This window comes from Streptomyces filamentosus (assembly GCF_014654895.1).
GTDB classification, from domain to species: Bacteria; Actinomycetota; Actinomycetes; order Streptomycetales; family Streptomycetaceae; genus Streptomyces; species Streptomyces filamentosus.
Map to the genome: position 1 here is coordinate 495846 of NZ_BNBE01000003.1, position 113284 is coordinate 609129.

The 113284-nt window shown below is 74.1% G+C and carries 100 protein-coding genes and 1 pseudogene (2 of these 101 only partly in view); 57 read left to right on the forward strand and 44 right to left on the reverse strand.

All coding sequences use genetic code 11. The features are described 5' to 3' along the window. A protein-coding gene (locus IE326_RS29655) for an SWIM zinc finger family protein (RefSeq protein WP_150227646.1) crosses the window boundary here: on the forward strand, positions 1-1012 show its 3' portion. Its footprint begins 260 nt before the window's first position; only the last 1012 of its 1272 coding nucleotides appear in the window; the start codon falls outside the window, past its left edge; its stop codon occupies positions 1010-1012. A 139-nt stretch (positions 1013-1151) separates the two neighbouring features. Next, complete coding sequence (locus tag IE326_RS41750; RefSeq protein WP_190043797.1) at positions 1152-1955, forward strand: chaplin; 804 nt, start codon at positions 1152-1154, stop codon at positions 1953-1955. A gap of 45 nt (positions 1956-2000) precedes the next feature. On the opposite strand, the gene IE326_RS29665 is transcribed toward IE326_RS41750, so the two are convergent. Genes IE326_RS29665 through IE326_RS29680 form a run of 4 tightly spaced genes read right to left on the reverse strand, consistent with a single transcriptional unit; the run spans position 2001 to position 4495 of the window. Then, on the reverse strand, positions 2001-2726 hold the full coding sequence (locus IE326_RS29665) for a DUF2293 domain-containing protein (protein WP_190043798.1): 726 nt from the start codon (positions 2724-2726) through the stop codon (positions 2001-2003). Positions 2727-2737: 11 nt separating this feature from the next. Then, positions 2738-3196 carry a plasmid transfer protein KilB gene (kilB, locus tag IE326_RS29670; RefSeq protein WP_190043799.1) on the reverse strand — a complete coding sequence of 153 codons (459 nt, stop codon included), beginning with the start codon at positions 3194-3196 and terminating at the stop codon, positions 2738-2740. Between the two features lie 57 nt (positions 3197-3253). Beyond that, the gene (locus IE326_RS29675; RefSeq protein ID WP_150227642.1) at positions 3254-3631 is read right to left on the reverse strand and encodes a MerR family transcriptional regulator; all 378 of its coding nucleotides are present in this window, start codon (positions 3629-3631) and stop codon (positions 3254-3256) included. 12 nt (positions 3632-3643) lie between these two features. Then, a complete protein-coding gene (locus IE326_RS29680; protein ID WP_229915734.1) occupies positions 3644-4495 on the reverse strand; it encodes an SDR family NAD(P)-dependent oxidoreductase in 852 nt (283 codons plus the stop codon). 44 nt (positions 4496-4539) lie between these two features. Between IE326_RS29680 and IE326_RS29685 the strand changes: the two genes are divergently transcribed. Both IE326_RS29685 and IE326_RS29690 read left to right on the forward strand, forming a co-directional pair. Next, the gene (locus IE326_RS29685; RefSeq protein WP_190043800.1) at positions 4540-5013 is read left to right on the forward strand and encodes a hypothetical protein; all 474 of its coding nucleotides are present in this window, start codon (positions 4540-4542) and stop codon (positions 5011-5013) included. A gap of 28 nt (positions 5014-5041) precedes the next feature. Then, positions 5042-5686 carry a nucleoside/nucleotide kinase family protein gene (locus IE326_RS29690; protein ID WP_150227640.1) on the forward strand — a complete coding sequence of 215 codons (645 nt, stop codon included), beginning with the start codon at positions 5042-5044 and terminating at the stop codon, positions 5684-5686. Here IE326_RS29690 and IE326_RS29695 read toward each other — a convergent pair. Next, positions 5678-6604, reverse strand: a complete 927-nt coding sequence (locus IE326_RS29695; protein WP_150227639.1) for a carbohydrate kinase family protein — start codon at positions 6602-6604, stop codon at positions 5678-5680. The genes IE326_RS29690 and IE326_RS29695 overlap by 9 nt on opposite strands. Further along, positions 6601-7521 (reverse strand): pseudouridine-5'-phosphate glycosidase, encoded by a 921-nt coding sequence (locus IE326_RS29700; protein ID WP_190043801.1) that lies wholly within the window; start codon positions 7519-7521, stop codon positions 6601-6603. The genes IE326_RS29695 and IE326_RS29700 overlap by 4 nt, the downstream gene beginning before the upstream one ends. 286 nt (positions 7522-7807) lie before the next feature. On the opposite strand from IE326_RS29700, the gene IE326_RS29705 reads away from it, so the two are divergent. Continuing rightward, a complete protein-coding gene (locus IE326_RS29705; protein ID WP_030746024.1) occupies positions 7808-8167 on the forward strand; it encodes a cupin domain-containing protein in 360 nt (119 codons plus the stop codon). Between the two features lie 54 nt (positions 8168-8221). Here IE326_RS29705 and IE326_RS29710 read toward each other — a convergent pair whose 3' ends face one another. Both IE326_RS29710 and IE326_RS29715 read right to left on the reverse strand, forming a co-directional pair. After that, entirely contained in the window at positions 8222-9523 is a 1302-nt protein-coding gene (locus IE326_RS29710) for an MFS transporter (protein WP_190043802.1), read from the reverse strand. 298 nt (positions 9524-9821) lie between these two features. Further along, positions 9822-10376 carry a methylated-DNA--[protein]-cysteine S-methyltransferase gene (locus tag IE326_RS29715; RefSeq protein WP_150227636.1) on the reverse strand — a complete coding sequence of 185 codons (555 nt, stop codon included), beginning with the start codon at positions 10374-10376 and terminating at the stop codon, positions 9822-9824. Positions 10377-10668: 292 nt separating this feature from the next. On the opposite strand from IE326_RS29715, the gene IE326_RS29720 reads away from it, so the two are divergent. The 5 genes from IE326_RS29720 (at position 10669) to IE326_RS29740 (ending at position 17801) form a co-directional block, all read left to right on the forward strand. Further along, positions 10669-11568 (forward strand): MHYT domain-containing protein, encoded by a 900-nt coding sequence (locus tag IE326_RS29720; RefSeq protein ID WP_150227635.1) that lies wholly within the window; start codon positions 10669-10671, stop codon positions 11566-11568. Between the two features lie 60 nt (positions 11569-11628). Next, the gene (gene uvrB / locus IE326_RS29725; protein WP_150227634.1) at positions 11629-13767 is read left to right on the forward strand and encodes an excinuclease ABC subunit UvrB; all 2139 of its coding nucleotides are present in this window, start codon (positions 11629-11631) and stop codon (positions 13765-13767) included. Positions 13768-13876: 109 nt separating this feature from the next. Then, positions 13877-14455, forward strand: a complete 579-nt coding sequence (locus IE326_RS29730) for a TerD family protein (protein WP_150227633.1) — start codon at positions 13877-13879, stop codon at positions 14453-14455. A gap of 186 nt (positions 14456-14641) precedes the next feature. Continuing rightward, positions 14642-16546 carry a TerD family protein gene (locus IE326_RS29735; RefSeq protein WP_190043803.1) on the forward strand — a complete coding sequence of 635 codons (1905 nt, stop codon included), beginning with the start codon at positions 14642-14644 and terminating at the stop codon, positions 16544-16546. 253 nt (positions 16547-16799) lie between these two features. Next, positions 16800-17801: a TerC family protein gene (locus IE326_RS29740; protein ID WP_150227631.1), complete on the forward strand. Its 1002-nt coding sequence runs from the start codon at positions 16800-16802 to the stop codon at positions 17799-17801. Positions 17802-17875: 74 nt separating this feature from the next. On the opposite strand, the gene IE326_RS29745 is transcribed toward IE326_RS29740, so the two are convergent. The 3 genes from IE326_RS29745 to IE326_RS29755 all read right to left on the reverse strand — a co-directional run bounded on the left by IE326_RS29745 (position 17876) and on the right by IE326_RS29755 (position 20920). Beyond that, complete coding sequence (locus IE326_RS29745; RefSeq protein WP_190044248.1) at positions 17876-19162, reverse strand: MFS transporter; 1287 nt, start codon at positions 19160-19162, stop codon at positions 17876-17878. A 363-nt stretch (positions 19163-19525) separates the two neighbouring features. Next, positions 19526-20182 carry an MBL fold metallo-hydrolase gene (locus IE326_RS29750; protein WP_190043804.1) on the reverse strand — a complete coding sequence of 219 codons (657 nt, stop codon included), beginning with the start codon at positions 20180-20182 and terminating at the stop codon, positions 19526-19528. A gap of 48 nt (positions 20183-20230) precedes the next feature. Further along, positions 20231-20920 carry a maleylpyruvate isomerase family mycothiol-dependent enzyme gene (locus IE326_RS29755; RefSeq protein ID WP_190043805.1) on the reverse strand — a complete coding sequence of 230 codons (690 nt, stop codon included), beginning with the start codon at positions 20918-20920 and terminating at the stop codon, positions 20231-20233. A gap of 194 nt (positions 20921-21114) precedes the next feature. Between IE326_RS29755 and uvrA the strand changes: the two genes are divergently transcribed. Both uvrA and IE326_RS29765 read left to right on the forward strand, forming a co-directional pair. Continuing rightward, positions 21115-24186: an excinuclease ABC subunit UvrA gene (gene uvrA / locus IE326_RS29760; RefSeq protein WP_190043806.1), complete on the forward strand. Its 3072-nt coding sequence runs from the start codon at positions 21115-21117 to the stop codon at positions 24184-24186. Between the two features lie 161 nt (positions 24187-24347). After that, on the forward strand, positions 24348-24785 hold the full coding sequence (locus tag IE326_RS29765) for a Rieske (2Fe-2S) protein (protein WP_190043807.1): 438 nt from the start codon (positions 24348-24350) through the stop codon (positions 24783-24785). Between the two features lie 147 nt (positions 24786-24932). Here IE326_RS29765 and IE326_RS29770 read toward each other — a convergent pair whose 3' ends face one another. Further along, the gene (locus IE326_RS29770) at positions 24933-25862 is read right to left on the reverse strand and encodes a hypothetical protein (protein ID WP_150227625.1); all 930 of its coding nucleotides are present in this window, start codon (positions 25860-25862) and stop codon (positions 24933-24935) included. A 237-nt stretch (positions 25863-26099) separates the two neighbouring features. Here IE326_RS29770 and IE326_RS29775 point away from each other — a divergent pair, with 237 nt between their 5' ends. The 15 genes from IE326_RS29775 to IE326_RS29845 all read left to right on the forward strand — a co-directional run bounded on the left by IE326_RS29775 (position 26100) and on the right by IE326_RS29845 (position 44111). Further along, positions 26100-26738: a papain-like cysteine protease family protein gene (locus IE326_RS29775; protein WP_190043808.1), complete on the forward strand. Its 639-nt coding sequence runs from the start codon at positions 26100-26102 to the stop codon at positions 26736-26738. A 4-nt stretch (positions 26739-26742) separates the two neighbouring features. Further along, a complete protein-coding gene (locus IE326_RS29780) occupies positions 26743-27582 on the forward strand; it encodes a hypothetical protein (RefSeq protein WP_190043809.1) in 840 nt (279 codons plus the stop codon). 162 nt (positions 27583-27744) lie between these two features. Further along, a complete protein-coding gene (gene uvrC, locus IE326_RS29785) occupies positions 27745-29727 on the forward strand; it encodes an excinuclease ABC subunit UvrC (protein WP_190043810.1) in 1983 nt (660 codons plus the stop codon). Positions 29728-29731: 4 nt separating this feature from the next. Continuing rightward, positions 29732-30775, forward strand: a complete 1044-nt coding sequence (gene rapZ / locus IE326_RS29790; RefSeq protein WP_373310306.1) for an RNase adapter RapZ — start codon at positions 29732-29734, stop codon at positions 30773-30775. Beyond that, entirely contained in the window at positions 30772-31812 is a 1041-nt protein-coding gene (locus tag IE326_RS29795) for a gluconeogenesis factor YvcK family protein (RefSeq protein WP_150227621.1), read from the forward strand. Before rapZ ends, IE326_RS29795 begins: the two co-directional genes overlap by 4 nt. Further along, positions 31803-32792 carry a DNA-binding protein WhiA gene (whiA, locus tag IE326_RS29800; protein WP_030746080.1) on the forward strand — a complete coding sequence of 330 codons (990 nt, stop codon included), beginning with the start codon at positions 31803-31805 and terminating at the stop codon, positions 32790-32792. Before IE326_RS29795 ends, whiA begins: the two co-directional genes overlap by 10 nt. Before the next feature lie 397 nt (positions 32793-33189). Further along, a complete protein-coding gene (locus IE326_RS29805) occupies positions 33190-36144 on the forward strand; it encodes a M14 family metallopeptidase (RefSeq protein ID WP_190043811.1) in 2955 nt (984 codons plus the stop codon). Positions 36145-36378: 234 nt separating this feature from the next. After that, a complete protein-coding gene (gap, locus tag IE326_RS29810) occupies positions 36379-37386 on the forward strand; it encodes a type I glyceraldehyde-3-phosphate dehydrogenase (RefSeq protein ID WP_150227619.1) in 1008 nt (335 codons plus the stop codon). A 118-nt stretch (positions 37387-37504) separates the two neighbouring features. After that, positions 37505-38716, forward strand: a complete 1212-nt coding sequence (locus tag IE326_RS29815; RefSeq protein WP_150227618.1) for a phosphoglycerate kinase — start codon at positions 37505-37507, stop codon at positions 38714-38716. A 35-nt stretch (positions 38717-38751) separates the two neighbouring features. Then, positions 38752-39507, forward strand: coding sequence for a triose-phosphate isomerase (gene tpiA, locus IE326_RS29820; RefSeq protein ID WP_190044249.1), 756 nt, complete (start codon positions 38752-38754; stop codon positions 39505-39507). Positions 39508-39612: 105 nt separating this feature from the next. Further along, on the forward strand, positions 39613-39843 hold the full coding sequence (gene secG, locus IE326_RS29825; RefSeq protein WP_030205174.1) for a preprotein translocase subunit SecG: 231 nt from the start codon (positions 39613-39615) through the stop codon (positions 39841-39843). A gap of 77 nt (positions 39844-39920) precedes the next feature. Continuing rightward, a complete protein-coding gene (locus IE326_RS29830; protein WP_003957010.1) occupies positions 39921-40256 on the forward strand; it encodes an RNA polymerase-binding protein RbpA in 336 nt (111 codons plus the stop codon). Positions 40257-40410: 154 nt separating this feature from the next. Further along, positions 40411-42075 carry a glucose-6-phosphate isomerase gene (gene pgi / locus IE326_RS29835; protein WP_373310307.1) on the forward strand — a complete coding sequence of 555 codons (1665 nt, stop codon included), beginning with the start codon at positions 40411-40413 and terminating at the stop codon, positions 42073-42075. 3 nt (positions 42076-42078) lie between these two features. Next, complete coding sequence (locus tag IE326_RS29840) at positions 42079-42579, forward strand: PH domain-containing protein (protein WP_150227616.1); 501 nt, start codon at positions 42079-42081, stop codon at positions 42577-42579. Beyond that, a complete protein-coding gene (locus tag IE326_RS29845) occupies positions 42576-44111 on the forward strand; it encodes a PH domain-containing protein (protein ID WP_190043812.1) in 1536 nt (511 codons plus the stop codon). The genes IE326_RS29840 and IE326_RS29845 overlap by 4 nt, the downstream gene beginning before the upstream one ends. Positions 44112-44136: 25 nt before the next feature. Here the strand turns inward: IE326_RS29845 and pgl are convergent, their stop codons facing one another. The 5 genes from pgl to tkt are packed head-to-tail and all read right to left on the reverse strand — an operon-like array spanning position 44137 to position 50750. Then, on the reverse strand, positions 44137-44898 hold the full coding sequence (gene pgl, locus IE326_RS29850; RefSeq protein ID WP_190043813.1) for a 6-phosphogluconolactonase: 762 nt from the start codon (positions 44896-44898) through the stop codon (positions 44137-44139). Beyond that, positions 44895-45974: a glucose-6-phosphate dehydrogenase assembly protein OpcA gene (opcA, locus tag IE326_RS29855; RefSeq protein ID WP_190043814.1), complete on the reverse strand. Its 1080-nt coding sequence runs from the start codon at positions 45972-45974 to the stop codon at positions 44895-44897. The genes pgl and opcA overlap by 4 nt, the downstream gene beginning before the upstream one ends. Beyond that, entirely contained in the window at positions 45971-47503 is a 1533-nt protein-coding gene (zwf, locus tag IE326_RS29860; protein WP_150227612.1) for a glucose-6-phosphate dehydrogenase, read from the reverse strand. Before zwf ends, opcA begins: the two co-directional genes overlap by 4 nt. A gap of 5 nt (positions 47504-47508) precedes the next feature. Beyond that, the gene (gene tal / locus IE326_RS29865; protein WP_190043815.1) at positions 47509-48627 is read right to left on the reverse strand and encodes a transaldolase; all 1119 of its coding nucleotides are present in this window, start codon (positions 48625-48627) and stop codon (positions 47509-47511) included. Between the two features lie 35 nt (positions 48628-48662). Then, the gene (tkt, locus tag IE326_RS29870) at positions 48663-50750 is read right to left on the reverse strand and encodes a transketolase (RefSeq protein ID WP_190043816.1); all 2088 of its coding nucleotides are present in this window, start codon (positions 50748-50750) and stop codon (positions 48663-48665) included. 343 nt (positions 50751-51093) lie between these two features. Between tkt and IE326_RS29875 the strand changes: the two genes are divergently transcribed. From IE326_RS29875 to IE326_RS29885, 3 genes are all read left to right on the forward strand, one after another. Then, positions 51094-52047: a heme o synthase gene (locus IE326_RS29875; RefSeq protein ID WP_170313906.1), complete on the forward strand. Its 954-nt coding sequence runs from the start codon at positions 51094-51096 to the stop codon at positions 52045-52047. A gap of 93 nt (positions 52048-52140) precedes the next feature. Next, positions 52141-52485 carry a hypothetical protein gene (locus IE326_RS29880; RefSeq protein ID WP_150227609.1) on the forward strand — a complete coding sequence of 115 codons (345 nt, stop codon included), beginning with the start codon at positions 52141-52143 and terminating at the stop codon, positions 52483-52485. 101 nt (positions 52486-52586) lie between these two features. After that, the gene (locus IE326_RS29885) at positions 52587-53666 is read left to right on the forward strand and encodes an amidohydrolase family protein (RefSeq protein WP_150227608.1); all 1080 of its coding nucleotides are present in this window, start codon (positions 52587-52589) and stop codon (positions 53664-53666) included. Between the two features lie 59 nt (positions 53667-53725). Here IE326_RS29885 and IE326_RS29890 read toward each other — a convergent pair whose 3' ends face one another. The 3 genes from IE326_RS29890 to IE326_RS29900 are packed head-to-tail and all read right to left on the reverse strand — an operon-like array spanning position 53726 to position 56464. Continuing rightward, a complete protein-coding gene (locus tag IE326_RS29890) occupies positions 53726-54715 on the reverse strand; it encodes a COX15/CtaA family protein (RefSeq protein WP_190043817.1) in 990 nt (329 codons plus the stop codon). Between the two features lie 52 nt (positions 54716-54767). Next, positions 54768-55532 carry an ABC transporter permease gene (locus IE326_RS29895; protein ID WP_190043818.1) on the reverse strand — a complete coding sequence of 255 codons (765 nt, stop codon included), beginning with the start codon at positions 55530-55532 and terminating at the stop codon, positions 54768-54770. Next, positions 55529-56464 carry an ABC transporter ATP-binding protein gene (locus IE326_RS29900; RefSeq protein WP_150227606.1) on the reverse strand — a complete coding sequence of 312 codons (936 nt, stop codon included), beginning with the start codon at positions 56462-56464 and terminating at the stop codon, positions 55529-55531. Before IE326_RS29900 ends, IE326_RS29895 begins: the two co-directional genes overlap by 4 nt. An 88-nt stretch (positions 56465-56552) precedes the next feature. Here IE326_RS29900 and IE326_RS29905 point away from each other — a divergent pair, with 88 nt between their 5' ends. From IE326_RS29905 to IE326_RS29945, 9 genes are all read left to right on the forward strand, one after another. Continuing rightward, positions 56553-57362 carry a DUF72 domain-containing protein gene (locus IE326_RS29905; protein ID WP_190043819.1) on the forward strand — a complete coding sequence of 270 codons (810 nt, stop codon included), beginning with the start codon at positions 56553-56555 and terminating at the stop codon, positions 57360-57362. A gap of 103 nt (positions 57363-57465) precedes the next feature. Beyond that, positions 57466-58191, forward strand: coding sequence for a helix-turn-helix transcriptional regulator (locus IE326_RS29910; RefSeq protein ID WP_150227604.1), 726 nt, complete (start codon positions 57466-57468; stop codon positions 58189-58191). After that, entirely contained in the window at positions 58188-59603 is a 1416-nt protein-coding gene (gene sufB, locus IE326_RS29915) for a Fe-S cluster assembly protein SufB (RefSeq protein WP_150227603.1), read from the forward strand. Before IE326_RS29910 ends, sufB begins: the two co-directional genes overlap by 4 nt. Positions 59604-59668: 65 nt before the next feature. Then, complete coding sequence (gene sufD / locus IE326_RS29920) at positions 59669-60850, forward strand: Fe-S cluster assembly protein SufD (protein ID WP_190043820.1); 1182 nt, start codon at positions 59669-59671, stop codon at positions 60848-60850. Further along, entirely contained in the window at positions 60850-61167 is a 318-nt protein-coding gene (locus tag IE326_RS29925) for a bifunctional 3-phenylpropionate/cinnamic acid dioxygenase ferredoxin subunit (protein ID WP_030322524.1), read from the forward strand. The genes sufD and IE326_RS29925 overlap by 1 nt, the downstream gene beginning before the upstream one ends. Positions 61168-61174: 7 nt before the next feature. Then, positions 61175-61939, forward strand: a complete 765-nt coding sequence (gene sufC, locus IE326_RS29930) for a Fe-S cluster assembly ATPase SufC (protein ID WP_031002808.1) — start codon at positions 61175-61177, stop codon at positions 61937-61939. Next, positions 61936-63204, forward strand: a complete 1269-nt coding sequence (locus IE326_RS29935; RefSeq protein ID WP_030746148.1) for a cysteine desulfurase — start codon at positions 61936-61938, stop codon at positions 63202-63204. The genes sufC and IE326_RS29935 overlap by 4 nt, the downstream gene beginning before the upstream one ends. Positions 63205-63213: 9 nt before the next feature. Beyond that, the gene (gene sufU, locus IE326_RS29940) at positions 63214-63687 is read left to right on the forward strand and encodes a Fe-S cluster assembly sulfur transfer protein SufU (protein ID WP_030746151.1); all 474 of its coding nucleotides are present in this window, start codon (positions 63214-63216) and stop codon (positions 63685-63687) included. After that, the gene (locus IE326_RS29945; protein WP_030746153.1) at positions 63684-64022 is read left to right on the forward strand and encodes a metal-sulfur cluster assembly factor; all 339 of its coding nucleotides are present in this window, start codon (positions 63684-63686) and stop codon (positions 64020-64022) included. Before sufU ends, IE326_RS29945 begins: the two co-directional genes overlap by 4 nt. Positions 64023-64086: 64 nt before the next feature. On the opposite strand, the gene IE326_RS29950 is transcribed toward IE326_RS29945, so the two are convergent. Further along, positions 64087-65148: a DUF7847 domain-containing protein gene (locus tag IE326_RS29950; RefSeq protein WP_190043821.1), complete on the reverse strand. Its 1062-nt coding sequence runs from the start codon at positions 65146-65148 to the stop codon at positions 64087-64089. A 63-nt stretch (positions 65149-65211) separates the two neighbouring features. Here IE326_RS29950 and IE326_RS29955 point away from each other — a divergent pair, with 63 nt between their 5' ends. From IE326_RS29955 to dapD, 3 genes and pseudogenes are all read left to right on the forward strand, one after another. Then, on the forward strand, positions 65212-65532 hold the full coding sequence (locus IE326_RS29955) for a DMT family transporter (RefSeq protein ID WP_150227600.1): 321 nt from the start codon (positions 65212-65214) through the stop codon (positions 65530-65532). After that, positions 65532-66050 (forward strand): annotated as a pseudogene (locus IE326_RS29960) (TetR/AcrR family transcriptional regulator); the annotation flags it as partial. The gene IE326_RS29955 and the pseudogene IE326_RS29960, both read left to right, overlap by 1 nt. A gap of 194 nt (positions 66051-66244) precedes the next feature. Then, positions 66245-67231, forward strand: coding sequence for a 2,3,4,5-tetrahydropyridine-2,6-dicarboxylate N-succinyltransferase (dapD, locus tag IE326_RS29965; protein WP_030746163.1), 987 nt, complete (start codon positions 66245-66247; stop codon positions 67229-67231). Between the two features lie 25 nt (positions 67232-67256). Here the strand turns inward: dapD and IE326_RS29970 are convergent, their stop codons facing one another. Continuing rightward, positions 67257-68492, reverse strand: a complete 1236-nt coding sequence (locus IE326_RS29970) for an outer membrane protein assembly factor BamB family protein (protein ID WP_190043823.1) — start codon at positions 68490-68492, stop codon at positions 67257-67259. A gap of 200 nt (positions 68493-68692) precedes the next feature. Here IE326_RS29970 and IE326_RS29975 point away from each other — a divergent pair, with 200 nt between their 5' ends. Next, positions 68693-68911 (forward strand): hypothetical protein, encoded by a 219-nt coding sequence (locus tag IE326_RS29975; protein WP_190043824.1) that lies wholly within the window; start codon positions 68693-68695, stop codon positions 68909-68911. Here IE326_RS29975 and dapA read toward each other — a convergent pair. The 3 genes from dapA to IE326_RS29990 all read right to left on the reverse strand — a co-directional run bounded on the left by dapA (position 68890) and on the right by IE326_RS29990 (position 72228). Then, positions 68890-69774 carry a 4-hydroxy-tetrahydrodipicolinate synthase gene (gene dapA / locus IE326_RS29980; protein ID WP_150227596.1) on the reverse strand — a complete coding sequence of 295 codons (885 nt, stop codon included), beginning with the start codon at positions 69772-69774 and terminating at the stop codon, positions 68890-68892. The genes IE326_RS29975 and dapA overlap by 22 nt on opposite strands. A 103-nt stretch (positions 69775-69877) precedes the next feature. Then, on the reverse strand, positions 69878-70321 hold the full coding sequence (locus tag IE326_RS29985; RefSeq protein WP_190043825.1) for a GNAT family N-acetyltransferase: 444 nt from the start codon (positions 70319-70321) through the stop codon (positions 69878-69880). Between the two features lie 68 nt (positions 70322-70389). Further along, entirely contained in the window at positions 70390-72228 is a 1839-nt protein-coding gene (locus IE326_RS29990; RefSeq protein ID WP_190043826.1) for a DUF8508 domain-containing protein, read from the reverse strand. 224 nt (positions 72229-72452) lie between these two features. On the opposite strand from IE326_RS29990, the gene IE326_RS29995 reads away from it, so the two are divergent. The 4 genes from IE326_RS29995 (at position 72453) to IE326_RS30010 (ending at position 77374) form a co-directional block, all read left to right on the forward strand. Further along, on the forward strand, positions 72453-73901 hold the full coding sequence (locus IE326_RS29995; RefSeq protein WP_150227593.1) for a hypothetical protein: 1449 nt from the start codon (positions 72453-72455) through the stop codon (positions 73899-73901). 155 nt (positions 73902-74056) lie between these two features. Next, positions 74057-75505: an alkaline phosphatase PhoX gene (locus IE326_RS30000; RefSeq protein ID WP_190043827.1), complete on the forward strand. Its 1449-nt coding sequence runs from the start codon at positions 74057-74059 to the stop codon at positions 75503-75505. A gap of 71 nt (positions 75506-75576) precedes the next feature. Continuing rightward, positions 75577-76272 (forward strand): GntR family transcriptional regulator, encoded by a 696-nt coding sequence (locus tag IE326_RS30005; RefSeq protein WP_190043828.1) that lies wholly within the window; start codon positions 75577-75579, stop codon positions 76270-76272. Between the two features lie 82 nt (positions 76273-76354). Next, on the forward strand, positions 76355-77374 hold the full coding sequence (locus IE326_RS30010; RefSeq protein WP_190043829.1) for a 1-aminocyclopropane-1-carboxylate deaminase: 1020 nt from the start codon (positions 76355-76357) through the stop codon (positions 77372-77374). Between the two features lie 18 nt (positions 77375-77392). Here the strand turns inward: IE326_RS30010 and IE326_RS30015 are convergent, their stop codons facing one another. Beyond that, a complete protein-coding gene (locus tag IE326_RS30015) occupies positions 77393-78655 on the reverse strand; it encodes a TerD family protein (RefSeq protein WP_190043830.1) in 1263 nt (420 codons plus the stop codon). 36 nt (positions 78656-78691) lie between these two features. Then, positions 78692-78931 (reverse strand): hypothetical protein, encoded by a 240-nt coding sequence (locus tag IE326_RS30020; protein WP_030746207.1) that lies wholly within the window; start codon positions 78929-78931, stop codon positions 78692-78694. Positions 78932-78986: 55 nt separating this feature from the next. Here IE326_RS30020 and IE326_RS30025 point away from each other — a divergent pair, with 55 nt between their 5' ends. After that, positions 78987-79979: an AraC family transcriptional regulator gene (locus tag IE326_RS30025; RefSeq protein WP_229915735.1), complete on the forward strand. Its 993-nt coding sequence runs from the start codon at positions 78987-78989 to the stop codon at positions 79977-79979. A gap of 270 nt (positions 79980-80249) precedes the next feature. On the opposite strand, the gene IE326_RS30030 is transcribed toward IE326_RS30025, so the two are convergent. Then, positions 80250-81068: an NAD-dependent epimerase/dehydratase family protein gene (locus tag IE326_RS30030; RefSeq protein WP_150227588.1), complete on the reverse strand. Its 819-nt coding sequence runs from the start codon at positions 81066-81068 to the stop codon at positions 80250-80252. A 370-nt stretch (positions 81069-81438) separates the two neighbouring features. On the opposite strand from IE326_RS30030, the gene IE326_RS30035 reads away from it, so the two are divergent. Then, entirely contained in the window at positions 81439-82587 is a 1149-nt protein-coding gene (locus tag IE326_RS30035; RefSeq protein ID WP_190044251.1) for a hypothetical protein, read from the forward strand. A gap of 49 nt (positions 82588-82636) precedes the next feature. Here the strand turns inward: IE326_RS30035 and IE326_RS30040 are convergent, their stop codons facing one another. From IE326_RS30040 to IE326_RS30070, 7 genes are all read right to left on the reverse strand, one after another. Continuing rightward, positions 82637-83869, reverse strand: a complete 1233-nt coding sequence (locus tag IE326_RS30040) for an amidohydrolase (protein WP_373310311.1) — start codon at positions 83867-83869, stop codon at positions 82637-82639. Positions 83870-83927: 58 nt separating this feature from the next. Beyond that, complete coding sequence (locus IE326_RS30045; RefSeq protein ID WP_190043832.1) at positions 83928-86717, reverse strand: SpoIIE family protein phosphatase; 2790 nt, start codon at positions 86715-86717, stop codon at positions 83928-83930. After that, entirely contained in the window at positions 86714-88810 is a 2097-nt protein-coding gene (locus IE326_RS30050) for a SpoIIE family protein phosphatase (RefSeq protein ID WP_150227585.1), read from the reverse strand. Before IE326_RS30050 ends, IE326_RS30045 begins: the two co-directional genes overlap by 4 nt. Next, entirely contained in the window at positions 88807-90069 is a 1263-nt protein-coding gene (locus IE326_RS30055) for an MFS transporter (RefSeq protein WP_150227584.1), read from the reverse strand. The genes IE326_RS30050 and IE326_RS30055 overlap by 4 nt, the downstream gene beginning before the upstream one ends. Before the next feature lie 49 nt (positions 90070-90118). Beyond that, entirely contained in the window at positions 90119-90514 is a 396-nt protein-coding gene (locus IE326_RS30060; RefSeq protein ID WP_190044252.1) for a hypothetical protein, read from the reverse strand. Positions 90515-90660: 146 nt separating this feature from the next. Beyond that, positions 90661-92109: a peptidoglycan D,D-transpeptidase FtsI family protein gene (locus tag IE326_RS30065; protein WP_190043833.1), complete on the reverse strand. Its 1449-nt coding sequence runs from the start codon at positions 92107-92109 to the stop codon at positions 90661-90663. 98 nt (positions 92110-92207) lie between these two features. Continuing rightward, entirely contained in the window at positions 92208-92978 is a 771-nt protein-coding gene (locus tag IE326_RS30070) for an IclR family transcriptional regulator (protein WP_030746236.1), read from the reverse strand. Between the two features lie 123 nt (positions 92979-93101). Between IE326_RS30070 and IE326_RS30075 the strand changes: the two genes are divergently transcribed. The 3 genes from IE326_RS30075 to IE326_RS30085 all read left to right on the forward strand — a co-directional run bounded on the left by IE326_RS30075 (position 93102) and on the right by IE326_RS30085 (position 96756). Next, entirely contained in the window at positions 93102-94595 is a 1494-nt protein-coding gene (locus IE326_RS30075; RefSeq protein WP_190043834.1) for an aldehyde dehydrogenase (NADP(+)), read from the forward strand. Between the two features lie 215 nt (positions 94596-94810). Then, on the forward strand, positions 94811-95527 hold the full coding sequence (locus IE326_RS30080) for a DsbA family oxidoreductase (protein WP_150227579.1): 717 nt from the start codon (positions 94811-94813) through the stop codon (positions 95525-95527). Between the two features lie 170 nt (positions 95528-95697). Next, the gene (locus IE326_RS30085; protein WP_150227578.1) at positions 95698-96756 is read left to right on the forward strand and encodes an aminotransferase class V-fold PLP-dependent enzyme; all 1059 of its coding nucleotides are present in this window, start codon (positions 95698-95700) and stop codon (positions 96754-96756) included. A gap of 23 nt (positions 96757-96779) precedes the next feature. Here IE326_RS30085 and IE326_RS30090 read toward each other — a convergent pair whose 3' ends face one another. After that, on the reverse strand, positions 96780-97286 hold the full coding sequence (locus IE326_RS30090; RefSeq protein WP_190043835.1) for a MarR family winged helix-turn-helix transcriptional regulator: 507 nt from the start codon (positions 97284-97286) through the stop codon (positions 96780-96782). Between the two features lie 164 nt (positions 97287-97450). Between IE326_RS30090 and IE326_RS30095 the strand changes: the two genes are divergently transcribed. Beyond that, positions 97451-98518, forward strand: coding sequence for an alkene reductase (locus tag IE326_RS30095; protein WP_190043836.1), 1068 nt, complete (start codon positions 97451-97453; stop codon positions 98516-98518). Between the two features lie 118 nt (positions 98519-98636). On the opposite strand, the gene IE326_RS30100 is transcribed toward IE326_RS30095, so the two are convergent. Then, on the reverse strand, positions 98637-99734 hold the full coding sequence (locus IE326_RS30100) for a pyridoxal-phosphate-dependent aminotransferase family protein (protein ID WP_150232564.1): 1098 nt from the start codon (positions 99732-99734) through the stop codon (positions 98637-98639). Between the two features lie 84 nt (positions 99735-99818). Here IE326_RS30100 and IE326_RS30105 point away from each other — a divergent pair, with 84 nt between their 5' ends. Then, entirely contained in the window at positions 99819-100904 is a 1086-nt protein-coding gene (locus IE326_RS30105; RefSeq protein ID WP_190043837.1) for an amidohydrolase family protein, read from the forward strand. Positions 100905-100912: 8 nt separating this feature from the next. On the opposite strand, the gene IE326_RS30110 is transcribed toward IE326_RS30105, so the two are convergent. Both IE326_RS30110 and IE326_RS30115 read right to left on the reverse strand, forming a co-directional pair. After that, on the reverse strand, positions 100913-101479 hold the full coding sequence (locus tag IE326_RS30110; RefSeq protein WP_190043838.1) for a GNAT family N-acetyltransferase: 567 nt from the start codon (positions 101477-101479) through the stop codon (positions 100913-100915). Beyond that, positions 101476-103575, reverse strand: coding sequence for a penicillin acylase family protein (locus IE326_RS30115; protein WP_150227573.1), 2100 nt, complete (start codon positions 103573-103575; stop codon positions 101476-101478). The genes IE326_RS30110 and IE326_RS30115 overlap by 4 nt, the downstream gene beginning before the upstream one ends. A 103-nt stretch (positions 103576-103678) precedes the next feature. Here IE326_RS30115 and IE326_RS30120 point away from each other — a divergent pair, with 103 nt between their 5' ends. Both IE326_RS30120 and IE326_RS30125 read left to right on the forward strand, forming a co-directional pair. Next, entirely contained in the window at positions 103679-104398 is a 720-nt protein-coding gene (locus tag IE326_RS30120; RefSeq protein ID WP_190043839.1) for a siderophore-interacting protein, read from the forward strand. Positions 104399-104715: 317 nt separating this feature from the next. Beyond that, positions 104716-105723 carry an SCO1860 family LAETG-anchored protein gene (locus IE326_RS30125; RefSeq protein ID WP_190043840.1) on the forward strand — a complete coding sequence of 336 codons (1008 nt, stop codon included), beginning with the start codon at positions 104716-104718 and terminating at the stop codon, positions 105721-105723. Between the two features lie 96 nt (positions 105724-105819). Here the strand turns inward: IE326_RS30125 and cobC are convergent, their stop codons facing one another. After that, a complete protein-coding gene (gene cobC, locus IE326_RS30130) occupies positions 105820-107373 on the reverse strand; it encodes an Rv2231c family histidinol phosphate aminotransferase CobC (RefSeq protein WP_150227570.1) in 1554 nt (517 codons plus the stop codon). Between the two features lie 30 nt (positions 107374-107403). Here cobC and IE326_RS30135 point away from each other — a divergent pair, with 30 nt between their 5' ends. Then, the gene (locus IE326_RS30135) at positions 107404-108144 is read left to right on the forward strand and encodes a ZIP family metal transporter (RefSeq protein ID WP_150227569.1); all 741 of its coding nucleotides are present in this window, start codon (positions 107404-107406) and stop codon (positions 108142-108144) included. Between the two features lie 2 nt (positions 108145-108146). Here IE326_RS30135 and IE326_RS30140 read toward each other — a convergent pair whose 3' ends face one another. The 4 genes in view from IE326_RS30140 to IE326_RS30155 are tightly spaced (at most 49 nt apart) and all read right to left on the reverse strand, a layout consistent with a single transcriptional unit that may run on beyond the window. Then, positions 108147-109487, reverse strand: coding sequence for a cobyrinic acid a,c-diamide synthase CobB (locus tag IE326_RS30140; RefSeq protein WP_190043841.1), 1341 nt, complete (start codon positions 109485-109487; stop codon positions 108147-108149). After that, on the reverse strand, positions 109481-110089 hold the full coding sequence (gene cobO, locus IE326_RS30145) for a cob(I)yrinic acid a,c-diamide adenosyltransferase (protein WP_150227567.1): 609 nt from the start codon (positions 110087-110089) through the stop codon (positions 109481-109483). Before cobO ends, IE326_RS30140 begins: the two co-directional genes overlap by 7 nt. Further along, positions 110089-112164, reverse strand: a complete 2076-nt coding sequence (locus IE326_RS30150) for a putative cobaltochelatase (RefSeq protein WP_190043842.1) — start codon at positions 112162-112164, stop codon at positions 110089-110091. Before IE326_RS30150 ends, cobO begins: the two co-directional genes overlap by 1 nt. Positions 112165-112213: 49 nt before the next feature. Beyond that, a protein-coding gene (locus IE326_RS30155) for a cobyric acid synthase (RefSeq protein WP_150227565.1) crosses the window boundary here: on the reverse strand, positions 112214-113284 show its 3' portion. The gene runs 438 nt beyond the window's last position; the window shows 1071 of its 1509 coding nt (coding positions 439-1509); its start codon lies off the right edge, out of view; the stop codon is at positions 112214-112216.

Genomic DNA, 113284 nt, shown 5'->3' on the forward strand with positions numbered 1-113284 from the left:
CAGCCGGATCCGCCCCTACCGCACCGAGATCCGGATGCGGATCCTCGGCGACGAGGGCTGGGAGCTCTTCCTCGACGAGGCCACCGCCCGCCCCGCGCACATGGCCGCCCTCCTCGACAAGGAGGTCCCGCACGCCCTGGAGGCGGTCGAGGGCCTGCTGCCCGCCCCCGGCGACCTGCTGCCCGACTGCTCCTGCCCCGACGACGGCTTCCCCTGCAAGCACGCCGCCGCCCTCTGCTACCAGGCGGCCCGCCTCCTCGACGAGGACCCCTTCGCCCTCTTCCTGATGCGCGGCCGCGGCGAGGGCGAACTCCTCGCCGAGCTCTCCCGGCGCAACGCCGTCCGGTCCGCCGCCGAGGCCGGTCCCGCCGCGCCCGTCCTCCCCTCCGTCCCCGCCCGCGACGTGCTCGCCGCCACCCGCCGGCTTCCGCCGCCGCCCCCGCCGCTGCCGCTCCCGGACCGGCCCGGCCGCCCCGCGGTCTTCCCGCCCGACCCGTACGCCCCCGACCCCCTCGCGCTCGACCTCCTCGCCGGGGAGGCCGCCGCCCGCGCCCACGCCTTCCTCGCCACCGGGCAGGACCCGCTCGCCGCCCTCGGCCCCTGGCAGGACGCGGTCCGGCTCGCCGCCGCCCACCCCGGCTCCGGGCTCACCGCCTCCACCCGCGCCCTCTACCGGGACCTGGCCCGCGCGCTCGACCGCACCCCCACCGACCTCGCCCGCGCCGTCGCCGCCTGGCGGCAGGGCGGGCCGGAGGGCCTGGCGGTCCTGGAGGAGCCCTGGGACCCGCCCGCCGGCCCGTTCGACCGGGCGAGACCCGCCCTGCTCGCCGCCGGTCACGCGGGGTTCCGGCCCTGGCGCAACCGCCTCTCCCTGTCCTCGCTCCAGCTCCGGTTCGGCCGGGACGGCCTGTGGTACGCGTACGAATCGGACAGCGGCCGCGAGGACTGGTGGCCGCGCGGCGTTCCCGCCGCCGACCCGGTCGAAGCCCTCGTCCGGCGGCCCGGCGGCTGAGGCGCCCCGGCGACCTCCACTCGAACGGGCACCTCCCTCGAAGGAGTGAAACCCCGGGTTCGCCGGATCCGGCAAACGGGTTCGTCGCGTTTATTCCGGTACGGGCACTTGCCCGTGCAACTCCGGAAGGCAGGAAGCCATGAGGCAGATGCGCCGAAGTGGTCTGGCCACACTGTTGGTCACAGGTGGTGCGCTCGCGCTGTCGGCGGGCGCCGCCCACGCGGACTCGGGTGCCGAGGGCACCGCGGTCGGCTCGCCGGGAGTCGGCTCCGGCAACACCCTCCAGCTGCCGGTCCACGTACCGGTCAACCTCTGCGGGAACACGGTCAACGTCGTCGGGCTGCTCAACCCGGCCATGGGGAACTCGTGCGCCAACACCTCGGCCCCGGCCGGGGAGCCCCGGGACTCCGGCCCCGGCCGCACCCACAAGGACGAGGCCGTGACCCCGCGCGGCGGCGAGCAGACCGACACCCGCGGCGGCTCCTCCGACGGCGGGGCGGCCAACGGCGGCGGCGCCACCGCGGAGAGCCACACCGGGGGCTCCCCGGGCGTGCTGTCCGGGAACGGCCTCCAGCTCCCGATCGACCTGCCGGTCAACGTCGTCGGCAACTCGGTCAACGTCGTGGGCGTCGGCAACCCGGCCATCGGCAACACCGGGGTCAACGGCCCGAGCACCCCCGAGGAGCCGCAGGTCGAGATCCCGACCCCGCGTCCGCAGACCCCGGTGCGCAACCTGCCGCCGAAGCCGGTCGCGGAGCAGGAGAAGCCCGCCGCTCCGGCGCCCGTCCCGGCGCCCGCCCCCGCGCCGCAGGGCGAGGCCGTCGGCCCCGTGCTCGCCTCCACCGGCAGCGAGAGCGTCGGCTACGCCGCCGCGGGCAGCGCCGCGCTCCTCCTCGGCGGTGCGCTGATGTACCGCCGCCGCCGCACGGCCGACCAGGTCTGATCCCGGCCTGCCACGCCGGAGCCGGTCCCGCTGACGTCCGAGCCGTCAGCGGTCCGTCCGGCCCGGCGTCCCCTCCGCGCCCGTCGCGCCGGGCGCGTTCCCGTGCGCGGCGGGCGGCACGCGCCAGGAGCGCAGCACCGTCTCGATGACGGGGGAGACCCGGGTCCGGGCCTGGTGGCGGGGCACCCCGCGCATCAGCAGGGAGTCGTACGGCGTGTCCACGTGACGGATCGAGGCGCGGACCGCGGCGGTCACGGCCCCCCGGTCGAGGGCGCGCCCGGCGGCCGTCCGGCCCACCCGGCCGCTGCCCTTCGCCGAGGCGTGGGCGGCGATCTCGGCCGCCCGCTCCGGCGGCATCGCGGGGAACAGCCGAAGGATCTCCGCCCGCAGGGTCTCCGTGATCGCGGCGTCCCGCACCGCGCGCCGCTCCGCGTCCCGGGCCCGCCGCCGGGCCCGGGCCTCCGCGTCGGCGAGGCAGGCCGTCTCGGCCAGGGCGAGGGCCGCCTCCTCGACGAGCAGCCCCTGCCGTTCGTACCGGGTACGGCGCCGGTTGTGGCGCACCACCACCGCCCACAGGGCGCTGTGCTCCCGGGCGCGCCGGGTGAGCGCGGTGTCGCCGCGGCGCAGGAAGACCAGGTGGCCGAGGTCGGCGCAGTCCAGGCAGACCGGACGGCCGTACTCGACGATCATCCGCTCCAGCGGGCCCTGCCGGCACTCCGAGCAGCGGCGGCGGCGCAGCGGCTCGACGACGACGGGAGCGACGAGGTCCACGGCCGCCGTCCTCAGCGCAGTCCGGGCGCGGCGGCGGCGATGAACCGGGCGAGGGCTTCCTTCGCCTGGTCGGAGCGGCGGGCGCGGTCCGCGGTGCCCACCGCCTCGTGCATGCAGTGGGTCTCCTCGAAGGCGGCCTCGGCCAGTCGCCGGAGCTCCGGGTCGTCGCAGACCAACTGGACGCGGAAGAGTGCCTGGCGGGCGGTGGTCCGCTGCCGGTAGGAGGCGTGCCGGGACTCCTCGGCCTCCTCGGAGCCGGGCTCCTCGACGGCCCGGAACCAGCGGTCGTTCTGGCTGTGGCGGTAGTCCACGACGGCGCCTGCGAAGGCGCTGTAGGTGGTGATCCGCTCCTGCCGGAGCAGTTCACCGCGGTTGAGCGCGGCCGTGCGCAGGGTCGCCCGGCCCTGGAACCAGTGGGTGGCGATCACGCCGAGGAGCGTGCCCGCCACCGCTATCAGTGCGACGTCCATGACCGGTGTGCCTCCCCCTGCCGATCCGATCGTCCGAAGATCCTCCGGACCGTCAGATCATGACATTCCAGGGGCGGTCGCGTCACCGCCGTCCCGGGCGGCGAGGGCCGCCGCCAGCCGGTCCCGGGCCGCCGTCTGCGCCGCGATCCGCGCGTCGATCACCGCGAGCCGTTCGCGGGCGATCTCCAGGCCCCGGCCGGAGGGGCGCACCGACGGCAGGTCCCCGTCGAGGCAGGAGCGGAAGGCCGCCACGTCCTCCAGGGTGAGCCCGGCGTCGAGCAGGTAGCGGATGTTGGCGACGCGGACCACCGCGCCCTCCTCGTACAGCCGGTAGCCGTTGGCGGCGCGGACCGGGGCGATGAGGCCCGCCTGCTCGTAGTGGCGCAGGGACCGCGCCGACACGCCCGCCCTGCGGGCCAGTTCACCGATGCGCACCCCGCAGTCGTATCACGTGACGAGCGCGCCCCCGTCGACCGGGAGCACGGTCCCGGTGAGGAAGGCGGCCTCGGGCGCGGCGAGCGCGGTGACCGCCCAGGCTACCTCCTCGGGGCGGCCGACCCGCCCGAGCGGGGTGTGCGCGAGCTGCCAGGCCCGCACCGCCCGCCGCTGCTCCGGCGTCAGGCCCGTGTGCTCGCCGATCGGCGTCTCGATCGCGCCGGGGGCGACGGCGACCACCCGCACGCCGTCGGCCGCGAGTTCGATCGCCCAGCAGCGGGTGAGGGTCTCCAGGGCGCTCTTGGTCGCCGGATAGACCGAGTTGCCCGGCCAGCCGCGCAGGCCGACCGTCGTCGTCACGTTCACGACCACGCCACCGGAGGAGCGCAGCGCGGGCACGGCGGCCTGGGTGAGCAGCACGGGGGCGACCAGGTTGGTCTCCAGGAGGGGAGCGATCCGGGCCCGGTCGAGGGTGCCGAGCGGTCCGCCGCCGGCGACCCCGGCGTTGTTGACCAGGACGTCGAGGCGGCCGTGCGCGGCGAGCACGGACCGGACGAGTTCCTCGGGCACGCCCTCGGCGGTGAGGTCGGCGGGGTGCGGGCGGATCAGTCCGGGGGCCTCCGCGGCCGTCTCCCACAGGGGTTCCGGCCGGCGGCCCACGGCGACGACGGTCGCGCCCTGCCGGGCGAAGGCACGTGCGGTGGCCCGGCCGATGCCGGTGCCCGCGCCCGTGACGAGGACGACCCTGGAGGGGCGGGCGCCGGTGGTGGCCCCCACGGACGCGGTGTCCGTCGCGGCGTTCGTCGCGGTCTTCGTCACGCTCTTCGTCGTGGTGCCCATCCCGGTCTCCCTCTCGGTCTCCATGAATCCGATGGTGGAACCCTGACGCCGGTGACAAGGTCAAGCCCATGACGCACGACCCCCGTTTCCCGTCTCCTCCCGCGCTGTGGGCCGCCCTGCCGTGGGAGGCGCGGAAGCGGGTGGACTCCCACGTGGTGCGGCGGGCCCGGCTCGCGGCGGCCCGGGAGGTCCTGGCCGCCGGGCTGGTCCCGCGCCCGGCGCTGGACGCGTGCCTCCACCTCGTCCACGTACGGGAGGAGATCCTGGCCGACCGGCTGGCGCCGCACCCGCCCCGCGACGCGGCCGCGCTCACGGAACGGGCCGCGGCGCTCGGCCGGCCGGTCCGCGCCCTGGAGCTGGCCTGGGACTGGGACAGCTGGGGGACGCTCCTGGTGCTGGACGCCCTGGACGGGGCGGGGGAGCGGACGGGGCTCGCCTCGTGGCAGGGCGTCGAGCGGGCCGGGCCGCTCGCGGCGGACGTGGCACGGCGGCTCGGGGTGGAGCTGCGCGGGCCGGGGGAGGAGGGTCCGGACCGGCCGTGACCGGTGGGCGCAGGGCAGAATGGGCGGGATGCGATACGAGGCGATCACCTGGGGCCGGATGGCCGGGCGGCTGGCGAGGCACGTGGACCGGCTCGTGCCCGGCGACGGCGGCGAGCGGCTGAAGGTGGCCGTCGACGGCGCGCCCGCGGCCGGCGGCGAACTGGTCGGGCTGCTCGCCGAGCAGCTGCGGGACCGCGGCCGCCCCGTGCACGTCGTCGACACCGGGGACTTCCTGCGGCCCGCGTCGCTGCGGTACGAGTACGGCAAGGAGGACCCGGACGCGTACTACGGCGGCTGGACCGACCACGGGGCCCTGTGGCGGGAGGTCTTCACCCCGCTGGAGCCCGGCGGCAGCGGGCGGGTCCTGCCCGACCTGTGGGACCCGGTCAGGGACCGGGCGACCCGCAGCCCGTACGTGACGCTGCCGCCCGGCGGGGTGCTGCTGCTCCACGGGCCGTTCCTCCTCGGGCACTGGTTCCCCTTCGACCTGACCGTCCACCTCCGCCTCTCGCCCGCCGCCCTGGCACGGCGCACCGCACTGCCCTGGACACTGCCCGCCTTCGCCCGGTACGAGACGGAGGTCGACCCGGCGGGCACCGCCGACGTCGTCGTCCGGGCCGACGACCCGCGGCACCCCGCCTGGACCGGGCTCGGCGACCTCGGCTCAGACTGACGGCGGCCGGCCGCCCACCACGGTCACCGCCTCGGCGCCCGCCGCGCACCCGGCCTCCGCCGCCCGGACCGGATCCGCGCCCGCCAGCCGCGCGGCGAGGAACGCCCCGGTGAAGGCGTCGCCCGCCCCCGTCGAGTCCACCCGCCGCTCCGGCTCCACGGGCGGCGCCGCCACCCGGGCCGTGACCCTTCCGGCCTCGGCGACCAGGGCACCGGCCGCGCCCAGCGTCACCACGGCCAGCGGCACGCGCCGGCTCAGCTCCCGGGCCGCCGCCTCCGGGTCCGCCGCGCCGGTGAGCAGCCGGGCCTCGTCGGCGTTGGGCAGCAGCAGGGAGACGCCCTCGACGGCCGCGAGGAACCGCTCGGTGCCCAGCTCCGCCAGGAAACCGGCCGAGGCCGGGTCCACGCTCACCGGGACGCCGGCGGCGCGGGCGGCCCGCAGGGCGAGCCGGGCCGCCGTCCGGCTCGGCTCGGCGAAGAACAGATAGCCGGAGAGGTGGAGCGCCGCCACGCCGTCGAGGAGCCCGGCCGACCAGTCGTCGGGGCAGAGCCGCAGCACGGCCCCGCCGTCCGTCAGGAAGGTCCGCTCCGCCTCGGCGTCCACCAGGGCGATCACGGTGGCCGTGGGCGCCTCCGGGTCCGTCACCAGCAGCGGGCGGACGCCCGCCCGGACCAGCGCCCGCTCGTGCCAGCCGGCCGCGTCGGTGCCGACCCGGCCGAGCAGCCGCACGTCCCGGTGGCCCGAACGGACCGCCCAGCAGGCCGCGTTGGCCCCCGCGCCGCCCGGCAGGGTGCGGATCGAGGCCGCCGTGTCCGTCGCGGCCGCCAGCGGGGCACGGTGCCGGGCCACCACGTCCGTGACCACGTCCCCGACGATCAGCAGCGCGCCGCCCGCACCGGGTGCCGGACCGGCCGTCACCGCTCGCCCGCGGCGTACGCCCCCGCGATCTCCGCCGCGAGCCGGACGTTGCCCCGGACCGCCGCGAGGTTGGCCTCCAGGGACGCGCCGTCCGTGTGCGTCGTCAGGTACTCCAGGAGGAAGGGCGTCACCGCCTGGCCCGTGATCCCCTTCTCCCGCAGCTCGGCGAGGCCCCGCGCGAGCACCCGGTCGTGCAGCGCAGGGTCCAGCTGCTCCGCCTCCGGCACCGGATTGGCCACGACCAGCGCCGACCAGGGGCGGCCCAGCGCCTCCCGGGCCCGTATGACGGCGGCGACCTCCGCCGGGCTGCGCAGCGTCCAGTCGACCGGCTCCCCGGAGGAGGAGAGGTAGAAGCCGGGGAAGGTCGCCGTGCCGTACCCGGCGACCGTCACGCCGAGGGTCTCCAGGCGCTGGAGCGTCGCCGGGACGTCGAGGATCGACTTCACTCCCGCGCACACCACGGTGATGCCCACCTCGGCGAGCAGCCGCAGGTCGGCGGACTCGTCCTGGGTCTCGCGCCACTCGCGGTGCACCCCGCCGAGGCCTCCGGTGGCGAAGACGCGGATGCCCGCCGCGTCGGCGAGCCGGGCCGTCGCCGACACCGTGGTCGCCCCGCTCGCGCCGGTGGCGAGGGCGGGCGCCAGGTCGCGGTGGCCGAGCTTGCGCACCGACGGGTCCTCGGCGATCCGGGCCAGCCCCGCCGGGTCGAGGCCGACGCGCGCCACCCCGTCGAGGACGGCGACGGTCGCGGGCACGGCGCCCAGGGACCGTACCGACTCCTCCAGCTCCACGGCCACGGCCAGGTTCCGCGGGCGCGGCAGGCCGTGGGCGATGATCGTCGATTCGAGGGCGACGACGGGCCGGCCCTCGCGGAGCGCCTCCCGTACCTCTTCGGACACCAGTGTGGTCGTGGTCATGGTCCATTCCTGGCGCGGCCACTCGTCCCGCAAACACCTCTGGCGAGCTCCTGCCACCCCCCTTTCGCACGGGGGTGCGAGGGGGTACGGATTCGGTTCCGCGGGACCCGGCGCGGCGGGGCCGATCCGCCCGGCGCCCGCGAGACTCCCGGGCAAGGGCCCGGTGCAGAATCCGTCGCCCCGGCGCGGGTGAGGAACGTGCCTGGTCAGAGCGGTGAACGGAGGGATTCGTTCCGCCGGTCCCGGTGCCGCGTGCCGCCCCGGGGCCCGGCTACAGTCACCGCCCATGACGACACACGACCTCCCCTCCTTCGCCGTCCACATCCCCGACGCCGAGCTCGAAGCCGACCCGCTCGACCCCGGCCAGATCGTGTCCGGCACCCCCGAGGTGTCCGGCAAGGTGCTGTGGGAGTCCGCCGACGGCAAGCAGCTGCGCGGCATCTGGCAGATCACCCCCGGCGTCGTCACCGACACCGAGGCGAACGAACTCTTCGTCGTCGTCAGTGGCCGGGCCACCGTCGCCGTCGAGGGCGGCGCCACGATGGAGGTCGGGCCCGGGGACGCCTGCGTCCTGCGCGAGGGCGACCGGACCACCTGGACCGTCCACGAGACCCTGCGCAAGGCGTACCACATCACGCTGCCCTGAGCCCTGAGCCCTGAGCCCGGACCCGCCCGCGCCCCGGCTCCGGGCCGGGCGCGGTCAGGCCCTGCGGAGCGCGCCCCGCAGGGCCAGGGCCGCCATCGGCAGCAGCAGACAGGCGGCGATCGCGTTGAGCGGGCCGTAGCCCGCCTGGGAGACGATCACCCCGGCCACCAGGCCACCGACGCCCGCCGCCGTGTTCATCACCGTGTCCGACAGGCCCTGGACGGCCGCCCGCGCCGCCTGCGGAACCGAGTCCGTCAGCAGCGCCGAACCCGACACCAGACCGGCCGACCAGCCGAGCCCCAGCACGAACAGCCCGGCCGCGACCCGGGTGTGGCTCGCCCCGGCCGTGCCCGCGAGCAGCGCGGCGAAGCCCAGCAGCCCGACCGCGAGACCGATCACCGCGAGCCGGCCGAGCCGGTCCGACAGCCATCCCATGACGGGCGAGAACGCGTACATGCCCGCGATGTGCACGCTGATCACGAGCCCGATCAGCTCGATCCCGGCCCCGTGGTGGGTGAGGGCGACCGGAGTCATCGACATGATCGACACCATCACCGTCTGCGAGGCCGCCACCGTCACCAGGGCGATCCTGGCCCGCGGCGACTCGCGGACCGCGCGCAGCCCGGCCCGCAGGGACCGGTCCTCCGGCCGGTCCGCCGTCCCGTCCCCCTCCGCGGCGGCCAGCGCCCGCGCGGTCAGCAGCGGGTCGGGCCGCAGCAGCAGCGCCACCACCAGCGCCGACACCACGAACACCACCGCCGCCCACAGGAACGGACCCGCCGCCACGGGTATGCCGAGGCCCGAGACGCTCCGCCCGGCCGGCGCCGCGATGTTCGGGCCGAGGACGGCGCCGATCGTGGTCGCCCAGACCACCGTCGAGATGGCCCGCGCCCTGCGGTCGGGCTCCGCCAGGTCGGCGGCGGCGAACCGGGCCGCCAGATTGGCCGAGGAACCCGCGCCGAAGCCCACCAGGCCCACCAGCATCACCGGGAAGCTGCCGAGGACCGCGCCGAGCACCGCGATCCCGGCGCCGAGCGCGCCCAGCAGATAGGCCAGCACCAGGCCGGCCCGCCGCCCCCGCCGCGCCATCAGCGCCGCCAGCGGCATCGCGAGCAGCGCGGGCCCGGCGACCGTCGCCGTCGAGGCGAGCCCCGCCAGCGCGTCCGTGCCGCTCACCTCGGTGGCGAGGACGGCGGCGAGGGCGACGCCGGTGGCGATCCCGAGACCGCCGAGGATCTGGGTGGCGACGAGCACGGCCTGGACCCGGCGGCGCAGCTCGGGCAGAGCGGCGGCGGAGACCGGGGCGGCGGTCCCTCCGGGCACGGTGGTGTCAGGGGCGTCGGGCGTTTTGGTCACTACCGGAGTGTGCCAGCCCCCGCGCCCGATGGGAACGCCCGGAACGCGAAACCGCAGGTCGGCAGGGCATAGGGGCAGAGACCGAGCCCCATGCCCTCACAAGGCGGGGACCGAACTCCATGCCCTCACCCCAGGGCGGGGACCGAGTGGCGCACCCTCCAGGGCAGTGGCCGAGTGGCGCACCCCCCCCAGGGCAGGGACCGAGTGGCGCACCTTCCCAAGGCAGGGACCGAGTAATGCACCCCCCGCAGGGCGGAGATCGCCCCTCGGAGCCGCGCCCGGCCCGCCCCCGGAGCCGTCAGAACAGCGGTTCCGGCAGGACGCCTTCGAGCTCCAGGAGTCTTCGCTTCGTCTCCAGACCGCCGCCGAACCCGCCGAGGCCGCCGTCGCTCTCCACCACCCGGTGGCACGGCACCACCACGGGCAGCGGATTGGCGCCCATCGCCGCGCCCACCGCCTGCGCCGCCCCCGGCTGTCCGACGCGCCGCGCCAGCTCCCCGTACCCGACCACCGCCCCGTACGGCACCCCGGCGGCCAGCTCGCGGAGCACCTGGCGGTTGAAGCCGGTCGTCAGCGACCAGTCCAGCGGCAGGTCGAACGCGCGCAGCGCGCCCGCGAAGTACCGGTCCAGCTGCCGCAGCGGCTCCGCCAGCAGACCCGTGGAGCGCTCGACGGCCGTGGCGCCCAGCTGCTCGGCGAGCCGCTCCGGCATCCACTCCCGGCGCTCCCCGCGCGCGTGGAACCCGACCCGCACGAGACCCCGCCCGGTGGCCGCCACGAAGAGCGGGCCGATGCCGCTCTCCACGACCGTCCACTCGGCGGTCACGCCCCGCGGTCCGTCCTCGATGTCCATGCCCTCACCGTACGGCCCGGCGCCGACAGCCCGGCCCGGACGGCCGGTTCCGGTCACCTCCCGGCGGACCCCGGGCGACGCGCACCGGCCAAAGCGCTCGTTCGGCGGCGATCCGGCGGTACGACCCCGTCCGGAGGTCACGGAGCGGTCTCGCTCCGGTCTCGCGACCGGAAAATCCCCGGTCAGGTGCCCCCCGGGCCCTCGACGCGCCATAATCTCGCCCCGGTAGTACTACCCAGCGGTACCGACTGTTTTCGGACGTCCATGCGCCAGGGGTGGGAGGCACACGCTCATGCAGGGCACGGTCGACGGATTCAGCTACGGGATCGTCACGCCGGTGGCGGCCTTCCTCATGGCCTGTCTCGGCGGCGCCCTGGGGCTGAGATGCACGACCCGCTCGCTGCGCCACCGGGACTCCTTCAAGGCCGGCTGGCTCGCCCTCGGCTCCACCTCCATCGGCACCGGCATCTGGACGATGCACTTCATCGCCATGATGGGCTTCACGGTCGAGCAGGCGCCCGTCGACTACGACCGGCCGATCACCTTCGCCAGCCTCGCCGTCGCCGTCGTCATGGTCGGCATCGGCATCTTCATCGTCGGCTACCGGGGCGCGACCGCGCTCACGCTCGTCACCGGCGGCACCATCACCGGCCTCGGCGTCGCCACCATGCACTACCTCGGCATGGCCGGGATGCGGCTGCCGGGCCGGATCGAGTACGACACCCTGACCGTCGCGCTCTCCGTGGTCATCGCGGTCGTCGCCGCCACCACCGCCCTCTGGGCCGCCGTCTCCGTCCACGGCTTCCTCGCCAGCCTCGGGGCCAGCCTCGTCATGGGCGTCGCCGTCAGCGGCATGCACTACACCGCCATGGCGGCCGTCAGCGTCCATCTGCACGGCGCCCGGCCCGCCACGGGCGCGGGGACCACCGCGAGCTCGCTGCTCCTGCCCATGCTGGTGGGGCCCGCCGTCTTCCTCATCCTGGCGGCCGTCGTCGTCATGTTCGACCCGCTGCTCGTCATGGGCGACCCCGACTGGCAGCGGACCCCGGCCCGCTCCCCGTACCGCCCCGGCGTCCCCGCGCCCCGGCACGTCCCCAGCTACGGCGAGCCCGCGAACTGGACCGCCCGCCCCGCGGGACGCGGCTCCCGGCGGGCCGTCCCGCGCGGCGGCCACCGCTCCCAGGACTGGTGACCCGGCCGCCGCACGGCGATCACCCCCCCGACTGTCGGTGCCGGGTCGTACGGTGGTGGCATGCGGCCCGTTTCCAAGATCGAACGTTCGGTGGCGCCCTTCGAGGTCGTCTCCCCCTTCCAGCCGAGCGGCGACCAGCCGGCGGCCATCGCCGAGCTGGACCGGCGCATCCGCGCCGGCGAGAAGGACGTCGTCCTCCTCGGCGCCACCGGCACCGGCAAGTCGGCCACCACGGCCTGGATGATCGAGAAGCTCCAGCGCCCCACCCTGGTGATGGCGCCGAACAAGACCCTGGCCGCCCAGCTGGCGAACGAGTTCCGCGAGCTCCTGCCGAACAACGCGGTCGAGTACTTCGTCTCGTACTACGACTACTACCAGCCCGAGGCGTACGTCCCCCAGTCGGACACCTACATCGAGAAGGACTCCTCGATCAACGAGGAGGTCGAGCGGCTGCGCCACTCCGCGACCAACTCCCTGCTCACCCGCCGGGACGTCGTCGTGGTCGCCTCCGTCTCCTGCATCTACGGCCTCGGCACCCCGCAGGAGTACGTGGACCGCATGGTCCCGCTCAAGGTCGGCGACGAGATCGACCGCGACCAGCTGCTGCGCCGCTTCGTCGACATCCAGTACACGCGCAACGACCTCGCCTTCACCCGGGGCACCTTCCGCGTCCGCGGCGACACCATCGAGATCTTCCCGGTGTACGAGGAGCTCGCCGTCCGCATCGAGATGTTCGGCGACGAGATCGAGGCCCTCTCCACCCTCCACCCGCTCACCGGCGAGATCATCACCGAGGACCAGCAGCTCTACGTCTTCCCCGCCACCCACTACGTCGCCGGCCCCGAGCGCATGGAGCGGGCCGTCAACGACATCGAGCGCGAGCTCGACCAGCGGCTGAAGGAGCTGGAGAAGCAGGGGAAGATGCTGGAGGCCCAGCGGCTCCGCATGCGCACCACCTACGACATCGAGATGATGCGCCAGATCGGCTCCTGCTCCGGCATCGAGAACTACTCGATGCACTTCGACGGCCGCGAGCCCGGCTCCCCGCCGAACACCCTCCTCGACTACTTCCCCGAGGACCTCCTCCTCGTCATCGACGAGTCGCACGTCACCGTGCCGCAGATCGGCGCCATGTACGAGGGCGACGCCTCCCGCAAGCGGACCCTCGTCGACCACGGCTTCCGGCTCCCCTCCGCCCTCGACAACCGCCCGCTGAAGTGGGAGGAGTTCCAGGACCGGATCGGCCAGACCGTCTACCTCTCCGCCACCCCCGGCACCTACGAGCTGTCCCGCTCCGACGGCTTCGTCGAGCAGATCATCCGCCCCACCGGCCTCGTCGACCCCGAGGTCGTCGTCAAGCCCACCGAGGGCCAGATCGACGACCTGGTCCACGAGATCCGGCTGCGCACCGAGCGTGACGAGCGCGTCCTGGTCACCACCCTCACCAAGAAGATGGCCGAGGACCTCACGGACTACTTCCTGGAGCTCGGCATCCAGGTCCGCTACCTCCACAGCGACGTGGACACCCTGCGCCGCATCGAGCTGCTGCGCGAGCTGCGCGCCGGCGAGTACGACGTCCTCGTCGGCATCAACCTGCTCCGCGAGGGACTCGACCTGCCCGAGGTCTCCCTCGTCGCCATCCTCGACGCCGACAAGCAGGGCTTCCTGCGCTCCGGCACCTCCCTCATCCAGACCATCGGCCGCGCCGCGCGCAACGTCTCCGGCCAGGTCCACATGTACGCCGACACCATCACGCCCGCGATGGCGCAGGCCATCGACGAGACCAACCGGCGCCGCGAGAAGCAGGTCGCCTACAACAAGGAGCACGGGATCGACCCCCAGCCGCTCCGCAAGAAGATCAACGACATCGTCGCCACCATCGCGCGCGAGGAGGTCGACACCGAGCAGTTGCTCGGCACCGGCTACCGCCAGGCCAAGGAGGGCAAGGCGGCCAAGGCGCCGGTGCCCTCGCTGGCCCTGCACGCCCCGAAGGCCGGCAAGGCGGGCGCCAAGGGCGGCTCGACGCTGGAGCTGGGCGACCGGCCCGCCGCCGAACTGGCCGGGGTCATCGAGGAGATGACCGAGCGGATGCGCGCCGCCGCCGCCGAGCTGCAGTTCGAGGTGGCCGCCAGGCTGCGGGACGAGGTCGCCGAACTGAAGAAGGAGCTGCGCCAGATGAAGGAGGCGGGACTGGCGTGACCCGTGGCGGCCCGGTGTGTTGCAAGAGCGACACAAAACCGGGCCGCGCCCGGCACGTTGTCGGTGGCCCTGCGTAGGGTGCTGCCACAACGACGAGAGGGGCAAGCGCGTGACGGTCAACATGACCAAGGGCCAGGCCATCAGCCTGGAGAAGAAGGGCGGGGGCAGCCTCACCCAGGTGCGGATGGGCCTCGGCTGGCAGGCCGCGCCGCGCCGGGGGCTCTTCGGTTCGCGCACCCGCGAGATCGACCTGGACGCGTCCGCGGTGCTCTTCGCCGAGAAGCAGCCGGTGGACGTGGTCTTCTTCCGTCACCTGGTCAGCGACGACGGCTCCGTCCGCCACACCGGGGACAACCTCGTGGGCGGCGTGGGCCAGGGCGGCGACGACGAGGCCATCCTCGTCGACCTCCAGCGGGTGCCCGTCCACATCGACCAGATCGTCTTCACGGTGAACTCCTTCACCGGGCAGACCTTCCAGGAGGTGCAGAACGCCTTCTGCCGGCTCGTCGACGAGACGAACGGCCAGGAGCTCGCGCGCTACACCCTCGACGGAGGCGGCCAGTACACCGCGCAGATCATGGCGAAGGTGCACCGGGCCGGCGCGGGCTGGCAGATGACGGCCCTGGGCAGCGCGGCCAACGGCCGCACCTTCCAGGACCTGATGCCGGCGATCCTGCCGCACCTGTAGGCGGACCGCGGGACCGGCTCCCCGGCCCCGCCGCCGCGCCACCGCAGCTCCCGACGGGCACCGGCCCGTCGGGAGCTGCCCCGCATGACCGCATGGCCGCGTGGTCGTGCGGTCGCACGACTGCACGACCGCGCGGTCGCACGACCGTGTGACAGAGCCGAAGCGCCGAGGGGAAACAGAGTCCAGATGACGGCCGAGCTGGTCCGGGGGCAGAACCACCCCCTGCCCGACACCCGACTCGAACTCCGGGTGTCCGCCGGACACCCGGTCGTCGCCGGGGCCACCCTCGGCGACGAGCAGGGCCGGGTCGCCGGAGCCGAGTGGATCGCCCACCCGGGCGCCCCGGTACGGCCCGGGATCGAGGTGACCGGTGACGTCGCGGCCGAGCACCGCATCGCCGTGGACCTCGCGGCCCTCCCGGACACCGTCCACCGGCTCTCCCTGCTGCTCGCCCTGCCGCCCGGAGCGGGCGGCCCGGTCCGCTTCGGCACCGCCGCCGCCCCCTTCGTGTCCGTCACCGGCCCGGAGGGCGCCGCCGTCGCCACGTACACCATCACCGGCCTCGACCGGGAGTCCGCCGTCGTCGCCCTGGAGCTCTACCGCCGCCAGGGCGTCTGGAAGGTCCGCGCGGTCGGGCAGGGGTACGAGGGCGGGCTCGCCGACCTCCTCGCCGACCAGGGCGCCCCGGCCGCCGCCGACCTCGCCGCCGCCGTCCTGGACGCGGCAGGACCCGCCGTCCCCGCGCCCCCGGTGGCGCCTCCTCCCACGGCCCCCGAGACCGCCCCCGCCGGTGTCCCCGCGGACGCTTCCGCCGACGCCTCCGCGACGACCGCCATCAGCTACGCCCACCCGGGCCGCCGCCCCGCCCCGGGGCCCGCCGCGCCCGCGTCCGGGCCGGACACGGGCCCCGGAGCCGTACCGCCGCAGGCCGGACCGGCCGGGCAGGCCGAGGCGCGTCCGGCGCCCGTCGCCGGGGACGCCACCGGCTGGACCATGGACGAGCGGCTCTACAACCAGGTGTGGGGCATGTTCGAGGACCTGGCCCGGAGCGTCGCCGCCTACCGCAGCGCCCGCGACTTCGCCGACCACCGCCTCGACCGCGCGATCGACGAGGTCCTCGCCGACCCGGGCGCCCGGGTCGGCGGCGCGGGGGACGCCGCACGGGCCGCCGCCCGCGCCACCCACGACGAACTGATGGGCCGCGCCCAGGAGGCCCTCGACCGGGACCTCGCGCAGCTCACCGCGGAGTCCGAGGTCGTCGAACCGGCCCTGCCCGTCGCCTACGCCCGCTGGGACAACCCCGTCTGGCACGCCTACCGGACCCCGGAGGAGCCCCCGATGGCGGTCCGCCTCGGCGACCTCCACCTGCCCGAGCGGACCGGCCTCCGGATCCCCTTCCTCGTCCGCCTCCCGCTGGAGCGCGGCCTGTGGGTGGACTCGGGGCCCGGCCGGACCTCGGCGGCCGGCCTGCTCGACGAGGCCGAACTGCGCCGGCTCGCCCTGGACAGCGCCGTGGCGCACACCGCCCGGCTGCTCGCCGCCCACCCCGCGGGCGCCCTCACCGTCCACGTGCTCGACCCGGCCGACGGCGGGGCCGCCGCCTTCGCGCCGCTCGTCGAGACCGGTGTCCTGGCCGCCCCGCCGGCCCGGGGCGCGGCCGGGGTCGCCGCCACCCTCGCCCAGCTCACCGAGCGGGTGGACCTGCTCCAGATGGCGGTGCGCGGCGACGCCTCCGAGGACCTGCCGCCCGGCTTCGACCTGTCGCGCCAACTGCTCGTGGTCCACGACTTCCCGCACGGCTTCGACGACCGGGCCGTCACGCGGCTGCGCTACCTCGCCGACGAGGGCCCCTCCGTCGGCGTCCACCTGCTGATGGTCGCCGACCGGGCGGACGCCGCCGCGTACGGGCCGGTGCTCGACCCGCTGTGGCGCTCGCTGCTCCGGCTCACCCCGGTGCCCGACGACCACCTCGCCGACCCGTGGGTCGGGCACGCCTGGACGTACGAGCCGCCGACGGTCCCGCCGGGCAGCGCGGTGCTCTGGCAGGTGCTCGGACAGGTCGCGGAGGCCCGCCGGAGGAATCTCGACTGACCCGCTCCGACCTGGGGTTTTGGGCCCTCTTTACCCTTCTCTTTACCTTCTCTTGGTTCTTCGGGTAGTCTTTTGCGTGCGGAGGGGAGTACTCCCCATGCGCGGCGTACCCGTCAGTACGGACGGATCAAGGACATCCGGTCCCGGGGCGTCGGCCCGGCGGTCGCGCGAGCGGCCCCGGGTGGAAGAGACCTCCGGCAGCGACGACGCTGATCAGTAGCCGTACGAAGCCGGAGGCGCAGTGGACGTTTCGATGACCATCTGGGTGCTGACCATTCTCGGTCTGTGCGCCCTCATCGCGGTCGACTTCTTCATCGGGCGCAAGCCCCATGAGGTGTCGATCAAGGAAGCCGGGATCTGGACGGTCGTCTGGATCGTGCTGGCGGTGCTCTTCGGCATCGGCGTCACGATCTGGGGCGGCGGCCAGGCGGGCGGCGAGTTCTTCGCCGGCTTCATCACGGAGAAGTCGCTCAGCGTCGACAACCTCTTCGTCTTCATCCTGATCATGGCGAAGTTCTCCGTGCCGACCCACCTCCAGCAGCGGGTGCTGCTGTTCGGCGTGCTCATCGCCCTCGTCCTGCGGGCGATCTTCATCGCGGCGGGCGCCGCGATCATCGCCAGCTTCTCCTGGGTCTTCTACCTCTTCGGCGCCTTCCTCATCTACACCGCCTGGAAGCTCGTCAAGGAGGCCATGGCGGACGAGGAGGAGGACGACTGGGACGAGAACCGCCTGCTGAAGTCCATCGAGAAGAAGTTCGGCGTCGCGGACCGCTACCACGGCACCAAGCTCTTCATCGTGCAGAGCGGCAAGAAGGTCATGACGCCGCTCCTGGTCGTCATGCTCGCCATCGGCATGACCGACGTGCTGTTCGCGATGGACTCGATCCCCGCGATCTTCGGCCTCACCCAGGACCCGTACATCGTCTTCACCGCGAACGCCTTCGCGCTGATGGGTCTGCGCCAGCTGTACTTCCTCATCGGCGGCCTGCTCAAGAAGCTGGTCCACCTCAGCTACGGCCTGTCGGTGATCCTCGGCTTCATCGGCGTCAAGCTGGTCCTGCACGCGATGCACGAGTCCGGCCTGCACGTGCCGGAGATCTCCATCCCGGTCTCCCTGGCCGTCATCTGCGGCGTGCTGGTCCTCACCACCGTCACCAGCCTGATCGCCTCCAAGCGGCAGTCCGAGAAGGCGGCGCTGGAAGCCGCCGAGAAGGACAGCGGGAAGAGCAGCGAGAAGGACGGCGTGGAGGCCTGAGGCTCCGCCCCCTTTCGTACGACGGCCGGTCCGGGAGCCCCCGGGCCGGCCGCCGCCGTCCGCACCCCGGCCCGTCAGGCGGGCGCGGCCTCCGCCGCCTCCTCGGGGCGGCGCTCCGGCAGGGTCTCCGGCAGCAGCGCGAAGCAGCCCAGGCTCACCAGGGCCACCACCGTCAGATAGGCCGCCACCCCCCACGGCGGGCCCGAACCGCCCTCCGAGAGCGCGGTGGCCACGATCGGCGTCAGGGCGCCGCCGAGCACCCCGGCCAGGTTGTAGCCCACCGCCGCGCCCGTGCAGCGCACCCGGGGCTCGTACAGCTCCGGCAGGTACGCGGCGACCACCGAGAACATCGTGATGAAGGCGAGCAGCGCGCCCAGGAGGCCCAGGAACATCAGCAGCGGCTGCCGGGTGTGCAGCAGCGCCACCATCGGGAACATCCACAGCGCGGCCCCCGCGCACCCCGCCAGACAGAGCGGCCTGCGCCCCCAGCGGTCGCCCAGCAGCGCCAGGAAGGGCGTCGCGGCGCCCTTCACCGCCACCGCCGCCATCACGCACACCAGCATCACCGTGCTGCTCACCCCGAGCCGCTCGGTGCCGTAGGCCAGGGCCCAGGTGGAGACCGTGTAGAAGATCGCGTACCCCACGGCGAGGGCCCCGGCGGTCAGCATCACCAGCCGCCAGTGGCCGCGCGCGACCTCGGCGAGCGGGGCGTTCGCCCGCTGCCCGGCCGCGGACAGCTCCTCGAACTGCGGGGTCTCCGCGAGCGAGGAGCGCAGCAGCAGTCCGGCGGCGGCGAGCACCCCCGCCGCCCAGAACGGCACCCGCCAGCCCCAGGACCGGAAGTCGGCGTCGCTCAGTCCGGCGGTGAGGGCGAGCATCACGCCGTTCGCCAGGAGGAAGCCGACCGCCGGGCCGATCTGCGGGAAGCTCGCCCACAGCGCGCGGCGGTGCGGCGGGGCGTGCTCGGCGGTCAGCAGCACCGCCCCGCCCCACTCGCCGCCCAGCCCGAGGCCCTGGAGGAAGCGCAGCAGGAGCAGCAGCAGGGGAGCGGCGACGCCGATCGCGTCGTACGTGGGGACGCAGCCGACCGCGACGGTGGCGCAGCCGGTGAGCAGCAGCGAGGCGAAGAGCACCGGCCGGCGCCCGTGCCGGTCCCCGACGTGCCCGAAGAGGACCGAGCCCAGGGGGCGGGAGAGGAAGCCGACGGCGAAGGTGCCGAAGGCGGCGAGGGTCCCCGCGAGCGGGGAGAAGGTCGGGAAGAAGAGCGGCCCCAGGACGAGGGCGGCGGCCGTCCCGTACACGAAGAAGTCGAAGAACTCGATGGCGGTGCCGACGAGCGAGGCGGCGGCGAGCCGGGGCATCGAGGGCGTGCTGCGGGCCGTCGGCGGCGACGGAGCGTGACTGTGGCGCATGTGGCGCCAACTACCCGGCCGCCGCCCTGGTTACGGGGGCGTGCGGGAGCGCCCCGGTCCGCGTCGGCGCCGCCCCGCACGCCGGGACCGGCCCGGACCTGCGTACGGCTCCGGCCCGGACTTGCGTACGGCTCCGGCCCGGACCGGAGGCGGCCCCGGCTCGGGCCGTGGTACGGCTCCGGCGCGGCGGGGATCGGGTCGGGGTCCGGGGTCACCGGGAGTGACTTCGGGCCGGGAGCCGCCCGGGACGGGGCACCCGGACGGGGAGCACGGGGGACGACCGCGAGGCCGCCGCCCCGGACGCCCCCGGGGTCACCAGCCGCGCTCGCGCCACTCCGGCAGGTGGGGGCGCTCGTCGCCGAGGGCGGTGTCCTTGCCGTGGCCGGGGTAGACCCAGGTCTCGTCGGGGAGGACGGCGAAGAGCTTGGTCTCCACGTCGTGCAGGAGGATGGCGAACGCCTCCGGGTCCTTCCAGGTGTTGCCGACGCCGCCGGGGAAGAGGCAGTCGCCGGTGAAGAGGTGCGGGTGGCCGTGCGGGTCGTCGTAGACCAGCGCGATCGAGCCGGGGGTGTGCCCCACGAGGCGGCGGGCGGTCAGCACGACCTCGCCCACGCGGATCGTGTCGCCGTCCTCGACCGGGACGTCGGTGGCCACCGGGATGCCCTCCGCGTCGTACGCGCCCGCGTACGTGGTGGCGCCGGTGGCGGCGACGACCTCGGCCAGGGCCTGCCAGTGGTCGCCGTGCCGGTGGGTGGTGACGACGGCGGTGATGCCGTCGTCACCGATCAGCGTGAGCAGGGTCTCCGCGTCGTTGGCCGCGTCGATCAGCAGCTGCTCGCCGGTGGCCCGGCAGCGCAGCAGATACGCGTTGTTGTCCATCGGGCCGACCGCGACCTTGGAGATCATCAGGTCCTTCAGCTCGTGGACGTCGGCCGGACCGCCCACCCTCACCGCTCCGCTGTACGTCATGGCCTCAGACTAGCCCCGCCCACCGACAGCGGGCCCGGGAAGGACGTCCTACAGCGGCGGGAGCTGGGGGAGCGGGCCGCCCTCGGTCTTCAGGGCGGAGCCGTCGCGGCGGCCGGCGAGCCAGCCGAGGAGCTCGGCCGCGGGGCCGGAGACGCCCACGGGGCCGCCCTCGGCGCCGCCCCCGGTGGTCCACGTCCGGCCGTCGTCGGCGCGGAGGGCGGTGGAGGGGACGTCCGGGTGCCCGGCGAACCGCTCCGCGAGGAAGTCGATCTCGCGTCCGACGAACTCCTCCGGGAGGTCCTCCAGCTCGTAGCCGCAGCCGAGGTCCACGTGGTGCAGGGCCACCTCGACCCAGCGGCGGAACGGGACCCGGGAGGCGCTGTCGGTGACGCCGTTGCGCAGCTCGACGGTCCGGTCCCAGTCGCCGGGCGCCGCGGTCGCCGCGCGGAAGCGCTCGTCCGTCGCGCGCACGTCGGCGAGCTGGACGTCGAGGGGGCGGGGGGCGTCGCGCTCGATGTCCGCGTCGCGGGCCTCGGCGCTCGCGTACATGGGCCGGCCCTCGAAGACGTTCACCAGTGCCTCGGCGTTCCGGGCCAGGTGGGCGAGGACGTGGCCACGCGTCCAGCCGGGAAGCCGTGACGGCTCGGCGACGGCGGCGTTGTCCCAGGAGGCGGCGTCGTGCAGCAGCCGCTCGGTGGCTTCGCGCAGGGAAGCGAGGTCGCGCTCGTGGTCGATCATGGCGCCGACCCTAGCGCCGCCCACTCGTTCGGGTGAAGTGGGCGGCAGACCGCCGGAAATCGAATGTACGTGCTATAGGCTCGAAGAGGAGCGACCGACACCGCGGAAGCATCCGGCATCCTTGGCTGTTGAGTGCTTACGGGTGTTCACACCCCGCTCTCCCATCCGCTCTCTCAAGAAAGGTGCGGACCGGCGTGGCCGACCGTCTCATCGTCCGTGGCGCGCGCGAGCACAACCTGAAGAACGTCTCGCTCGACCTGCCCCGTGACTCCCTCATCGTCTTCACCGGACTCTCGGGGTCGGGCAAGTCCTCCCTCGCGTTCGACACGATCTTCGCCGAGGGGCAGCGCCGGTACGTCGAGTCGCTCTCCTCGTACGCCCGGCAGTTCCTCGGCCAGATGGACAAGCCGGACGTGGACTTCATCGAAGGTCTCTCGCCCGCCGTCTCCATCGACCAGAAGTCGACCTCGCGCAATCCGCGCTCCACGGTCGGCACCATCACCGAGGTCTACGACTACCTCCGCCTCCTCTTCGCCCGCATCGGCAAGCCGCACTGCCCCGAGTGCCACCGGCCGATCTCCCGCCAGTCGCCGCAGGCCATCGTCGACAAGGTCCTGGAGCTGCCCGAGGGCAGCCGCTTCCAGGTGCTCTCCCCGCTGGTGCGCGAGCGCAAGGGCGAGTTCGTCGACCTCTTCGCCGACCTCCAGACCAAGGGCTACAGCCGCGCCCGGGTCGACGGGGCGACGATCCAGCTCAGCGAGCCGCCGACGCTGAAGAAGCAGGAGAAGCACACCATCGAGGTGGTCATCGACCGCCTCACCGTGAAGGACAGCGCCAAGCGCCGCCTCACCGACTCCGTCGAGACCGCCCTCGGGCTCTCCGGGGGCATGGTCGTGCTCGACTTCGTCGACCTCCCGGAGGACGACCCCGAGCGCGAGAAGATGTACTCGGAGCACCTCTACTGCCCGTACGACGACCTCTCCTTCGAGGAGCTGGAGCCCCGCTCCTTCTCCTTCAACTCGCCCTTCGGCGCCTGCCCCGACTGCACCGGCATCGGCACTCGCATGGAGGTCGACCCCGAGCTGGTCGTCCCCGACGAGGACAAGTCCCTCGACGAGGGCGCCATCCACCCCTGGTCCCACGGCCACACCAAGGAGTACTTCGGCCGGATGATCGACGGGCTCTCCCAGGCCCTCGGCTTCCGCACCGACATCCCCTACGCGGGCCTCCCGCAGCGGGCCAAGAAGGCCCTCATGCACGGCCACAAGACCCAGATCGAGGTCCGCTACCGGAACAGGTACGGCCGCGAGCGCGCCTGGACCAGCCCCGCCTTCGAGGGCGCCGTCTCCTTCGTGAAGCGGCGCCACAGCGAGGCCGAGAGCGACTCCAGCCGGGAGCGCTTCGAGGGCTACATGCGCGAGGTGCCCTGCCCCACCTGCCACGGCACCCGGCTCAAGCCGATCGTGCTCGCGGTCACCGTGATGGAGAAGTCCATCGCCGAGGTCTCCGCCATGTCCATCAGCGACTGCGCCGAGTTCCTCTCCCGCCTGACGCTCAACGCCCGCGACCGGCAGATCGCCGAGCGGGTCCTCAAGGAGGTCAACGAGCGGCTGCGGTTCCTCGTCGACGTCGGCCTCGACTACCTCTCGCTGAACCGCGCGGCCGGCACCCTCTCCGGCGGCGAGGCCCAGCGCATCCGCCTCGCCACCCAGATCGGCTCCGGCCTCGTCGGCGTGCTCTACGTCCTGGACGAGCCGTCCATCGGCCTCCACCAGCGCGACAACCACCGCCTGATCGAGACCCTGGTCCGCCTCCGCGACATGGGCAACACGCTCATCGTCGTCGAGCACGACGAGGACACCATCAAGGTCGCCGACTGGGTCGTCGACATCGGCCCCGGCGCCGGCGAGCACGGCGGCAAGGTCGTCCACTCCGGCACCTTGAAGGAGCTCCTGGCCAACGAGGAGTCGATGACCGGGCAGTACCTGTCCGGCCGCCGGGCGATCGGCACCCCGGACGTCCGCCGCCCCGTCGATCCGGGCCGGCTGCTCACCGTCCACGGCGCCCGCGAGAACAACCTGCGGGACATCGACGTCTCCTTCCCGCTGGGCGTCCTCACCGCCGTCACCGGAGTCTCCGGCTCCGGCAAGTCGACGCTGGTCAACGACATCCTCTACACCCACCTGGCGCGCGAGCTGAACGGCGCCAAGACGGTGCCTGGACGGCACACGCGCGTGGAGGGCGACGACCTCGTCGACAAGGTCGTGCACGTCGACCAGTCGCCGATCGGACGCACCCCGCGCTCCAACCCGGCGACGTACACCGGCGTCTTCGACCACGTCCGCAAGCTCTTCGCGGAGACGATGGAGGCGAAGGTCCGGGGCTACCTGCCCGGCCGCTTCTCCTTCAACGTCAAGGGCGGCCGCTGCGAGAACTGCTCCGGCGACGGCACGATCAAGATCGAGATGAACTTCCTCCCGGACGTGTACGTGCCGTGCGAGGTCTGCCACGGGGCCCGGTACAACCGGGAGACCCTGGAGGTCCACTACAAGGGCAAGTCCATCGCCGAGGTCCTGGACATGCCGATCGAGGAGGCCCTGGGCTTCTTCGAGGCCGTGCCCACGATCGCCCGCCACCTGCGGACGCTCAACGAGGTCGGGCTCGGGTACGTCCGGCTCGGGCAGTCCGCGCCGACCCTCTCCGGCGGCGAGGCGCAGCGCGTCAAGCTCGCCTCCGAGCTCCAGAAGAGGTCGACCGGACGCACGGTCTACGTCCTGGACGAGCCGACCACCGGTCTCCACTTCGAGGACATCTCGAAGCTGATCAAGGTGCTGTCGGGCCTCGTCGACAAGGGCAACTCGGTGATCGTCATCGAGCACAACCTCGACGTCATCAAGACCGCCGACTGGATCATCGACATGGGCCCCGAGGGCGGCAGCGGCGGCGGCGTGGTCGTCGCCGAGGGCACCCCCGAGGAGGTCGCCTCGGAGCCCGCCAGCCACACCGGCAAGTTCCTCCGCGAGATCCTCGGCCCGGACCGGATCAGCGACGCGGGCGCGCCCGCGCCGCGCGGCACGGCCGCGAAGAAGGCCCCCGCCAGGAAGGCGGCCGCCACGAAGAAGACGGCGGCCAAGACGACGGCCAAGACGGCGGCCGTGAAGAAGACGGCGGCGAAGAAGACGACCGCCGTGAAGAAGACGGCCGCCAAGACGGCGAAGGCCACGCCGGCCAGGAAGACGGCGGCGTCCCGCACCCGCGAGGCGTGACGCCACCGCCGGGCCGACCGCGCTCCCGAGAGGGCGCGGACGGCCCGGCGGCGCGTCCGGCCGACCGCGCGGGGGAGCCGCCGGGCCCGGACGAAACCGTGGGAAACGGCGCGGGTATCGTCGAACCAGACCACCGTCCCCCGCCCCCGTGGAGAGCGATCATGTCCGGCCAGTCCACCCGCCGCACCGTCCTGAAGGGTGCCGCTCTCGCCGGTGCCGCCGGGCTGGGAGTCGCCGCCTGCTCCACCGATTCCAAGCTGGGCCACGCCGGCGTGCCGACGCCGACCGCGCCGGTCGCCCTCGGCTCGCCGGACGAGGTCCCGGTCGGCGGGTCCAAGCTCTACCGCGAGCAGCGGCTGGTCGTGAGCTGCCCGGCCGAGGGACAGTACAAGGCGTTCAGCGCCCAGTGCACCCACGCCGGCTGCGTCCTCGACAAGGTCGAGGAGAACGAGGGCAACTGCCCCTGCCACGGCAGCCGCTTCGACGTCACCACCGGCAAGGCCCTCAAGGGCCCCGCCACCGTCCCGCTCCCCGAGGTCGAGATCCGCGTCGAGGGCGGCGAGCTGGTCGCGGGCCCGAAGGCCGCGCCCTCCGCCTGACCCGCCCCGCCTGCCCCCCCACTCGCCTGGCCCCACTCGCCCGGCCCCACTCGCCCGGCCCGTCCCACTCGGCCGGCCCGCCCTGCCCGCCTCATCCGCCCCGCGTCGCCCGCCAGGCCCGGCGGAGCCGCCCACCCCGGCTCCGCCTCACTCCCAGTCCCAGTCGATCCCCAGGATCCCGGGACGCACCCCCTGCTCCACCAGGTGCACCGTGCGGTGCCGGCCGCCGAGCGTCAGCTCCGTGCGGCCCCCGCGCGGCGCGCCCGCCGACGCCTGGGCGAAGCGCCGGCAGCGCACCGGCAGGGCCGCGTCGTCGAAGGCGACCTGGAGCACGTACTGCCCGCCCGCGAAGCTGAAGCCCCGCAGGTACTCGCCGCTCGGACCGGCCGTCCCGTCCTCGAAGCCGTACGAGAACAGGTGCGTGTCGCCGGCCCGCAGCCGCGCGTCGAAGAGCAGTTCGGCAACCAGCACCCCCGTGGCGGCGTGCCGGCGCACCCGCCCCGTGCGGCAGTTCTCCACCGCGCGCACGCGCACGCGCGCCGGGTCGCAGCCCGGATCGCCGTGGTGGATGGCGAGGTACCGGTCGACGCCGTCCCGGTGCGCCCGCACCACGTGCTGCGACTCGCGGCCCACCAGTTCCCGCCCGGCCCCGATCCGCACCCGCTCGTGGTGCCCCACCGTGTGCAGCCCGCCGTCCACCGGTGACTCCAGCTCCGCGAAGAGCTCCTCCACCGCGCCCGACGCCTCCACCAGCGAGCGGTACGAGCGGCTCGCCGGGCGCTCCGCCCCCTCCCGGGCCACCGCGTCCTCCGAGAGGAGCCGCAGCAGCGAGTTCCCGGGCAGCTGGAGCACCTCCTCCAGGGCCCGGACCGCCTTCAGCGACTCCGGCCGCTGCGGCCGCCTGGCGCCCTGCTGCCAGTAGCTCAGCGAGGTCACCCCGACCCGGACCCCCCGGTGGGCGAGGTGGTGCTGCACCCGCTGGAGCGGCAGCCCGCGCACGGCGAGCGCGGTGCGCAGGGCCAGGTGGAAGGGGCCGGTGTGCAGCAGCTGCACCAGATCGGCCTCGGTGTGGCTCACACGGGCTCCTCGGTGAACGTTCACGCCCGGGGCACGGACCGCCGCGGCCCGGACGGCGGGCGGGCAGGTGGACGACGGGCGCGCGTTCACACCCGCGCCACACCGTTCACAGCCCGATGTCACCCCGCATTGAAGCGTGTTGACCCGCTTCCGACAACGACCGATGCTCCAAGCGGTGTCCGGACGCCACCTCCACCCCCCACCCATCCCCACACCCCCCGCACTGGGAGGAACCCCATGCGCAGACGATTCCCCGACGCGAAGAGGAGCCTCGTGGCGTTCGCCGCCGCCGCCCTCCTCCTCGTCCCCTCCGCGGCCACGGCGTCCGCCGCACCGGCCCCCGCTCCCGCCCCCGCTTCCGTCTCCCGCGCCGCCGCCGACGGGACCGCCGTCCTCGCCGCCAAGCGCCTGAACATCACCATGCAGGCCCAGCAGAAGACCAACTGGTGCTGGGCGGCCGCCGGGAACACCATCGCCACCTGGTACGGCCGCGGCTACAGCCAGAACCAGTTCTGCAACGCCGCCTTCCAGCGCCAGCAGGGCTACGAGTGCCCCAACTCGCAGGCCACCCTCGGCAACGTCCAGACCGGCCTCGCCTGGGCGGGCGTCAGCCCCGGCTCGTACGTCGACGGCTGGCTGCGCTACTCCACCGTCCAGACCGAGATCAACGCCGGCCGGCCGGTCGAGACCCGCATCCAGTGGTCGAGCGGCGGCGGGCACATGCACGTGCTGTACGGCTACGACGACGCGAACGGCTGGGTCTACTGGGGCGACCCCTGGCCTTCCAGCAACCGCTACAACTGGGCCTCCCACGCGTGGTACGTCAACAACGGGTCCTTCTCCTGGACCCACTCGCTCTACCGGATCGGGGCGTGACCACGTGACCACGAAGACCAAGGCCCTCACGACCGGAGCCGCCGCGGCGCTCCTCGCCCTCGGCGCCGTCGTCCCGGCGGCGGCCTCCGGGCCCGCCGATCCCCTGCCGGCCGCGCCCACCGCCGAGCGGGCCGCCGCCGCGCCCGAGACCCTGGAGACCCTGGGCCGCTTCTTCGCCCGCGACGGGGAGCTCGCCCGCACCGCCGCCGGGCCCCGGATATCCGGCGCGTCCGTCCCGGTGCGGATCCTGTCCCCGGACTTCGTCGCCGGCCGGGCGGGCGCGCCCGTGGCCCGCGAGGAGTTCCGGGCCAGCCTCGCCGTCGCCGCGGACGGCCGGAAGGCGTCCCTGTGGACGGCGAAGGGTCCCGGCGGCTGGCAGGTGGTGAACATCGCCACCGGCGACGACGAGGTCCGCTACGCGCGCGAAGGGGCCGGGAAGCTCCCCGGCGGCCTCGTCTTCCGCGAACCGCAGATCGACGCCTGGTACGTCCAGAAGGGCACGAAGGTGCTGCCCCTCGACGAGGACGCGGTGAAGGCCGTCGGGCAGCACGGCACCACCCTCGCCGCCTACCGGGCGCGGGTCGCCCGCGCCTACGGCGACAAGCTCCCCGGCTCCGCCTACGCCCACAAGGGCGCGGCGGGCGGCTACGCCCCCGGCACGGACCCCCGGGCCGCGCCGGAGCCCCGGCGGCAGGCGTCGGCGGCGGGCGGCCCCCGCCACCAGCCGGCGGCGGCCACCGCCGCCTCCACGGTCGCCGCCTTCGGCGCCGCGGCCGCTCTGGCCCTGATCGGCGCCGCGGCCCTCCGCCGCCGCGCCGCCGCGCGCCGCACCCCCCGTCCCTGACCCACCGGCCCCTCCCACCGGCCCTTCCCCCATCCCTCCCGCCGCCCGGCCCACGAGGCCGCCGGCCCGCCCGGCCCGGACCGCCCACGAGGCGGCCCGGGCCGGCCGGCGGGGTCCCGGCGCGCACCCTCCGTGTCGGTGCGCGCCAGTAGGGTGGGGACCATGGCCGACCCCTCCAGCTACCGCCCCGCACCGGGGCAGATCCCCGATTCGCCGGGCGTCTACAAGTTCCGGGACGAGCACCGGCGGGTGATCTACGTCGGGAAGGCGAAGTCCCTCCGGCAGCGGCTGGCGAACTACTTCCAGCCGCTCGTGAACCTGCACCCGCGGACCGCCACCATGGTGACCACGGCCGCCTCCGTGGAGTGGACCGTCGTCTCGACCGAGGTCGAGGCGCTCCAGCTGGAGTACTCCTGGATCAAGGAGTACGACCCCCGGTTCAACGTGAAGTACCGGGACGACAAGAGCTACCCCTACCTCGCGGTGACGCTGAACGAGGAGTTCCCCCGCGTCCAGGTCCTGCGCGGCCACAAGAAGAAGGGCGTGCGGTACTTCGGGCCGTACGCGCACGCGTGGGCGATCCGCGAGACCGTCGACCTGATGCTGCGGGTCTTCCCCGTGCGGACCTGCTCGGCCGGCGTCTTCCGGAACGCGGCCGCCGCCGGCCGCCCCTGCCTCCTCGGCTACATCGGCAAGTGCTCGGCGCCCTGCGTCGGCCGGGTCACCCCCGAGGAGCACCGGGAACTGGCCGAGGACTTCTGCGACTTCATGGCCGGCCGCACCGGCACGTACATCCGCCGCCTGGAGAAGGGGATGGCGGAGGCCGCCGAGGAGATGGAGTACGAGAAGGCCGCCCGGCTCCGCGACGACATCGAGGCCCTGCGCCGCGCCATGGAGAAGAGCGCGGTCGTCCTCGCCGACGCCACCGACGCCGACCTCGTCGCCCTCGCGGAGGACGAGCTGGAGGCCGCCGTCCAGATCTTCCACGTCCGCGGCGGGCGCGTCCGCGGCCAGCGCGGCTGGGTCACCGACAAGGTCGAGGCCGTCGACACCGCCGGACTCGTCGAGCACGCCCTCCAGCAGCTGTACGGCGAGGAGAGCGGCGACGCCGTGCCCAAGGAGGTCCTGGTCCCGGCCCTCCCCGAGGACGCCGAGGCCGTCGCCCAGTGGCTGTCCGGCCGCCGCGGGTCCCAGGTCTCCCTGCGGATCCCGCAGCGCGGCGACAAGAAGGACCTCATGGCGACCGTCGCCCGCAACGCCCAGCAGGCGCTCGTCCTGCACAAGACCAAGCGGGCCGGCGACCTCACCACCCGCTCCCGGGCCCTGGAGGAGATCGCCGAGGCCCTGGACCTCGACTCGGCGCCGCTGCGCATCGAGTGCTTCGACGTCTCCCACCTCCAGGGCGAGGACGTCGTCGCCTCCATGGTCGTCTTCGAGGACGGGCTGCCCCGCAAGAGCGAGTACCGCCGCTTCCAGATCAAGTCCTTCGAGGGCCAGGACGACGTCCGCTCCATGCACGAGGTGATCGGCCGCCGCTTCCGGCGCTACCTCGCCGAGAAGGAGCGGACGGGGGAGTGGGGCGAGGACGGCGAGGTCGCCGTCGACGAGGCGGGCGACGAGGGCCGCCCCAAGCGCTTCGCCTACCCGCCGCAGCTCGTCGTCGTCGACGGCGGACAGCCGCAGGTCGCCGCCGCCCGCCGTGCCCTGGACGAGCTGGGCATCGACGACATCGCCGTCTGCGGGCTCGCCAAGCGCCTGGAGGAGGTGTGGCTGCCCGGCGAGGACGACCCGGTGGTGCTGCCCCGCTCCAGCGAGGGCCTCTACCTCCTCCAGCGGGTGCGTGACACGGCTCACGACTTCGCCATCCGCTACCAGCGGTCCAAGCGCACCAAGCGGCTCCGGAGCAGCCCCCTCGACGACGTCCCCGGCCTCGGCGACACGCGCAAGCAGGCCCTGATCAAGCACTTCGGCTCGGTGAAGCGGCTCAGACAGGCGACAATCGAGCAGATCTGTGAGGTCCCCGGCTTCGGCCGGAAGACCGCGGAGGCGGTCGCCGTGGCCCTGGCGCGGGCGACTCCCGCCGCACCCGCCGTGAACACGGCCACAGGAGAGATCATGGAGGACGACGGGGACGGCACCGCATGACCGGGTGCCGCCCCGGCGGAGCACACCGACGGCACGCCGCGCGCCCCACGCGCGGCGCGCACCCCACGCAGGACACGGCCACACGCACGACGGGCACCACGAGCACGGCGGGCACCACCGAGAAGACGGAGCAGGACACGTGAGTACGGGCACGAAGGAGACCGCGGGCGACAACGGCGCCGAGGCGGCCATCCCCGAGCTGGTGATCATCTCCGGCATGTCCGGGGCCGGCCGGTCCACCGCGGCGAAGTGTCTGGAGGACCTCGGCTGGTTCGTCGTGGACAACCTGCCGCCCGCGCTGATCCCCACCATGGTGGAGCTCGGCGCCCGCTCCCAGGGCAACGTCGCCCGGATCGCGGTCGTCGTCGACGTCCGCGGCCGCCAGTTCTTCGACGCCCTGCGGGAGTCCCTCGCCGACCTCGACGCCAAGCAGGTCACCCGCCGGATCGTCTTCCTTGAGTCCTCCGACGAGGCCCTGGTCCGCCGCTTCGAGTCGGTCCGCCGCCCCCACCCCCTCCAGGGCGACGGCCGCATCGTCGACGGCATCGCCGCCGAGCGCGACCTGCTGCGCGAGCTGCGCGGCGACGCCGACCTGGTCATCGACACCTCCAGCCTCAACGTGCACGAACTGCGCGCCAAGATGGACGCCCAGTTCGCCGGCGAGGAGGAGCCCGAGCTGCGGGCCACCGTCATGTCCTTCGGCTTCAAGTACGGCCTGCCGGTCGACGCCGACCTCGTCGTCGACATGCGCTTCCTGCCCAACCCGCACTGGGTCCCCGAGCTGCGCCCGTACACCGGCCTCAACGAGGAGGTCGCCAACTACGTCTACAACCAGCCCGGCGCCAAGGAGTTCCTGGACCGCTACACCGAGCTGCTCCAGCTGATCGCCGCCGGCTACCGCCGCGAGGGCAAGCGGTACGTGACCATCGCCGTCGGCTGCACCGGAGGCAAGCACCGCTCCGTGGCCACCGCCGAGAAGCTCGCCGCCCGCATCGCCGCCGAGGGCGTGGAGACGGTGGTCGTCCACCGCGACATGGGGCGCGAGTGAAGCCGTACCGCCGGCGCTCCTCCTCCACCCTCTCGGTGCGGCGGACGCTCCGCAGACGCGGCGCCCAGCCGAAGGTCGTCGCCCTCGGCGGCGGCATGGGCCTCTCCGCCTCCCTCGCCGCCCTGCGGCGGATCACCGGCGACCTCACCGCCGTCGTCACCGTCGCCGACGACGGGGGCTCCAGCGGCCGGCTCCGCGAGGAGCTCGGCGTGCTGCCCCCCGGCGACCTCCGCAAGGCGCTCGCCGCGCTCTGCGGCGACGACGACTGGGGCCAGACCTGGGCCCGGGTCATCCAGCACCGGTTCCGGTCGAAGGGCGAGATGGGCGGCCACGCCGTCGGCAACCTGCTGATCGTCGCCCTCTGGGAGCAGCTCGGCGGCGACCCCGTGCAGGCCCTCGACCTGGTCGGCCGGCTCCTCGGCGCCCAGGGCCGGGTGCTGCCCATGTCCGCCGTGCCGCTGGAGCTCCAGGCCCTGGTCCGGGGGCACGACCCGGAGCGCCCGGACGACGTGGACACCGTGCGCGGCCAGGCCACCGTGGCGCTCACCCCGGGCGAGGTGCAGTCCGTCCACCTGGTGCCGCACGACCCGCCGGCCGTGCCGGAGGCCGTCGAGGCGGTCCTCGACGCGGACTGGGTGGTCCTCGGCCCCGGCTCCTGGTTCTCCTCGGTGATCCCGCACCTCCTCGTGCCCGAACTCCTCGACGCGCTGGTCGAGACCAAGGCCCGCAAGGTGCTCTCGCTGAACCTCGCGCCCCAGCCGGGAGAAACAGAGGGCTTCTCCCCGCAGCGTCATTTGGAGGTTTTGGGACGACACGCCCCTAAACTCGCCCTGGACGTGGTGCTGGCCGACGAGGCCGCCGTGCCCGACGTGTCAGCCAGGGAGCCCCTCGTCGACGCCGCCAAGCGGCTCGGCGCCGCGCTCGAGCTGGCGCCGGTGGCCCGCGCCGACGGCTCTCCGAAGCACGACCCGGAGCGCCTGGCCGCCGCGTACGACCGTATTTTTCGGATGCATGGAAGGATCGGCCCATGGCGATGACGGCAGCGGTGAAGGACGAGATCTCCCGGCTCCCCGTCACCCGGACCTGCTGCAGGAAGTCGGAGGTCTCGTCGATCCTGCGGTTCGCGGGCGGTCTGCACCTGGTGAGCGGCCGGATCGTGATCGAGGCGGAGCTCGACACGGCGATGGCGGCCCGGCGGCTCAAGCGGGACATCCTGGAGATCTTCGGGCACAGCTCGGAACTGATCGTGATGGCCCCCGGCGGGCTGCGCCGGGGCTCCCGCTTCGTGGTGCGGGTGGTGGCCGGCGGCGACCAGCTGGCCCGGCAGACGGGCCTGGTCGACGGCCGGGGCCGCCCCATCCGGGGCCTCCCGCCGCAGGTCGTGTCCGGGGCCACCTGTGACGCCGAGGCGGCCTGGCGGGGTGCCTTCCTCGCCCACGGCTCGCTGACCGAGCCCGGCCGCTCCTCCTCCCTGGAGGTCACCTGCCCCGGGCCGGAGGCCGCGCTCGCCCTCGTCGGCGCCGCCCGCCGGCTCTCCATCGCGGCCAAGGCCCGCGAGGTCCGCGGCGTGGACCGGGTCGTGGTCCGCGACGGCGACGCGATCGGCGCCCTGCTGACCCGGCTCGGCGCCCACGAGTCGGTGCTGGCCTGGGAGGAGCGGCGGATGCGCCGCGAGGTCCGCGCCACCGCCAACCGGCTGGCCAACTTCGACGACGCCAACCTGCGCCGCTCGGCCCGCGCCGCCGTCGCCGCCGGGGCCCGGGTGCAGCGCGCCCTGGAGATCCTGGGCGAGGAGGTGCCCGAGCACCTCGCCGCGGCCGGCCGGCTGCGCATGGAGCACAAGCAGGCGTCCCTGGAGGAGCTGGGCGCCCTCGCCGACCCGCCGCTCACCAAGGACGCGGTGGCCGGCCGGATCCGCCGGCTGCTCGCCATGGCCGACAAGAGGGCGCAGGACCTGGGCATCCCCGGCACCGAGTCGAACCTGACGGAGGAGCTGGACGAGAGCCTGGTCGGCTGACCCGCCGCTCCCGTCCGCCCGCGCGCACGGCCCCCGCCCCACCAGGGACGGGGGCCGTTCCCGTACGGAGCGATCCCGGCCCCCGGACGCCGTACCACGGCGGGCACCCCGGACTCCGCACGAAATGCACCCCTGGCTCCGTACGGAGGGGAAGCCCGGGCGCCGTACGGAGGGAACCCCGGGCTCCGTACGGGGAAGCCCAGGGCCCCCGGCCGGAGGGAATCCCGGAATCCGCCGGGAGGAACCATGAACTCCGGCCGCACGCACACTTTCTGATGGTCGGACAGGTTTCGTGATCCCGGACTCCCGCCGCGCGAGGCGCCCTTGACAGGGCCATGGGCGCCCAAGAGCCTGGCCTCCGTTCACCTCCGTGACGGATCACACCAAGGGGGACTTCATGAGACGAAGGGCGCGCGCCATCCTCGCCGCCGCTTCACTGCTGATCGCCGGACTCGCGGCGGCACCCGCCGCCGGGGCCCGGCCGGCGGACCCGGAGGGCGGCGACGGCCTCTCCGTATGGCGGGCCACGGTCACCGAGGAGCAGGTGCCGCTCCTCCTCGACGCCGGGGCCGACGGCACCGAACTCACCGAGCAGGTGCCCGCCCGGGGCACCGCCACCGTCGAGCTGTACCTCACCGAGGGGCAGGCCGGCACGCTGCGCGCCCAAGGCGTCGCCCTCGCCGAGCACGACCCCGGCCCGGCCGCCGCCCGCCGCGCGGCCGCCGCGGGAGACGGCGTCTTCCGCCCCTACAGCGGCCCCGGCGGCCTCAAGGAGGAGATCTTCCGCACCGCCGCCGAGCACCCCGCCCTCACCAAGGTCGTCTCCCTCGGCAAGACCCTCAAGGGCCAGGACATCCTCGCGGTCAAGGTCAGCAAGGGCGCCCGGAAGGCGAAGGACGGCAGCAGGCCGGCCACGCTGTACGTCTCCAACCAGCACGCCCGCGAGTGGATCACCCCGGAGATGACGCGGCGGCTGCTCCACCACTACCTCGACAACTACGGCACCGACGAGCGGATCACCCGGATCGTCGACTCCACCGAGCTGTGGTTCGTGCTCTCCGCCAACCCCGACGGCTACGACTTCACCCACGCCGACCCGGACAACCGCCAGTGGCGCAAGAACCTCCGCGACAACGACGGCGACGGCCGGATCACCGCCGGCGACGGCGTCGACCTCAACCGGAACTTCGCCCACAAGTGGGGCTACGACGACGAGGGTTCGTCCCCCGACCCCGCCGACGAGACCTTCCGCGGCAAGGCCCCCATGTCCGAGCCGGAGACCCGCGCCCTGGACGCCTTCCAGAAGCGCATCGGCTTCCGGTACGGCGTCAACTACCACTCCGCCGCCCAGCTGCTGCTGTACGGCGTCGGCTGGCAGGTCGCCACCGGCACCCCCGATGACATCGCCCTCAGGGCGCTCGCCGGCACCCCCGAGAAGTCCGCGGTCCCCGGCTACCGGCCGCAGGTCTCCTCCGAGCTGTACATCACCAACGGCGAGGCCGACGGACACGCCGCCAACGTCAACGGCACGCAGATGTTCACCCCGGAGATGTCCACCTGCGCCACCGCCTCCCGCGTCGACCCGAACGACGCCTGGGAGCCCGCCGACTGCGCCTCCGTCTTCACCTTCCCCGACGACGAGAAGCTGATCCAGGCCGAGTTCGCCAAGAACGTCCCCTTCGCGCTCGCCGTCGCCGAGTCCGCCCTGCGCCCCGACGACCCGGTCTCCCCGGTCGGCGCCCCGGCCCCGGCGCTCGTCCCCGACGCCTTCACCACCTCCTACGCCACCGCCGGCGAGGCGCAGGAGGTCGCGGTCACCGCCCGCAGGTCGCTGCGCGCCAAGACCCTCCAGTACCGCGTCAACGGCGGCCGCACCCAGCGCGCCGGCGTCGAGGCGTGGGAGGGCGGCGAGACCTACGGCGGCGAGGACAACCTGTACTACGACCAGTACCGCGGCGAGGTGCGCGGCGCCCGCCCCGGAGACTCCGTCGAGGTCTGGTTCACCGGCCGCGGCCGCGACGGCAGGACCACCGCCACCACCCCCTTCACGTACCGGGTCGCGGACCGCGCCCGCGGCGACGTCCTCGTCCTCGCCGAGGAGGGCGGGACGACCGCCTCCCGCAACGCCGGCACCTACGTGACGGCGCTCGACGCCACCGGTCGCCGGGCCGCGGTCTGGGACGTCGCGACCCAGGGAGTCCCGCACGCCCTCGGCGTCCTCTCCCACTTCCGCACCGTCGTCTGGCACACCGGCGCCGAACGCCCCTCCGGAGCCGTCCAGCTCGCCGTCCGCTCCTACCTCAACGAGGGCGGCAAGCTCCTCAACGCCGGCGAGAAGACCGGCGGGCTCACCCGGATCGGCCGGGCCGAGACCAACGACTTCGCCCAGTACTGGCTCGGCGCCTACCACCGGGCCGGCCTGGACGCCCCGCCCTCCTTCGCAGGAGCGGGCCGTCTCGCCGGCGCGGGCACCGCCCTCGGCGCCGCCGAGGGCAACCCGCTCGACAACGCCGGGGCCTACACCGTCACCTCCGACACCCTCGACCCGGAGCGCTTCCCGCAGTTCGCCTCCAGCGCCCCGGCCGGCGACTACCCGGGCCTGCGCACCCCCTTCGAACCGGCGGAGGGCACCTCCTTCGCCGCCGTCCGGCACGCCGACGACACCTGGGCGCGGCTCACCAGGACCGTCGACCTCACCGGCACCACCGCCGCCGACGCGCCCCGGCTCGACCTCCAGATCAGCCACGACACCGAGCCCGGCTACGACAACGTCGTGATCGAGGCCCGCACCGCGGGCCAGGACGACTGGACCACCCTGCCGGACCGCAACGGCGGGACCACCCAGGAACCGCCCGCCGACTGCGGCGAGGGCTACTACCTCGCCTCCCACCCGGCCCTCGCCCGCTACCTCACCCTCGGCGGGGACGGCTGCGCGCCCACCGGCACCACCGGCTCCTGGAACGCCTTCACCGGCCCCTCCAACGGCTGGCGGCAGGCGTCCGTGGACCTCGCCGCCTGGGCGGGCAGGCAGGTCGAGCTCTCCGTCTCGTACGTCTCCGACCCCGGGAGCGGCGAGACCGGCGTCTTCGTCGACGACGTCCGGCTCGTCACCGCGGCCGGCACCGAGCGCGAGGGCTTCGAGAGCTCGCTGGGCGCCTGGACGGTGCCCGGCGCCCCGGCCGGCAGCCCCGGCAACACCGTCGACTGGGTCCGCTCGCCGGCCCTCTTCCACTCCGTCGCCGCCGTCACCACCCGTGACACGGTCCTCCTCGGCTTCGGACTGGAGCACGTCGGATCCGCGGCGGAGCGGCAGCGGCTCCTCGACCGGGCCCTCACCGCACTCCGCCGCTGACGGAGCGTAGTGGGGCCGAAGGTCCCGAGGCGGCCCGTACCCGTTGGCGGGTACGGGCCGTCGGCCGTTCCGGGCCCTTTCCGCCGTCACTTTCCGGGCTCGAACGGCTCCGCTCGATGTCACTCCGGCGGCCCGGGAGAGGTAGGGTCGTAAGCGGTCGGGGACATCCCAAAAAAAATCAAGATCTAGCCGGTGTGACATATCACCCGGCATTCCTAACGAGGAGATCGGTTCGTGACGATCCGCGTAGGCATCAACGGCTTTGGCCGTATCGGTCGCAACTACTTCCGCGCGCTCCTTGAGCAGGGTGCCGACATCGAGGTCGTGGCCGTCAACGACCTGGGCGACACCGCGACCACGGCCCACCTGCTGAAGTACGACACCATCCTGGGCCGCCTCAAGGCCGAGGTCTCCCACACCGCCGACACCATCACCGTCGACGGGCACACCATCAAGGTCCTGTCCGAGCGCGACCCGGCCGACATCCCGTGGGGCGACCTGGGCGTCGACATCGTCATCGAGTCGACCGGCATCTTCACCAAGCGCGAGGACGCCGCCAAGCACCTCGCCGGCGGCGCCAAGAAGGTCCTCATCTCGGCTCCGGCCAAGGACGAGGACATCACCATCGTGATGGGCGTCAACCAGAACGAGTACGACCCGGCGAACCACGACGTCATCTCGAACGCGTCCTGCACCACCAACTGCGTCGCCCCGATGGCCAAGGTCCTCGACGAGAACTTCGGCATCGTCCGCGGTCTCATGACCACGGTCCACGCCTACACCAACGACCAGCGCATCCTGGACTTCCCGCACAAGGACCTGCGCCGCGCCCGCGCCGCCGCGGAGAACATCATCCCGACCACGACCGGTGCCGCCAAGGCCACCGCCCTGGTCCTCCCGCAGCTCAAGGGCAAGCTGGACGGCATGGCCATCCGCGTCCCGGTCCCGACCGGCTCGGTCACCGACCTGGTCGTGGAGCTCTCCCGCGAGGTCACCAAGGACGAGGTCAACGCGGTCTTCAAGAAGGCCGCCGACGGCGAGCTGAAGGGCATCCTCTACTACACCGAGGACCCGATCGTCTCCTCCGACATCGTGAGCGACCCGGCCTCCTGCACCTTCGACTCGTCGCTGACGATGGTCCAGGACGGCAACTCGGTCAAGGTCCTCGGCTGGTACGACAACGAGTGGGGCTACTCCAACCGTCTCGTCGACCTGACCACCTTCGTCGGCGACCAGCTCTGACGTACTAGGGTTCCCCAGGGCAGGGCTTTCGATGTGAGCAGGGCTCGGGCAGCGCGACGAAGCGCTGCGCGGGCCCTGTCTCGTGTGCTCCACCGCGTACCAAGGAGTCAGTGAACAGATGAAGACGATCGACGAGCTTCTCGGCGAGGGCGTCGAGGGCAAGCGGGTGTTCGTCCGCGCCGATCTCAACGTGCCGCTCGACGGCACCACCATCACCGACGACGGCCGCATCCGCGCCGTCGTCCCCACCGTGAAGGCGCTCGCCGACGCCGGTGCCCGCGTCGTGGTCGCCTCCCACCTGGGCCGCCCCAAGGGCGCCCCGGACCCGGCGTTCTCCCTCGCCCCGGCCGCCGCGCGCCTCGGCGAACTGCTCGGCGCCGAGGTGGCCTTCGCCACCGACACCGTCGGCGAGTCCGCGCGGGCCACCGTCGCGGGCCTGGCCGACGGCGGGGTCGCCGTCATCGAGAACCTGCGCTTCAACGCCGGCGAGACCTCGAAGGACGACGCCGAGCGCGACGCCTTCGCGGACCAGCTGGCCGCCCTCGCCGACCTCTACGTCGGCGACGGCTTCGGCGCCGTCCACCGCAAGCACGCCTCGGTGTACGACCTCCCGGGCAAGCTGCCGCACGCCGCCGGCTACCTCATCGCCACCGAGGTCGGCGTCCTCAAGAAGCTCACGGAGGACGTCCGGCGGCCGTACGCGGTCGTCCTCGGCGGCGCCAAGGTCTCCGACAAGCTCGGCGTGATCGACCACCTCCTGGAGAAGGCCGACCGCATCCTCGTCGGCGGCGGCATGGCCTACACCTTCCTCAAGGCCCAGGGCCACGAGGTCGGCATCTCCCTCCTCCAGGAGGACCAGATCCCGGCCGTCCAGGGGTACCTGAAGCGGGCCGAGGAGAAGGGCGTGGAGTTCGTCCTCCCCGTCGACGTCCTGGTCTCCACCGAGTTCCCGGACCTCAAGACGAAGGCCCCGGCGAACCCCGCCACCGTCGCCGCGGACGCCATCCCGGCCGACCAGGAGGGCCTGGACATCGGTCCGGAGACCCGCAAGCTCTACGCCTCGAAGCTCGCCGACGCGGCCACCGTCTTCTGGAACGGCCCGATGGGCGTCTTCGAGCACCCCGACTACGCCGAGGGCACCCGGGCCGTCGCCCAGGCCCTCGTCGACTCCCCCGCCTTCACCGTCGTCGGCGGCGGCGACTCCGCCGCCGCGGTCCGCATCCTGGGCTTCGACGAGAAGGCGTTCGGACACATCTCGACCGGTGGCGGCGCCTCCCTCGAATACCTCGAGGGCAAGCAGCTCCCCGGCCTCGTCGCACTGGAGAAGTGAACACCACCATGAGTGAGACCACCCGCACCCCGCTGATGGCGGGCAACTGGAAGATGAACCTCAACCACCTGGAGGCCATCGCCCACGTCCAGAAGCTCGCCTTCTCGCTCACCGACAAGGACTACGACGCCTGTGAGGTCGCCGTCCTCGTCCCCTTCACCGACCTGCGCTCGGTGCAGACCCTGATCGAGGGCGACAAGCTCAAGATCAAGTACGGTGCCCAGGACCTGTCGGCCCACGAGTCCGGCGCGTACACCGGCGAGATCTCCGGCGCCATGCTCGCCAAGCTGAACACCGGCTTCGTCGCCGTCGGCCACTCCGAGCGCCGCCAGTACCACGCCGAGACCGACGAGCTGTGCAACGCCAAGGTGAAGGCCGCCTTCGCCCACGGCATCACGCCGATCCTCTGCGTCGGCGAGGAGCTCGACGTGCGCGAGGCCGGCAACGCCGTCGCGCACACCCTCGCCCAGGTCGAGGGCGGCCTCAAGGACGTCCCGGCCGAGCAGGCCGAGACGGTCGTGGTCGCGTACGAGCCGGTCTGGGCCATCGGCACCGGCAAGGTCTGCGGCGCCGCCGACGCCCAGGAGGTCTGCGGGGCGATCCGCGGCAAGCTCGCCGAGCTGTACACCCAGGACGTCGCCGACAAGATCCGCATCCAGTACGGCGGCTCCGTCAAGAGCGGCAACGTCGCCGAGATCATGGCGCAGCCCGACATCGACGGCGCCCTGGTGGGCGGTGCCTCGCTGGACGCCGACGAGTTCGTCAAGATCGTCCGGTTCCGCGACCAGTGATGATGTAGAGCGGCGGAGGTGATCCGTCGTACCCTTGCGGGGGTCGGGCCGGCGCCCGGCCCCCGTCCCTTATCAAGCTCCGAGGAAGTTGGTCCAGCCGTGGTTATGGGGTTCTCGATCGCCCTGATCGTCTTCAGCGCGCTGCTGATGCTGCTGGTGCTGATGCACAAGGGCAAGGGAGGCGGTCTCTCCGACATGTTCGGTGGCGGCATGCAGTCCTCCGTCGGCGGCTCCTCGGTCGCCGAGCGCAACCTCGACCGGATCACCGTCGTGGTCGGGCTGCTCTGGTTCGCCTGCATTGTGGTACTTGGTCTGCTCATGAAGCTGGACGGGTAACTCCGCACACTGGACGCGCGTTGGGCCTTCCGTAGACTGGGGCATCTTCGAGCACCATCACGCAGGGAGTTACGACCGTGGCAAGTGGCAACGCGATCCGGGGAAGCCGGGTCGGAGCGGGGCCGATGGGGGAGGCCGAGCGGGGCGAGTCGGCGCCGCGCCTCCGCATCTCCTTCTGGTGCTCGAACGGGCACGAGACCCAGCCGAGTTTCGCGAGCGACGCGCAGGTCCCGGACACCTGGGACTGCCCCCGCTGCGGATTCCCGGCCGGCCAGGACCGGGACAACCCGCCGGACCCGCCCCGCACCGAGCCGTACAAGACCCACCTCGCGTACGTGCGCGAGCGCCGCAGCGACGCGGACGGCGAGGCGATCCTCGCCGAGGCGCTCGCCAAGCTGCGGGGCGAGATCTGAACAGCCGCTGAACGACCCACCAAGGGCCTTGCCCGCGAACCAGGTTCGCGGACGGGGCCCTTCGTCGTGTCCGGCTCCGGTGGCGCGGAACAACCCGCCCGATCAATTAGGTTTGAGGAGCAGCGGGGCAGAAACGTACGAGAAGAAGTGGGCGATGTCCGAAATGACCACTGAAGGACGCATCAGGCTCAACCGGCTGCCCGAGTGGGCGGCCCTCGGCAAGCACCGGGAGCAGCTGGGCGACACCCACCTGCGCGAGCTGTTCGCGGCCGACCCCGAGCGGGGCACCCGCTACACCCTGCGGGTCGGCGACCTCCACCTGGACCACTCCAAGCACCTCGTCACCGACGAGACCCTGGCGCTCCTGCGCGAGCTGGCCGCCGCCACCGACGTCGCCGGACTGCGCGACGCCATGTTCCGCGGCGAGAAGATCAACACCACCGAGGACCGGGCCGTCCTCCACATCGCGCTGCGCGCCCCCCGGGACGCCGTGATCGAGGTCGACGGCGAGAACGTCGTCCCCAAGGTCCACGCCGTCCTCGACAAGATGGCCGCCTTCGCCGACCGGGTCCGCGCCGGCGAGTGGACCGGCCACACCGGCAAGGCCATCAAGAACGTCGTCAACATCGGCATCGGCGGCTCCGACCTCGGCCCCGCCATGGCCTACGAGGTCCTGCGCTCCTTCACCCGGCGCGACCTGACGTTCCGTTTCGTCTCCAACGTCGACGGCGCCGACCTCCACGAGGCCGTCCGCGACCTCGACCCCGCCGAGACCCTCTTCGTCGTCGCCTCGAAGACCTTCACCACCATCGAGACGGTCACCAACGCCACCTCCGCCCGCGACTGGCTCCTCGCCGGCCTCGGCGCCGGCCAGGAGGCCGTGGCCAAGCACTTCGTCGCCCTGTCGACCAACGCCGAGAAGGTCGCGGAGTTCGGCATCGACACCGACAACATGTTCGAGTTCTGGGACTGGGTCGGCGGCCGCTACTCCTACGACTCCGCCATCGGCCTCTCGCTGATGATCGCCATCGGCCCGGACCACTTCCGCGAGATGCTCGACGGCTTCCACCTCGTCGACGAGCACTTCCGCACCGCCCCGCCGGAGGAGAACGCCCCGCTGCTCCTCGGCCTCCTCGGCGTCTGGTACGGCGCCTTCTTCGACGCCCAGTCGCACGCCGTCCTGCCGTACTCCCACTACCTGTCCAAGTTCACCGCCTACCTCCAGCAGCTCGACATGGAGTCCAACGGCAAGTCCGTGGACCGCCAGGGCGAGCCGGTCGACTGGCAGACCGGCCCGGTCGTCTGGGGCACCCCCGGCACCAACGGGCAGCACGCCTACTACCAGTTGATCCACCAGGGCACCAAGGTCATCCCCGCCGACTTCATCGGCTTCGCCCGCCCGGTCGCCGACCTGACGCCCGGCCTGGTCGCCCAGCACGACCTGCTGATGGCCAACTTCTTCGCCCAGACCCAGGCCCTCGCCTTCGGCAAGACACCCGAGGAGGTACGGGCCGAGGGCGTGCCGGAGGAGCTCGTCCCGCACAAGACCTTCCGGGGCAACCACCCCACCACCACCCTCCTCGCCGACGCCCTCACCCCCTCGGTGCTCGGCCAGCTGGTGGCGCTCTACGAGCACAAGGTCTTCGTCCAGGGCGCCGTCTGGAACATCGACTCCTTCGACCAGTGGGGCGTCGAGCTCGGCAAGGTCCTCGCCAAGCGGATCGAGCCCGTCCTGACCGGCGACGGCGACACCGACGGCCTCGACAGCTCCACCGCCGCCCTCGTCACCGCCTACCGCGCCCTGCGCGGCCGGAGCTGACCGATGGCGGGGGAGAACGCGGTGCGGCTGCGGCCGCCGGAGAACGCCGTGGACCGCCGGGCGGTCGGCTGGTGGCGCACCCAGTGCCTCCTGGCCACCGCCGTCCCGGTGACGGTCCTCGGCGTCCTCGGCGCCCTGATCGCACCGGCCCGGTTCTGGCTGCTGCTGCCGGCCGCCGTGCTGGCCGCGGCCGGACTGGCCTGCACCGCGTTCTTCCCCGCCTGGTGGTACCGGGTGCACCGCTGGGAGGTCACCGACGAGGCCGTGTACGTCCGCACGGGCGCCCTGTGGCAGGAGTCGCGGATCGCCCCCATGTCCCGGATCCAGACCGTGGACACCGTACGCGGCCCGCTGGAGCAGCTCTTCCGGCTGGCCACCGTCACCGTGACCACCGCCTCCTCCAAGGGCGCGCTCCGGGTCGAGGGCCTCGACCACGAACTCGCCGCGGACCTCGCCGAACGGCTCACCGCGCTCACCCGGGCCACCCCCGGGGACGCCACGTGACCGGCGGGCCCGAGGGGGAGTGGCGGCGGCTCGACCCGCGCACCCTGCTCGTCACCGCCGCCGTCCTCTGCGGCGTCGCCGCGGGCGCCGGCGTGCCCGTCGCCGCCGGACTCTCCGGCGGCCGGCCGCTGTGGCAGGCCGTCGGCTGGGTCCTCGCCGGCGCCGCCCTCCTCGTCGCCTGCGGCACGGCCGCCGACTGGATCCGCTGCCGCCGCACCCGCTATCTGATCGGCCCCGAGCGGATCGACCTCCACACCGGCCTGCTGCTCCTCAAGCACCGCTCCCTGGCCCGCGACCGGATCCGCAGCGTCGACCTCACCGCCAACCCGCTCCAGCGGCTCCTCGGCCTCACCAAGGTCCGCATCGGCACCGGAGAGTCCACCGGCGGCGGCGAGTCCACCCTCGAACTCGAACTCGTCACCCGTGCCGAGGGCGAACGGCTCCGCCGCGAACTCCTCGCCCGCCCCGCCGCGTCCGGCACCGACCCCGCCCACGACGGCACCCTCGCCGTCCTCGACCCCCGCTGGATCCGCTACGCCCCCGTCTCCTTCGTCGCCCCCGCCCTCGGCGGCGCGGCGGCCGGGGCCGTCATGCAGGTCAGCGAGTGGTTCGGCGCCCAGGCCGAGGTCATCGACTGGATAGGGGACCGCTTCGAGACGGTCTCGCTGCCCTGGATGATCGCCGACCTGGTCCTCCTCGCCACCCTCGCCGGCGCCGTCGGCGCCCTCGGCCTCTGGGTCGAGATGTGGTGGAACTTCCGGCTGGAACGCGAACCCGGCGGCACCCTGCGGGTCCGCCGCGGTCTCCTCACCAGCCGCTCCGTCACCCTGGAGGAGCGCCGGCTGCGCGGCGTCGAGCGGGTCGAGCCCCTCGGCGTCCGGCTCTTCGGCGCCGCCCGCCTCGACGCCGTCGCCACCGGCCTCACCGAGGACGACGACGAGAAGCACACCGACCTCAAGGCGCTCCTGCCGGCCGCGCCCCGGGCCGTCGCCGACCGGGTCGCCGCCGAGGTGCTGGGCGAGACCGCGTCGCCCACCTCCGCCCCGCTCGCCGCCCACCCGCGCGCCGCCCGCGGCCGCAGGCTCCGGCGGGCCCTCGCCGCCGTGCTGCTCCCCGCCGCCGTCCTCGCCGCCCTCGGGGCGCTCCTCACCCCGGTGCTGCTGTACGTGGCGGCCGGCTGGACCGCGGTCCTCGTCCCGCTCGCGGTGGCCCTCGCCCTCGACGCGTACCGCTCCCTCGGGCACGCCCTCAGCGGTGGCCACCTGGTGACCCGCTCGGGCACCGTCCGGCGCTCCACGGTCGCCCTCCGGCGGACCGGCATCATCGGCTGGACGGTCAAGCAGTCGTACTTCCAGCGGCGCGCCGGACTCCTCACCCTGACCGCCACCACGGCCGCCGGAGAGGGTGCCTACGACGTCCTGGACGCGGGGGAGGCCCAGGGCCTCGGCCTCGCCGACCGGGCCGTACCGGGGCTGCTCGCGCCCTTCCTCGTACCGGCGGAAACGCCGGAGGCCCGGCCCACCTCACGGTGAACCGGGCCTCCGTACGGGCTCCGCGCTAGCGCTGCCGCGCCAGCTCCGAGGCCGCCGCCTCGTCCATCAGCCACAGCGTGCGCTCGCGGCCGCGGGCGCCGGACGCGGGCACCCGCGCCTCGTCCGCTTCGCCGGAGAGCGCGAGGGCCGCGGCCTTCGCCTTGTCCTCGCCGGCCGCCAGCAGCCAGACCTCCCGGGCCGCCCGGATCGCCGGGAGGGTCAGGGAGATCCGGGTCGGCGGAGGCTTGGGCGCGCCGTGCACCCCGACCACCGTCCGCGCGGTCTCCCGGACCGCCGGGAGCTCCGGGAAGAGCGAGGCCACGTGGGTGTCCGGGCCGACGCCCAGCATCAGCACGTCGAAGGCCGGCACCTCGGCGCCGGGGCCGGCCGCCGCGGCCAGCTCGGCCGCGTAGGCCGCCGCGGCGGCGTCGGCGTCGTCCCCGTGCGGGCCGTCCGAGGCCGGCACGGCGTGCACCCGGGCCGGGTCCAGCGGGACCCGGTCGAGCAGTGCCTCGCGGGCCTGGGTGACGTTCCGCTCGGGGTCGCCCCCGGGCAGGAAGCGCTCGTCGCCCCACCACAGGTCGAGCCGCGACCAGTCGATCGCGTCCCGGGCGGGAGCGGCGGCGAGCGCGGCCAGCAGGCCGTTGCCGTTGCGGCCGCCGGTCAGCACGACCGAGGCGGTGCCCCGGGCGGCCTGCGCGTCCACCACGGCGGTGATCAGCCGGGCCGCGGCGGCCTCGGCCATCAGCTCCTTGGACCGGTGGACCACCAGCTGCGGAGTCTTCACTTGGCCGCCGCCTTCTTCGCCGGGGCCTTCTTGGCCGGAGCCTTCTTCCCGGGCTCCGCCGAGGGCTCCTCGGGGGACTCCGCCGGGGCGGCGTCCGCGGCCGTGACGTCCGGGGCGGGGTCGACCGGCGCGGGGGCGACCGTGGCCGCCTCCTCGTCGAGCCGCTCCAGACCGAACCGCAGCGCCGCCGCGTAGGTGTCGTCCGGGTCGAGCCGGCGCAGCTCCTCCGCGATCAGCTCGGAGGTCTCGCGCCGCTTGAGCGCCACCGCGCGGTGCGGCTGGCCCTCTATGGAGAGGGTCGCGAGCGAGCCGTCCGGCCGGTCGAGCACGATCGGCCCGGCGCTGGTCTCCAGGCGCACGGAGGTCAGGCCGGGGCCCGCCGAGCGGGACCGGCGCACCGGCACCTTCAGCCGCTCGGCCAGCCACATCGCGAGCAGCTCCACGCTCGGGTTGAACTCCTCGCCCTCCACGTCGGCCGAGGTCACCGTGCAGTGGACCTGGTCGAGCGCGGCGGCCAGCATCGAGCGCCACGGCGTGATCCGGGTCCACGACAGGTCCGTGTCGCCCGGGGTGTAGGTGTCCGCGCGCGCGGTCAGCTCCTCGATGGGCTGCTCGGCGGCGTACGTGTCGGTCACCCGGCGCTGGGCCAGGGCGCCCAGCGGGTCGTTCGCCGGGTCGGTCGGCGCGTTCACCGGCCACCAGACGACGACGGGGGCGTCCGGGAGGAGCAGCGGCAGCACCACCGACTGGGCCTGGTCGACGACCTCGCCGTACAGCCGGAGGACGACCGTCTCCCCGGAACCGGCGTCGGCGCCGAGGCGGACCTCGGCGTCGAGCCGGGTGTTGGCCCGGTCCCGCGGCGAGCGCGAGACCCGCTTGATCACCACGAGGGTCCGCGAGGGGTGCTCGCGGGACGCCTCGTTGGCCGCCTTCAGCGCGTCGTAGGCGTTCTCCTCGTCGGTGACGATGACGAGGGTGAGCACCATGCCGACGGCCGGGGTGCCGATCGCCCGCCGCCCGAGCACCAGCGCCTTGTTGATCTTGGAGGACGTGGTGTCCGTCAGGTCGGTCTTCATGGCCGGCGCCAGCTCCTGCCGTCTCGTGCGAGCATCTCGTCCGCCTCGACCGGACCCCAGGTCCCGGACTCGTACTGGGCGGGCTTGCCGTGCTCGTCCCAGTACCGCTCGATCGGGTCGAGGATCTTCCAGGACAGCTCGACCTCCTCCACGCGCGGGAAGAGGTTCGAGTCGCCGAGCAGGACGTCGAGGATGAGCCGCTCGTACGCCTCCGGGCTGGACTCGGTGAAGGACTCGCCGTAGGCGAAGTCCATCGACACGTCCCGGATCTCCATCTGGGTGCCGGGCACCTTGGAGCCGAAGCGGACGGTGACGCCCTCGTCCGGCTGGACCCGGATGACGATGGCGTTGCGGCCCAGCTCCTCCGTCGACGTGTGGTCGAAGGGGGAGTGCGGGGCGCGCTGGAAGACCACCGCGATCTCGGTCACCCGGCGGCCGAGCCGCTTGCCGGTGCGCAGGTAGAAGGGGACGCCCGCCCAGCGGCGGTTGTCGATCTCCAGCTTGACCGCCGCGTAGGTGTCGGTCTTCGACTGGGGGTCGATGCCCTCTTCCTGGAGGTAGCCGACGGCCTTCGCGCCGCCCTGCCAGCCGGCCGCGTACTGCCCGCGGACGGTGGACTTCGCCAGGTCCTTCGGCAGCCGGACGGCGCCCAGCACCTTCGTCTTCTCCGCGGCGAGCGCGTCGGCGTCGAAGGAGGCGGGCTCCTCCATCGCGGTCAGCGCGAGCAGCTGGAGCAGGTGGTTCTGGATGACGTCACGGGCGGCGCCGATGCCGTCGTAGTAGCCGGCGCGGCCGCCGATGCCGATGTCCTCGGCCATGGTGATCTGCACGTGGTCGACGTACGACCGGTTCCAGATCGGCTCGAAGAGGGTGTTGGCGAAGCGGAGCGCCAGGATGTTCTGGACGGTCTCCTTGCCGAGGTAGTGGTCGATCCGGAAGACCGCCTCGGGCGGGAAGACCTCGTGGACGACCTCGTTGAGCTCCTTGGCGGAGGCCAGGTCGTGACCGAACGGCTTCTCGATGACGGCGCGCCGCCACGAGCCGTTCTTCTGGTCGGCGAGGCCGTGCTTCTTCAGCTGCTGGACCACGAGCGGGAAGAACTTCGGCGGCACGGACAGGTAGAAGGCGAAGTTGCCCCCCGTGCCCTGCGCCTTGTCCAGCTCCTGGATCGTGTCCTTGAGCTGCTCGAATGCCTCGTCGCTGTCGAAGTCGCCCTGGACGAACCGCATGCCCTGGATCAGCTGCTGCCAGACCTCCTCGCGGAAGGGGGTCCGGGCGTGCTGCTTGACCGCGTCGTGGACCTCCTGCGCGAAGTCCTCGTCCTGCCACTCGCGGCGGGCGAAGCCGACGAGCGAGAAGCCCGGCGGCAGCAGACCGCGGTTGGCCAGGTCGTAGACGGCGGGCATCAGCTTCTTGCGGGACAGGTCGCCCGTGACGCCGAAGATGACCAGGCCCGACGGCCCCGCGATGCGCGGGAGCCGTCGGTCCGCGGCGTCACGGAGCGGATTTGCTCCGTCGACGGTGCTCACTGTGGTCAGCCCTCCGAAGGGGCGAGGCGCTTGAGCTCCGCCTCGGTCGAGCCGAGCAGGTCGTTCCAGGACGCCTCGAACTTCTCGACGCCCTCGTCCTCCAGGAGCTGCACGACGTCGTCGTAGGCGATGCCCAGGTCCTCGACGGCGGCCAGCTCGGCGCGGGACTGCTCGTACGTGCCGCGGACGGTGTCACCGGCGACCTCGCCGTGGTCGGCGGTGGCCTCCAGGGTGGCCTCCGGCATGGTGTTCACCGTGCCGGGGGCGACCAGGTCCACGACGTACAGCGTGTCCTTGTACGCCGGGTCCTTGACGCCGGTCGAGGCCCACAGCGGACGCTGCTTGTTGGCCTGCGCCTTGTCCAGGGCGGCCCAGCGCTCCGAGGAGAAGACCTCCTCGTACGCCTCGTAGGCCAGGCGCGCGTTGGCGAGCGCGGCCTTGCCCTTGAGGGCCTTGGCCTCGTCCGTGCCGATGCCGTCCAGGCGCTTGTCGATCTCGGTGTCCACGCGGGACACGAAGAAGGACGCCACCGAGTGGATCTTCGACAGGTCGAGGCCGCGCTCGCGGGCCTTCTCCAGGCCCGCCAGGTAGGCGTCCATGACCGCGCGGTAGCGCTCCAGCGAGAAGATCAGCGTCACGTTGACGCTGATGCCGAGGCCGATGACCTCGGTGATCGCCGGCAGGCCGGCCTTCGTCGCGGGGATCTTGATGAGGGTGTTGGGCCGGTCCACCAGCCACGCCAGCTGCTTGGCCTCGGCGATCGTGGCGACCGTGTCGTGGGCGAGCCGCGGGTCGACCTCGATCGAGACCCGGCCGTCCTGGCCGTCGGTCGAGTCGAAGACCGGGCGCAGGATGTCGGCGGCGTCGCGGACGTCCGCCGTCGTGATCATGCGGATGGCCTCGTCGACGGTCACCTTGCGGGCGGCCAGGTCGGCGAGCTGCTGCTCGTAACCGTCGCCCGAGGAGATCGCCTTCTGGAAGATCGACGGGTTGGTGGTCACGCCCACCACGTGGGACTGGTCGATGAGCTCGGCCAGGTTGCCGGACGTGATCCGCTTGCGCGACAGGTCGTCCAGCCAGATCGCGACGCCTTCGTCGGAGAGGCGCTTGAGAGCGTCTGTCATGAGAGTTGCATCTCCAAAAGTCGTACGTATCCGCGTCAGCGCGCGGCGGCGGCGATCGATTCCCGGGCGGCGGCGGCGACGGCCTCCGGCGTGAAACCGAACTCACGGAAGAGGACCTTGGCGTCGGCCGAGGCACCGAAGTGCTCCAGGGACACGATCCGGCCCGCGTCGCCGACGTACTTGTGCCACGTGAGGCCGACACCGGCCTCGACCGCGACGCGCGCCTTCACCGACGGCGGCAGGACGGAGTCCTTGTACGCCTGGTCCTGCTCCTCGAACCACTCCACCGACGGCATCGAGACGACCCGGGTCGGGACGCCCTCCGCCTGGAGGGCCTCACGGGCCTCGACGGCCAGGTGCACCTCGGAACCGGTCGCGATGATCACGACCTCCGGGGCGCCGCCCTCGGCGTCGAAGAGCACGTAGCCGCCCTTCGCCGCGTCCTCGTTCGGCGCGTAGGTCGGCACGCCCTGGCGGGTCAGCGCCAGACCGTGCGGCGCGCCCTTCAGGTACTCGCGGGTGTGCCGCTTCATGATCTCGCGCCAGGCGATCGCCGTCTCGTTGGCGTCGGCCGGGCGGACCACGTTCAGGCCCGGGATGGCGCGCAGCGAGGCCAGGTGCTCCACCGGCTGGTGGGTCGGGCCGTCCTCGCCGAGGCCGATCGAGTCGTGCGTCCACACGTAGGTGACCGGCACGTGCATCAGGGCCGACAGGCGGACCGCGTTGCGCATGTAGTCCGAGAAGACCAGGAAGGTGCCGCCGTAGATGCGGGTGTTGCCGTGCAGCGCGATGCCGTTCATCTCCGCGGCCATGGCGTGCTCGCGGATGCCGAAGTGGATCGTGCGGCCGTACGGGTCCGCCTCGGGCAGCGGGTTGCCCTCGGGGAGGAACGACGAGGTCTTGTCGATCGTCGTGTTGTTCGAGCCCGCGAGGTCGGCCGAGCCGCCCCACAGCTCCGGGACGACCTCGCCCAGCGCCTGGAGCACCTTGCCCGAGGCGGCGCGGGTCGCGACGGACTTGCCCGCCTCGAAGACCGGGAGCTTCTCCTCCCAGCCGGCCGGCAGCTCGTTCGCCTGGATCCGGTCGAACTCGGCGGCGCGCTCCGGGTTGGCCGCACGCCACTCCGAGAGCTGCTTCTCCCACGCGGCGCGGGCCTCGCGGCCCCGGTCGCCGAGCGCGCGGGTGTGGCCGATGACCTCGTCGGAGACCTCGAAGCTCCGCTCCGGGTCGAAGCCCAGGACGCGCTTGGTGGCCGCGACCTCCTCGTCGCCCAGCGCCGAGCCGTGCGCGGCCTCGGTGTTCTGAGCGTTCGGCGCCGGCCAGGCGATGATCGAGCGCATCGCGATGAAGGACGGGCGCCCGGTCTCGGCCTCGGCCGCGCGGATCGCCGCGTACAGGCCCGCCGGGTCCAGGTCGCCGTTCTCCTGCGGCTCCACGCGCTGCACGTGCCAGCCGTACGCCTCGTACCGCTTCAGCGTGTCCTCGGACACGGCCGTCTCGGTGTCGCCCTCGATCGAGATGTGGTTGTCGTCCCACAGCAGGATCAGGTTGCCGAGCTTCTGGTGGCCCGCGAGCGAGGACGCCTCGGCGGAGATGCCCTCCTGGAGGCAGCCGTCGCCGGCGATCACGTAGACGTTGTGGTCGAACGGGGAGGTGCCGGGGGCCGCCTCCGGGTCGAACAGACCGCGCTCGTAACGGGCGGCCATGGCCATGCCGACGGCGTTCGCCACGCCCTGGCCCAGCGGGCCCGTGGTGGTCTCGACGCCGGCCGTGTGGCCGTACTCGGGGTGGCCCGGGGTCTTCGAGCCCCAGGTGCGGAACGCCTTGAGGTCGTCCAGCTCCAGACCGAAGCCGCCCAGGTACAGCTGGGTGTACAGGGTCAGGGAGGAGTGGCCCGCGGAGAGCACGAACCGGTCGCGTCCGACCCACTCGGGGTCGGACGGGTCGTGGCGCATCACCTTCTGGAAGAGGGTGTACGCGGCCGGCGCGAGGCTCATCGCCGTACCGGGATGGCCGTTGCCGACCTTCTGTACGGCGTCCGCGGCCAGGATGCGGGCGGTGTCGACGGCCCGCTGGTCCAATTCGGTCCACTGGAGGTCTGTGGTGGTCGGCTTAGTGCTCACCCTGGGTCAGGGCTCCTCTCCACATGTCTGTAGCCGGTGACTGAGGGTGTACCGGCGGTGTCGAGCCTACCCCCGAAAAAGCCCCCTCTTTTCGTGTCCATGCCCCTCAAATGAGCAGTACAGAGCAAGAGTGCTGGTGATCGTGGCGCGCCGCCTCCCGAACGGCGCGCCGAAGGGTGTCCGTCCCTTGATACGCGCTCGGCGCGCGCTCAGGAGTGAGCCCCGCCAACACGACCCCACCCCCGCGAAGATCGGCGTCTGGGCAACGTCTACAGTGGCGTGGTACGCGCAAGTTTCACCCCGCCTTTATCCGGGGAACTTGCTGGGAATTTCTCTGTCAGGGGTGTGCGTGACGGCCGTCGAGTCCCGACCCGCAGGGGTCGTCTTGACTCCCAGCCCGGGGGGCCATCGGCCGTTCGGGGCCCGCGTCAAGGCATTCGTGGCGCTGACCAAGCCGCGGATCATCGAACTGCTCCTCATCACCACCGTTCCGGTGATGTTCCTCGCCGAGCAGGGCGTGCCCGACCTGTGGCTGGTGCTCGCCACCTGCTTCGGCGGCTACCTGTCCGCCGGCGGGGCGAACGCGCTCAACATGTACATCGACCGCGACATCGACGCGCTGATGGACCGCACCTCGCAGCGCCCGCTGGTCACCGGAATGGTCTCGCCGCGCGAGGGCCTGGTCTTCGGCATCACCCTCGCCGTCGTCTCCACCCTCTGGTTCGGGCTGCTGGTCAACTGGCTGTCCGCCTGGCTGTCGCTCGGCGCGCTCCTCTTCTACGTCGTGGTCTACACGATGATCCTGAAGCGGCGGACCGCGCAGAACATCGTCTGGGGCGGCATCGCCGGCTGCCTGCCGGTCCTCATCGGCTGGTCCGCCGTCACGAACTCGATGTCCTGGGCCGCCGTCGTCCTCTTCATGGTCATCTTCTTCTGGACGCCGCCGCACTACTGGCCGCTGTCCATGAAGGTCAAGGAGGACTACGCGCGCGTGGGCGTGCCGATGCTCCCGGTGGTCGCCTCCAACAAGGTCGTCGCCAAGCAGATCGTCGCCTACAGCTGGATCATGGTCGCGGTCTCGCTGCTGCTCACCCCGCTGGGCTACACCGGCTGGTTCTACACCACCGTCGCCCTGGCCACCGGCGGCTGGTGGCTGTGGGAGGCGCACGGCCTTCTGAACCGCGCCAAGGCCGAGGTCACCGGCGCGAAGCTCAAGGAGATGCGCCTCTTCCACTGGTCCATCACCTACGTGTCGCTGCTCTTCGTGGCGGTCGCGGTGGACCCCTTCCTCCGTTAGGGCGTACGGCTCCCGGAAACGGCCGGGTCGTGTGGGCTGTCCCACGCGGCCCGGCCGTCGCCAGTCGATCTACCCATCGGTAGCATCCTTGTCATGGCAGACACCAAGGAAGACACCACGGCCGTCTCCCCGCGCGCCGGGCGCAAGGCGGCCAAGCTGGCCAAGGAGATCCGCGCCTTCGGCAAGGAGCACGGCGGCGTCGAGGGACAGCTCGCCCACATCGGCCAGGCGGGCACCCGGATCGTCCTCGTCGGCGAGGACGGCGGCTGGGGCGACCTGGTGGCCCCCACGTACGGCATCGCCCAGCAGGCCGCCGAGCAGGCCGGGCTGACCCTGCACGACGAGTTCGACGGCGAGTTCGCCGCCAAGGTCGTCACCGGCCCGTACGAGTGGACCCGGATGGCCGGCATCCAGCTCGGCGGCCCCTCCAACGGCTGACCGCCGAAGGCGCCGCCACCGCCGGGCGCGGAGGCAACAACCTCCTCCGGGGCTCACCCGTTAGGACGTGTGCAGACACGTCCACACAGGGAGCCCCCGAGATGATCGACATGCCGCGCCTGGTGGACCAGTCCTGCCACGGAGTGCTCCGGACGGAGCTGGGCCTCGGCACCTTCGAGGCCCACCTCGGCCCGTCCGGCGCCCCGCCCGCCTCCGGCACCACCTTCTTCGACACCCAGACGGGCTTCGCCGTCCGCCGCTGGTGCCCGCCGCTGCTCGGCCTCGAACCGCACTGCCCGCCCGCCCGCTACCTCGCCCGCCGCCGCGAGCTCGGCGTCGCCGAGACGGGCCGCCGGCTGCTGCGGTCCGCCGGCATCGCCACGTACCTCGTCGACACCGGCCTCCCGGGCGACCTCACCGGACCCGCCGAGCTCGCCGCCGCGAGCCGGGCCCGCGCCCACGAGATCGTCCGCCTCGAACCCCTCGCCGAGCAGGTCGCCGACACCTCGGGGACCGCCGACGCCTTCCTCGCGAACCTCACCGAGGCCGTCCAGGCCGCCGCCGTGCGCTCCGTGGCCTTCTCCTCGGTCTCCGCCCCGCGCTGCGGCCTCGCCGCCGTCGCGGAGCCCCCGGGCCGCGGCGAGGCGCGCCGGGCCGCGGGCCGCTGGCTCGCCCGCCGGACCGCGGGCGGCCCCCTCGACGACCCGGTCCTCCTGCGGCACCTGCTGTGGATCGCGGTGGGCGCGGGCCGGCCGCTCCAGCTGCACACCGGGGACCGGGACCCGGCCGTCCTGGCCGGCTTCGCCGCCGCCACCGCCGGGCTCGGCGCCGACCTCGTCCTGCTGCACGGTTCCCCGCACCACCGGACGGCGGCCCGGCTGGCCGGGGCCTTCCCGCACGTCTACGCGGACCTGGGCGCCGCCCTCGCCGCCACCGGGGCCCGGGCGGCCGACGTCCTCGCCGAGGTCCTGGAGCTGGCCCCCTTCGGCAAGCTGCTCTACTCCAGCGGCGCCCGCGCCCTGCCCGAGCTGCACGTGGTCGCCGCCAGCGCCTTCCGCGCCGCCCTCGGCCGGGTGCTCGGCGCCTGGGTCCTGGACGGCGCCTGGTCCCGTACCGACGCCCAGCGGGTCGCCGGGATGATCGCGGCGGACAACGCGACGCGGGTCTACCGGCTCGGGTGAGCCGGTGGACCCGCGTCGGGGTGACCGCGTCGGGGGCGGACCGCGCCGGGGCGCCGCCGTCAGGCGGTGGCGAGCTCCGGATCCGCCTGGGCCGGGACCTCCGCCGCGGGCAGCGGGCGCTCGCGCAGGCTCAGGGCCAGGCGCAGCACAGCGATCCACATCAGCGAGGAGCCGAGCATGTGGGCGGCGACCAGCAGCTCGGGGACGCCGGTGAAGTACTGGACGTAGCCGATGCCGCCCTGGGCCAGCAGCACGATCAGCAGGTCGCGGGCGCGGGCGCGGACGTCGTCCGGGGCGTCGACCACGCGCAGCACCAGCCACATCGCGACGGCGAGGGCGCAGACGGCCCAGGCGGCGATCGCGTGGAGGTGGGCGGCGTCCGTCCAGTCCCACGGCATGCGGGGCACGTCGCTGCTGTCGCCCGCGTGCTTCCCGGCGCCGGTGACGGTGGTGCCGAGCGCGATCAGCAGGCTCGAGACGACCGCGATCGCCCAGGACAGCTTCCGTACCGGCCCCGGCACGCGCGGGCGGGGGGCGGTGTCGCCCTCGCCGGTCCGGTGCCAGGTGATCACGGCGACGGTGAGCAGCGCGTTGGCGGCCAGGAAGTGGCCGGCCACCGTCCAGGGGTTGAGGCCCATCCAGACGGTGATGCCGCCGAGCACGGCGTTGCTCATCACGATCCAGAACTGTGCCCAGCCCCAGCGGGTGAGGTTCCGCCGCCACGGCTTGGTCGAGCGGGCGGCGATGATCGCCCAGCCGACGGCGGCCGACAGGACGTACGTGAGCATCCGGTTGCCGAACTCGATGGCTCCGTGGAGGCCCTGCTCGGGCGTGGCGAAGAGGCTGTCGTCCGTGCACTTCGGCCACGTGTCGCAGCCGAGACCGGAACCGGTCAGCCGGACCGCGCCGCCGGTGACGATGATGAGCACGCTCATCACGACGGCGGAGAGCGCGGCGCGCCGGAGGACCCGGGGGGACGGGGTCCAGCGCTGGGCGATGAAGGCGAGGGGGGTCTGCACGGGCCCTATCGTAGGCGGGGGCTTGTGCACGCTTTCACGAGGGGTGGCTTGTCGGGAAACGTCACCCTCTGGCCCTCTCCGGCTACTCCCAGCGGAAGAACCGGGCCGCCGCCCCGAGGCCCAGGACGGCCCACGCGGCGAGGATCCCGGCGTCGGCCCACGGCACGCCCGCGCCGTCCCGGAGGACGTCCCTGAGGCCGTCCGAGAGGGCCGAGATCGGCAGCAGCGCCAGGACGTCGCCGGCCGCGCCGAACTTCTCCAGCGGGACGATCACCCCGCCGCCGACGAGCAGCAGCAGGAAGACCAGGTTGGCGGCGGCGAGGGTCGCCTCGGCCTTGAGCGTGCCGGCCATGAGCAGCCCGAGGCCGGAGAAGGCCGCGGTGCCGAGGACCAGCAGGAGCAGGACGGCGAGCGGGTTGCCGTGCGGGGACCAGCCGAGGCCGAACGCGATGGCGGTCAGCAGCAGGACCTGGAGGACCTCGGTGACCAGGACGGCCAGCGTCTTGGCGGTCATCAGGGCCCAGCGGGGCAGCGGGGAGGCGCCGAGCCGCTTGAGGACGCCGTAGCGGCGCTCGAAGCCGGTGGCGATGGCCTGGCCGGTGAAGGCGGTGGACATCACGGCGAGCGCGAGGACGCCCGGGGCGAGGAAGTCCACGGCCTTCCCCCCGCCCGTGTCCACGACGTCGACGGTCGAGAACAGCACGAGCAGGAGGGACGGGATGATCACCGTCAGGAGGAGCTGCTCGCCGTTGCGGAGCAGCATCCGGGTCTCCAGGGCCGTCTGGGCCGCGATCATCCGTCCGACGGGGGCGGCCCCGGGCCTGGGCGCGTACGTACCGGCGCTCATGCGCGCAGCTCCTTGCCGGTCAGTTCGAGGAAGACGTCTTCGAGGGTGTGGCGTTCGACCGAGATGCGGTCCGGCATCACGCCGTGCTGGGCGCACCAGGTGGTGACGGTGGCGAGCAGCTGGGGGTCGACGGTGCCGGTGATCCGGTACGCGCCGGGCTGGGGCTCGGCGGCCTCGGAACCGTCCGGCAGCGCCTTGAGCAGGGAGTCGAGGTCGAGGCCGGGACGGCCGGTGAAGCGCAGGGTGTTCTCGGCGCCGCCGCGGCAGAGCTGCTCGGGGCTGCCCTGGGCGACGACCCGGCCGGCGTCGATGACGGCGACGTCGTCGGCGAGCTCCTCGGCCTCCTGCATGAAGTGGGTGGTGAGGACGACGGTGACGCCGTCCGCGCGCAGCTCGCGGACGAGCTCCCAGGTGGCGCGGCGGGCCTGCGGGTCGAGGCCGGCGGTGGGTTCGTCGAGGAAGACGAGTTCGGGCCGGCCGACGACGGCCATGGCGAGGGCGAGCCGCTGCTGCTGGCCGCCGGAGAGCCGCCGGTAGGCCGTACGGCCGCAGGAGCCGAGGCCGAGGCGTTCGACCAGGGCGTCCACGTCGAGCGGGTGGGCGTGCAGCTTCGCCATGTGGCGGAGCATCTCGTCGGCGCGGGCGCCGGAGTAGACGCCGCCGGACTGGAGCATCACGCCGACGCGGGGGCGCAGGGCGGCCGCGTCGGCGAGCGGGTCGAGGCCGAGGACGCGGACGGTGCCGGCGTCGGGGCGGCGGTAGCCCTCGCAGGTCTCGACGGTGGTGGTCTTCCCGGCGCCGTTGGGGCCGAGGACGGCGGTGACGGTGCCGGTCCGCACGTCGAGGTCGAGGCCGTCGACGGCGGTCTTGGTGCCGTACCGCTTGACCAGGCCGCGGACGCGGACGGCGGCGTTGCCGGACTCGTTTCGCATGCCGGAAGTCTAAGGACCCGCGGGGGCGGCCCCGGCCCCGGGGGCGGGAGCCCCGGATGGGCGGCCGAGGAGGGGGCAGGAGCCCCGTATGACGGTCTTCGTGGGCACCTCGGGATGGCAGTACCGGGACTGGCGGGGCACCTTCTACCCCGAGGGGGTGCCGCAGCGGCTCTGGCTGGAGGAGTACGCGCGCCGGTTCGCCACCGTGGAGAACAACGGCTCGTTCTACCGGCTGCCCGAGCGGTCGACCTTCGCCGCGTGGCGGAGACGGACGCCCGACGGCTTCGTCATGGCGGTCAAGGCGCCCCGCCGGCTGACGCACGACAAGCGGCTGCGGGAGCCGGAGGAGCTGGTGGCGGAGCTGATGGGGCGGGCGGAGGCGCTGGGGGACCGGCTGGGGCCGGTGCTGCTCCAGTTCCCGCCGTCGCTGCGCGCCGATCCGGGGCTGCTCGACGCGGTCCTCGCCTGTTTCCCGGCGGGGGTGCGGGTGGCCGTCGAGCCGCGGCACTCCTCGTGGTGGACCGACCGGACCGAGGCGGTGCTCGCGGAGCGGGGGGCCGCCCTGTGCTGGGCGGACCGGAAGTCCCGGCCGGTGACCCCGCTGTGGCGGACGGCCGACTGGGTCTACCTGCGGCTGCACGAGGGCCGGGCCCGGCCGTGGCCCGCGTACGGCCGGCAGGCGCTGGAGGGCTGGGCGGAGCGGTTGACCGGGGCGTGGGGGGAGGCGGCCGACGCGTACGTCTACTTCAACAACGACCCGGGGGTCGAGGCGCCCCGGGACGCGGCCGTCCTCCGGGACCTGATGCGTGCGGCGGGGCGGCCGGTCGCCGTGCCGGCGGAGACTCCGGAGGAGGGGGAGCCGACCGGGCGGGAGAGCCGCGATTCGTCCCATGAATGATCGTTTCCGCAGGTCAGGTAAGCCTTACCTGAGTGACGCACGCCATCGTCGCCGCTTCCGGTGCCGCTTGTCACTGCCAGATTAATTACGCAACAATGGCGTTGTGAAAAACCTTGGCGCGGCTCCGTCGGAGGAACTCGCGACCGGTGAGCGCTCCACGCGCAACCGCGTCGCGCGGTCCATCCTGGATCACGGGCCGTCCACCGTCGCGGACCTCGCCGAGCGGCTGGGCCTCACCCAGGCCGCCGTCCGCCGGCACCTCGACGCGCTCGTCGGCGAGCAGGTCGTCGAGGCCCGCGAGAAGCGCGTCTACGGCGCCAGGACCCGCGGCCGGCCGGCGAAGGTCTTCGCCCTCACCGACTGCGGCCGGGACGCCTTCGACCAGTCGTACGACTCCCTCGCCGTCGAGGCGCTCCGCTGGATCGAGCGCAACGCCGGAGGGGAGGCGGCCGTCGCCGCCTTCGCCCGGGACCACATCGAGGCCAGGGCGGAGTCCTACCGGGAGGCCGTCGAATCGGTCGAGCCCGAACGGCGGGCCGAGGCGTTGGCCAGGGCCTTGACGGCGGACGGGTACGCTGCCATTGCGCGCGGCGCGCCGGTCGGCGAGCAGCTCTGCCAGCACCACTGCCCGGTCGCCCACGTGGCCGAGCAGTACCCCCAGCTGTGCGAGGCGGAGACGGAGATCTTCTCCCGCCTCCTGGGAACGCACGTCCAGCGCCTGGCCACCATCGCCCACGGCGACGGCGTCTGCACCACGTTCATCCCGCACGGCGCCCCGCAGACCACTGAGACAGCATCCGTAAGCACGGCCGGGAGGAAGCCCGCATGACCACCGAGATCAGCCACCCCGAGCTTGAGGGCCTGGGTCGGTACGAGTACGGCTGGGCCGACTCCGACACCGCCGGCGCCGCCGCCAAGCGCGGCCTGAACGAGGATGTCGTCCGCGACATCTCCGCGAAGAAGAACGAGCCCGAGTGGATGCTGAAGCTCCGCCTCAAGGGCCTGAAGCTCTTCGACAAGAAGCCCATGCCCACCTGGGGCTCCGACCTCGGCGGCATCGACTTCGACAACATCAAGTACTTCGTGCGGTCCACCGAGAAGCAGGCCGAGTCCTGGGAGGACCTGCCGGAGGACATCAAGAACACGTACGACAAGCTCGGCATCCCGGAGGCGGAGAAGCAGCGCCTCGTCGCCGGCGTCGCCGCCCAGTACGAGTCCGAGGTCGTCTACCACCAGATCCGCGAGGACCTGGAGGAGCAGGGCGTCATCTTCGTCGACACCGACACCGCGCTGAAGGAGCACGAGGAGCTCTTCAAGGAGTACTTCGGCACCGTCATCCCGGTCGGCGACAACAAGTTCGCCTCCCTGAACACCGCCGTCTGGTCCGGCGGCTCGTTCATCTACGTGCCGAAGGGCGTGCACGTCGAGATCCCGCTCCAGGCCTACTTCCGTATCAACACGGAGAACATGGGCCAGTTCGAGCGGACGCTGATCATCGTCGACGAGGACGCCTACGTCCACTACGTCGAGGGCTGCACCGCCCCGATCTACTCCTCCGACTCGCTGCACTCCGCGGTCGTCGAGATCATCGTGAAGAAGGGCGGCCGCTGCCGCTACACGACCATCCAGAACTGGTCGAACAACGTCTACAACCTGGTGACCAAGCGCGCCGTCGCCTACGAGGGCGCCACCATGGAGTGGGTCGACGGCAACATCGGCTCCAAGGTCACCATGAAGTACCCGGCCGTCTACCTGATGGGCGAGCACGCCAAGGGCGAGACGCTCTCCATCGCCTTCGCGGGCGAGGGCCAGCACCAGGACGCCGGCGCCAAGATGGTCCACCTGGCCCCGAACACCTCCTCGTCCATCGTCTCCAAGTCGGTGGCGCGCGGCGGCGGCCGCACCTCCTACCGCGGCCTCATCGAGATCGGCGAGGGCGCCCCCGGCGCCAAGTCCAACGTCCTCTGCGACGCCCTGCTCGTCGACACGATCTCCCGCTCCGACACGTACCCCTACGTGGACGTGCGCGAGGACGACGTGACCATGGGCCACGAGGCCACCGTCTCCAAGGTCTCCGAGGACCAGCTCTTCTACCTGATGCAGCGCGGCCTGACCGAGCAGGAGGCCATGGCGATGATCGTCCGCGGCTTCGTCGAGCCGATCGCCAAGGAGCTGCCGATGGAGTACGCGCTGGAGCTGAACCGGCTGATCGAGCTGCAGATGGAAGGCGCGGTCGGCTAGCAGCCCCCGCCCCTCCGTACCGCAGCGACTGATTTCTTACGCAGGAAGAGAGCAACACGACAGCCATGGCTGAGGCTCAGAACATCCCCGCGGGCTCCACCACCGCGGGCTCGATCGCGGTGGCCGCCGAGTCCACCGTCGCCACGCGCATGAGCGCCCCGCCGTCCTTCGACGTCGCGGACTTCCCCGTCCCGCACGGCCGCGAGGAGGAGTGGCGCTTCACCCCGCTCGCCCGCCTCCGCGGTCTGCACGACGGCACCGCCGTCGCCACCGGCGAGGGCGTCCGGGTCGAGATCGAGGCCCCCGAGGGCGTCACCGTGGAGACCGTCGGCCGCGAGGACGAGCGCCTGCGCAAGGCCGGCAAGCCGGTCGACCGCGTCGCCGCCCAGGCGTACTCCTCCTTCGAGAAGGCCTCGGTCGTCACCGTCGCCAAGGAGGCCGTCCTCACCGAGCCGATCCGCGTCGCCGTGCACGGCCAGGGCGGCGTCGCCTTCGGCCACCAGGTGATCGAGCTCGGCGCCTTCGCCGAGGCCGTCGTCGTCATCGACCACACCGGTGACGCGGTGCTCGCCGCCAACGTCGACTTCGTGCTCGGGGACGGCGCCAAGCTCACCGTCGTCTCCGTCCAGGACTGGGACAAGGACGCCGTCCACGTCGCGCAGCACAACGCGCTGCTCGGCCGCGACGCCTCCTTCAAGTCGGTCGTCGTCACCTTCGGCGGCGACGTCGTCCGCCTCCACCCGCGCGTCAACTACGCGGGCCCCGGCGGCTCCGCCGAGCTCTTCGGCCTCTACTTCACCGACGCCGGCCAGCACCAGGAGCACCGCCTCCTCGTCGACCACGACACCCCGCACTGCACCTCGAACGTCGCCTACAAGGGCGCGCTCCAGGGCCAGGACGCGCACGCGGTGTGGATCGGCGACGTCCTCATCCAGGCCGCCGCCGAGGGCACCGACACCTACGAGCTCAACCGGAACCTCGTCCTCACCGACGGCGCCCGGGTCGACTCCGTGCCGAACCTGGAGATCGAGACCGGCGAGATCGCCGGCGCCGGACACGCCTCCGCCACCGGCCGCTTCGACGACGAGCAGCTCTTCTACCTGATGGCCCGCGGCATCCCGGAGACCGAGGCCCGCCGCCTCGTCGTCCGCGGCTTCTTCGCCGAGCTGGTCCAGCAGATCGGCCTGCCCGACGTCGAGGAGCGCCTGATCGCCAAGGTCGAGGCCGAGCTGGAGGCCTCCGTCTGATGGCCTTCGTCCGAGTCTGCGCACTGAGCGAGCTGGAGGCCGACACCCCCAAGCGGGTCGAGGTCGACGGCACGCCCGTGTCGGTCGTCCACACCGAGGGCGAGGTGTTCGCGATCAACGACATCTGCTCGCACGCCAACGTCTCCCTCTCGGAGGGCGAGGTCGAGGACTGCGCCATCGAGTGCTGGCTGCACGGTTCCAGCTTCGACCTCCGCACCGGCAAGCCGTCCGGCCTTCCCGCGACGCGCCCCGTCCCCGTGTACCCCGTAAAGATCGAAGGGGACGATGTGCTCGTCTCCGTCACCCAGGAGTCCTGAGTCACCCATGGCAACGCTCGAAATCCACGACCTGCACGTCTCCGTCGAGGCGGAGAACGGCCCCCGCGAGATCCTCAAGGGCGTCGACCTGACCATCAAGCAGGGCGAGACCCACGCGGTCATGGGCCCCAACGGCTCCGGCAAGTCGACCCTGGCGTACTCCCTGGCGGGCCACCCGAAGTACACGGTCACCGGCGGCACCGTCACCCTCGACGGCGAGGACGTCCTCGAGATGTCCGTCGACGAGCGGGCCCGCGCCGGCGTCTTCCTCGCCATGCAGTACCCGGTCGAGGTCCCCGGCGTCTCGGTCTCCAACTTCCTGCGCACCTCCGCCACCGCCATCCGCGGCGAGGCCCCCAAGCTGCGCACCTGGGTCAAGGAAGTCCGCGAGGCCATGGACAAGCTGTCCATGGACCCGGCCTTCGCCGAGCGCAACGTCAACGAGGGCTTCTCCGGCGGCGAGAAGAAGCGCCACGAGATCCTCCAGCTGGAGCTCCTCAAGCCGAAGATCGCGATCCTCGACGAGACCGACTCCGGCCTCGACGTCGACGCCCTGCGCATCGTCTCCGAGGGCGTCAACCGCGTCCGCGAGACCGGTGAGGTCGGCACCCTCCTCATCACCCACTACACGCGCATCCTGCGCTACATCAAGCCCGACTTCGTGCACGTGTTCGCGAACGGCCGCATCGTCGAGTCCGGCGGCGCCGAGCTCGCCGACCAGCTGGAGAACGAGGGCTACGACAAGTACGTGAAGGGTGGCGCATCCGCGTGACTTCCGCCCATCAGGGGCTGACCGGCCTCCTCGACACCGAGGCGATCCGCAAGGACTTCCCGCTCCTGGATCGCACGGTCCACGACGGCAAGAAGATCGTGTACCTGGACTCCGCGGCGACCTCGCAGAAGCCGCGCCAGGTCCTCGACGCGCTCAACGCCTACTACGAGCGTCACAACGCCAACGTCCACCGCGGCGTCTACACGGTCGCCGAGGAGGCCACCGCGCTGTACGAGGGCGCCCGCGACAAGATCGCCGCCTTCATCAACGCGCCGAGCCGCAACGAGGTGATCTTCACCAAGAACGCCTCCGAGTCGCTCAACCTCGTGGCCAACATGCTGGGCTGGGCCGAAGAGCCCTACCGCGTGGACCACGAGACCGAGATCGCCATCACGGAGATGGAGCACCACTCCAACATCGTCCCGTGGCAGCTGCTCTCGCAGCGCACCGGCGCGAAGCTGAAGTGGTTCGGCCTCACCGACGACGGCCGCCTCGACCTGTCGAACATCGAAGAGGTCATCACGGAGAAGACGAAGATCGTCTCCTTCACGCTGGTCTCCAACCTGCTCGGCACCCAGAACCCGGTCGAGACGATCGTCCGGCGCGCCCAGGAGGTCGGTGCGCTCGTCTGCATCGACGCCTCGCAGGCGGCCCCGCACCAGGTCCTGGACGTGCAGGCGCTCCAGGCCGACTTCGTGGCCTTCACCGGCCACAAGATGTGCGGCCCGACCGGCATCGGCGTGCTGTGGGGACGCCAGGAGCTCCTGGAGGACCTGCCGCCCTTCCTCGGCGGCGGCGAGATGATCGAGACCGTCTCGATGCACTCCTCCACCTACGCCCCGGCCCCGCACAAGTTCGAGGCGGGTACGCCCCCGATCGCCCAGGCCGTCGGCCTCGGCGCGGCCGTGGACTACCTGTCGGCGATCGGCATGGAGAACATCGCGCGCCACGAGCACGCGATCACCGAGTACGCCGTCCGCCGCCTCCAGGAGGTCCCGGACCTGCGGATCATCGGCCCCACCACGGCCGAGGACCGCGGCGCGGCGATCTCCTTCACGCTCGGCGACATCCACCCGCACGACGTGGGCCAGGTGCTCGACGAGCAGGGCATCGCGGTCCGGGTCGGCCACCACTGCGCGCGGCCGGTCTGCCTGCGGTACGGAATTCCTGCGACCACACGGGCGTCGTTCTATCTGTACTCCACCCCGGCCGAGGTCGACGCCCTCGTCGAGGGGCTGGAGCACGTCCGGAACTTCTTCGCCTAGGGGACCGCTGTGAAGCTCGATTCGATGTACCAGGACGTCATCCTGGACCACTACAAGCACCCGCACGGGCGGGGCTTGCGGGACGGCGACGCCGAGGTGCACCACGTCAACCCGACGTGCGGCGACGAGATCACGCTCCGCGTGAAGTACGACGGCGAGCGCATCGAGGACGTCTCGTACGAGGGCCAGGGCTGCTCCATCAGCCAGGCCTCGGCCTCCGTCCTCAACGACCTGCTCGTCGGCAAGGAGCTGGCCGAGGCGCGGCGGATCCAGGAGACCTTCCTGGAGCTGATGCAGTCCAAGGGCCAGGTCGAGCCGGACGAGGCCATGGAGGAGGTGCTGGAGGACGCGGTCGCGTTCGCCGGCGTCTCCAAGTACCCGGCCCGGGTGAAGTGCGCGCTGCTCAGCTGGATGGCGTGGAAGGACGCGACCGCCCAGGCCCTGGGCGGAGACGACCAGAAGTCTGTGAGGAAGTCGGCATGACCGAGAACATCGAGGCCACCATCAAGCCGGCCTCCGAAGAAGAAGTCCGCGAGGCGCTGTACGACGTCGTCGACCCCGAGCTGGGCATCGACGTCGTCAACCTCGGCCTGATCTACGGGATCCACATCGACGACTCCAACGTCGCGACGCTGGACATGACGCTGACCTCGGCGGCCTGTCCGCTGACGGACGTCATCGAGGACCAGGCCCGCTCCGCCACCGACGGCATCGTCAGCGAGCTGCGGATCAACTGGGTCTGGATGCCCCCGTGGGGCCCGGACAAGATCACCGACGACGGCCGCGAGCAGCTGCGCGCGCTCGGCTTCAACGTCTGACGGCGGTCGTCGCACGCGAAGGGGCCCCCGGCATCGCGCCGGGGGCCCCTTCGCGTACGGCGGGTCAGCCCGAGGCGGCGGCCCGCGCCAGGACCGGGGCCAGGTTCTCCTTGCGGATGCGCTGGTCGACGTAGAGGAGACCGGAGGTCAGCGGCTGGAGGGGGCCGAGGAGCAGCTGGGTGAGGAGCTGGAGGAGACCGCCCACGGCCGCCGTGGTGGCGGCGGACAGGAAGAGGGTGCCCGGGGTGGCGTGCTGGGCTAGCGGGACGGCGAAGACCGAGGCCTGCGTGGTCACGGAGACGGCCGTCTGCACGACGAACGAGACGCCGCCGACGATCAGCAGCATCACCAGCGTGTAGCCGAAGATCCGCCACCAGGAGCCGCGGACCAGCTCCGCGGAGCGGCGCATCGCGGTCAGGACGCCGGCCGACTCGACGACCGCGGCGGTGGGGGCGAGGCTGAACTTCACCCAGATCCAGACGACGAACGGCGTGGTCCCGAAGGCCAGGAACATCAGCAGCAGGGCGGTGAGCGCCGGTCCCACGCCGTCGCCGGAGTCCGAGCCGACGCTCGCGAGCGTGGCGACCACCATGAAGCAGAACCCGAGCAGGAGGAGCAGCATCGGCACGAGGCCGGCCAGGGCCGACAGGACGACCGTGCCGAGCACCGCGCCGAGCCGCGACCAGGACCGGCGCCACACCGCCCCGAAGCCGGTGCGCCGGCCGAGCACCGCCTCCTGGACCACGACCGCGACGGCCGCGTGCACCAGGCCCGTCGCCAGCAGCACGGCCAGCGCGAAGGCCAGCCAGAGGCCGCCGAGGCCGAGGAAGAAAGGCGTCAGGTCCGAGAGTTCGGCGTCCCCGGTGGAGGGGGCGTCCGCCATCTCTCGCCACGGGCCGGAGAGGGCGGCCCACCCGGCGGCGGCGAGGCCCGCGGCCACCAGGGCGGCCAGGACGTGGGCGGCCAGCGTGACGCCGAGCAGCGCCTTCCAGTGGCGGCGGTACGCGGCGAAGGCGCCCCCCAGGACGTGGTTCAGGTCGAGGGGCGCCAGGGGTATCACGCCGGGCTTCGGCGGAGGCGGCGGCGGAGCGTAGCCGTATCCGTACGGCCCAGGGGGACAGGTCATGCGCCATACGGTAACGGCAGGCGCTGCGTACACCCGTACACATCGCCGGGTACCCTCGTGCGCATGGGTTACGGACTGCTCGCCGGGGCCATAGCGGCCGAGATCATCGCCACCACCTCCATGAAGTACAGCGAGGGCTTCAGCAAGCTCTGGCCCTCGGTCGTCACCGGCGCGGGCTACCTCATCGCCTTCGCGCTGCTCGCCCGGGCCCTCAAGACCCTCCAGGTCGGCACCGCCTACGCGATCTGGTCCGGCATCGGCACCGCGGCCGTCGCCGGCATCGGGATCCTCTTCCTCGGCGAGACCCTCAGCCTCGCCAAGGTCGCCGGGATCGTCCTCATCATCGCCGGGGTCGTCGTGCTCAACCTGGGGGGCGCGCACTGATGGCACGGCCCCGGCGGCACGACCCCGGGCGGCGGGAGCGGATCGTCGACGCCGCCCTGCGGGTGGTCCGCCGGGAGGGCATCGGCGGGCTGAGCCACCGCACGGCCGCCGCCGAGGCGGACGTGCCGCTCGGCTCCACCACCTACCACTTCGGCTCCCTCGACGAACTCCTCGTCGCCGCCCTGCGGAAGGTCAACGCCGGTTTCGCCGACGAGCTGCGGAGCCGGCCGGTCTTCGACGCCGGAGGGCTCGCCCGGCTCCTGGGGAAGTGGCTCGGCGGCGAACGGAGCCAGGTGGAGCTGGAGTACGAGCTCTACCTCGCCGCCCTGCGCCGCCCCGCGCTGCGGCCCGTCGCCGCCGAATGGACCGAGGAGGTCGTCGCCGTCCTCGCCCCGCGCACCGGACGGGCCACCGCCCGCGCCCTGGTCGCCCTGATGGACGGCATCGGCCTCCAGGTGCTGCTCACCGGCACGCCCTACGACCCGGCGTACGCCCGCGAGATGTTCGCCCGCCTCCTGAACGAGGCCCCGGCGGCCCCGCAGGAGGACCAGGAGGACCCGGACGGGGCCCGGGGGACCCCGGACCAGGCCCCGGAGGCCATGAACGAAGGCCCGAAGGGGCGGGCCGGGGGTTCGTCGGATGCTCCGGACGGGCCGACCGTCACCTGAGACCGGTTGGCCCGCGCGCCGCCCCGACCGTTAGGTTTTCCGTCATGACCACCACTGCTCCCCGCACCACCGGCGCCGTCGCCGCCGGCCTCGCCACCCTCGCCGGCGACGGCACCGTCCTCGACACCTGGTTCCCCGCCCCCGAGCTCACCGAAGAGCCCGGCCCGGCCGGCACGACGCGGCTCTCCCCCGACGAGGCGGTGAACGCCCTCGGCGAGGGCGCCGCCAAGGCCCTCGGCGTGGACGCCCGCCGCGGCGTCGAGGTGGTCGCCGTCCGCACCGTCATCGCCTCCCTCGACGAGAAGCCGATCGACGCGCACGACGCCTACCTCCGCCTGCACCTGCTGAGCCACCGCCTGGTGAAGCCGCACGGCCAGAGCCTGGACGGCGTCTTCGGCCTGCTCGCCAACGTCGCCTGGACCTCGCTCGGCCCGGTCGCCGTCGACGCCGTCGAGAAGGTCCGGCTCAACGCCCGCGCCGAGGGCCTGCACCTCCAGGTGACCTCGATCGACAAGTTCCCCCGCATGACCGACTACGTCGTGCCCACCGGCGTCCGCATCGCCGACGCCGACCGGGTCCGCCTCGGCGCCCACCTCGCCGCCGGCACCACCGTCATGCACGAGGGCTTCGTCAACTTCAACGCCGGCACCCTGGGCACCTCCATGGTCGAGGGCCGCATCTCCGCCGGCGTCGTCGTCGGCGACGGCTCCGACATCGGCGGCGGCGCCTCCACCATGGGCACCCTCTCCGGCGGCGGCAACGTCGTCATCTCCATCGGCGAGCGCTGCCTGATCGGCGCCGAGGCGGGCGTCGGCATCGCGCTCGGCGACGAGTGCGTCGTCGAGGCCGGCCTGTACGTCACCGCCGGCACCCGGGTCACCCTGCCCGACGGCGAGGTCGTGAAGGCCCGGGACCTCTCCGGCGCCTCGAACATCCTCTTCCGCCGCAACTCGGTCACCGGCGCCGTCGAGGCCCGCCCGAACAACGCGGTCTGGGGCGGCCTCAACGACGTCCTGCACAGCCACAACTGACGGCCCGACCGTCCTCCCGGCCCGCTCAGACGGCCGGGAGGACGGTCACCCGCTCCCCGTGGAGCGCGGCCAGCCGGCCGCCCGCCGCCACCACGTACCACCGGTCCAGCGCCCCGCTGCCGTCGTTGTACCGCCACCGCAGCTTCCCGTCGCGGGCGTCGAAGGCGAGGACCCCGCCCTTGTCGTCCAGCTCCGTCGCCGCGTAGAGCGTGCCGCCGACCTTGGCGAACTGCCCGGGGTACGCCACGTCCAGGAGCGCCCCGGTGCGCCAGAGCTCCGTGCCCTTCCCGGGCTCGACCGCCCGCAGGACGTGGCCCGAGTCGGCGGCGTACAGCACCCCGTCGAGGACTCCGATCCCGTGGAAGCGGGTGAACTCCTCCGACGCGAGCGACCACTTCTCCGTGCCGTCGGCGAGCGCGAAGGCGCGCAGCCGCCCCGCGTCGGCGACGATCACCAGACCGTCGTGGAAGGCCAGCCGGCCGCTGTTGGAGCGCCCGATCTTCTTCGTCCACAGCTGGCGGCCGGTGGCCGTGTCGCGGACCGTCACGTTCTCCCGGAAGTCGGTGTAGACGAGGTGGCGGCCGACGGCCTCGGCGGTGATGCCGTACTCCTCCGTCCCCGCGTCGCGCAGCTCCTGCCAGGCCACCTTGCCGGTCGAGGCGTCGATGGCGGCGATGACGTTCCTCCTGACGCTGAGGTCCTTCTCCAGGATGCCCGCGAGCACGTAGACCCGCCGCTCGTCGGCGGCGATCGTCCGGGGCTGCGAGAAGCGCTTCCCGAGCCGGCTGCGCCAGGTCTCCCGGCCGGTCGCCGGGTCGAGGCCGACGACGTCCCCGTCGTACTGCGCGCTCGCCAGGTAGAGGGTGCCGCCGCGGACCAGCATCTTCGCGCCCGGCACGGCGACCTCCTCGCGCCGCCACCGCTCCGCGCCGGTGGCGAGGTCCCGGCCGACCAGCGGGTCGCCGGAGACGAGGACGACGTCGCCCGCGACGGCGAGGGCGTCGGCCCCGAGGCTGCCCTTGGCGGTCGGCCGCTGCCACAGGGGCTTCGGGGCGGTGCCGGGCGGCGGGGTGGTGAAGGCGTCCCCGCCGGTCCCGCCGCCCGGGGCGGTCTCCGGGGCGGAGGGGGTGGCCACCGCCGCCGGGTCCTCGGCCGGGCCGCAGCCCCACGCGCCCGCGCCGAGCGCGGCGAGCCCGAGCCCGGTGCCCGCCAGCCGCAGCACTCCTCTGCGGGAGGCCCCGCGCCCCTCGTCCCTGGTCATCCGTCCGCCCCTGTCCCTCACGTGGTCCGTCTCCCTGTTCGACGGCGGGAGCCTAGCGACCGGGCCGGGGCGCACCCGGTTCCGGGACGGGACGGGGACAGGACCGTGAAGCTCGTGACGGGACGGCAACCGAAACCGGTCACGGAGCGTTGTCAGAGCGGAGCGGACCGCTCCACCGAGAGACGAGCCGAGGAGTCGACATGAGGACGAAGCCCATGGTCGCCGGGGTGCTGGCCGCGGCGGCGGTGCTGCTGCCGGCGGGGGCCGCCCGGGCGGACGAGACCCACACCCACAACGGGCCCGCCGTGACCAACGGACCCGCCCTCGACCTGCACACCGGGCAGATCGACGACCCGCTGGAGGACGTCCTGGAGCACGCGGCGATCCTCGGGCGGACTCACACCACCGACTCCGCCTGAAGCAGCTCCTCCAGCAGGGCCCGCAGTCCGTCGGCCGTCTCCCGGCCGGCGGGCCGCAGCGGCTCCCGGAGCGGGCCGCCGAGGAGCGCCTTCACGGTCACCGTGCCGGGCAGGCCCCCGGCCATCATCCGCTCGGTCAGCGGCAGCGTGCGGGCGTGCAGCCGGGCGGCGAGGGCGGTGTCGCCGGAGTCGTACGCGTCGAGGACGGCGCGGAGCTGACGGGGCGCCACGTTGGCGACCGTGCTGACGTAGCCGGCGCCGCCGACCGCGTACAGCGGCAGGTTCAGCTCCTCGCTGCCGGAGTAGTACGCGAGCCCGGTCTCCGCGATCAGCCGGGCCGAGGCCAGCAGGTCGTACGAGCAGTCCTTCACGGCGGTGATCCGCGGGTGCCCGGCCAGCCGGCGCATGGTGTCCGGCTCGACGCGGGTGCCGGTGCGGCCCGGGATGTCGTAGACCATCAGGGGGAGCCCGGTGGCGTCCGCGACCTTCAGGAAGTGGGCGGCGACCGCGTCCTGCGGCGGGCGGCTGTAGTACGGGGTGACGACGAGCAGCCCGTCCGCCCCCGCCGCCTCCGCCCCGCGCGCCAGCTCCGCGGTGTGCCGGGTGTCGGCGGTGCCGACGCCCGCGACGAGCGAGGGGCCGGGGCCGACCGCCGCCCGGACGGCGCGGACCAGCGCGCCCTTCTCGGCGTCCGAGGTGGTCGGGGACTCCCCGGTGGTGCCGCCCAGGACGAGTCCGTCGCAGCCTTCGGCGATCAGGTGCGCGGCCAGCTCGCAGGCCCGGTCGAGGTCGAGCGCCCCGGAGTCGGTGAAGGGGGTGATCATCGCGCAGAGCGCGCGGCCGAAAGGACGGTGAGTGCTCATGCGGGAAGTCTGGGCGCGACGGACCGTGAAGGTCCACTTAGATCTTCTTGGTCGGAAGGTTCAGGTGGGCTGAAGGGAGGGGGGTCCGGTCCGGAGGGCGGGCTCAGAGGGCGAGCTTGAAGCCTTCGTGGCTCCGGGCGTAGCCCAGGGAGGCGTAGAAGCGGTGGGCGTCGGCCCGCTCCTTGTTGCTGGTCAGCTGGACGAGGGCGCAGCCGCGCCCGCGGGCCCGGTCCGCCGCCAGCTCCATCAGCCGCCGCCCCAGGCCCGCGCCCCGCAGGTCGGCCCGGATCCGGACCGCCTCGATCAGGGCCCGCTCGGCGCCGCCCCTGCCGAGGCCGGGGACGTACGTGGCCTGGAGGCAGCCCAGGACGGGTCCCTCGTCCACCAGGACCAGCAGTTCGTTGCGCGGGTCGGACGCGATGTCCGCGAAGGCGCGCTCGTACGCCTCCGTGACGCGGACCGAGGCGGGGTCGACGACCCGGTCCTCGTCGGCGAGGAGGGCGAGGACGGCGGGGAGTTCGGCGCGGGTGGCGGGGCGGAGGATCACGGGGCGGATTCTTCCACGCGGAAACCCTCCGGCCCCGGGCTCGCCCGGGGCCGGAGGGCCTCACGGGGTCACGGGCGGAAGCGCAGGACCTGCGGGTCGTGGTCGCTGTTCTGGTCCGCGAACTCGGCGTTGACGTGCACGCTGTCGTACTCGAAGTGGTGCACGCCCGGGCTGGTCAGGATCTGGTCGAGGACCTGGCTGTTGCCCTGGAAGACGTACGAGTAGCGCTCGGAGACGGGCAGCGACTTCACGGCCGGGTAGAGGGCGCCGCCGTCGGTCAGCGCCTCGGTCGTGCCGGAGAACTCGAAGTCGTTGATGTCGCCGACGACGAGGACGTCCGCCTGCTTGTCGACCGCCGTGATCTCCTTCACGAAGGCGTTCACGGCCTGCGCCTGGAGGAGGCGCTTGGCCTCGGAGGAACGGTTCGGCGGCTGGTGGTGGGAGACGATCGACTCGTCGCCGCCCTTCGAGCCGAAGTGGTTGGCGATGACGAAGACCGTCCGGCCGCGGAAGGTGAACTCGCCCGCGAGCGGCTTGCGGCTGGCCTCCCAGGCGGCGTTCGCCGGGTCGATCCGGCCGGGGGAGAGGGTCAGCGCGGCGCGGCCCTTGGTGCCGGTGACGGCGGTCGCGGTGGTCGCGTCGCCGCCCGCGCGGTCCACGAAGGAGACCCGCTCGGGGTTGAAGAGGAAGACCTGGCGGATGTTGCCGCCGGGCTCGCCGCCGTCCTTGTTGTTCTCCGGGTCGATCGAGCGCCACGCGTACGCCGGGCCGCCGGCCGCCACGATCGCGTCCGTGAACTTCTTCAGCGTCTGGCCGGCCGAGACCGTGCCGTCGTTCTTGGCGCCGTTGTCGTCCTGGATCTCCTCCAGGGCGACGACGTCCGGCGAGGCGAGGTTCTCCACGACCGCCTTCGCGAGCGCGTCGAACTTCTCCTGGGGGTCGCTCGGGTCCAGGTTCTCCACGTTGTACGTGGCGACCGCCAGCTCGTTCTTGTGCTGCTTCTCGGTGACCTCGCGCTCCAGGCCCCGGTCCTGGAGGGTGCCGATCGTGCGCGCGGTCAGCGTGTAGCCGCCGAACTGGTTGAAGTCGAGCGGGCCCTCGGTCGAACCGGTCAGCCAGTCGCCGACGTTCGCCTTCGGGAAGGGCTGCTGGGCGAGCGGGATCAGCGACTGGATCTGGAGCCGACCGGTGTTCTGGGACTCGTACGAGCCGTAGACCGTGCCGCCGCGCTCGTTGTCGTTCTCCCACGGCTTCACCGTGACCCACAGCTCCGAGTACGGGTCGGTGGCGCCGACCACGCGGGAGGAGCCGACGCGGACGTTGGTGCCCTCCAGCGACTCGTAGTAGTCGAGGGCGTAGGTCTCGGGCTCCAGCGGCAGGTTGTTGATCGAGCCGCCGTCCGCCGGGTCGCCGGCGGGGGTGTACGCGTCCGGCACCGACCAGGGGGCGATGGTCACCGGGGCGGGCACCTCGTTGCCCTGCGAGACCACGGTGACCTGCGGGCGGGACAGCTGGGTCAGCGACTGGTTGCCGGAGGACAGGCCGCCGACGACGTACTCGGTGACCGTGCCGTTCACGCTGACCGCGTCGCCGACCGCGACCTTCGGGGCGGAGCTGGTGAAGACGAACAGGCCCTCGCTCGTGGCCGGGTCGTCGTCGCCCTGCGGGTCCTGCATCCAGAAGCCGCGCGAGGAACCGTAGGTGCGGACGCCGGTGACGATGCCCGTCACACCGGTGACCTGCTTGCCCGCCAGCGGGGAGACGCGGGTCGTGCCCTGGATGTCGTGGATGCGGACCGCGGCCTCGGTGTCGGCGGCGGCGCTCTGCGAGCCCACGAGCAGTCCGGCCGCGAGGGCGGCCGCGACCACCGCGGAGACGGCGGCGGTTCTCGGTATGGAGGAAGGCATCAGGATGCTCCGAGGGTGCTTGGAGGAACAGCAAAGGTGTCTACGCGCGTCAATCTCTTGGTAGAGCGCCCCACTTGTCAAGGGTCGACGGGTGTACGAAGGCTGACGGGCCCGTGAACCGCCGGGCCGCCCCCCGAATGCGTCTACGCTGGGAAGGCTGTACCCCCACCGGTCCACGCAACCGGTCCCCACCGACTGACCCACGTGTCGAGGAGATCCCCCACATGGCTGCGGAGCACCCCACCCTTCCCCCCGTTCGGCTGCCCTCGGACGCGGAGCTGGCACGGGAAGCGCTGGCCGCCCCCCTCCTCGCCCACGCCGTCCGCCTCGCCCGCTGGGCCGGCCCGGACACCCGGGTCGGCGCGGGCGGCGAACTCGTCGACGAGCAGCTCCCGGACGCCGCCGGAGTCCTCGGCCTCGGCGACGACGAGGACGCCGGGTACTGGGCGGGCGACGCCTGGCGGCTCGCCGTCGACACCGGCCTCGTCGACGTCGAGGACGGCGCCGACGACGACACCCCCGGCACCGCCGCCCCCGGCGGCAACCTCGCCGTCGTCACCGGCGGCGCGCCCCGCGACGTCCTCGGGATCTGGCTCGACGCCTTCGACGCCGTCTTCGCCGACGCCGTCGCCCCCGTCCTGGACGACCTGGAGCCGCTGCTCGACGAGGACGGCGGCCTCGACCTCGACTCCCTCGACTGGGACCCGGAGGCGGAGAGCGACTTCCTGGAGGGCGTCCTCGGCAACCTCTACCTGCTCACCGTCAGCGAGGGCGGCCCCGGCGACGGCCCCGTGCCGCTGCCCGCGCTCGCCGCCTCCATGGTCGTCCCCGACGACATGGGCGAGCCCACCGACGACGTCCTGGAGCAGGTCTCCGACGCGATGATGCGGCTCGACGAGCAGTTCCGGCTCCTGGAGCCCATCGGCCTGGTCGAGTACCAGCCCGTCGACGAGGCCCTGATGGCGGAGGAGGACGAGGAACCCGCGGCACCCGTCGACGACGAGGACGTCTCCCGCTACGGCATGGTCCGGCTCACCCCGCTCGGCCTCTACGGCGTCCGCACCCGCATGCTGGAGGCCGGCGTCGACGCCCCGGCCGTCGGCGACCTCGCGGAGAAGGACGCCGACGCCCTCCTCGCCGGTCTCGTCGGCTACCCCGGTTCCGCCGCCCGCGCCGAGACCGAGGCGTGGCTGGCCGGCCGCGAGCCGCTGCCCGCCGCCGCCGACCTCCTCGCCGCCGCCCGCGGCTCCGACCCGGAGTCCCCGCTCCGCCGCCTCCACTGCCAGCAGGCCCTCGCCCTCGTCGGCCCGGAGGCCGAGCCGGTGGTCCGCGCCGTCCTCGACGACCCCGAGCTCGGCGGCCTCGCCCGGGTCTGGCTCGCCGAGCGCGGCGCCCCGGACGTCCCCGCCCCGCCGGAGTCCATGATCTTCTGGCTCGCCGTGGACACCATCGCCGCCCAGCTCGACGCGGCCGGCGACCTGGCGGAACTCCAGGAGCTCATCGAGGGCCTGACCAGCCGCCACACCGGCTTCCTGGAGACCGCCTGGCGCGTCGAGCACCCCGCCACCGCCGACGTCCTCGACGCGATGGGCCGCCTCCACCCGGACAAGACGGCGGCCAAGGAGGCCCGCAAGGCCGCCTTCAAGGCCCGCTCGCGCACCGGCGCGGCCTGACCCCGGCCGGCGGACCGCCCGTCCTTCGCGGAGCGTCTTTCCCGTGTGCGGGGGAGGCGCTCCGCGGCCGTTCCCGCGCTGTTCAGACGCCGTTCCCACAGGCGCGCCATGGTGTGCGCGACAACAGGCCGGCAGCAGGGGAGAAACCGCACACCATGGCCCTCAACCGCAGAGAGTTCACCCAGAAGTCCGCCGTCGCGGGCTTCGCCCTCACCGGCGCCGTCGGGGTGCTCGCCACCGCCCCCGAGGCCCTCGCGAGCGACGAGCGCTCCCACGGCGGCCCCGGCCGCGACGGCGACCACGGGCACGGCGGCCACGGGCACGGCCACGACCGCCTCGGCTACGGCCCCCTCGTCGCCGACCCCGAGGGCCTCCTCGCGCTGCCCGAGGGCTTCTCCTACCGGGTGATCACCCGCACCGGCGTCACCCGCCTGGAGACCGGCGAGCCCACCCCCTCCAACCACGACGGCACCGCCACCTTCGCGGGCCCGCGCGGCATCACGTACCTGGTGAACAACCACGAGCTCAAGGGCCCCCGCGCCAAGTGGGAGCACCCGGTCCCGCTCACCGAGGGCCTCGTCTACGACCCGGCCGCCGCCGGCGGCTGCACGGTCGTCGAGGTGCACCGCGACGGCACCGTCGCCGAGTGGGTCGGCATCGCCGGCACCTCCACCAACTGCGCCGGCGGCCGCACCTCCTGGGGCACCTGGCTGACCTGCGAGGAGAACTCCGACCTCGCCGGCAAGAACGGCATGACCAAGGACCACGGGTACGTCTTCGAGGTCGACCCGCGCGACCGCCGGGCCAACCTCGACCCCAAGCCCCTCAAGTTCTTCGGCCGTTACGACCACGAGGCCGTCGTCGTCGACCCCAAGCGCGGCCACGCCTACCTCACCGAGGACGCCTCCGGCCCCAACGGGCTCCTCTTCCGCTGGGTCCCGCCGCAGGGCTTCGAGCACGGCCGGGGGCGGTACCGCACGCTCGCCGACGACGCCGGCGTCCTCCAGGCCGCCAAGTGCATCGACTCCGCCGGGCGGTTCGTCGACGACCTCTCCCGCGCCACCCGCATCGGCACCGTCTACGGCGTCGACTGGGTGGACGTCCCCGACCGCGACGCCCGCACGGTGCCCGTCCGCAAGCAGTTCGCCGACGGCCGGGTCACCCGAGCCCGCAAGCTGGAGGGCATGTGGTGGGCGGACGGCGGCGCCTACGTCGTCTCCTCCTACGCCCGCGAGGAGAGCCCCGGCGCGGCCCATGACGGCCAGGTCTGGTTCTACGACCCCAAGCGCCGCACCCTCACCCTCAAGGTGCTGCTCGGCGTGAACGCCGCGCCCGAGCAGGACGGCGCCTTCGACGGCCCGGACAACATCACGGTCTCGCCGTACGGCGGGCTCGTCATCGCCGAGGACGGCGAGGGCGTGTCGCACCTCTTCGGCGCCACCGACTCGGGCCGCACCTACCCGATCGCGCGCAACGACCTCAACGACAGCGAGTTCACCGGCGTCGTCTTCTCGCCCGACGGCAACACCCTCTACGCCAACATCCAGACCCCCGGCATCATGCTCGCGATCACCGGCCCCTGGCGCCGCCAGGCCCGCCGCTGACGCCCCGCCGGGCTCCCCGCCGGAGCCCGGCCCCTGTCGGCCCCGTGGACTGACACCTAACCTGTCAGTCCATGGACGACGTTCTGCGGCCGGTGGGCCGGACCCTGCTGCGCGACCGGGCCTACGAGTCGCTGCGCGAGGCGATCGTGCGCGGCGAACTCGCCCCCGGCGCCCTCCTCAAGGACTCCGACCTCGCCGACCGCCTCGGGCTCTCCCGCGCCCCCGTCCGCGACGCCCTCGCCCGGCTGACCGCCGAGGGCCTCGTCGAGACCAAGCCGCAGAGCTACACCCGGGTCACCCGCCCGGTCACCCGGATCGTCCGCGACGCCGCCTCCGTGATCCGGGTGATGCACGAACTCGCCGCCCGCACCGCCGTGCCGCTCCTCGGCCCCGAGGCCGTCCGCGCCATGCGCGAGGCCAACGAGCGCTTCGCCGCCGCCGTCCGCGCCCGCGACGTCGAGGCCGCCCTCGCCGCCGACGACGACCTGCACGGGGTTCTCGTCCTCGCCTGCGGCAACCACGCGGCCGCCGCCACCATCGACCGCTACACCCCGCTGGTCCGCCGCGTCGAGCGCCGCCTCTTCGGCGACGCCGGCAGCTGCGGCTCCGCAGAGCTCCACACCCGCCTCATCGACGCCTGCGCCGCCGGGGACGCGGAGGAGGCCGTCTGCGTCACCACCGGGATATGGGCCGCGCTGGAGCACCTGGCCGACGACGCCGTCGAGGTCTCAGAGGTCACCGGCGTCCCCGCACCCCCGGAGCCGTGACCCGCGGGCCGCCGCGCCGCCGCCCCCGGAGTCGTACCCCCGTCCTCCGCCGCCCCGTCCGCCACCCCTGGGAGAGCCGCCCGTGCCGATCACCGACTTCGACCGTCATCCGCTGCTCTTCGGGCCCTCCCCGGTCCATCCGCTGGAGCGGCTCACCCACCACCTCGGCGGCGCGACCCTGTGGGCCAAGCGCGAGGACTGCAACTCCGGCGTCGCGTACGGCGGGAACAAGACCCGCAAGCTGGAGTACCTGGTCGCCGACGCCCTCGCGCGGGGCTGCGACACCCTCGTCTCCATCGGCGGGGTGCAGTCCAACCACACCCGCCAGGTCGCCGCCGTCGCCGCCCGCGCCGGGCTGCGCTGCGTGCTGGTGCAGGAGAGCTGGGTCGACTGGCCCGACGCCGTCTACGACAAGGTCGGCAACATCCTGATCAGCCGGCTGGCCGGCGCCGACGTGCGGCTGGTGCGGGCGGGCTTCGGCATCGGCTTCAAGGAGAGCTGGGAGCAGGCCCTGCGCGAGGTCGAGGAGGGCGGCGGGAAGCCGTACGCGATCCCGGCCGGCGCCTCCGACCACCCGCTCGGCGGCCTCGGCTTCGCGAACTGGGCCCACGAGGTGGCCGAGCAGGAGCGGGAGCTCGGCGTCTTCTTCGACACGGTCGTCGTCTGCTCGGTGACCGGCTCCACCCAGGCCGGGATGGTCGCGGGCTTCGCCGCCCTCGCCGAGGAGGGCGGCCGGCCGCGCCGGATCGTCGGGATCGACGCCTCCGCGAAGCCCGCCGAGACCCACGGGCAGATCACCCGGATCGCCCGGAACACCGCCGCCCTCATCGGCGTCGAACGCGAGCCGACCGCCGCCGACGTGGAGCTGGACGCGCGCTACCACGCCGGCGTCTACGGCGTCCCGGACGAGGCCACCCTCGACGCGATGCGGCTCGCCGCCCGCACCGAGGGCATGGTCACCGACCCCGTCTACGAGGGGAAGTCGATGGCCGGGCTGATCGACCTGGTGGACCGGGGCGAGATCGGCCGGGACTCGACCGTGCTCTACGCCCACCTCGGCGGCCAGCCCGCCCTCAACGCCTACAGCGCGCTGTTCTCCTAGCGCGCGGGGGCCGGCCGCTCAGAGCGCCTGGGCGGCCGGCTTCACCATGCCCCGGACCGTCCGGGACTTCACGAACTCGCCCATCGCCGTCATCTCCCACTCGCCGGAGAACTGCTTGATGAGCTTGGCCATCATCACGCCGGTCTGCGGCTCGGCGGTGGTCAGGTCGAAGCGGACCAGCTCCTCGCCGGTCGCCGCGTCCATCAGCCGGCAGTACGCCTTGGCGACCTCGGTGAACTTCTGCCCCGAGAAGGAGTTGACGGTGAAGACCAGGCCGGTGGCGTCGGCGGGCAGCCGGCCGAGGTCGACGGTGATCACCTCGTCGTCGCCCGCGCCCTCGCCCGTCAGGTTGTCCCCGGAGTGCCGGACCGCCCCGCCGAGGATGGTCAGCTTGCCGAAGTAGCAGCTGTCCAGGTGGTTGCGCTGGGGGCCGTACGCGATGACCGAGGCGTCCAGGTCGATGTCCCGGCCCCGGTACGCGGGCTCCCAGCCGAGGCCCATCTTCACCTGGGAGAGCAGCGGACGGCCGCCCTTGACCAGCGAGACGGTCTGGTTCTTCTGGAGGTTGACCCGGCCCTTGTCGAGGTTGATCTTGCCGGTGGCGGCGGGGGCGGCGGCCGGGGCCGGGGGGACGGGCGCGGGGGCGGCCGGGGAGCCGAAGGCGAACCGCGGGTCGTTCGGACCGGGCGGGGTCACCAGCGGCGGCGGCGTGGCCGGCACGGGCGGGGCGGGCGGCGCGGCCGGGACCGGGGGAGCGACGGCGGCGGGGGCGGCGGGCTCCTCGTCCACGCTCACGCCGAAGTCGGTCGCGATGCCGGCCAGGCCGTTCGCGTAGCCCTGGCCCACGGCGCGGACCTTCCAGGCGCCGTTGCGCAGGTAGATCTCGACGACGACCAGGGCCGTCTCGGTGGCCAGCTGCGGCGGGGTGAAGGTGGCGATCACCGCGCCGCCGTCGGCCTCGCGGACGGTCGCGGTGGGCTCGATGCCCTGGAAGGTCTGCCCGGCGGCGTCGGGGCTGGCCGTGACCACGATCCTCTCCACGCCGGCGGGCAGGGCGCCGGTGTCCACGAGGATCGCGTCGGGCGCGGTGCCGCCGCCGGAGCGGTAGGTGACGCCGGGGCCGGAGGGCTGGTTGTAGAAGATGAAGTCGTCGTCCGAGCGCACCTTGCCGTCGGCGCCGAGCAGCAGGCCCGAGACGTCGAGCCGCACCGGGGCGGCGACGTCGACCGCCACGCGGGGGGCGGTGAGAGGAAGGTTCGAGCCGGGGGTCATTGCGGTCATGCCAGGCTCAACGATCAGGGGCCCTTTGCCGTTCCCTTACCCGCGACGGGTTCGGCCACCCTGGTTACGCGGATGGTTCCTGGCCTGCCGCTCGTTGCCGAAACGGTACGCCCCGGTCCAGCGGGCCATCACCAGCTGGGCGTCGCCCGCCCCCGCCTCGGCCAGGAACTTCGCCGCCCGGGCCCCGCGCAGCACCCCGGCGGGGCGCCCGTGGTGGGTGAGGACGACGGAGCCGTCCCGGCGCTCTTCGTACGCGAATCCCTGAGGTCGTGGCATGACGGGCATCCTGCCGTTCCCGGGCAGGCCCGTCATATGAATTATCTTTCGCCTCGTGGGTGCTGTGGGTGGGAGCTCTTGTACGAGCGGTTTCACGACCGGGGACGTCGACGAGGCGCGCGAGGAACTCGACGCGCGCTACTACGCGAGCCGCATGGACGTCGTCGACCCGAGGGGGCACGGCTCCTTCGCGGCCCGCTTCGACATCGTCGACTTCGGGCCGCTGGTCATCGGCGACCTCAGCTGCGGGGCCGACGTCCGCATGAGCTTCGGCGAGCTGGGCGCGTACCACGTCAACGCCCCGCTCAGCGGCACCATGGAGATGCGCCAGGGCGGCGGCCCGGCCGTCCACGCCTCGGCCCGGGAGGCGCTGCTCCTCGACCCCTCGGGGGACACCTTCCTCGACCGCTGGAGCGGCGACGGGCGGATCCTCTCCGTGAAGGTGGGCGCCGCCGAACTGCGCGAGCGGCTGGAGAGCCTGCTGGGCCGGGCGCCGCAGGGCGGCCTCGTCTTCCGGCCCCGTCTCGACATCTCGCGCGGTCCCGGCCTCGGCTGGGTGCGCTTCGCCCGCCGGGTCGCCGCGGAGGCGCTGGGCGGGGACGGCATCGCCCACCACGAGCTGGTCGCCCGCCCCCTCCAGGAGGCGCTGCTCAACGGGCTGCTGCTGGCCGCCGAGCACCCCTGGCGGGACGAGCTGGCCCACCCGGGCGGGCCGCGCCGCCCGGCCCCCGTCAAGCGGGCCATGGACGCGGTGCGGGAGCGGCCCGAGCACCCCTTCACCACCTCCGAACTCGCCGCGCACGCGCGCGTGAGCGTGCGCAGGCTCCAGGAGTCCTTCCGGGAGTGCGTCGGGATGTCGCCGATGGCCTACGTCCGCGAGGTCCGCCTCGACCGGGTGCGGGAGGAGCTGCGGGCGGCGGAGCCCGACGAGGTGAGCGTGAGCGAGGTCGCCTGGCGCTGGGGCTTCGCCCACCAGGGGCGCTTCGCCGCCCGTTACCGGGAGAAGTTCGGCGAGTCCCCCTCCCGGACCCTGCGGACCGCGCCCTGAGACGGGTCGCGGGGACGGTACGCGGGGACGGCGCGTGGGAGTGCCGGGGGTTTTCGTGCGCCCCTGTGCGATCCCGTGCACCTGTCGGCCGCGCAATCCGGACAGAGGCCGCGTTCCGTGGCTCGCGGCGATCTTGGTGGCGGCTTACGGTGGTCGCGTCCGGCGCTGCCAGCGCGCGCCGTCGAACCGGGCCCGGTCGGCTCCCCCGTATCACCGACCGGGCCCGCGGACGTCCGCTCCGTCCCCGACGTCCCTCCGGCAGCGCCGGTCTCAGGGGGCCGGCGGGGACCAGCGCGGCGCGTCCGCGGTGAAACCGCCGCCCAGGTAGAGGTCGTCCGGACTGCCCTCCGGGGGCAGGCCCTGCTCGGCGATCAGCTTCCGGGCGTACGCCTCCGAGTCGTCCCGCGGCGCGTAGCCCAGCGCGAGGGCGTCCGAGAGGTCCCACCACGCGCGCGTGTTGGCCGAGGAGCCGTGGACCACGGTGTGGCCGACGCCCTCGGCGGTGAGCGCGGCGTGCAGCAGGCGCGCGCAGTCGGCCGGGCTGAGCCAGAGCGAGAGCATCCGGACCGAGGTGGGCTCGGGGAAGCAGGAGCCGATGCGCACCGAGACGGTCTCGATGCCGTGCCGGTCCCAGTAGAGCTGCGCCAGGTCCTCGCCGAAGCACTTGGAGAGGCCGTAGAAGGTGTCGGGCCGGTGCGGGGTGGTGACCGGCACGAGCGGCTCGCCGTCCGCCGGGCGGCGGGTGAAGCCGACGGCGTGGTTGCTGGAGGCGAAGACGACCCGCCGCACGCCCTCCTCGCGGACGGCCTCGTAGAGGTGGTGGAGGCCGGTGACGTTGGCGGCGACGATCGCGTCGAAGTCCGCCTCCTGGGAGATGCCGGCCAGGTGCACGACCGCGTCGACCCCGCGCACCGCCTCGCGCAGGGCCGCGCGGTCGGAGAGGTCCGCGAGGATCGCGTCCGGGGCGCCGGGCACCGGCACGGCGTCGAGCAGCCGGAGCGCGTGGCCGTGGGCGGGGAGCAGGTCCCGCATGAGGGTGCCGACGCCGCCGGCGGCGCCGGTGAGGAGCAGGGTGCGGGGTGCGGGCATCGGCGGGTTCTCCTCGGCTGGGGCACGGCTGGGACGGGACGGGGACGCGGACGGGCGCGGCGGGGACGCGAGCGGGTGGGGCGGGGGTACGGAAAGGACGTGGCCGGCGCGCCGGTCCGGCGGGTCCATTCATGGACGTGGACACGCTAGGGAGGGGCCGGACGGGCCGTCAAGGCGCCTGTCCGCTGCGGACATCGCCCTTGACCCGGCCGGATGGCGGCATTAGCGTGCGATCCGCGTTCATGGATGTGAATGCGTGTCAGCCGTGCGTCGACCCCTCCCGGGAGCCCCCGTGACCACCCTCGCAGCCCCCGCACCCGACGCCTCCGGGGCGGCGGACCGCCCGGCCGGCACGAGCGGAGCCGGGCGGGTGCGGGCCGGGGCCTTCCTCTATCCCTGGGACGTCGACGGGGACCCCCGCGCCCCCGGACTGCTCGCCGGGCTCGGGGTGCGGCAGGTCACCCTCGCCGCCGCCTACCACGCGACCCGGGCGCTCACCCCCCGCCACCCGGGCCACCGGGTCGTCACCGCCGGACACGCGGCCGTGCTCTACCCGCCGGACCCGGCCCGCTGGGCGGGCCGCCCGCTCGCCCCGTACCCGGCGGGCGACTGGGCGCCCGGCGACGCCTGGGCGCGGGCCGCCGACGCCCTCGGCGGCACCGGGCTCGCCGTGCACAGCTGGGTGGTCCTCGCCCACAACTCCCGGCTGGGCGCGGAGCGTCCGGACACCTCCGTCGTCAACGCGTACGGCGACCGCTACCCGTGGGCCCCCTGCGTCGCCCACCCCGAGGTCCGCGCGCTGCTCGTGGAGCTCGCCGCCGAGGCCGCCGTCCGGCCCGGCGCGGCCGGCACCGAGCTGGAGTCCTGCGGCTGGTACGGCTACGCCCACCTGCACGCCCACGACAAGACCGGTGGCGTCCCCCTCGACGACCGCGCCCAGCTGCTGCTCTCGCTCTGCTTCTGCCCCCACTGCCGGGAGGGGTACGCGGCCGGGGGCGCCGACCCGGAGGAGCTGGCCGCCGCCGTCCGGACCGCCCTCGCCCCCGTCTGGGGCGGCACCGGACCCGCCGGCGGCCTCGGCGCGGGGGAGGGGCCCGCGCTCGCCTGGCGCGCCCGGACCGCCCGCTCCCTCCAGGAGGCCGCCGTCGCCGCCGTCCGCGCCGCCGCCCCGCCCGGCTTCCGGATCCTGCTGCACGCCGACCCGGACCCGTACCGCTGCGGCGCCGACGCCGGCACCGACCCCGCGCACGTCCTGGGGACCGCCGACGGCGTGGTGGCCCGCCCCGGCCGGCTCGCGGCCTTCGCCGCCCACCTGCCGCCGGGCGGCACCCTCGCCGCCAACCTCCCGGTCGTCACCGGCATGGGCGGCGCCCCGGAGCGGCTCGCCGCCGACGCGCGGCGCGCCCTCGCCGAGGGCGCCACCGAACTCCGCCTCTACCACGCGGGCCTGGCCTCCGACGCCGACCTGGCGGCGGTCCGCGCCGCCCTGACGGAGCTCGGCCGGGCCGTGTCCCCCTGATCCGGCCCGATCGGGCCCGGTCCGAAAGGCACGGCCCGGGACGCTCCCCTCAGGGCGCGGAGCGGACCAGGCGGCCGTCCCGGGCCACCACGCGGCCCGCCCGCACCACCAGGTCCCGGTGCGGCTGGTCGATCACGACCTGCGGCAGGCACTCGCCCTCGACCAGCATGAAGTCGGCGGGGGATCCCGGCCGCAGGTCCGCGGCGGGCAGACCCATCAGCGCCGCGCCGCCGTGGGCGGCGATGCCGAAGCACGCCTCCAGCTCCTCGTCGAGCCGGGCGTCCAGGGCCCAGCCCGCCAGCCAGGCGCGGTGCAGCATGTCGCCGTTGCCGTACGGGCTCCAGCTGTCGCGGACGCCGTCCGAGCCCAGGCCGACCGTCACCCCGCGCTCGGCGAGCCGCCGGAAGGGCAGGACCGTCGTCTCGCCCAGGGCGACCGTGGTCAGCGCGACCCCGGCCTCCGCCAGCAGGTCGGCCGTCTCGTCCAGCGCGCGGCCGGACAGGCCCGCGACGGCGAAGGCGTGCGCCACCGCCACCTTGCCGCCCAGCCCGGCCGCGCGGGTGCGGGCGGCGATGTCCCGGATCACCGCGAGGCCCGGCTCGCCCCGGTCGTGCAGGTGGATGTCGAGGCCCAGGCCGTGCTTCTCGGCCAGCCCGAAGACCAGGCCGAGCTGGTCGCCCTCCCGGTCGCCCGTGGCGTCGAAACCGGTCGGGTCGATGCCGCCGACGTGGCTGACCAGACCGCTCGCCGCCGCCTCCGCGAGCAGCTCCGCCGCGCCCGGGGTGCGCACCACGCCGTGCTGCGGGAAGGCGACCAGCTCGACGTCGACGATCCCGGCGAGCGCCGCGGCCGCCGCCGCGACGCCCTCCACGCAGGACAGGCCGTAGGCCGGGGCGACGTCCGCGTGGGCCCGCATGGCGCGGGTGCCCCGGGCCGCCGCGTGGGACATCAGGCGCAGCGCCCGCTCGCCCACCGGGGTGGGCAGCGACCGGGCCAGGTCCACGTCCCCCGCCACGTACTCGGCGATGCCCCCGGCGGGGCGGCGGCGGTACCAGGGCTCGCCCCAGGAGGTCTTGTCCGGGTGGACGTGCGCGTCGACGAGGGTCGGCAGGGCGAGCCGCCCGCCGCCGTCCACCCGCTCGACGGCCGCGCCCTCGGGGAGCTCCGCGACGAGCACCCCGTCGACGGCGATCAGGTCGCCGGCCGGGCCGCCGAGGGGCCGGACGTTCTGGAAGAGGGTGGCGCTGCGGGGCGTGGGGCTCACGGGGTCTCCTTCGGGCATGTGCGGACCCTTTTGGTATACCATGTTGTCCTCGGGGTCCGGCAGGGCCGCGCCCCCCTCACCAGGCGAGCTTCTCCAGCGCGTCCAGGTCCAGGGCCGCCGCGGGCCCCGGCTCCGCCCCGCCGCCCTCCCCGCCGGCCCCTTCCCCGCCGTCCGGCCCCACCCGCAGCTCCGCCCAGATCGTCTTCCCCCGCCGCCCGTACCGGGTGCCCCACCGCTCCGCGAACCGCGCCACCAGGTACAGCCCCCGCCCGCCCTCGTCGGTGTCCGCCGCGTGCCGCAGGTGCGGCGAGGTGCTGCTGCCGTCCGACACCTCGCACACCAGCCGCCGGTCGTACAGCAGCCGCACCCGCACCGGATCCGCCCCGTACCGCACCGCGTTGGTGACCAGCTCGCTCAGGATCAGCTCCACCGCGTACGCCGTCTCCTCCAGGCCCCACTCGACGAGCTTGGCCGCCGCCGCGTTCCGCACCGGCGACACCGCCGCCGGGTCCCGCGCCACCTCCCACTCGGCGATCCGGTCCGCCGGCAGCCGCCGGGTCCGCGCCACGAGCAGCGCGATGTCGTCCCGGGGCGCCGGCGACAACAGGCTCGCCAGCACGTCCGCACAGGTCTGCTCGGGACTCCGGTCCGGCCGCTCCAGCGTCCGGCGCAGCAGCCGCAGCCCCGTCCCCACGTCCCGCCCGTGGTCCTCCAGGAGCCCGTCCGTGAACAGCACCAGCCTGCTGCCCTCCGGCAGCCGCAGCTCCGTCGACTCGAAGGGCACGTCCCCCAGCCCGAGCCCCAGCGGCACCCCCGGCGACAGCGGCGGGAACTCCACCCGCCCCTCGGCGTCGACCACCGCGGGCCCCGGATGCCCCGCGCTCGCCACCGTGCACACCCCGGACGCCGGATCGTAGATCGCGTACAGACAGGTCGCGCCGGTGATGCTCTCCTCCCGCCGCCCCCGGCCGCCGCCCGGCGCGCCCGCCGGCTCCGCCTCCTCGTCGATCCGCCCGGTCAGCTCGTCCAGGTGCCCCAGGATCTCGTCCGGCGGCACGTCCAGCGTCGAGAAGTTGTGCACCGCCGTCCGCAGCCGCCCCATCGTCGCCGCCGCGTGCAGCCCGTGCCCCACCACGTCGCCCACCACCAGCGCCACCCGCGCCCCCGGCAGCGGGATCACGTCGAACCAGTCGCCGCCCACCCCCGCCTTCGCCGGCAGATAGCGGTACGCCACCTCCACCGCGTCCTGCTCGGGCAGCACCCGCGGCAGCAGGCTCCGCTGGAGCGTCACCGCCATCGCGTGCTCCCGGGTGAACCGGCGGGCGTTGTCCACGGCCACCGCCGCCCGCGCCGCCAGCTCCTCCGCGAACTCCACGTCCTCCGCCCCGAACGGCTCCGCCGTGTCCGCCCGCCAGAAGTTCGCCATCCCCAGCACCACGCCCCGGGCCAGCAGCGGCACCGTCAGCAGCGAGTGCATGCCGTACGCCAGCGCCCGCGCCGCCCCCTCCGGGTCCTGCGCCCGCCAGCCTTCCGCCGCCGCCAGCACCGGCTGCACCACCGCGCGCCCCTCCGCCAGCGCCGTCGCCATCGGCGTGCTCGGCACGTGGAACCGGATCACCTCGCCCACCCGCTGGAGCGGCTGCTCCGGCCGCACCCCGCTCAGCGCGGTCCTGCGCATCTCCGCCAGCGTCGCGTCCTGCGGCGGCTCCTCGCCCCGCAGCACCGGTTCGAGCAGCTCCACGGTGGCGAAGTCCGCGAACCTCGGCACCGCCACCTCCGCCAGCTCCTCCGCCGTCCGGACCACCTCCAGGGTCGTCCCGATCCGCACCCCCGCCTCGTACAGCAGCTGGAGCCGGCCCCGCGCCACCTCCGCCCGCCCGGCCAGCGCCGCCAGCTCGGTGGTGTCCCGCATCGTCATCACGCTGCCCGACCTCGCCTCGTCCGGCACGGTCGGCCGCACGCTCACCGCGAGCAGCCGGTCACCCGCCCGGTGCACCTCGTCCGTCGCGGTCCGCCCCGACTCCAGGAGCTCCACCGTGCGGGGGTCGAGCCCCAGCTCCGCGAGCGGCCGCCGCTCGGCGTCCGCCGGCAGCCCCAGCAGCCGCCGCGCCTCGTCGTTGACGAGCACCAGCCGCCCGTCCGCGCCGACGATCACCACCCCCTCGCGGACCGCGTGCAGCACCGCCTCGTGGTGCTCCTTCATCCGGGTCATCTCGGCCGGGCCCAGGCCGTGCGTCTGCCGCCGCAGCCGCCGCGCCACCAGCCCCGCCCCGCCCAGCGCCAGCAGCAGCGCCCCGCCGCCCGCCGCCAGCAGCACCACGAGCCGGCCCTCCACCGCCCCCCTGAGCGACTGCACCTCGATGCCGCTCGTCACCATGCCGACGATCCGGCCGTCGTCGTCCACCACCGGCACCACGGCCCGCACCGCGTCGTTCGGCGCGCCCCGGAAGGTCTCCGTGTACGACTCGCCGTCCACCGCCGCCCGGGACAGGTCCCCGGTCGCCTTCCGGCCGATCAGCCCGCTCTCCGCGTCCGTGTACCGCACCCCGTCCGGGCCGAGGACCGCGACGAAGTCCACCCCGGTCGCCACCCGCGTCTGCTCCGCCCGCTCCTGGAGCGCCGCCGTCGGGTCCGGCGACTCCAGGGCCGCGTCCACCCCGGGCGCCTTCGCGAAGGCCTCCGCGACCGCCAGCGACCGCGTCCGGGCGTCCTGGAGCACGTCCTGCCGGGCCTGCCGGAAGGTGACGAGCACCGCCGCCACGATCACCAGCAGCGCCACCAGCGCCTCCAGGGCGAAGACCTGTCCCGCCAGGCTCCGCAGCCCGGTGCCGTCCCCCCGCCGCGGCCGGCCCCGGCGGGCCCTCATCCGGTGCTCCGGGCGATCAGCAGGGCCACGTCGTCCGGGGCGCCGGGACGGCGCAGCCGCCGCAGCAGCCGGTCGCAGCTCTCCTCCAGGGACAGGCCCCGGGTCTCCTCGACCAGCCGGACGAGCAGCGCCAGCCGCTCGTCGATGGGGGCGTCCCGGGTCTCGATCAGCCCGTCCGTGTACAGCACCAGCCGGTCGCCCCGCCGGAACGGCACCCGCGTCGTGCGGAAGGCGCCCCCGCCGACCCCCAGCGGCACCCCGGTGCCCACCCCGACCAGCTCGGCCGGGCCGTCCGCCGGGAGCCGCACCGGCGGCAGGTGGCCGGCGTTCGCGATCCGGCAGCGCTCCCTGCCCGGGTCGTGCACGGCGAACAGGCAGGTGGCGATGGAGTGTTCGGGGGCGACCGTGATCCGGTCCAGGTGGCGCAGCACCTGCGCGGGGGAGAGGTCCAGGTCGGCGAAGGCGCGGGTGGCGGTCCGCAGCCCGCCCATGGTGGCCGCCGCGTCGATGCCGCTGCCCATCACGTCCCCCACCACCAGGGCGGTCCGGTCGCCGGGCAGCGCGATCACGTCGTACCAGTCGCCGCCGACCTCGTGGGACGCCTGGGCCGGCTGGTAGCGGACCGCCGTCTCCAGGCCGGGCCGGACCGGCGGCGGCCCCGGCAGCAGGCTCCGCTGGAGGGTCACCGCCGCGTTCCGCGCGCTCTGGTACCAGCGGGCGTTGTCGATGCCGACCGCCGCCCGGGCCGCCAGCTCCACGGCGAGCAGCACGTCGTCCGCGTCGAAGGGCAGCGGATGGTGCCGGTCCCGCTTCAGGTCGAGCGCCCCGAGCACCTCGCCGCGCGCGATCAGCGGCACCGCCAGGTACGAGTGGACCCCGGCCCGCGCCAGCTGCCGGGCCGCCTCGGGACCGCGCGCGATCCGCTGCAGGTCCGCCGGGCCGACCCGGGCCACCAGGACCGGCCGCCCGGTGCGCACGCAGCGGGTGACCAGCCGGTCCGCCCCGTACGCCGCGACCGAACCGGGCGGGTCGGCGGCGGGCAGCGCCTCCGTCTCGTGCCCGGCCTTCACCGCGAGCGCCCGGAAGAGCGCCGGGCCCCGGCCGGGGGAGTCCGGCGCGCGCAGCGAGAGCACCGAGTCGAGGACGTCGACGGCGGCCACGTCGGCGAGGGCCGGCACCACCACCGACGCCAGCTCGGCCGCGGTCCGCTCCACCTCCAGGGTGGTGCCGACCCGGGCGGAGGCGTCCGCGATCAGCGCGAGCCGCCGCCGGGACCGGTCGGCCTCCGCGTCCGCGCGGTGCCGCTCGGTCACGTCGGTCACCCAGGCCGCCACCCCGAGGACCCGGTCCGCGGCCGTCTCCAGGCGGTAGAACGACACCGCCCAGGCGTGCTCGCCGCCGCCCGGGTCGGACGGGGTGGTGCCCATCGCCCGCAGGCCGAGGAGCGGCCGGCCGGTCTCCAGGACCTGCCGGGCCGCCGCTTCCAGCGGCGCCGCGTCCACCCCGGTCAGCACCTCGGAGGGGAGCCGCCCCAGGTGCAGCGCCGCCGGCACCCCGTTGAACCGTTCGAGGGCCGGGTTGACCAGGGCGTAGCGCAGCTCGGTGTCGAGGACCGCGAGGCCGATCGGGGACTGCGACACCAGCCGGTCGGAGAGGGCCAGCTCCGTCTCCACCCGGGCGACCGCGCTCCGGTCGGCGGCGATGCCGAGCGCGTACAGGTCGCCCAGGTCATCGGTGAGCCGCATGTTGCGGAACTCCACCTCGCGGGTCGAGCCGTCCTTGTGCCGCACGGGGAAGGTGCCCGCCCAGGTCGTGCCGCCGCGCAGCACCTCGCCGAAGAGCCGCACGGCCTCGGTCCGGTGCTCCTCGCCGACGATCAGCCGGGCCACGTACCGCCCCAGGGCCTCGTCGGCGCGGTAGCCGAAGAGGTCCTCCGCCTGCGGGCTCCACAGCACGATCCGGCCGGCCGCGTCCACCACGACGGCGGCCACCCCGAGCACGTCGAGCAGCCCCCGCGCGTCGAAGCCCGGCCCGCCGGGCACCCGGAGGCGCCCCTCGTCCGTCCCCGTCCCGGGAAAGGAACCGGCCGTCACCCTGCCTCCTCCCGCCGAGCCCGCGCCCCCTCCCCTCCATGCTCCCCGGCCCCCCGCGGCCACGCACCACGGGCGACCCACCCGGGGCCGTCCTGGGCGGCGGGCGCCGTCCGCCGGCGGGGCGCGGCCGTGAGGGCCGCGCCCGTCAGGCCGGCGAGCGCGAGGGCCGGGAGCAGGACGGTGGGGTCGACGGCGGTGACCAGGGCCGCGCCCAGGGCCAGGGCCAGGGCGTTCGGGACGAAGAGCGCGGTGTTCGCGGTCGCCGCCAGGCGGCCCGCCGCCTCCGCCGGGGCCTCCCGCTGGACCGCCGTCACCGCGGCCACCAGCACCCACGGCATGCCGAGCCCGATCAGGGCGCTCGCCGCCAGCGCCGCCGGCTCGTGGGGCAGCGCCCGCGCGCCGGCCGCCACCGCGAAGAGCGCGAGGCCGCCGGCGCAGACCAGCCGCTCCGGGACCCGCCGCAGCAGCGGCCCCGCGGTCAGCCCGGCGAGGACCGAACCGGCGCCCTGCACCGCGTACAGCACCCCGGCGTACGCGGCGGGCCGGCCGAGCCCGTCCACCACCGCGTACACCGCCGCCCCGTTCACCCCGGCGAGCAGCATCATGAAGGACCCGGCGGCGACCGGCGGCCGCAGCACCGGCGAGGACGCGAGCAGCCGGACGCCCTCGGCGGTCTCCCGCCGCCACGCCCCCCGCTCCCGCGCGGCCCGCGCCGGGCGTTCCTCCCGGACCCGCACCGCGGCGAAGGCGCCCGCGGCGAGGACGAAGGTCGCCGCGTCCAGGAGGGCGACCGGGCCGCCGCCCCAGCGGGCGAAGAGGCCCGCCGCGACCAGCGGGGCGACCAGCTTCGTCGACTCGCCGGCCGTCATCCGCCAGCCGTTCACCGAGCCGAGCCGCCCCTTGTCGAAGCCGGTCGAGAGCAGGGCCTGTTCGGCCGCGTCGTGGACGGCGCCCTGGGCCCCGTACAGCACGAGCACGGCGAACAGCAGCCACACCCGGTCGGCCGAGGTGACCCACAGCAGCAGCGGCAGCACGGCGGCCGCCGCGAGGTCGAGGGCGACGAGCAGCGGACGGCGGCGGAAGCGGTCCGCGACCGTGCCGAGGAGCGGCCCGAGGAGGGCGGGGGCCCAGAGGGCGAAGGCGGTCAGGGCCGCGAGCCCGTCCGAACCCGTCAGCGACTTGACCCAGATCCCGGAGACCAGCCACATCGCCGTCGTCCCGAACCCGGACACGACCACACCTGTCAGATACCAGCGCATGGACGGGAGCGTGCCGTCTGAGGTGGCCCTCCGGGATCGGGCAGGATCCCTATTCCGCGGCCGGTTCCGTCCGCGCGGACCGCCCCTCGCGCCACAGCGCCGCACCCGTCACCACGGCGCCGAGCCCCTCCCACAGGCCCACCCCGAGGAAGCCCGAGGGGGCCCGTCCCGTGACGACCGCCAGGGTGAAGACCGCGCAGGTGAGAAGGCGGAAGGGGACCGTCCAGCGGAAGAACGCCCGCCAGTCGGCGAGGGCGGCGAGCACGTAGTAGACGCCCATGTTGAGCGCGGCCATGGAGGAGGCGGTGAGGAAGACCAGCGTGTGGTCGCCCTCCGCGCGCGCCCCCGCCGGCACCGGCTCGAAGCCCATCGTGGTGAGCAGGACGTCGGGGGCGACCAGGCCCACCGCGCCCAGGGCGGCGGCGAGGACGCCGAAGACCGCCATGGTCCAGCCGGACAGCGAACGGGGCAGGCGGCGCACGGCGGTCCTCCGCGGAGCGAGATCGACGGTTCAGGGGACGCTCTGGTGTTCGAGCAGGATCCTGCATATCGCGCGGAGGGCCGTGGGGGCCAATCCTGCCCCCACGGAGGTCACTTCAGCGCCGCCGCCATCATCTTCCGGGCCACCGGAGCCGCCAGGCCGTTGCCGCTGACCTCGGAGCGGGCCGCGCCCGAGTCCTCGATCAGCACCGCCACCGCCACCTGCTTCCCGGTGGCCGGGTCCTTCGCGTAGGAGGTGAACCAGGCGTACGGCGTCTTGCTGTTGTTCTCGCCGTGCTGGGCCGTGCCGGTCTTGCCGCCGACCTCGGCGCCGGGGACCGCCGCGTTGCTGCCGGTGCCCTCCTCCACCACCGTCACCATCGCGCTGCGCAGCTGCTCGGCGGTGGCCTCGGAGACGACCCGGGTGGCGTCGCCGTCGTCGAAGGACTCCAGCGCGTCGCCGTCGGAGTCGACCACCTCGGAGACCATGTGCGGGGCGGCGAGCCGCCCGTCGTTCGAGATCGCCGCCGAGACCATCGCCATCTGGAGCGGGGTGGCGGTCACGTCGAACTGCCCGATGCCGGTGAGCGCGGTCTGCGCCGCGTCCATCCCGGACGGGTAGACGCTCGGGTAGGCCCGGACCGGCACGTCCTGCTCGGCGTCGTTGAAGCCGAACTTCTCGGCCATCGCCCGCACCTTGTCCTGCCCCAGGTCGGCGGCCATCTTGCCGAAGACGTTGTTGCAGGAGTACCGGAGCGCGGTGCGGATCGTGGCGTCCTCGCAGGGCGCGTACCTGTTCTCGTTGGGCAGGACGGTCCGGGTGTTCGGCAGGGTGTACGGGTCGGGGCTGTCGGTCCGCACGTCCACGGAGGAGTACAGCCCGTCCTCCAGGGCGGCGGCCGCGACGACCAGCTTGAAGGTGGAGCCGGGCGGCAGCGGCTGCCGCAGCGCCCGGTTGACCAGCGGTTTGTCCGGGTCGTCCAGCAGCTCCTGCCAGGCGTCCCCGTCGGTCGTCCCGGCGATCTTCCCGGGGTCGTAGGAGGGGGTGGACACCATGGCCAGGATCCGGCCGGTGGCCGGGTCGATCGCGACCGCCGCGCCCTTGGTGCCGCCCAGCGCGCGGTAGCCGGCCTTCTGCACGTCCGGGTCGATCGTGGTGACGACCGTGCCCGGCTCCTGCTGCTTGCGGGTGACCGCGTCGACCGGGTTCTTCAGCCGGTCGTCGGTGCCGTCGAGGATCCCGGAGTAGATGCCCTCCAGCTGGGTGGCGCCGTACGCCTGCGAGCTGTAGCCGGTGACCGCCGAGTACAGGGCGCCCTCCGCGTAGCTGCGCTCGTACGCGAGGTCACCGCTCTCGGTCCGCTTCGAGCCGGTGACCGGCGAGCCGGCCACCACGATGTTCCCGAGCGGCTGCGCGTACTGCGCGATGGTCTTCCGCCGGTTCTTGCTGTCGTTCGCGAGCGCCTTGCCCTCGTACGCCTGGACCCACGTGGCCCTCCCGAGGAGGGCGAGCACGAGGACCAGCACGAAGACCGAGGTGCGCCTGATCGTCTTGTTCATGGCACCTGGAGGGACGAACGGGGCGGCGCGAGGCGTTCCGGGTGTGGTGCGATTCTCAGGAAACGTTCATGCGGTACGTACCCGGCGGAACCGGACGGTCACAGCCGGCGGGTCGCCAGCGTCAGCCGGTCGCGCGCGTCGAAGAGGGCGTCCTTGATCAGCTGCTCGTGGCCCGGGGTCAGCCGGGCGGCCGGCACCGAGCAGCTCAGCGCGTCCCGGGCCGGGGTCCGGTAGGGGATCGCCACCGCGAAGCACCGCAGCCCCAGCGTGTTCTCCTCGCGGTCCACCGCGTACCCCTGCTCGCGCACCGTCCCCAGCTCCTCGATCAGCCGCTCCCGGTCGGTGATCGTCCGCTCGGTCACCGCCGGCAGCGACTCCGGCAGCAGCCTGCGCACCTGCTCGTCGTCCCAGGTGGCCAGCAGCGCCTTGCCGAGCGCGGTGGAGTGCGCCGGCAGCCGGCGCCCGACCCGGGTGAAGGGCCGCAGGTGGTGCTGGGACTGGCGGGTGGCCAGATAGACCACGCTGGTGCCGTCGAGCCGGGCCAGGTGGACGGTCTCGGTGGTGTCGTCCGACAGCCGGTCGAGGGTGGTCCGCGCGGCGGCCACCACCTCGTCGCCGTCGATGTACGAGGTCCCCACGAGCAGCGCCCGCACCCCGATCCCGTACCGGGTCCCGGTGGCGTCGGTCTCCACCCAGCCCAGCTCGACCAGGGTCCGCAGCAGCATGTAGAGGCTCGACTTGGGATAGCCGACGGCCTCCTGGACGGCGGCCAGGGTGTGCATCCCGGGCCGGCCGGCGAAGAACTCCAGGAGCTCCACCGTCCGCACCGCGGACTTCACCTGCGCCCCGTTCGCGTCGGCACCCGCCATGACCCCGCCCTTCTCCCTGACTTCCGGACGACCTTGTGGGAACGCCCGTGGCGTCAATAGAGTCCACCCCGAAGCGTTCAGACACAAGAACGCTGTTCATCATAGTGAACAAGAGGTGGGGCAGTGTCGGCAGCAGCAGTGTGGAGTGTGGACCCCCGGACGGGGAAGCGGCGCGAACAGGTCGCGACGGAGGCCACGGCGGCCGACGTCGACCGCGCGGTCCGCGCCGCGCACGCCGCCCGCGAGACCCTCGCCGACCGCACGGTCCGCGCCGCCTTCCTCCGGACCGCGGCCGACCTCCTCGACGCCTCCGCCGACGGGATCGTGGCCACCGCCGACGCCGAGACCGCCCTCGGCGCCCCCCGGCTCACCGGCGAACTCGCCCGCACCACCGCCCAGCTGCGCGCCTTCGCCGGCGTCGTCGACGAGGGCGCCTTCCTCGACGTGCGGATCGACCTGCCCGACCCGACCGCCGTGCCGCCCCGCCCCGACCTGCGCCGCTGGAAGATCCCGCTCGGCGTCGTCGCCGTCTACGCGGCCAGCAACTTCCCGCTCGCCTTCTCCGTCCCCGGTGGCGACACCGCCAGCGCCCTCGCCGCCGGCTGCCCGGTCGTCGTCAAGGCCCACCCCGACCACCCGGCCACCTCCGAGCTCACCGCCGGACTGCTGCGCCGGGCCGCCGCGAAGACCGGGCTCCCCGAGGACGTCGTCGTCCTGCTGCACGGCTTCGACGCGGGCGTCGAACTGGTCCGCCACCCGCTGGTCGCGGCGGCCGGCTTCACCGGCTCCGTGCGCGGCGGCCGGGCGCTCTTCGACGCCGCCGCCGCCCGCCCCGCCCCGATCCCCTTCCACGGCGAACTCGGTTCCCTCAACCCGGTCGTCCTCACCCCCGCCGCCGTCGCGGGGAAGGCCGAGGAGCTCGGCACCGGCCTGGCCGGCTCCATGACGCTCGGCGCCGGACAGTTCTGCACCAAGCCCGGCTTCGTCCTCGCCCCGGCGGGCGCCGACGGCGACCGCTTCCTCGGCGCCCTCGCCGAGGGCGTCGGCGCGGCGGCCCCCGCCGTCCTCCTCGACCACCGGATGCGCGCCGCCTTCGTCGAGGGCGTCACCGAGCGCGCCGCCCTCGACGGCGTCACGGCCCCCGTGCTCCCCGGCGCCGCCGACGAGCACACCGTCACCCCCGGCGTCCTCGCCGTCGACGCGGCCCGGCTCGCCGACGGCGACCACGCCCTCCTGCTGGAGGAGTGCTTCGGCCCCGTCACCGTCGTCGCCCGCTACGCCGACGAGACGGAGGTCGCCGCCGTCCTCGGCCGGCTGCCCGGCAACCTCACGGCCACCCTGCACTGCGCCGACGAGGACCCGGCCGCCCCCGGCCTGCTCGCCGCCCTCACCCCGCTCGCCGGCCGGATCCTCGTCGGCGGCTGGCCCACCGGCGTCGCCGTCGCCCCCGCCCAGCACCACGGCGGCCCCTACCCGGCGACCACCTCCACCTCCACCTCGGTCGGCGCCACCGCCATCGAGCGCTGGCTCCGCCCGGTCACCTACCAGTCCACCCCCCAGCACCTCCTCCCGCCCGAGCTCCGCGACGGCAACCCGCTGGGGGTGCCCCGGAGCTGATCCGCCGGCCGGGCGTCCCCGGCGGGGCGTTCCTTCGCCGGGGCACTCCTCGGCCGGGAGCTCCCGGCCGAGGAGTGCCCCGCTCCGGGGCGCCCTCCGCCGCGGCCCTCCCCGGGTGCTCCGTCTCACACCGGGCCCGGAAGCGGAATGGAATCCGCGGGGGACCGCGTTGTCCGGAGAGCAGTCCCAGCCCGCCCCCCCGGAGAAGGAACCCCATGCGCGTCGAGATCTGGTCGGACATCGCCTGTCCCTGGTGCTACATCGGAAAGGCCCGCTTCGAGAAGGGCCTCGCCGCCTTCGCCCACCGGGACGACGTCGAGGTCGTCCACCGCTCCTTCGAGCTGGACCCGCACCGGGCCAAGGGCGACACCGGCCCCGTCCTGGAGATGCTGGCGAAGAAGTACGGCCGGACCCTCGACGAGGCGCGGGCCATGGAGGCGCACGTCGCGTCCAACGCGCACTCCGAGGGCCTGGAGTACCTGACCGACGGCCGCGACCACGGCAACACCTTCGACATCCACCGGCTGCTCCACCTCGCCAAGGAGCGCGGCCGGCAGAACGAACTGCTCGACCTCGCCTACAAGGCCAACTTCGCCGAGGAGCGCTCGGTCTTCGACGCCGAGACCCTGGTGGCCCTCGCCGTCGAGGCCGGACTCGACGAGGCCGAGGCGCGCGCCGTCCTCGCCGACGAGACCGCCTACGCCGACGCCGTCCGGGACGACGAGCGCGAGGCCGCCGAACTCGGCGCCAACGGCGTGCCGTTCTTCGTCCTCGACCGCCGCTACGGCGTCTCCGGCGGCCAGCCCGCCGAGGTCTTCACCCAGGCCCTGGAGCAGGCGTGGCAGGGCCGCGCCCTCCAGCCGGTCGGCGGCGCCGGCACCGACGCCGAGGCGTGCGGCCCGGACGGCTGCGAGGTCCCGCCCCGCGCCTGAGCCGGCCCTGCCCCGGGCCCGTCCCGCGCCTGCCCCACGGCCGCCCCGGCCCCGCCCCACGCCTGCTCCGGCCCCGCCTCGCGCCTGACCTGCGGAGATAAGGGCCGCTTGGGGGCTCCCCATGATCGGCGGCCATTGACGGCCGATCGAGGGGAGCCCAGGCTGGGGCCATGGATTCCCTCGACCAGCCGCTCGGCGGCGCCGAGTTCGCTCCCACGCGGACCTATCTGAACACCTCCGCCTGCGGCCTGCTGCCGCGCCGCACCGTCGAGGCGGTCACCCTCCTCGCCGAGGAGACCGCCGCCGGGCGGTCCGGCGGCGCCGGCAGCTTCGAGGTCGTCGCCGAGGCGCGGGCCTCCTTCGCCCGGCTCGCCGGGGTCGCCCCCGAGCGGGTCGCGGTGGGCAGCTCGGTCGCCGTGCACTGCGGGATGATCGCCCAGTCGATGCCCTCCGGCGCCGAGATCCTCTTCCCCGAGGGCGACTTCTCCTCGGTCATCACGCCCTTCACGGTCCGCGGCGACCTGAAGACCCGTTTCGTGCCGCTGGAGCGGCTCGCCGAGTCCGTCCGCCCGGAGACCGCGCTCGTCGCCTTCTCCGCCGTGCAGTCCGCGGACGGCCGCACCGCCGACCTCGCCGCCGTCCGGGCCGCCGCCGCGGCCCACGGGGCCCGCACCCTGCTCGACGCCACCCAGTCCGCGGGCTGGCTGCCGCTGAGTGCGGGGGAGTGGGACTACACGGTCGCCGGGGCGTACAAGTACCTGCTCTGCCCGCGCGGCACCTCCTTCCTCACCGTCACCGAGGAGGCCCAGGACGGCCTGCTGCCGATCCACGCGGGCTGGGTCGCCGGAGAGGAACTGTGGGTCAACAGCTACGGCCCGGTGCGCGAACTCGCCCGCTCCGCCCGCCGCTTCGACGAACCGGCCGCCTTCCTCCCGTACCACGGCGCCGCCCGCTCGCTCGCCCTCCTGGAGGAGGTCGGCGTCGAGCGGATCGAGGCCCACGACAAGGGGCTCGCGGCCCGCTTCCGGGCCGGGCTGCTCTCCCTCGGGCACGAGCCGGTCATGGACGACTCCCCGGTCGTCGCCGTGCCCGGCCTCGGCCACCGCGCGGACGCCCTGGACGCGGCGGGCGTCCTGCTCTCGGCCCGCGCGGGGAACCTGCGGGCCTCCTTCCACCTGTACAACACGGCGGCGGACGTCGACCGCGCCCTGGACGTCCTCGGGGGCTGAACGCCCCGCCGGGAAAAGGAGGTTCAGCAGTTCAGCGGCGGGCAGTCGCCCGCCTCGCCCGCCTCCTCGCGCAGGTTGTCCGCGACCAGCCCGAGCAGGCGGGCCAGTTCGGCGCGCTCGGCCGGCCCCAGACCGGCCAGCGAGCTCGCCTCCAGGTCGGACCAGGCGTCCTCGACCCCGGCCCGCAGCGCCTGCCCCCGCTCGGTCGCCTCGACGCGGACCGCCCGCCGGTCGGCGGGGTCGGGGGAGCGGTGCACGTACCCGCACTGCTCCAGCCGCTGGAGCATCTTCGTGACGGTCGACGGGTCCAGGCCGAGGGACTGGATCAGCTCCGACTGGCGGACCGCCCCGCAGTCCCACAGCCGCATCATCATCAGCTCCTGGCCCGGGTAGAGGCCCAGGTCGCGCAGGCGGCGCCCCATCGCTATCCGGTGAGCCCGGGAGACCCGGGCGAGGGTGTGGCCGACGGGACCGCCCCGGGCGGCGGACGGCAGTTGTTCCTCGGTACAGACGGGTTCGACCGCGGTCATCAGGGCTCCTCGGGGCGGTTCTCTCGTCCTCCAGGGTACGTGACCCGCTCTTTTGCTTGGCTGGCCAAGGAATGGGTTACAGTGGCACGGCCGGATAGTTGGCCGACCACATAAAAGCAGTGGGCGGCCGCCCCATTCCTCCGAACTCCTCCGAGGGGACCGCCATGACCACCGCCTTCGACCCCTTCGACCTCGCGGGCACCCGCCTCGCCAACCGCATCGCCATGGCCCCCATGACCCGCAGCCGGGCCGACGGGGCGAGCCGCACCCCCACCGACACCGTCGTCGAGTACTACGCCCAGCGGGCCTCCGCCGGCCTGATCATCACCGAGGGCGTCCAGCCCGTCCCCGAGGGCCAGGGCTACCCCGACACCCCCGGCCTCCACAGCCGCGAGCAGATCGCCGCCTGGCGCAAGGTCACCGACGCCGTCCACGAGCGCGGCGGCCGGATCTTCGCCCAGCTCATGCACTCCGGCCGGATCGGCCACCCCGACCTCCTCGACGACGGCCTCCACCCCGTCGGCCCCTCCGCCGTCGCCGCGGCCGGCCAGGTCTACACCCACGAGGGCCCCAAGGACTTCGTCACCCCCCGCGCCCTCACCGGCGACCAGGTCCACGAGGCGGTCGCCGGCTTCGCCGCCGCCGCCCGCAACGCCGTCGAGGCCGGTTTCGACGGCGTCGAGATCCACGGCGCCAACGGCTACCTGATCCAGCAGTTCCTCGCCTCCGGCTCCAATCACCGCACCGACGAGTGGGGCGGCAGCGTCGAGAACCGGATCCGCTTCGCCGTCGAGGTCGTCCGCGCCGTCGCCGCCGAGATCGGCCCCGACCGCACCGGCCTGCGCATCTCCCCGGCCAACACCCTCAACGACATCGCCGAGACCGAGACCGAGGAGATCTACACGGCCCTGCTCGCCGCGATCGAGCCCCTCGGCATCGCCTACCTCCACGTCCTGGAGACCTCCCCCGAGCGCCGCCCCCTCGTCCACGAGCTGCGCAAGCGCTTCGCCGGAGCCTTCCTCCTCAACCCGGCCACCGAGGGCCCCACCGACGCCGCCGCCCTCGCCCTGGTCGAGGACGGCACCGCCGACCTCCTCGTCTTCGGCCGGCTCTTCATCTCCAACCCCGACCTGCCCGCCCGGCTCCGCACCGGCGGCCCCTACAACGAGCTCGACGCGGCCACCATGTACGGCGGCGACCACCGCGGCTACGTCGACTACCCCGCGCTGTAAGGCCCCGGACGCGCCGCAAGGCCGGACGCGCGGCAAGGCCCGGACAGGCCGCGAGGCCCCGGACACGCCGGAGGGGCGGGACCCGTCGCCGGATCCCGCCCCTCACCGCGTCCCGCGCCTACCAGGCCGCGGTGACCGCCCGGCGCGCGCCCTCCAGGTCCACCTTCCGGCCCGCCTCGCCGAGCACCGCGCCCAGTGCGGCCAGCGAGGACTGCACCGCGTTCGGGGTCGCGTCGGCCCCGTAGTGGTTCACCCGGATCATCTCCTTCGCCAGCGCCCCGCCGCCCGCGATCAGCGGCAGCGAGGGGTCGGCGGCCAGCGCCTTCGACACCAGGTCCGAGGCGTCCAGCTCCGCCGGGACCCGCAGCGTCGTCGCCACCGGCGCCGCGTCCTCCGCCTCGCGCACGTACGGCTCCAGGCCGCCGCCCAGCGCCAGCGCGCCCGCCCGGGTCGCCGCGGCGGCCGAGGCGTGCCGGGCCATCAGCGCGTCCAGGCCCTCGGCCTCGATCCGCTCCACGCACGCCTCCAGGGCCAGCATCTCCAGCTGCGCCGGGGCGTGCAGCAGCGCCTTGCGGCCGCCGTCGATCCAGCGCTCCTTCCAGTCGAGGAGGGAGAGGTACGAGCGGCGCGGGGCGGCCGGGTTGGCCGCGAAGCGCTCCCAGGCCCGCGCGCTCACCGACACCGCGGAGACGCCCGCAGGGCCGCCCATCGCCTTCTGCGCGCCGATGATGCACATGTCCACGCCCCAGGCGTCCGGCAGCACCGGCTCGGCGCCGATGGACGCCACCGCGTCCAGGTAGAACAGCGCCCCGTGCGCCCGCACGACCTCGCCGATCTCCGCGACCGGGTTGGTGTTGCCGGTCGCGGCCTCCGCGTGCACCAGCGAGACGAAGTCGATCTCCGGGTGCTCGGCGAGCGCCCGCTCCACCTGCTCGGCGGTGACCGCCGCGTGGAAGGGCACGGCCAGGTCGACCACGGTCGCCCCGCAGTCGCGCAGCCAGTTGCCGAAGGTCTGCCCGTACGGACCGGTGACCACGTTCAGCGCGGTCGAACCGGCCCGCGCCCCGCTGCGGATGCACCCCTCCAGGGGCAGCAGCGCCTCGCCCTGCGTGATCACCACGTCCTGCTCGGTGGAGAGCAGCGCGGCGACCCGCCGCTCGATCGACGCGAAGTGCGCGGCGGTCATCGGAGCCAGGTCGAGCAGCGGATGTGTCACGGTCACGGTGGTGCCTTCTCGGGTCGGTGGTACGGCCGTGGCCAGCGTACGCCCACCGGTCCGGCCGCCTCGTACAGTGCTGGCATGAGCGATCACGAGGTGTTGCACGTGCGGGGACGGGTGCTCGTCGGCCCGGAGGACGTACGGGACGAACTCTGGTGCGTGGACGGGCGGATCACCTTCGACCGGCCCGCCGGGGAGGCCCTGGCGGTGACCGGCTGGGCGCTGCCCGGACTGGTCGACGCCCATTGCCACGTCGGCCTCGACCGGCACGGGCCCGTGGACGCGGCCACCGCCGAGAAGCAGGCCCTCACCGACCGGGACGCCGGCACCCTGCTGATCCGGGACGCGGGCTCGCCCTCCGACACCCGCTGGATCGACGACCGCGAGGACCTGCCGAAGGTCATCAGGGCCGGCCGGCACATCGCCCGCACCCGCCGTTACATCCGCAACTACGCCCACGAGATCGAGCCCGCCGACCTGGTGGAGTACGTCGGCCGGGAGGCCCGGCGCGGCGACGGCTGGGTCAAGCTGGTCGGCGACTGGATCGACCGCGAGGTCGGCGACCTCACCCCGTCCTGGCCGCGCGCCGAGGTCGGGGCGGCCATCGCGGAGGCGCACCGGCTGGGCGCCCGGGTCACCGCCCACTGCTTCGCCGAGGACTCGCTGCGCGACCTCGTCGAGGCCGGCATCGACTGCGTCGAGCACGCCACCGGCCTGACCGAGGAGACGATCCCGCTCTTCGCGGAGCGCGGGGTCGCCATCGTCCCCACGCTGGTCAACATCGCGACCTTCCCGCACCTCGCCGACGGCGGCGAGGCCAAGTTCCCCCGCTGGTCGGCCCACATGCGGCGGCTGCACGAGCGCCGGTACGACACCGTCCGCGCCGCCTTCGACGCCGGGATCCCGGTCTTCGTCGGCACCGACGCGGGCGGCTCCCTCGCCCACGGCCTGGTCGCCGAGGAGGTCGAGGAGCTGACGAGGGCCGGCATCCCGGCGCTCGACGCGCTCTCCGCCACCACCTGGGGGGCGAGGGCCTGGCTGGGCCGGCCCGCCCTGGAGGAGGGCGCCCCCGCCGACCTCGTCGTCTACGACGAGGACCCGCGCGCCGACGTCCGGGTCCTCGCCGCCCCGCGCCGGGTCGTGGTGAACGGCCGGGTCCTCGCCTGAGGAGGAGCTCAGACGGCCCGGCGGAGGAAGGCCAGCCGGGCCCTCTTCTCCGGGATGAAGACCTCCGGCAGGTCGATCTCGGGGAGGACGACCTCCGGGCCGAGCTCGAAACCGGCCCGGGCCATGCGGGCGATGGCCTTCTCGTTCGCCGCGTCCGGCTCGACCACGATCCGGAGGTGGTCGCGGTGGCAGAAGGCGACGAGGGCGGAGAGCAGCCCGGCCGTGAAGCCGGGGGACGGGGCGGTGCTCGGGGCGACGAAGAGGTGGCAGCCGATGTCGCCGTCCTCCACCTCGTAGCACTCGCTGACCCGGTCCGCCGCGGGGTCGTACGTCTGGAAGATCGAGACCGGCTCGCCGTCGAGCTCCACGAGGAAGCCGTGGTGGGTGGTGAGCGAGTCCAGGTGCGCGTAGACGTCCCTGACCTGCTCGACGGTGGTGCCGTTCATGCCCCAGAAGCGTCCCCGCTCCTCGTTGACCCAGCCGTGGATGAGGACCGCGTCCGCGTCCGGGGCGATGGGCCGGACGGTGACGGTGCCGAGGCCCTCGACGGTCTGGACGTGTACGGGGGTGGTCATCCCTGCTCCTTGGTGAGGCGGTTCCAGTCGGTGGTGACGGGGGCGAGGTCGCCCCGCAGCCACAGGGGGAGTTGGTCTTCGTGGTGCGGGTCGCCCGCCACCCCGGACGCGCCGAACGGCACGATCCAGCCGCTGCGTTCGCGGTCGGCGAGGTCCCACACGTAGCGGGCGGCCGACGCGCGGGCGCTCCGGTCGGTGTAGCCGGGGGCGCTGGAGGTGGAGAGCACGCAGTCGTGGTCGCCGCCGAGCCCCGGCCAGCGCGCGTCGGCGTCCTCGGAGGGGTCGGGCAGGGCCTGCCAGGGCGCGAGCCGGTGGACGGCGCCCCAGACGGGAGGCGCCTCGCCCGCGCCGGTCTCCTCCAGCGCCTCGCGGACGATCCGTGCGACGTCCCCGGCGGGCACCGGGCCGCCCGCGAGCAGCGTCTCCAGGGCGAGGCCGACCCGCGGGCCGAGGTACAGCCAGGGCCGGAACACCTCGGGGTACGGGGCGGGTTCGCGCAGCCCCGCGAAGACCTCGTGGGCGGCGATCCGGCGCACCACGGCGCCCCGCACCGCCGCGAACAGCCCGGCGTCGGCGCTGTCCGCGTCCATCCGCCGGTCCCAGGCGAGCAGCCGCTCCCGCACGGCCGCGGCGGCGGGGGAGAGGGCCGCGTCCCCGCCCTCGCCCGCGCCGGCGGCCTCCACGGCGGCCAGCAGCCGGGCCGCCGCGCGGTTGTCGGTGTCGCGGTGGACGGCGGCGGTGTCGCCGGGGGTCCAGGCGGAGGAGGCGCCGAGCAGCTCCGCGATCCGGTCGGCCCGGTGCGGTGGCGCGAACTCGACGCCGAGCGGGGCGGCGATCCCCCGCGCGTTGGCCATCACGGCGTAGCCGCCGGTCACGTCGGCGCGGGGCGTCGGCGCGGGCTCCGGTCCCCAGGCGTGTCCGGCGTCCCAGGCGGGCACGGGCCGCAGGGAGTTGGCCCGGTCGCGTACGGGGACGTGCCCGGCGACCCGGTGCAGCAGCCCGCCGGCGGTGTCGGCGGCGAGCACCACGTTCACCGGCTCCACCCAGGCGTCGAGGGCCGTGTCGAGCTCGGCGACGGTCCGGGCGGCGAGCAGCCGCGGCAGGACCTCGAAGCCCAGCCGGCCGGTGACCCGGGGCACGTACCGCAGGCTCAGCCCCTCCCATTCGCCGTCCTCCGGCCCGTCGCCCGTGATCACCGGGCCGCGCGCGGTCTCGACGACCTCGACCGGGACGGGCTCCCCGCCGTGCACCTCGACGGTCTCGACGTGCACGGCGGCCGGGCGCCAGCCCTCGGGGCCGTACGCCTCCACGCCGCCGCCGGGGACGCGCCGCAGCCGCTCCCGGTAGAGGTCCTGGTAGTCGGCCATCGCGTTGGTGATGGCCCAGGCGACGTGCCCGGCGTGCCCGAAGTGGGCGAGGCCGGGGACGCCGGGCACGGCGAGGCCGACGACGTCGTACCGGGGGCAGGCCAGCCGGATCTGCTGGTAGACGCCGGGCGCCTCGATGAAGCGGTGCGGGTCGCCGGCGACCAGGGCGGCGCCGCTCGCGGTCCGCTCCCCGGTGACCAGCCAGCCGTTGGACCCGGCGGTGGCCGGGCCGTCGGCGGCGAACAGCTCCGTCCACTCCGGGCCGAGCCGGGTCGCCACCTGCTCGCGCCACAGCTTGGTCGGGAAGCCGGCGAAGAGGATGTGGGTGGAGAGCCAGACGGCCAGCGGCGTCCACGGCTCCCAGTGGCCGGGGGAGAGGCCGACGGCGGTGAACTCGGGTGCGCGGCGGGCCCCTTCGGCCAGGCCGTCGTTGACCCCGTCCGCGTAGGCCCGGACCCAGTCGGCGGTCTCGGGGTCGGTCTCCTCCAGGCGGGCCAGGCAGCGGCGGGCGGTGTCGGCGAGCCGGGCCCGCCGCACGAAGAGGTCCCACTCCGTCTCGGCGGCGCCGAGGAAGGCGGCCGTGGTGCCCTGGGCCCGGTGGCGCTCGACCTCCAGCTGCCAGGCGCGGTCGTGCGCGGTGACCCGGCCCTGGGCGAAGGCGAGCTCCTCCGGGTCTCCGGCGCGCAGATGGGGGACGCCGTACGCGTCCCGGTGGACCTCGATGCTCACCCGTACCGTTCCCGTCCGTGTGCTTTCAGATTTCGTTAGGTTAGGCTGGCCTAAATTGATCGCCGACCCAAGGTAACGCATGGGCCGGGGGGAGGAGCACGCGGTGGGGCACGGGTGGCAGGGCGCCGTCCTGAAGCTGATGGGCGCCAAGGACTTCACGTTCACCGTCACGGGGGCCGAGCGGGTCACCGACGACTACCGGCGGGTCCACTTCACGGACGGCGGGCTGCTCGCCGCCGCCGGGGTCCACCCGACGATGTGGGTCCGGATCTGGTTCGAGAACGCCGGCAAACCGCACCAGCGCGGCTACACCCTGGTCGACCCCGACCCGGAGGCGGGCACCTTCAGCCTGGAGTTCGCCCTCCACGACGGTCCCGCCAGCCACTGGGCCCGCGGCTGCGCCCCCGGCGACACCGTCGAGGCCACCCTCCAGGGCACCGGCTTCGAGACCCCCGAACCCCGGCCGGAGCGGCTGCTGGTGATCGGCGACCCGGCCTCGCTGCCGGCCGTCAACTCGCTGCTCGACGCCCACCCGGACCTCCCGGCCACGGTCTGGTTCGAGACTCAGCACGCCTCCGACGAGGAGCTGCCCTTCCGCGTCGACCCGGACCGCCACGACCTGCGCCGGGTGCCCCGGCAGCGGGCCGGCGCCGCCCTCGTCGAGCGGGTCAGGACCGAACTGCCCGCGCTCGCCGGACCGGAGGCGTACGTGTGGATCGCCTGCGACACCGCGACCACCCGCGCCCTCGCCGGATACGTCCGCAAGGAGCTGGCGCTGCCCAAGGAGCGGGTCCACGCGCTCGGCTACTGGCGCCCCAGCTGAACCGTTCCTCCCGGAGTGAAGTTGACGATCCGTGACCCCCTCGGGGCGCGGATCGTTCTTCTTGCCCGCGCGGAGTCCCGCGCGCCCCGTGCGCACCCCCTCGTACGAAACACGCGGGGCGAGCGGGAACGGTTGTGTCGAAAAAAATCGAAAATGAACACGGAAACCCCCCTTTGGAGTGAACTCACGCCAGGCGACTGTCGGTTCACTCTCCGTGCGTAAAGATTCCGGTGTCTCAAGTCGCCGCGCCGCACAGACCCACCGTCCCCGTGGTGAGCGGCCGGCGACGCCATGCCTTCTGTGGGGGTTCCACCATCTTGAACAGCAACACCTTCCGCACGTCCGCCCGCCGCACCGCCGCCGCGGCGGCCGTCGCCGCCCTGGCCGCCGGCCCCGTGCTCCTCGTGGCCCCCGCGGCGCACGCGACGGGCGAGGAGGGCCGCGCCGGCGCCGTCGTCCTGCGCACCGGGCTCGACGTCTCCCTCCTGAACGAGACCGTGAAGGTCCCGGTCCGCGCCACGCTCAACGAGGTCAAGGCGCCCGCGAGCGAGAGCGAGACCGCGCTCAGCGTGAAGGTGCAGGGCGCGGAGGGCGGTCAGCCGATCGACATCCTCACCGCCGACGTCGCCACCTCGACCGCCACCGTCGACGAGAAGAAGGCCGAAGGGTACGTCAACCTCGCCAAGGCCCGCCTCCACGTGCCCGGCCTCCCGGCGCTCGCGATCATCGAGGTCGAGCAGGTCACCTCCAAGGCGGTCTGCGAGACCGGCAAGAAGCCGGTCGCCCGGTCCAACGTCCTCGGCTCCGTCCGCGTCCTCGGCCAGAAGGTCACCCTCTCCGCCGGCGGCCGCTCCCAGGTCGAGGTGCCCCAGGTCGGCAAGGTCACCCTGGACCTCTCCCGCACCACCACGACCGCCCGCACCGCGGCCGCCACCGCCCTGGAGCTGAACGTCGAGGTCGACCCGCTCAAGCTCGGCGTCGCCAAGGTCAGGGGCACCGTCACCCTCGCCGAGGCCACCTGCGAGACCCCCGCCGGCCCGGCCCCGACCGAGAAGCCCACCGAGAAGCCCACCGAGAAGCCGACCGAGAAGCCCACGGAGAAGCCCGGCGAGCGGCCCACGGAGAAGCCGAGCGAGCAGCCCACGCCGCAGCCCACCGAGTCCGAGGGCGGCATCAAGACCAACAACGGCGGCTCCACCCCGACGGAGAACCTCGCCGAGACCGGCGGCAGCTCCGCCACCCCGTACATCGCGGGCGGCGCCCTCGCCCTGGTCCTCGCCGGCGGCGGCGCCGTCGCCCTGATCCGCTCCCGCGCCCGGGGCTGACCGCCCGGGAGGGCGGAAGGGGGAACCGGCCCGGGGCGGGCGGTGCGACGACACCGCCCGCCCCGGGCCGCCCCGCGGCCGGGGAAGGGCGGCGGCTCAGCCGCCCAGCAGCAGGGCCTGGTCCAGCGCCTGGAGGAAACGATTCGTCGTCACCCGGTCCCGGACCGCGAGCCGCAGCCAGTGGCGGTCCAGACCCGGGAACGTGTCCCCGCGCCGCACCGCGAACCCCAGCAGCCGCAGGCGCTCCCGCACCGCGTCCGCGCCCTCGGTCCGGATCAGCACGAACGGCCCCTCGGCCGCCGGCACCGTCCGCACCTCGTCGAACTCCGCCAGCCCCGCCAGCAGGTGCGCCCGCTCCACGCCGATCCGGTGCGCCGCGTGCTCCGCCTCCGCCAGCGCCGCCCGCGACATGCACGCCTCCGCCGCCACCAGCGCCGGCGTCGACACCGGCCACAGCGGCTGCGCCCGCTCCAGCAGCGCCACCGTCTCCGGCCCGGCGAGCACGTAACCGATCCGCAGCCCCGCCAGGCCCCAGGTCTTCGTCAGGCTCCGCAGCACGATCAGCCCCGGCAGGTCCGTCCGCCCGGCCAGCGACTCCCGCTCGCCCGGCACCGCGTCCATGAACGCCTCGTCCACGACCAGGTACCGCCCCGGCCGCGCCAGCGCCGCGAGCGCCTCCGCCGGATGCAGCACCGACGTCGGGTTCGTCGGGTTCCCGACCACCACCAGGTCCGCGTCCTCCGGCACCGCCGCCGGATCCAGCCGGAAACCGTCCTCCTCGCGCAGCAGCACCCGGCGCACCTCGTGCCCGGCGTCCCGCAGCGCCGCCTCCGGCTCCGTGAACTGCGGATGCACCACCACCGGCCGGCGCACCGGCAGCGCTCTCGCCAGCAGCACGAACGCCTCCGCCGCGCCCGAGGTGAGCAACACCCGCCCCGGCGGGAGGTCGTGCCGCTCCGCCACCGCCGCACGGGCCGAACGCCCGTCCGGATAGGCGGCAAGGGAGAAGAGGGAACGGGCGATCCGCTCCCGCAGCCAGTCCGGCGGGGTCGCCGTCCGGACGTTGACCGCGAGGTCGGTGAGCTTCTCGTCCCGGACCTCGGCATCACCGTGATGCCGCAGGTCATGAGCGTGGCTGCCCGTGGGGGGGCCTTCCGTGTGGGTGTCCATGTCCGCCGTCGTGTGGGGGGTGGGGGTGGAGATGTGGGGTGAGTCAGGCTCGCCAGCGATGTACCCCCGCGTCAAGGGCGACAACCGTGCGACGGACGTCACTTCGTCCGGCCGAACCGGGACGGAAGCCGCGATCGCGCAGGTCACCCGCCGGGACTTCCGCTTCGGCACCACCAGCACCGCCCCCGGACCCGCCGCCACCAGCGCCGCCGCCTCCGCCACCGAGGCCGTCCCCGACGCCGCCAGCGGCACCTCCGACGGATGCGGCACCACCACCCCGGCCAGCACCTCCGCCGGGAACCCCGTCACCGGCACCCCCAGGCGCCCGGCCGCCGCCACGATCCCCGGCGCGCCCGCCCGCGCGTCCAGCGTCGCCAGCCCCCGCACCCGTACGCCCCCCGCCTCCGCGAGCGCGCCCCGGACCAGCTCCAGGACCTCCCGCGCCGTCGCCCCCGAACGGACGCCCACCCCGACGTGCACACCCGGCCCCCCATCCGATAGCAAGGGGCCATGGCAGTGGTCGTCGCGCTCGGCGCGTTCCTCATGACGCTCTTCGGCGGCTGGGTCGCGCAGCGCGTCACCGACCGCCGGCACCTCGTCCTCGGACTCGCCGGCGGCCTCATGCTCGGCGTCGTCGGACTCGACCTGCTCCCCGAGGCCCTGGAGGCCGCGGGCGACGAGGTCTTCGGCGTCCCCCAGGCCCTGCTGCTCTTCGTCGGCGGCTTCCTCTTCGCCCACGTCGTCGAACGCCTCCTCGCCACCCGCCGCGCCGCCCACGGCGCCGAGACGGGCAGGCCGACGGAGGAACGGACCCCGCAGGTCGGCCTCGTCGCGGCCGGCGCCATGGTGCTGCACAGCCTCATGGACGGCATCGCGCTCGGCGCCGCCTTCCAGGTCGGCGGCGGCATGGGAGCCACCGTCGCGCTCGCCGTCGTCACCCACGACTTCGCCGACGGCTTCAACACGTACACGCTCACCAGCCTGTACGGGAACGAGCGCCGCAAGGCCCTCGCCATGCTCCTGGCCGACGCGGTCGCCCCCATCGCCGGCGCCGCCCTCGCCACCCTCCTCACCCTTCCGGAGGAACTGCTCGGCAGCTATCTCGGCTTCTTCGGCGGCGCCCTGCTCTACCTCGCCGCCGCCGAGATCCTGCCCGAGGCCCACCACGAACACCCCGCCCGCTCCACCCTGCTCTGCACGGTCGCCGGCGTCGGCTTCATCTGGCTCGTCGTGGGCCTCTCCGGCGGCTGAACTCACCCGCAGCGCCCCACGAACCGCGCCGCGACCGACGGCGCGCCCGCCCAGTGCGTGTGCACGTAACTGGCGTGCACCCCGCCCTGCACGAAGCCCTCCGTCCGCATCTCCGGCTGCCGCAGCCCCCAGGCCGCGAGCGGGCCCGCGCCCGGCTCGATCACCGTCCGGTGGAACTCGTGCCCCCGCAGCCGGGTCCCGGCCGCCGCGAGCACGCTGTCGTTCACCGCCACCGCCTCCCGGTAGCCCAGCGTCAGCCGCGAGGACATCCGCGCGTCCGCGTCCAGGACCCCGCACATCGGCGTCCCGTCCAGCGACCGCGCCAGGTACAGCAGCCCGGCGCACTCGGCGGCGATCGGCGCGCCGCCCGCCGCGAGCTCCGCCACCGCCTTCCGCAGCGGCTCGTTGGCGGCCAGCTCCGCCGCGTACACCTCGGGGAAGCCGCCGCCGATCACCAGCCCGCCGGTGCCCTCGGGCAGCGCCTCGTCCCGCAGCGGGTCGAAGGTCACCACCTCGGCCCCGGCGGCCCGCAGCAGCTCCGCGTGCTCGGCGTACGAGAAGGTGAAGGCGGCCCCGCCCGCGACGGCGACGACCGGCCTGCGCCCCGCCGGCGGCGGCGCGACGGGCGGGGTCCACGCCTCGGAGTCCAGCGGCGGCGCCGACCGGGCCAGCGCGAGGAGCCCCTCCAGGTCGCACCCGGCCCGCACCTGCTCCGCCTGCGCGGCCACCGCCTCCACCGCCGCCGCCTGCCGCTCGGCCACCGGGACGAGCCCCAGGTGCCGCGACGGGGTCGAGACGGCGGGCGCCCGCCGCAGCACGCCGAGGACCGGCACCCCGGACCCGCCGAGCGCCTCCCGCAGCAGGTGCTCGTGCCGGTCGGTCGCGACCTTGTTCAGGATCACGCCGCCGATCCGCACCTCCGGGTCCCAGGACGCGAAGCCGTGCACGAGCGCCGCCACCGACCGGGACTGCGAGGACGCGTCCACGACCAGCACCACCGGCGCCCGCAGCAGCTTCGCCACCTGCGCGGTGGACGCCAGCTCGCCCTGGTCGGCGGCCCCGTCGTACAGGCCCATCACCCCCTCGACCACGGCCAGGTCGCAGCCCCGCGACCCGTGCGCGAAGAGCGGCGCGACCAGCCCCGTGCCGCACATGTACGCGTCGAGGTTGCGCCCCGGGCGGCCGGTGGCGAGCGCGTGGTAGCCCGGGTCGATGTAGTCGGGCCCCACCTTGTGCGGGGAGACGGAGAGCCCCCGGGAGGCGAACGCGGCCATCAGGCCGGTCGCCACCGTGGTCTTCCCCGCCCCCGACGACGGGGCCGCGATGACGAGACGTGCTACCACTCGATGCCCCGCTGGCCCTTCTGACCGGCGTCCATCGGGTGCTTCACCTTGGACATGTCGGTGACGAGGTCGGCGAAGTCCACCAGCTCCTGCGGCGCGTTGCGCCCGGTGATGACGACGTGCTGCTGACCGGGACGGTCCCGCAGCACCTCCACGACCTCCTTCACGTCGATCCAGCCCCAGTGCAGCAGGTACGCGAACTCGTCGAGGACGTAGAACTTGTACCGCTCCTCGGCCAGGTCCCGCTTGACCTGCTCCCAGCCCTCGCGCGCCTTCTCCTCGTGCGACTGCTCGCCCTCGGCGACCTCGCGCTGGATCCAGGACCAGCCCTCGCCCATCTTGTTCCAGGTGACCGTGCCGCCCTTGCCGGTCTCGCCGAGCGCCTTGAGGGCGTTCTCCTCGCCGACCTTCCACTTGGCGGACTTCACGAACTGGAACACCCCGACCGGCCAGCCCTGGTTCCAGGCGCGCAGCGCCATCCCGAAGGCGGCCGTCGACTTCCCCTTCCCGACGCCCGTGTGCACCATCACCAGCGCCCGGTTGCGGCGCTGACGGGTCGTGAGGCCGTCGTCGGGCACGACGGTCGGCTGTCCCTGCGGCATTAAGCGGCCCTCCTGATAGAGCGATCGACTTGTACGTCCCGGACCAGGCCCGCGAGCGCGTCGGCCCGCAGCTCGTCCAGGGTGACGGCGGTGCCGCCCAGGTCACGGGCGAGGTTCCCGGCGAGACCGAGCCGCACCGGGCCCGCCTCGCAGTCCACGACGACGCTCGCCGTGCCGTCGGCGGCGTGCAGCCGCGCGGCCCGCGCGGCCAGCCCCACCGGATCGGGCCCGCCACCGGTCGCCCGCCCGTCGGTCACGACCACGAGCAGCGGCCGCCGCGAGGGGTCCCGCAGCCGCTCCACCCGCAGCACGTCGTGGGCCTTCAGCAGCCCGGCGGACAGCGGCGTGCGCCCTCCGGTCGGCAGCTCCTCCAGGCGGGCGGCGGCCGCGTCCACGGAGGACGTCGGCGGCAGCGCCAGCTCGGCGCCCCGGCCCCGGAAGGTCACCAGACCCACCTTGTCGCGCCGCTGGTAGGCGTCGAGCAGCAGCGAGAGCACGGCGCCCTTCACCGCGCCCATCCGCCGGCGCGCCGCCATCGACCCGGAGGCGTCCACGACGAACAGCACGAGGTTCCCCTCGCGCCCCTCCCGCACCGCCTGCCGCAGGTCGTCCCGGCGCACCACGAGCCCCGCACCGGACCGGCCCCGCGCCCGCTGGTGCGGCGCGGCGGCCCGCACGGTCGCCGACAGGTGCAGCTTGGTCAGCGCGCCCCGGGGCCGGGTGGCGCCGGTCGTCCGGCCGCTCTGGGTCCGGGCCCGGGACCGCCGCCCGGCCGCGCCGTCCCCGAGTCCGGGCACGCTGAGCACCTTCGTGCGGAACGGCTCGCCGGCCTTGACGGCGGCCCGCTCCCCGGCCGGGCCGGAGCCCTGCGGCGCGGGAGCCCGCTCGGGCGCCTGCTCCGGTGCGGCGTCGGTCCCGGGAGCCTGCTCGGGCGCCTGCTCCGGTGCGCCGTCGATCCCGGGCGCGGGCCCCTCACCGCCCTGCGGCGGCACCCCGCCGCCCCCACCGGGACCGCCGTCCCCCGGCCCGTCCGGCCCGGGGTCCGGGTCGTCGTCCGGCTCCTCGCCCTTGAACCGCTCCAGCGTCTCGTCCAGCTTGTCCTGGTCGAGGCCGGGCGCGTCGAAGGGGTTGCGCCGGCGCCGGTGCGGCAGCGCGAGCAGCGCGGCCTGCCGCACGTCCTCGGAGGTCACCTCCTCCCGCCCCGCCCACGCGGCGAGCGCGGTCGCGGCCCGGGCCATGACGATGTCGGCGCGCATCCCGTCGACCTCGAACGCGGCGCAGGTGGCGGCGATCTGGAGCAGGACGGCGTCCCCGAGCACCACGCGCGGCAGCACCTCCCGCGCGGCGGCGATCCGGGCGCGCAGCGCGGCCTCCTCGCCCGCCCACCGGGCGGCGAAGGCGGCCGGATCGTCCTCGAACGCCAGCCTGCGCCGCACCACCTCGACCCGCTCCTCGGGCACCCGCGAGGCGGCCACCTCCACGGTCAGCCCGAACCGGTCGAGCAGCTGCGGCCGCAGCTCGCCCTCCTCCGGGTTCATGGTGCCCACCAGCAGGAAGCGGGCGGCGTGCCGCACGGAGACGCCCTCGCGCTCCACGTGCGAGGCGCCCATGGCGGCGGCGTCGAGCAGGTGGTCGATCAGATGGTCCGACAGGAGGTTGACCTCGTCGACGTAGAGGATCCCCCGGTGGGCGGCGGCCAGCAGCCCCGGCTCGAACGCCTTCACGCCCTCGGCCAGCGCCTTCTCGATGTCGAGCGCGCCGACCAGCCGGTCCTCGGACGCCCCCACGGGCAGCTCCACCATCCGCGCCGGACGCGCGCCGGAGGCGCCGTCCCCGTGCGGCCCGTCCGGGCACCCCGGATCGGGCGCGGCCGGATCGCAGCTGAACCGGCAGCCGGCGACGACCGCCACCTCGGGCAGCAGCCCGGCGAGCGCGCGGACGGCGGTCGACTTGGCGGTGCCCTTCTCGCCCCGCACGAGCACGCCGCCCACGCTCGGGCTGACCGCGTTCAGCAGCAGCGCGAGCCGCAGGTCGTCCATCCCGACGACGGCGGTGAACGGGAAACGGGTGCTCATCGGGTGCTCACTCCTTCGGTACGTACGGATGCCGGGACCGGGCGGCCGCTCACGGCGCGCCCGGCGGCACGAACGGCAGGCCCTTGGGGGCGCCCTCCTCGACGAGCCGCAGCAGGGCGTCCGTGTCGGCGTGCTCCTCGATCAGGTCGCCGAGGCGGTCCAGCTGCTCCTCGCGCAGGGTGCCGAAGGAGGTGTCGGGGGCGGGCACGAAGGCCCGGCCCGCCGCCGCCGCGACCTCCCGGAGGAAGGCCCGGCGGAAGCCGTCGCTCTCCAGCGAGCCGTGCCAGTGGGTGCCCCAGACGGCGCCGACCCGGCAGCCGTCCAGGAACGCCTCCCCGCCGCGCACGTCCGCGACGCCGTGGTGGATCTCGTACCCCTCGACCCGCTCCCCGAGCGCCTCGCCGACCGGCCGGGCCAGGGTCTTCTCGCGCGCGAACCGGACCCGTACGGGCAGCAGCCCGAGCCCGTCCACGGCGCCCGCCCTCGACTCGACCTCGTCCTCGATGTGCTCGCCGAGCACCTGGAAGCCGCCGCAGATCCCCAGCACCGGACGCCCCTCGGCGGCCCGCCGGGCCAGCGCGTCCGCGAGGCCCCGCTCGCGCAGCCACGCCAGCGCCCTGACCGTGCCCCGGGTGCCCGGCACCACGACGAGGTCCGCGTCGGCCAGCTCCTCCGGCCGGTCCACGAACCGCACGATCACGCCCGGCTCGGCGGCCAGCGCGTCCACGTCGGTGAAGTTCGACATCAGCGGGACGGCGCAGACCGCGACCCGCAGCACGTCCGCGCCGACCGGCGGCGCGACGACGGACTCGCGGACGGTGCCGCGCAGCGAGACCCGCAGGCCGTCCTCCTCGTCGATGCCGAGGCCGTGCGCGTACGGCAGGACGCCGAGGGTCGGGCGGCCGGTCAGCCCGTGCAGCATGTCGAGGCCGGGCTCCAGCAGGGTCACGTCGCCGCGGAACTTGTTCACCAGGTAGCCGGCGACCAGCTCCTGGTCCTCGGGCGCGAGCAGCGCCGTCGTGCCGAAGAACTGGGCGAAGACCCCGCCCCGGTCGATGTCGCCGACCACGACGACCGGCAGCCGGGCGGCCCGCGCGATGCCCATGTTGACGATGTCGGT

Excerpts from the sequence above, each read along its gene's own strand:
- IE326_RS30095 (WP_190043836.1), top strand. The coding sequence starts at position 97,451 with ATGACCACCGCCTTCGACCCCTTCGACCTCGCGGGCACCCGCCTCGCC.
- IE326_RS29700 (WP_190043801.1), bottom strand. The coding sequence starts at position 7,521 with ATGACCACGACCACACTGGTGTCCGAAGAGGTACGGGAGGCGCTCCGC.
- IE326_RS30085 (WP_150227578.1), top strand. The coding sequence starts at position 95,698 with ATGGATTCCCTCGACCAGCCGCTCGGCGGCGCCGAGTTCGCTCCCACG.
- IE326_RS30065 (WP_190043833.1), bottom strand. The coding sequence starts at position 92,109 with ATGAACAAGACGATCAGGCGCACCTCGGTCTTCGTGCTGGTCCTCGTG.
- IE326_RS29775 (WP_190043808.1), top strand. The coding sequence starts at position 26,100 with ATGCGCAGACGATTCCCCGACGCGAAGAGGAGCCTCGTGGCGTTCGCC.
- IE326_RS29955 (WP_150227600.1), top strand. The coding sequence starts at position 65,212 with ATGGGTTACGGACTGCTCGCCGGGGCCATAGCGGCCGAGATCATCGCC.
- IE326_RS30060 (WP_190044252.1), bottom strand. The coding sequence starts at position 90,514 with ATGGCGGTCTTCGGCGTCCTCGCCGCCGCCCTGGGCGCGGTGGGCCTG.
- IE326_RS30135 (WP_150227569.1), top strand. The coding sequence starts at position 107,404 with ATGGCAGTGGTCGTCGCGCTCGGCGCGTTCCTCATGACGCTCTTCGGC.
- whiA (WP_030746080.1), top strand. The coding sequence starts at position 31,803 with ATGGCGATGACGGCAGCGGTGAAGGACGAGATCTCCCGGCTCCCCGTC.
- IE326_RS29905 (WP_190043819.1), top strand. The coding sequence starts at position 56,553 with ATGACGGTCTTCGTGGGCACCTCGGGATGGCAGTACCGGGACTGGCGG.
- IE326_RS29945 (WP_030746153.1), top strand. The coding sequence starts at position 63,684 with ATGACCGAGAACATCGAGGCCACCATCAAGCCGGCCTCCGAAGAAGAA.
- pgi (WP_373310307.1), top strand. The coding sequence starts at position 40,411 with ATGTCCGAAATGACCACTGAAGGACGCATCAGGCTCAACCGGCTGCCC.
- IE326_RS29995 (WP_150227593.1), top strand. The coding sequence starts at position 72,453 with ATGGCTGCGGAGCACCCCACCCTTCCCCCCGTTCGGCTGCCCTCGGAC.
- uvrC (WP_190043810.1), top strand. The coding sequence starts at position 27,745 with ATGGCCGACCCCTCCAGCTACCGCCCCGCACCGGGGCAGATCCCCGAT.
- IE326_RS29705 (WP_030746024.1), top strand. The coding sequence starts at position 7,808 with ATGACGACACACGACCTCCCCTCCTTCGCCGTCCACATCCCCGACGCC.
- IE326_RS29750 (WP_190043804.1), bottom strand. The coding sequence starts at position 20,182 with ATGACGTACAGCGGAGCGGTGAGGGTGGGCGGTCCGGCCGACGTCCAC.
- sufC (WP_031002808.1), top strand. The coding sequence starts at position 61,175 with ATGGCAACGCTCGAAATCCACGACCTGCACGTCTCCGTCGAGGCGGAG.
- IE326_RS29720 (WP_150227635.1), top strand. The coding sequence starts at position 10,669 with ATGCAGGGCACGGTCGACGGATTCAGCTACGGGATCGTCACGCCGGTG.
- IE326_RS29690 (WP_150227640.1), top strand. The coding sequence starts at position 5,042 with ATGCGATACGAGGCGATCACCTGGGGCCGGATGGCCGGGCGGCTGGCG.
- IE326_RS30055 (WP_150227584.1), bottom strand. The coding sequence starts at position 90,069 with ATGCGCTGGTATCTGACAGGTGTGGTCGTGTCCGGGTTCGGGACGACG.
- secG (WP_030205174.1), top strand. The coding sequence starts at position 39,613 with ATGGGGTTCTCGATCGCCCTGATCGTCTTCAGCGCGCTGCTGATGCTG.
- IE326_RS29755 (WP_190043805.1), bottom strand. The coding sequence starts at position 20,920 with ATGATCGACCACGAGCGCGACCTCGCTTCCCTGCGCGAAGCCACCGAG.
- IE326_RS30150 (WP_190043842.1), bottom strand. The coding sequence starts at position 112,164 with ATGAGCACCCGTTTCCCGTTCACCGCCGTCGTCGGGATGGACGACCTG.
- cobO (WP_150227567.1), bottom strand. The coding sequence starts at position 110,089 with ATGCCGCAGGGACAGCCGACCGTCGTGCCCGACGACGGCCTCACGACC.
- IE326_RS29950 (WP_190043821.1), bottom strand. The coding sequence starts at position 65,148 with ATGACCTGTCCCCCTGGGCCGTACGGATACGGCTACGCTCCGCCGCCG.
- IE326_RS29880 (WP_150227609.1), top strand. The coding sequence starts at position 52,141 with ATGGCAGACACCAAGGAAGACACCACGGCCGTCTCCCCGCGCGCCGGG.
- IE326_RS29735 (WP_190043803.1), top strand. The coding sequence starts at position 14,642 with ATGACGGCCGAGCTGGTCCGGGGGCAGAACCACCCCCTGCCCGACACC.
- dapD (WP_030746163.1), top strand. The coding sequence starts at position 66,245 with ATGACCACCACTGCTCCCCGCACCACCGGCGCCGTCGCCGCCGGCCTC.
- uvrB (WP_150227634.1), top strand. The coding sequence starts at position 11,629 with ATGCGGCCCGTTTCCAAGATCGAACGTTCGGTGGCGCCCTTCGAGGTC.
- IE326_RS29715 (WP_150227636.1), bottom strand. The coding sequence starts at position 10,376 with ATGGACATCGAGGACGGACCGCGGGGCGTGACCGCCGAGTGGACGGTC.
- IE326_RS30040 (WP_373310311.1), bottom strand. The coding sequence starts at position 83,869 with ATGCCCGAAGGAGACCCCGTGAGCCCCACGCCCCGCAGCGCCACCCTC.
- IE326_RS30090 (WP_190043835.1), bottom strand. The coding sequence starts at position 97,286 with ATGACCGCGGTCGAACCCGTCTGTACCGAGGAACAACTGCCGTCCGCC.
- IE326_RS30105 (WP_190043837.1), top strand. The coding sequence starts at position 99,819 with ATGAGCGATCACGAGGTGTTGCACGTGCGGGGACGGGTGCTCGTCGGC.
- IE326_RS30080 (WP_150227579.1), top strand. The coding sequence starts at position 94,811 with ATGCGCGTCGAGATCTGGTCGGACATCGCCTGTCCCTGGTGCTACATC.
- sufB (WP_150227603.1), top strand. The coding sequence starts at position 58,188 with ATGACCACCGAGATCAGCCACCCCGAGCTTGAGGGCCTGGGTCGGTAC.
- IE326_RS29975 (WP_190043824.1), top strand. The coding sequence starts at position 68,693 with ATGAGGACGAAGCCCATGGTCGCCGGGGTGCTGGCCGCGGCGGCGGTG.
- tal (WP_190043815.1), bottom strand. The coding sequence starts at position 48,627 with ATGACAGACGCTCTCAAGCGCCTCTCCGACGAAGGCGTCGCGATCTGG.
- IE326_RS29765 (WP_190043807.1), top strand. The coding sequence starts at position 24,348 with ATGTCCGGCCAGTCCACCCGCCGCACCGTCCTGAAGGGTGCCGCTCTC.
- IE326_RS29885 (WP_150227608.1), top strand. The coding sequence starts at position 52,587 with ATGATCGACATGCCGCGCCTGGTGGACCAGTCCTGCCACGGAGTGCTC.
- IE326_RS30020 (WP_030746207.1), bottom strand. The coding sequence starts at position 78,931 with ATGCCACGACCTCAGGGATTCGCGTACGAAGAGCGCCGGGACGGCTCC.
- IE326_RS29685 (WP_190043800.1), top strand. The coding sequence starts at position 4,540 with ATGACGCACGACCCCCGTTTCCCGTCTCCTCCCGCGCTGTGGGCCGCC.
- IE326_RS29925 (WP_030322524.1), top strand. The coding sequence starts at position 60,850 with ATGGCCTTCGTCCGAGTCTGCGCACTGAGCGAGCTGGAGGCCGACACC.
- IE326_RS29680 (WP_229915734.1), bottom strand. The coding sequence starts at position 4,495 with ATGGAGACCGAGAGGGAGACCGGGATGGGCACCACGACGAAGAGCGTG.
- IE326_RS29745 (WP_190044248.1), bottom strand. The coding sequence starts at position 19,162 with ATGCCCCGGCTCGCCGCCGCCTCGCTCGTCGGCACCGCCATCGAGTTC.
- IE326_RS30015 (WP_190043830.1), bottom strand. The coding sequence starts at position 78,655 with ATGACCGCAATGACCCCCGGCTCGAACCTTCCTCTCACCGCCCCCCGC.
- dapA (WP_150227596.1), bottom strand. The coding sequence starts at position 69,774 with ATGAGCACTCACCGTCCTTTCGGCCGCGCGCTCTGCGCGATGATCACC.
- IE326_RS30000 (WP_190043827.1), top strand. The coding sequence starts at position 74,057 with ATGGCCCTCAACCGCAGAGAGTTCACCCAGAAGTCCGCCGTCGCGGGC.
- IE326_RS29805 (WP_190043811.1), top strand. The coding sequence starts at position 33,190 with ATGAGACGAAGGGCGCGCGCCATCCTCGCCGCCGCTTCACTGCTGATC.
- IE326_RS30045 (WP_190043832.1), bottom strand. The coding sequence starts at position 86,717 with ATGAGGGCCCGCCGGGGCCGGCCGCGGCGGGGGGACGGCACCGGGCTG.
- opcA (WP_190043814.1), bottom strand. The coding sequence starts at position 45,974 with ATGAAGACCGACCTGACGGACACCACGTCCTCCAAGATCAACAAGGCG.
- IE326_RS29970 (WP_190043823.1), bottom strand. The coding sequence starts at position 68,492 with ATGACCAGGGACGAGGGGCGCGGGGCCTCCCGCAGAGGAGTGCTGCGG.
- IE326_RS30070 (WP_030746236.1), bottom strand. The coding sequence starts at position 92,978 with ATGGCGGGTGCCGACGCGAACGGGGCGCAGGTGAAGTCCGCGGTGCGG.
- IE326_RS29895 (WP_190043818.1), bottom strand. The coding sequence starts at position 55,532 with ATGAGCGCCGGTACGTACGCGCCCAGGCCCGGGGCCGCCCCCGTCGGA.
- IE326_RS30110 (WP_190043838.1), bottom strand. The coding sequence starts at position 101,479 with ATGACCACCCCCGTACACGTCCAGACCGTCGAGGGCCTCGGCACCGTC.
- IE326_RS29740 (WP_150227631.1), top strand. The coding sequence starts at position 16,800 with ATGACCATCTGGGTGCTGACCATTCTCGGTCTGTGCGCCCTCATCGCG.
- IE326_RS29815 (WP_150227618.1), top strand. The coding sequence starts at position 37,505 with ATGAAGACGATCGACGAGCTTCTCGGCGAGGGCGTCGAGGGCAAGCGG.
- IE326_RS29840 (WP_150227616.1), top strand. The coding sequence starts at position 42,079 with ATGGCGGGGGAGAACGCGGTGCGGCTGCGGCCGCCGGAGAACGCCGTG.
- tpiA (WP_190044249.1), top strand. The coding sequence starts at position 38,752 with ATGGCGGGCAACTGGAAGATGAACCTCAACCACCTGGAGGCCATCGCC.
- IE326_RS29990 (WP_190043826.1), bottom strand. The coding sequence starts at position 72,228 with ATGCCTTCCTCCATACCGAGAACCGCCGCCGTCTCCGCGGTGGTCGCG.
- kilB (WP_190043799.1), bottom strand. The coding sequence starts at position 3,196 with ATGGACGTCGCACTGATAGCGGTGGCGGGCACGCTCCTCGGCGTGATC.
- IE326_RS30030 (WP_150227588.1), bottom strand. The coding sequence starts at position 81,068 with ATGCCCGCACCCCGCACCCTGCTCCTCACCGGCGCCGCCGGCGGCGTC.
- IE326_RS30005 (WP_190043828.1), top strand. The coding sequence starts at position 75,577 with ATGGACGACGTTCTGCGGCCGGTGGGCCGGACCCTGCTGCGCGACCGG.
- sufD (WP_190043820.1), top strand. The coding sequence starts at position 59,669 with ATGGCTGAGGCTCAGAACATCCCCGCGGGCTCCACCACCGCGGGCTCG.
- IE326_RS41750 (WP_190043797.1), top strand. The coding sequence starts at position 1,152 with ATGAGGCAGATGCGCCGAAGTGGTCTGGCCACACTGTTGGTCACAGGT.
- IE326_RS29900 (WP_150227606.1), bottom strand. The coding sequence starts at position 56,464 with ATGCGAAACGAGTCCGGCAACGCCGCCGTCCGCGTCCGCGGCCTGGTC.